The organism is Gillisia xinjiangensis (assembly GCF_046298265.1).
Taxonomy (GTDB): Bacteria; Bacteroidota; Bacteroidia; order Flavobacteriales; family Flavobacteriaceae; genus Gillisia; species Gillisia xinjiangensis.
This window is the reverse complement of sequence record NZ_JBKAHK010000005.1, coordinates 115,343-230,685: the sequence shown is the minus strand read 5'-3', so window position 1 is coordinate 230,685 and position 115,343 is coordinate 115,343. Positions and strand designations below refer to the sequence as shown.

105 protein-coding genes and 1 tRNA gene (2 of these 106 running past the window's edge) are annotated in these 115,343 nt (G+C 38.3%); 50 read left to right on the top strand and 56 right to left on the bottom strand.

Translation table 11 applies throughout. The features are described from left to right. Positions 1–169, bottom strand: the start of a protein-coding gene (locus tag ACKGJN_RS10545) for a hypothetical protein (RefSeq protein ID WP_409539457.1). 314 nt of this gene lie to the left of the window's left edge; only the first 169 of its 483 coding nucleotides appear in the window; the start codon lies at positions 167–169; its stop codon lies beyond the left edge, outside the window. Between the two features lie 275 nt (positions 170–444). Between ACKGJN_RS10545 and ACKGJN_RS10540 the strand changes: the two genes are divergently transcribed. Next, a complete protein-coding gene (locus ACKGJN_RS10540) occupies positions 445–1,299 on the top strand; it encodes a pirin family protein (protein WP_409539456.1) in 855 nt (284 codons plus the stop codon). A gap of 270 nt (positions 1,300–1,569) precedes the next feature. Here the strand turns inward: ACKGJN_RS10540 and hisIE are convergent, their stop codons facing one another. The 19 genes from hisIE to ACKGJN_RS10445 form a co-directional block, all read right to left on the bottom strand. Continuing rightward, positions 1,570–2,187, bottom strand: a complete 618-nt coding sequence (gene hisIE, locus ACKGJN_RS10535; RefSeq protein ID WP_409539455.1) for a bifunctional phosphoribosyl-AMP cyclohydrolase/phosphoribosyl-ATP diphosphatase HisIE — start codon at positions 2,185–2,187, stop codon at positions 1,570–1,572. A gap of 61 nt (positions 2,188–2,248) precedes the next feature. Then, the gene (hisF, locus tag ACKGJN_RS10530) at positions 2,249–3,010 is read right to left on the bottom strand and encodes an imidazole glycerol phosphate synthase subunit HisF (RefSeq protein ID WP_409539454.1); all 762 of its coding nucleotides are present in this window, start codon (positions 3,008–3,010) and stop codon (positions 2,249–2,251) included. A gap of 45 nt (positions 3,011–3,055) precedes the next feature. Further along, positions 3,056–3,805, bottom strand: coding sequence for a 1-(5-phosphoribosyl)-5-[(5-phosphoribosylamino)methylideneamino]imidazole-4-carboxamide isomerase (gene hisA / locus ACKGJN_RS10525; protein ID WP_409539453.1), 750 nt, complete (start codon positions 3,803–3,805; stop codon positions 3,056–3,058). A 51-nt stretch (positions 3,806–3,856) separates the two neighbouring features. Then, the gene (hisH, locus tag ACKGJN_RS10520; RefSeq protein WP_409539452.1) at positions 3,857–4,438 is read right to left on the bottom strand and encodes an imidazole glycerol phosphate synthase subunit HisH; all 582 of its coding nucleotides are present in this window, start codon (positions 4,436–4,438) and stop codon (positions 3,857–3,859) included. A gap of 266 nt (positions 4,439–4,704) precedes the next feature. After that, on the bottom strand, positions 4,705–5,844 hold the full coding sequence (gene hisB, locus ACKGJN_RS10515; RefSeq protein ID WP_409539451.1) for a bifunctional histidinol-phosphatase/imidazoleglycerol-phosphate dehydratase HisB: 1,140 nt from the start codon (positions 5,842–5,844) through the stop codon (positions 4,705–4,707). 16 nt (positions 5,845–5,860) lie between these two features. Next, complete coding sequence (gene hisC / locus ACKGJN_RS10510) at positions 5,861–6,910, bottom strand: histidinol-phosphate transaminase (protein WP_409539566.1); 1,050 nt, start codon at positions 6,908–6,910, stop codon at positions 5,861–5,863. A 27-nt stretch (positions 6,911–6,937) separates the two neighbouring features. After that, entirely contained in the window at positions 6,938–8,224 is a 1,287-nt protein-coding gene (gene hisD / locus ACKGJN_RS10505; protein WP_409539450.1) for a histidinol dehydrogenase, read from the bottom strand. A gap of 44 nt (positions 8,225–8,268) precedes the next feature. Further along, positions 8,269–9,132 carry an ATP phosphoribosyltransferase gene (hisG, locus tag ACKGJN_RS10500; RefSeq protein WP_409539449.1) on the bottom strand — a complete coding sequence of 288 codons (864 nt, stop codon included), beginning with the start codon at positions 9,130–9,132 and terminating at the stop codon, positions 8,269–8,271. A 216-nt stretch (positions 9,133–9,348) separates the two neighbouring features. After that, a complete protein-coding gene (locus ACKGJN_RS10495; RefSeq protein ID WP_409539448.1) occupies positions 9,349–10,164 on the bottom strand; it encodes a prohibitin family protein in 816 nt (271 codons plus the stop codon). Between the two features lie 20 nt (positions 10,165–10,184). Further along, positions 10,185–12,230 (bottom strand): VWA domain-containing protein, encoded by a 2,046-nt coding sequence (locus ACKGJN_RS10490; protein ID WP_409539447.1) that lies wholly within the window; start codon positions 12,228–12,230, stop codon positions 10,185–10,187. A gap of 12 nt (positions 12,231–12,242) precedes the next feature. Further along, on the bottom strand, positions 12,243–12,989 hold the full coding sequence (fabG, locus tag ACKGJN_RS10485; RefSeq protein ID WP_409539446.1) for a 3-oxoacyl-[acyl-carrier-protein] reductase: 747 nt from the start codon (positions 12,987–12,989) through the stop codon (positions 12,243–12,245). Between the two features lie 267 nt (positions 12,990–13,256). Next, a complete protein-coding gene (sucD, locus tag ACKGJN_RS10480; RefSeq protein WP_409539445.1) occupies positions 13,257–14,132 on the bottom strand; it encodes a succinate--CoA ligase subunit alpha in 876 nt (291 codons plus the stop codon). Positions 14,133–14,194: 62 nt separating this feature from the next. Further along, complete coding sequence (locus tag ACKGJN_RS10475; RefSeq protein ID WP_409539444.1) at positions 14,195–14,608, bottom strand: nuclear transport factor 2 family protein; 414 nt, start codon at positions 14,606–14,608, stop codon at positions 14,195–14,197. A 4-nt stretch (positions 14,609–14,612) separates the two neighbouring features. Next, a complete protein-coding gene (locus ACKGJN_RS10470; RefSeq protein WP_409539443.1) occupies positions 14,613–15,542 on the bottom strand; it encodes a UDP-3-O-(3-hydroxymyristoyl)glucosamine N-acyltransferase in 930 nt (309 codons plus the stop codon). Positions 15,543–15,609: 67 nt separating this feature from the next. Beyond that, complete coding sequence (gene efp, locus ACKGJN_RS10465; RefSeq protein WP_409539442.1) at positions 15,610–16,176, bottom strand: elongation factor P; 567 nt, start codon at positions 16,174–16,176, stop codon at positions 15,610–15,612. 10 nt (positions 16,177–16,186) lie between these two features. Next, entirely contained in the window at positions 16,187–16,972 is a 786-nt protein-coding gene (gene lpxA, locus ACKGJN_RS10460; protein WP_409539441.1) for an acyl-ACP--UDP-N-acetylglucosamine O-acyltransferase, read from the bottom strand. After that, the gene (locus tag ACKGJN_RS10455) at positions 16,973–18,379 is read right to left on the bottom strand and encodes a bifunctional UDP-3-O-[3-hydroxymyristoyl] N-acetylglucosamine deacetylase/3-hydroxyacyl-ACP dehydratase (RefSeq protein ID WP_409539440.1); all 1,407 of its coding nucleotides are present in this window, start codon (positions 18,377–18,379) and stop codon (positions 16,973–16,975) included. Beyond that, positions 18,372–19,397: a UDP-3-O-(3-hydroxymyristoyl)glucosamine N-acyltransferase gene (gene lpxD / locus ACKGJN_RS10450; protein WP_409539439.1), complete on the bottom strand. Its 1,026-nt coding sequence runs from the start codon at positions 19,395–19,397 to the stop codon at positions 18,372–18,374. Before lpxD ends, ACKGJN_RS10455 begins: the two co-directional genes overlap by 8 nt. Positions 19,398–19,422: 25 nt before the next feature. Further along, positions 19,423–20,652: an HD domain-containing protein gene (locus ACKGJN_RS10445; RefSeq protein WP_409539438.1), complete on the bottom strand. Its 1,230-nt coding sequence runs from the start codon at positions 20,650–20,652 to the stop codon at positions 19,423–19,425. A 123-nt stretch (positions 20,653–20,775) separates the two neighbouring features. On the opposite strand from ACKGJN_RS10445, the gene porX reads away from it, so the two are divergent. The 5 genes from porX to ACKGJN_RS10420 all read left to right on the top strand — a co-directional run bounded on the left by porX (position 20,776) and on the right by ACKGJN_RS10420 (position 25,452). Continuing rightward, on the top strand, positions 20,776–22,326 hold the full coding sequence (gene porX, locus ACKGJN_RS10440; protein ID WP_409539437.1) for a T9SS response regulator signal transducer PorX: 1,551 nt from the start codon (positions 20,776–20,778) through the stop codon (positions 22,324–22,326). A gap of 43 nt (positions 22,327–22,369) precedes the next feature. Next, a complete protein-coding gene (gene tsaE / locus ACKGJN_RS10435) occupies positions 22,370–22,774 on the top strand; it encodes a tRNA (adenosine(37)-N6)-threonylcarbamoyltransferase complex ATPase subunit type 1 TsaE (RefSeq protein WP_409539436.1) in 405 nt (134 codons plus the stop codon). A 365-nt stretch (positions 22,775–23,139) separates the two neighbouring features. Continuing rightward, positions 23,140–23,739, top strand: coding sequence for a hypothetical protein (locus ACKGJN_RS10430; protein ID WP_409539435.1), 600 nt, complete (start codon positions 23,140–23,142; stop codon positions 23,737–23,739). Between the two features lie 65 nt (positions 23,740–23,804). Beyond that, positions 23,805–25,004 carry an alanine dehydrogenase gene (locus ACKGJN_RS10425; protein WP_409539434.1) on the top strand — a complete coding sequence of 400 codons (1,200 nt, stop codon included), beginning with the start codon at positions 23,805–23,807 and terminating at the stop codon, positions 25,002–25,004. Between the two features lie 70 nt (positions 25,005–25,074). Next, on the top strand, positions 25,075–25,452 hold the full coding sequence (locus tag ACKGJN_RS10420; protein WP_409539433.1) for a hypothetical protein: 378 nt from the start codon (positions 25,075–25,077) through the stop codon (positions 25,450–25,452). Positions 25,453–25,538: 86 nt separating this feature from the next. On the opposite strand, the gene bcp is transcribed toward ACKGJN_RS10420, so the two are convergent. Then, the gene (bcp, locus tag ACKGJN_RS10415; protein ID WP_409539432.1) at positions 25,539–25,988 is read right to left on the bottom strand and encodes a thioredoxin-dependent thiol peroxidase; all 450 of its coding nucleotides are present in this window, start codon (positions 25,986–25,988) and stop codon (positions 25,539–25,541) included. Positions 25,989–26,019: 31 nt separating this feature from the next. On the opposite strand from bcp, the gene ACKGJN_RS10410 reads away from it, so the two are divergent. Next, a complete protein-coding gene (locus tag ACKGJN_RS10410; protein ID WP_409539431.1) occupies positions 26,020–26,676 on the top strand; it encodes an endonuclease III domain-containing protein in 657 nt (218 codons plus the stop codon). A 23-nt stretch (positions 26,677–26,699) separates the two neighbouring features. Then, positions 26,700–27,026: a hypothetical protein gene (locus ACKGJN_RS10405; protein ID WP_409539430.1), complete on the top strand. Its 327-nt coding sequence runs from the start codon at positions 26,700–26,702 to the stop codon at positions 27,024–27,026. Between the two features lie 459 nt (positions 27,027–27,485). Here ACKGJN_RS10405 and ACKGJN_RS10400 read toward each other — a convergent pair whose 3' ends face one another. Continuing rightward, positions 27,486–27,635, bottom strand: a complete 150-nt coding sequence (locus ACKGJN_RS10400) for a hypothetical protein (RefSeq protein WP_409539429.1) — start codon at positions 27,633–27,635, stop codon at positions 27,486–27,488. A 59-nt stretch (positions 27,636–27,694) separates the two neighbouring features. Next, a complete protein-coding gene (locus tag ACKGJN_RS10395; RefSeq protein WP_409539428.1) occupies positions 27,695–28,279 on the bottom strand; it encodes an RNA polymerase sigma factor in 585 nt (194 codons plus the stop codon). A 330-nt stretch (positions 28,280–28,609) separates the two neighbouring features. Here ACKGJN_RS10395 and uvrA point away from each other — a divergent pair, with 330 nt between their 5' ends. Together uvrA and ACKGJN_RS10385 are read left to right on the top strand one after the other, a co-directional pair. Then, the gene (gene uvrA, locus ACKGJN_RS10390; protein ID WP_409539427.1) at positions 28,610–31,396 is read left to right on the top strand and encodes an excinuclease ABC subunit UvrA; all 2,787 of its coding nucleotides are present in this window, start codon (positions 28,610–28,612) and stop codon (positions 31,394–31,396) included. A 226-nt stretch (positions 31,397–31,622) separates the two neighbouring features. Next, positions 31,623–32,870 (top strand): hypothetical protein, encoded by a 1,248-nt coding sequence (locus ACKGJN_RS10385; protein ID WP_409539426.1) that lies wholly within the window; start codon positions 31,623–31,625, stop codon positions 32,868–32,870. Positions 32,871–32,957: 87 nt separating this feature from the next. Here ACKGJN_RS10385 and ACKGJN_RS10380 read toward each other — a convergent pair whose 3' ends face one another. From ACKGJN_RS10380 to ACKGJN_RS10365, 4 genes are all read right to left on the bottom strand, one after another. After that, the gene (locus ACKGJN_RS10380; RefSeq protein ID WP_409539425.1) at positions 32,958–34,421 is read right to left on the bottom strand and encodes an oligosaccharide flippase family protein; all 1,464 of its coding nucleotides are present in this window, start codon (positions 34,419–34,421) and stop codon (positions 32,958–32,960) included. 6 nt (positions 34,422–34,427) lie between these two features. Continuing rightward, the gene (locus ACKGJN_RS10375) at positions 34,428–35,708 is read right to left on the bottom strand and encodes a glycosyltransferase family protein (RefSeq protein WP_409539424.1); all 1,281 of its coding nucleotides are present in this window, start codon (positions 35,706–35,708) and stop codon (positions 34,428–34,430) included. Positions 35,709–35,835: 127 nt separating this feature from the next. Further along, positions 35,836–38,250: a YfhO family protein gene (locus tag ACKGJN_RS10370; protein ID WP_409539423.1), complete on the bottom strand. Its 2,415-nt coding sequence runs from the start codon at positions 38,248–38,250 to the stop codon at positions 35,836–35,838. 26 nt (positions 38,251–38,276) lie between these two features. Continuing rightward, positions 38,277–38,549 (bottom strand): DUF4834 family protein, encoded by a 273-nt coding sequence (locus ACKGJN_RS10365; RefSeq protein WP_409539422.1) that lies wholly within the window; start codon positions 38,547–38,549, stop codon positions 38,277–38,279. A 106-nt stretch (positions 38,550–38,655) separates the two neighbouring features. On the opposite strand from ACKGJN_RS10365, the gene ACKGJN_RS10360 reads away from it, so the two are divergent. Next, positions 38,656–39,618, top strand: a complete 963-nt coding sequence (locus ACKGJN_RS10360) for a transporter (protein WP_409539421.1) — start codon at positions 38,656–38,658, stop codon at positions 39,616–39,618. Positions 39,619–39,686: 68 nt separating this feature from the next. On the opposite strand, the gene ACKGJN_RS10355 is transcribed toward ACKGJN_RS10360, so the two are convergent. From ACKGJN_RS10355 to ACKGJN_RS10345, 3 genes are all read right to left on the bottom strand, one after another. Then, the gene (locus ACKGJN_RS10355) at positions 39,687–40,946 is read right to left on the bottom strand and encodes an aminotransferase class I/II-fold pyridoxal phosphate-dependent enzyme (RefSeq protein ID WP_409539420.1); all 1,260 of its coding nucleotides are present in this window, start codon (positions 40,944–40,946) and stop codon (positions 39,687–39,689) included. A gap of 145 nt (positions 40,947–41,091) precedes the next feature. After that, positions 41,092–42,132 (bottom strand): PLP-dependent cysteine synthase family protein, encoded by a 1,041-nt coding sequence (locus ACKGJN_RS10350; RefSeq protein WP_409539419.1) that lies wholly within the window; start codon positions 42,130–42,132, stop codon positions 41,092–41,094. A gap of 99 nt (positions 42,133–42,231) precedes the next feature. Then, positions 42,232–44,358 (bottom strand): S9 family peptidase, encoded by a 2,127-nt coding sequence (locus ACKGJN_RS10345; protein ID WP_409539418.1) that lies wholly within the window; start codon positions 44,356–44,358, stop codon positions 42,232–42,234. Positions 44,359–44,420: 62 nt separating this feature from the next. Between ACKGJN_RS10345 and ACKGJN_RS10340 the strand changes: the two genes are divergently transcribed. Continuing rightward, positions 44,421–44,747 carry a YbaB/EbfC family nucleoid-associated protein gene (locus ACKGJN_RS10340; protein WP_409539417.1) on the top strand — a complete coding sequence of 109 codons (327 nt, stop codon included), beginning with the start codon at positions 44,421–44,423 and terminating at the stop codon, positions 44,745–44,747. 92 nt (positions 44,748–44,839) lie between these two features. Here ACKGJN_RS10340 and ACKGJN_RS10335 read toward each other — a convergent pair whose 3' ends face one another. Together ACKGJN_RS10335 and ACKGJN_RS10330 are read right to left on the bottom strand one after the other, a co-directional pair. After that, positions 44,840–45,871, bottom strand: a complete 1,032-nt coding sequence (locus tag ACKGJN_RS10335) for a threonine aldolase family protein (protein ID WP_409539416.1) — start codon at positions 45,869–45,871, stop codon at positions 44,840–44,842. Between the two features lie 53 nt (positions 45,872–45,924). Continuing rightward, the gene (locus ACKGJN_RS10330; RefSeq protein WP_409539415.1) at positions 45,925–48,327 is read right to left on the bottom strand and encodes a zinc-dependent metalloprotease; all 2,403 of its coding nucleotides are present in this window, start codon (positions 48,325–48,327) and stop codon (positions 45,925–45,927) included. A 99-nt stretch (positions 48,328–48,426) separates the two neighbouring features. Between ACKGJN_RS10330 and prfB the strand changes: the two genes are divergently transcribed. The 7 genes from prfB (at position 48,427) to ACKGJN_RS10295 (ending at position 55,995) form a co-directional block, all read left to right on the top strand. Beyond that, a protein-coding gene (prfB, locus tag ACKGJN_RS10325) for a peptide chain release factor 2 (RefSeq protein WP_409539414.1) occupies positions 48,427–49,525 on the top strand; the annotation gives its coding sequence in 2 pieces (ribosomal slippage) (positions 48,427–48,489 and positions 48,491–49,525; 1,098 coding nt in all). A gap of 72 nt (positions 49,526–49,597) precedes the next feature. Next, positions 49,598–49,954 (top strand): arsenate reductase (glutaredoxin), encoded by a 357-nt coding sequence (gene arsC, locus ACKGJN_RS10320; RefSeq protein ID WP_409539413.1) that lies wholly within the window; start codon positions 49,598–49,600, stop codon positions 49,952–49,954. Positions 49,955–50,062: 108 nt separating this feature from the next. Further along, the gene (locus ACKGJN_RS10315; protein ID WP_409539412.1) at positions 50,063–50,449 is read left to right on the top strand and encodes a hypothetical protein; all 387 of its coding nucleotides are present in this window, start codon (positions 50,063–50,065) and stop codon (positions 50,447–50,449) included. Between the two features lie 100 nt (positions 50,450–50,549). Further along, a complete protein-coding gene (locus ACKGJN_RS10310) occupies positions 50,550–53,042 on the top strand; it encodes a TonB-dependent receptor domain-containing protein (protein WP_409539411.1) in 2,493 nt (830 codons plus the stop codon). Positions 53,043–53,245: 203 nt separating this feature from the next. Next, entirely contained in the window at positions 53,246–53,923 is a 678-nt protein-coding gene (locus tag ACKGJN_RS10305) for a DUF4331 family protein (protein WP_409539410.1), read from the top strand. A gap of 26 nt (positions 53,924–53,949) precedes the next feature. Then, positions 53,950–54,642, top strand: a complete 693-nt coding sequence (locus tag ACKGJN_RS10300; protein ID WP_409539409.1) for a DUF4331 family protein — start codon at positions 53,950–53,952, stop codon at positions 54,640–54,642. A 63-nt stretch (positions 54,643–54,705) separates the two neighbouring features. Further along, complete coding sequence (locus ACKGJN_RS10295) at positions 54,706–55,995, top strand: tetratricopeptide repeat protein (protein ID WP_409539408.1); 1,290 nt, start codon at positions 54,706–54,708, stop codon at positions 55,993–55,995. 130 nt (positions 55,996–56,125) lie between these two features. Here ACKGJN_RS10295 and ACKGJN_RS10290 read toward each other — a convergent pair whose 3' ends face one another. Continuing rightward, positions 56,126–56,305 (bottom strand): hypothetical protein, encoded by a 180-nt coding sequence (locus tag ACKGJN_RS10290; protein ID WP_409539407.1) that lies wholly within the window; start codon positions 56,303–56,305, stop codon positions 56,126–56,128. Between the two features lie 208 nt (positions 56,306–56,513). On the opposite strand from ACKGJN_RS10290, the gene fumC reads away from it, so the two are divergent. Then, positions 56,514–57,911, top strand: coding sequence for a class II fumarate hydratase (fumC, locus tag ACKGJN_RS10285; RefSeq protein ID WP_409539406.1), 1,398 nt, complete (start codon positions 56,514–56,516; stop codon positions 57,909–57,911). Positions 57,912–58,058: 147 nt separating this feature from the next. Here the strand turns inward: fumC and ccsA are convergent, their stop codons facing one another. After that, positions 58,059–61,253, bottom strand: a complete 3,195-nt coding sequence (gene ccsA, locus ACKGJN_RS10280) for a cytochrome c biogenesis protein CcsA (RefSeq protein WP_409539405.1) — start codon at positions 61,251–61,253, stop codon at positions 58,059–58,061. Between the two features lie 123 nt (positions 61,254–61,376). On the opposite strand from ccsA, the gene ACKGJN_RS10275 reads away from it, so the two are divergent. The 10 genes from ACKGJN_RS10275 (at position 61,377) to ACKGJN_RS10230 (ending at position 71,336) form a co-directional block, all read left to right on the top strand. Next, positions 61,377–62,138, top strand: coding sequence for a Rossmann-like and DUF2520 domain-containing protein (locus ACKGJN_RS10275; RefSeq protein ID WP_409539404.1), 762 nt, complete (start codon positions 61,377–61,379; stop codon positions 62,136–62,138). After that, positions 62,122–62,643, top strand: coding sequence for a KdsC family phosphatase (locus tag ACKGJN_RS10270; RefSeq protein WP_409539403.1), 522 nt, complete (start codon positions 62,122–62,124; stop codon positions 62,641–62,643). Before ACKGJN_RS10275 ends, ACKGJN_RS10270 begins: the two co-directional genes overlap by 17 nt. Next, entirely contained in the window at positions 62,640–62,966 is a 327-nt protein-coding gene (locus tag ACKGJN_RS10265) for a DMT family transporter (RefSeq protein WP_409539402.1), read from the top strand. Before ACKGJN_RS10270 ends, ACKGJN_RS10265 begins: the two co-directional genes overlap by 4 nt. Positions 62,967–62,977: 11 nt before the next feature. Beyond that, complete coding sequence (locus ACKGJN_RS10260; RefSeq protein ID WP_409539401.1) at positions 62,978–63,895, top strand: geranylgeranylglycerol-phosphate geranylgeranyltransferase; 918 nt, start codon at positions 62,978–62,980, stop codon at positions 63,893–63,895. Between the two features lie 4 nt (positions 63,896–63,899). Beyond that, a complete protein-coding gene (locus ACKGJN_RS10255) occupies positions 63,900–64,490 on the top strand; it encodes a Maf-like protein (RefSeq protein ID WP_409539400.1) in 591 nt (196 codons plus the stop codon). 70 nt (positions 64,491–64,560) lie between these two features. Continuing rightward, positions 64,561–65,445 (top strand): septum formation inhibitor Maf, encoded by an 885-nt coding sequence (locus ACKGJN_RS10250; RefSeq protein WP_409539399.1) that lies wholly within the window; start codon positions 64,561–64,563, stop codon positions 65,443–65,445. Then, the gene (locus ACKGJN_RS10245; protein WP_409539398.1) at positions 65,445–65,984 is read left to right on the top strand and encodes a mechanosensitive ion channel domain-containing protein; all 540 of its coding nucleotides are present in this window, start codon (positions 65,445–65,447) and stop codon (positions 65,982–65,984) included. Before ACKGJN_RS10250 ends, ACKGJN_RS10245 begins: the two co-directional genes overlap by 1 nt. Before the next feature lie 77 nt (positions 65,985–66,061). Next, positions 66,062–68,551, top strand: coding sequence for a PIG-L family deacetylase (locus ACKGJN_RS10240; protein WP_409539397.1), 2,490 nt, complete (start codon positions 66,062–66,064; stop codon positions 68,549–68,551). Positions 68,552–68,659: 108 nt separating this feature from the next. Then, positions 68,660–70,381, top strand: a complete 1,722-nt coding sequence (locus ACKGJN_RS10235) for a sodium:solute symporter family protein (RefSeq protein ID WP_409539396.1) — start codon at positions 68,660–68,662, stop codon at positions 70,379–70,381. After that, positions 70,359–71,336 (top strand): Gfo/Idh/MocA family oxidoreductase, encoded by a 978-nt coding sequence (locus ACKGJN_RS10230; RefSeq protein WP_409539395.1) that lies wholly within the window; start codon positions 70,359–70,361, stop codon positions 71,334–71,336. Before ACKGJN_RS10235 ends, ACKGJN_RS10230 begins: the two co-directional genes overlap by 23 nt. Before the next feature lie 156 nt (positions 71,337–71,492). Here ACKGJN_RS10230 and ACKGJN_RS10225 read toward each other — a convergent pair whose 3' ends face one another. Next, positions 71,493–72,341, bottom strand: coding sequence for a DUF2911 domain-containing protein (locus ACKGJN_RS10225; RefSeq protein WP_409539394.1), 849 nt, complete (start codon positions 72,339–72,341; stop codon positions 71,493–71,495). A 146-nt stretch (positions 72,342–72,487) separates the two neighbouring features. Here ACKGJN_RS10225 and ACKGJN_RS10220 point away from each other — a divergent pair, with 146 nt between their 5' ends. The 4 genes from ACKGJN_RS10220 (at position 72,488) to ACKGJN_RS10205 (ending at position 75,220) form a co-directional block, all read left to right on the top strand. Continuing rightward, on the top strand, positions 72,488–72,997 hold the full coding sequence (locus ACKGJN_RS10220) for an SRPBCC family protein (protein ID WP_409539393.1): 510 nt from the start codon (positions 72,488–72,490) through the stop codon (positions 72,995–72,997). 15 nt (positions 72,998–73,012) lie between these two features. Next, positions 73,013–73,711, top strand: coding sequence for an SDR family NAD(P)-dependent oxidoreductase (locus ACKGJN_RS10215; protein ID WP_409539392.1), 699 nt, complete (start codon positions 73,013–73,015; stop codon positions 73,709–73,711). Beyond that, positions 73,711–75,015, top strand: coding sequence for a cryptochrome/photolyase family protein (locus ACKGJN_RS10210; protein WP_409539391.1), 1,305 nt, complete (start codon positions 73,711–73,713; stop codon positions 75,013–75,015). Before ACKGJN_RS10215 ends, ACKGJN_RS10210 begins: the two co-directional genes overlap by 1 nt. 131 nt (positions 75,016–75,146) lie before the next feature. Then, a tRNA-Pro gene (locus ACKGJN_RS10205) sits at positions 75,147–75,220 on the top strand. A 521-nt stretch (positions 75,221–75,741) separates the two neighbouring features. On the opposite strand, the gene ACKGJN_RS10200 is transcribed toward ACKGJN_RS10205, so the two are convergent. The 17 genes from ACKGJN_RS10200 to ACKGJN_RS10120 all read right to left on the bottom strand — a co-directional run bounded on the left by ACKGJN_RS10200 (position 75,742) and on the right by ACKGJN_RS10120 (position 93,898). Then, the gene (locus ACKGJN_RS10200) at positions 75,742–75,990 is read right to left on the bottom strand and encodes a type II toxin-antitoxin system RelE/ParE family toxin (RefSeq protein WP_409539565.1); all 249 of its coding nucleotides are present in this window, start codon (positions 75,988–75,990) and stop codon (positions 75,742–75,744) included. A 38-nt stretch (positions 75,991–76,028) separates the two neighbouring features. Next, positions 76,029–76,253, bottom strand: coding sequence for a type II toxin-antitoxin system ParD family antitoxin (locus ACKGJN_RS10195; protein WP_409539390.1), 225 nt, complete (start codon positions 76,251–76,253; stop codon positions 76,029–76,031). Positions 76,254–76,965: 712 nt separating this feature from the next. Further along, positions 76,966–77,220, bottom strand: coding sequence for a cupin domain-containing protein (locus ACKGJN_RS10190; RefSeq protein WP_409539389.1), 255 nt, complete (start codon positions 77,218–77,220; stop codon positions 76,966–76,968). Positions 77,221–77,581: 361 nt separating this feature from the next. Beyond that, positions 77,582–78,289, bottom strand: a complete 708-nt coding sequence (locus ACKGJN_RS10185; RefSeq protein WP_409539388.1) for a VIT1/CCC1 transporter family protein — start codon at positions 78,287–78,289, stop codon at positions 77,582–77,584. Positions 78,290–78,585: 296 nt separating this feature from the next. Further along, complete coding sequence (locus tag ACKGJN_RS10180) at positions 78,586–79,485, bottom strand: hypothetical protein (RefSeq protein WP_409539387.1); 900 nt, start codon at positions 79,483–79,485, stop codon at positions 78,586–78,588. A 101-nt stretch (positions 79,486–79,586) separates the two neighbouring features. After that, on the bottom strand, positions 79,587–80,048 hold the full coding sequence (locus ACKGJN_RS10175; RefSeq protein ID WP_409539386.1) for a DUF2141 domain-containing protein: 462 nt from the start codon (positions 80,046–80,048) through the stop codon (positions 79,587–79,589). Next, positions 80,045–80,440, bottom strand: coding sequence for a hypothetical protein (locus ACKGJN_RS10170; RefSeq protein WP_409539385.1), 396 nt, complete (start codon positions 80,438–80,440; stop codon positions 80,045–80,047). The genes ACKGJN_RS10175 and ACKGJN_RS10170 overlap by 4 nt, the downstream gene beginning before the upstream one ends. A gap of 31 nt (positions 80,441–80,471) precedes the next feature. Continuing rightward, complete coding sequence (locus tag ACKGJN_RS10165; RefSeq protein ID WP_409539384.1) at positions 80,472–81,593, bottom strand: ABC transporter permease; 1,122 nt, start codon at positions 81,591–81,593, stop codon at positions 80,472–80,474. Continuing rightward, positions 81,593–82,699 (bottom strand): ABC transporter permease, encoded by a 1,107-nt coding sequence (locus tag ACKGJN_RS10160; protein ID WP_409539383.1) that lies wholly within the window; start codon positions 82,697–82,699, stop codon positions 81,593–81,595. Before ACKGJN_RS10160 ends, ACKGJN_RS10165 begins: the two co-directional genes overlap by 1 nt. Positions 82,700–82,800: 101 nt before the next feature. Continuing rightward, complete coding sequence (locus ACKGJN_RS10155) at positions 82,801–83,538, bottom strand: ABC transporter ATP-binding protein (RefSeq protein ID WP_409539382.1); 738 nt, start codon at positions 83,536–83,538, stop codon at positions 82,801–82,803. Next, positions 83,528–84,463 carry an ABC transporter ATP-binding protein gene (locus ACKGJN_RS10150; RefSeq protein WP_409539381.1) on the bottom strand — a complete coding sequence of 312 codons (936 nt, stop codon included), beginning with the start codon at positions 84,461–84,463 and terminating at the stop codon, positions 83,528–83,530. Before ACKGJN_RS10150 ends, ACKGJN_RS10155 begins: the two co-directional genes overlap by 11 nt. 18 nt (positions 84,464–84,481) lie before the next feature. Continuing rightward, positions 84,482–85,375 carry an HlyD family secretion protein gene (locus tag ACKGJN_RS10145; RefSeq protein WP_409539380.1) on the bottom strand — a complete coding sequence of 298 codons (894 nt, stop codon included), beginning with the start codon at positions 85,373–85,375 and terminating at the stop codon, positions 84,482–84,484. Positions 85,376–85,381: 6 nt separating this feature from the next. Next, positions 85,382–86,647, bottom strand: a complete 1,266-nt coding sequence (locus tag ACKGJN_RS10140) for a TolC family protein (RefSeq protein ID WP_409539379.1) — start codon at positions 86,645–86,647, stop codon at positions 85,382–85,384. Further along, positions 86,644–87,258 (bottom strand): TetR/AcrR family transcriptional regulator, encoded by a 615-nt coding sequence (locus tag ACKGJN_RS10135; protein WP_409539378.1) that lies wholly within the window; start codon positions 87,256–87,258, stop codon positions 86,644–86,646. The genes ACKGJN_RS10140 and ACKGJN_RS10135 overlap by 4 nt, the downstream gene beginning before the upstream one ends. A 717-nt stretch (positions 87,259–87,975) precedes the next feature. Then, the gene (locus tag ACKGJN_RS10130; RefSeq protein ID WP_409539377.1) at positions 87,976–89,106 is read right to left on the bottom strand and encodes an efflux RND transporter periplasmic adaptor subunit; all 1,131 of its coding nucleotides are present in this window, start codon (positions 89,104–89,106) and stop codon (positions 87,976–87,978) included. Then, the gene (locus ACKGJN_RS10125) at positions 89,106–93,434 is read right to left on the bottom strand and encodes a CusA/CzcA family heavy metal efflux RND transporter (protein ID WP_409539376.1); all 4,329 of its coding nucleotides are present in this window, start codon (positions 93,432–93,434) and stop codon (positions 89,106–89,108) included. The genes ACKGJN_RS10130 and ACKGJN_RS10125 overlap by 1 nt, the downstream gene beginning before the upstream one ends. Before the next feature lie 68 nt (positions 93,435–93,502). Continuing rightward, positions 93,503–93,898 (bottom strand): hypothetical protein, encoded by a 396-nt coding sequence (locus tag ACKGJN_RS10120; RefSeq protein ID WP_409539375.1) that lies wholly within the window; start codon positions 93,896–93,898, stop codon positions 93,503–93,505. Positions 93,899–94,188: 290 nt separating this feature from the next. Here ACKGJN_RS10120 and ACKGJN_RS10115 point away from each other — a divergent pair, with 290 nt between their 5' ends. The 8 genes from ACKGJN_RS10115 to ACKGJN_RS10080 all read left to right on the top strand — a co-directional run bounded on the left by ACKGJN_RS10115 (position 94,189) and on the right by ACKGJN_RS10080 (position 102,406). Then, complete coding sequence (locus ACKGJN_RS10115; RefSeq protein WP_409539374.1) at positions 94,189–94,515, top strand: ArsR/SmtB family transcription factor; 327 nt, start codon at positions 94,189–94,191, stop codon at positions 94,513–94,515. Between the two features lie 33 nt (positions 94,516–94,548). Continuing rightward, complete coding sequence (locus ACKGJN_RS10110) at positions 94,549–94,740, top strand: hypothetical protein (RefSeq protein WP_409539373.1); 192 nt, start codon at positions 94,549–94,551, stop codon at positions 94,738–94,740. Between the two features lie 260 nt (positions 94,741–95,000). Then, positions 95,001–96,152, top strand: a complete 1,152-nt coding sequence (locus ACKGJN_RS10105; protein WP_409539372.1) for an NAD(P)/FAD-dependent oxidoreductase — start codon at positions 95,001–95,003, stop codon at positions 96,150–96,152. A gap of 22 nt (positions 96,153–96,174) precedes the next feature. After that, positions 96,175–97,485, top strand: coding sequence for a TolC family protein (locus ACKGJN_RS10100; protein ID WP_409539564.1), 1,311 nt, complete (start codon positions 96,175–96,177; stop codon positions 97,483–97,485). A gap of 7 nt (positions 97,486–97,492) precedes the next feature. After that, a complete protein-coding gene (locus ACKGJN_RS10095) occupies positions 97,493–98,584 on the top strand; it encodes an efflux RND transporter periplasmic adaptor subunit (protein WP_409539371.1) in 1,092 nt (363 codons plus the stop codon). Between the two features lie 12 nt (positions 98,585–98,596). Further along, positions 98,597–101,797: an efflux RND transporter permease subunit gene (locus ACKGJN_RS10090; RefSeq protein ID WP_409539370.1), complete on the top strand. Its 3,201-nt coding sequence runs from the start codon at positions 98,597–98,599 to the stop codon at positions 101,795–101,797. A 75-nt stretch (positions 101,798–101,872) separates the two neighbouring features. Next, positions 101,873–102,178 carry a hypothetical protein gene (locus ACKGJN_RS10085; protein WP_409539369.1) on the top strand — a complete coding sequence of 102 codons (306 nt, stop codon included), beginning with the start codon at positions 101,873–101,875 and terminating at the stop codon, positions 102,176–102,178. An 18-nt stretch (positions 102,179–102,196) separates the two neighbouring features. Then, positions 102,197–102,406: a YgaP family membrane protein gene (locus ACKGJN_RS10080; RefSeq protein WP_409539368.1), complete on the top strand. Its 210-nt coding sequence runs from the start codon at positions 102,197–102,199 to the stop codon at positions 102,404–102,406. A gap of 341 nt (positions 102,407–102,747) precedes the next feature. On the opposite strand, the gene ACKGJN_RS10075 is transcribed toward ACKGJN_RS10080, so the two are convergent. Together ACKGJN_RS10075 and ACKGJN_RS10070 are read right to left on the bottom strand one after the other, a co-directional pair. After that, positions 102,748–103,341, bottom strand: coding sequence for a TlpA family protein disulfide reductase (locus tag ACKGJN_RS10075; RefSeq protein WP_409539367.1), 594 nt, complete (start codon positions 103,339–103,341; stop codon positions 102,748–102,750). A 114-nt stretch (positions 103,342–103,455) separates the two neighbouring features. Further along, positions 103,456–104,070 carry a class I SAM-dependent methyltransferase gene (locus ACKGJN_RS10070; RefSeq protein ID WP_409539366.1) on the bottom strand — a complete coding sequence of 205 codons (615 nt, stop codon included), beginning with the start codon at positions 104,068–104,070 and terminating at the stop codon, positions 103,456–103,458. Positions 104,071–104,316: 246 nt separating this feature from the next. Between ACKGJN_RS10070 and ACKGJN_RS10065 the strand changes: the two genes are divergently transcribed. The 8 genes from ACKGJN_RS10065 (at position 104,317) to ACKGJN_RS10030 (ending at position 114,204) form a co-directional block, all read left to right on the top strand. Then, positions 104,317–104,700, top strand: a complete 384-nt coding sequence (locus ACKGJN_RS10065; protein ID WP_409539365.1) for a hypothetical protein — start codon at positions 104,317–104,319, stop codon at positions 104,698–104,700. A 93-nt stretch (positions 104,701–104,793) separates the two neighbouring features. After that, on the top strand, positions 104,794–105,636 hold the full coding sequence (locus tag ACKGJN_RS10060; RefSeq protein WP_409539364.1) for a hypothetical protein: 843 nt from the start codon (positions 104,794–104,796) through the stop codon (positions 105,634–105,636). 196 nt (positions 105,637–105,832) lie between these two features. Then, positions 105,833–107,833, top strand: coding sequence for a TonB-dependent receptor plug domain-containing protein (locus tag ACKGJN_RS10055; RefSeq protein ID WP_409539363.1), 2,001 nt, complete (start codon positions 105,833–105,835; stop codon positions 107,831–107,833). 387 nt (positions 107,834–108,220) lie between these two features. Next, positions 108,221–110,161: an ATP-dependent zinc metalloprotease FtsH gene (gene ftsH / locus ACKGJN_RS10050; protein WP_409539362.1), complete on the top strand. Its 1,941-nt coding sequence runs from the start codon at positions 108,221–108,223 to the stop codon at positions 110,159–110,161. 427 nt (positions 110,162–110,588) lie between these two features. Next, the gene (gene sqr / locus ACKGJN_RS10045; protein ID WP_409539361.1) at positions 110,589–111,818 is read left to right on the top strand and encodes a type III sulfide quinone reductase, selenoprotein subtype; all 1,230 of its coding nucleotides are present in this window, start codon (positions 110,589–110,591) and stop codon (positions 111,816–111,818) included. 28 nt (positions 111,819–111,846) lie between these two features. After that, the gene (locus ACKGJN_RS10040) at positions 111,847–112,155 is read left to right on the top strand and encodes a TusE/DsrC/DsvC family sulfur relay protein (protein WP_409539360.1); all 309 of its coding nucleotides are present in this window, start codon (positions 111,847–111,849) and stop codon (positions 112,153–112,155) included. A 20-nt stretch (positions 112,156–112,175) separates the two neighbouring features. After that, positions 112,176–112,652, top strand: coding sequence for a DsrE/DsrF/DrsH-like family protein (locus tag ACKGJN_RS10035; protein WP_409539359.1), 477 nt, complete (start codon positions 112,176–112,178; stop codon positions 112,650–112,652). 325 nt (positions 112,653–112,977) lie between these two features. Then, a complete protein-coding gene (locus ACKGJN_RS10030; RefSeq protein WP_409539358.1) occupies positions 112,978–114,204 on the top strand; it encodes a hypothetical protein in 1,227 nt (408 codons plus the stop codon). A 352-nt stretch (positions 114,205–114,556) separates the two neighbouring features. Here ACKGJN_RS10030 and ACKGJN_RS10025 read toward each other — a convergent pair whose 3' ends face one another. Both ACKGJN_RS10025 and ACKGJN_RS10020 read right to left on the bottom strand, forming a co-directional pair. Beyond that, a complete protein-coding gene (locus ACKGJN_RS10025; protein WP_409539357.1) occupies positions 114,557–115,165 on the bottom strand; it encodes an SCO family protein in 609 nt (202 codons plus the stop codon). A gap of 87 nt (positions 115,166–115,252) precedes the next feature. After that, positions 115,253–115,343, bottom strand: the end of a protein-coding gene (locus ACKGJN_RS10020) for a formylglycine-generating enzyme family protein (protein WP_409539356.1). The gene runs 695 nt beyond the window's last position; only the last 91 of its 786 coding nucleotides appear in the window; its start codon lies beyond the right edge, outside the window — the gene reads right to left on this strand; its stop codon occupies positions 115,253–115,255.

Sequence of the window (115,343 nt, the reverse complement as noted above, 5' to 3'; positions counted from 1 at the left end):
TGTCCTGCTTTATGGCATTGGAGCCAATAGCACTTCCTAATCTACTGGAGACATAACTAAGGCCAAAATACAATCTTTTAGAATATAGGCTGTTGTTGGTATACTGTGCTGTAATCCCATTTTCATAATACAAATTAACAGATTTCTGTAGCCGAACGCCTATATCCAATTCTGAGTTTTGTGCCTTTGAATTTGTTATTGAAAAAAACTGGAAGAGAAGAAAAAATAGTATTAGCCTATAAAACATATTTGTTTTTTTGTTAAATATAGGTGATTAATTCCCAGTTAATTACGTGGATAAAAAAAAACAGCATTTGTCCTCCTTTTACTGAAAAAAAATCCTTCATTTTCAGGAAATACTATTTTTTTAAAAACTCTTCCCAGTATCACTCAGATATTTTTTATCTTGTAACTACTTCCAAAAATGGGAAAAACCATACTGTTATGCGCACAATACAAAAAATCCATAAAGCAGAATACAGACCAATTGACGATCTAATCACCTATTCCCCAATGCCTACCGGGAATTTACAAATGATAGATCCTTTTTTGTTCTTAAACCATCATGGCCCTCAAACCTACGGCCCTAATAACAATGGACTCCCTTTTGGACCGCATCCACACCGTGGCATGGAAACGGTTACTTTTATTTTGCAGGGAGAAATTGCTCATAAAGATTCCGGCGGCCATCAAAGCGTTATTCATAGTGGTGGCGTTCAATGGATGACGGCTGGCAGCGGACTCATACACGCAGAAATTTCTCCGGAAGATTTCAAGAAATTTGGCGGAGATCTGGAAATTCTTCAGTTATGGATAAACCTTCCCGAAAAATTAAAAATGACGCCCCCAAAATATAAAGGACTTCAGGAAGATCAAATTCCAAAAATCGCCCTCGATGAAGGCAAAGTGAGTGCCCAGGTAATCTCAGGGAATTTTGAAGGAACAGAAGGAGCTTTTGATACTTTAACCGATATACACCTGGCTACTATTTTTTTCAAGGAAACAGGGAAATTACATCTACCAGTACCTAAAGACCACAACATCTTTTTTTATGTGGCAAAGGGCGAATTAATTGTAAACGGCAAATCGGCAAAGGCGCTGCATCTATTGGAATTTGATAATGATGATGAAAATATAGAAATAGATGCCATTGCAGAAAGTACCCTGATTTTTGGACATGCACCGGCTTTCAACGAACCCGTAGTATCCCGCGGTCCGTTTGTAATGAACAGCATGGATGAAATAAACCAGGCCTATGATGATTTTCAGACCGGGAAAATGGGTAGCTGGAATGAATAATTTTCTGTTTTAAACAGTTGTTTTAGGCCAGATGGAATCAAGAAGTATAAAAGCCCTGAAAGGGCAAAATATCTTAACTCAGGGTGTAGCCCTGTGTTAAGATATTCAAAGATATAGCCCTGAAAGGGTGAGATAAATTAAGGTACGCTCTTCCTTGAACCCCATCTTATTTCGCCCTTTCAGGGCTTTTTAAATTAACGTCATTTATTCGATGGGCGTTGCCCATCGCTTATATATTGAACCCTTTCAGGGCTTTCTTAAACTCAATTTTTAATGTCTTCCCTCCAATACTTTTACAATATCTTTTAGGGTAAACCCTTTCGCCTGCAAAAGGATCAGGTAATGAAATAAAAGATCGGCGCTTTCATTTAAGAAAAGATCGTCGTTCTCATCTTTTGCTTCAATAACGGTTTCAATAGCTTCCTCCCCTACTTTTTGCGCGATTTTATTGATGCCTGCATCAAACAGAGAAACCACATAACTGGATTTATCCGCACGCAATTCCGGTTTCTGCTCGCTTAATTTTTTACGTTCTGAAATGATCCCTTCCAGCCTGGAAATAAAGCCAAAATCGGGATTGTTTTCTTCACCCCAACAGGTATCCGTTCCTTTGTGGCAGGTTGGCCCCTTCGGATTTACACTTATAAGCAAGGTGTCATTATCACAGTCGTTCTTAATACTTACAAGTTCCAGGTAATTTCCGCTTTCCTCGCCTTTTGTCCAGAGTCGGTTTTTTGTTCTGCTGAAAAAAGTGACTTTCTTACTTTCATTGGTCTTTAAAAATGCCTCTTCATTCATATACCCTAACATTAGAACATTTTTGGTGGTATTATCCTGAATGATTGCCGGTACAAGTCCGTCGTTATTTTTGTTGAAATCTATATTCATCGATTAATTTTATTTCTTTTACTATAAGCTTTCAGAAGCTTTAACCTTCTAATAATTTATCCTAGGGCAAAATCCGAACTTCAATTCCGTCCTTCCGCAACGCTTCTTTGAGATCTTTAATTTCTATTTCCTTAAAATGAAAAACACTTGCTGCCAGGGCTGCATCTGCTTTTCCCTCCTTAAAAACATCACAAAAATGTTGAATATTTCCGGCACCACCGGAAGCGATTATTGGAATATTCAATTCTGAAGATAATCTGGCCAAAGCCTCATTTGCAAAACCATCTTTGGTTCCGTCATTATTCATAGAGGTGAACAAGATCTCCCCTGCTCCCCTGCGTTCAACTTCCTTCGCCCAGTCAAATAAATTTAGTTTTGTAGGCACTTTCCCTCCCACCAAATGTACCAACCAGGTTCCATCCACCTTTTTGGCATCGATGGCAACCGTAATACACTGGCTTCCAAATTTAGCAGCAAGTGTATTGATAAGGTCTGGATTTTTTACTGCAGAAGAATTTATCGAAACTTTATCGGCACCATTCTGAAGCAGAATATCCACATCTTCCACTGAAGAAATCCCACCACCAACCGTGAATGGAATATTAACATATTCCGCCACCCGAAGGACAAGGTCAGCAAGGGTTTTTCGTCGTTCTTCGGTGGCAGAAATATCCAGGAACACCAATTCATCTGCACCGGATTTCGCATAAATTTCAGCAAGTTCAACGGGATCGCCCGCATCGCGTAAATCGACAAAATTCACTCCCTTAACGGTTCTCCCATTTTTTATATCCAGGCAAGGTATAATTCGTTTTGTAAGCATTTTTTTTTATTAAACGGTGAATACTTCAGCATTAAAGAACAGCTCTTAATGTTCGCTCTTAGTACCTAAAATATAATGTTCCAACTGTTTTAAACTGATTCTTCCTTCATAAATAGCTTTACCAATTATGGTTCCTTCACAGCCCATTTCGGCTAATTTGGGAAGTTCATCAAAGGTAGAGATTCCTCCTGAAGCAATCAGACTAATTGCCTTTTCGCTATTTGTAGTTTCCCTGAGTATTCTTTTATATAGTTCAAAAGATGGCCCTGCCAGCATTCCGTCTTTGGAGATATCGGTACAAATAACATATTTGACGCCCTCATTCTGATAGTTTTGTATAAAAGGAATAAGTTCTTCTTCCGATTCTTCCTGCCAGCCACTTACCGCAACTTTTTCATTATTGGCATCGGCACCAAGGATGATCTTGTCACTACCAAATTTTTGTAACCAGGATTTGAAAATCTCCCTGTCCTTTACCGCAATACTTCCGCCTGTAATTTGCCGGGCACCACATTCAAAAGCGATTTCAAGGTCCTTATCCGACTTCAATCCGCCTCCAAAATCGATTATTAAACCAGTTTTGGAAGCGATTTGATCCAGAATTTTATGATTTACGATATGTTTGGATTTTGCACCATCCAGGTCTACCAAATGCAGATATTGGATTCCGTGGGCTTCAAATTCCTTTGCAACCTCCAGCGGATTCTCATTATATATTTTTTTTGTGCTGTAATCCCCTTTTGAAAGTCGCACACATTTTCCATCTATGATGTCTATTGCCGGGATAATTCTCATTTTTTTGATATTATATCGTTCGATTTTAAGTTTTGGTAGTTCGTTTTTAAATCAGAGATCTAAAAAATTCTTAAGTATTTTTTCGCCAGCATCGCTGCTTTTTTCCGGATGGAACTGTACTCCGTAAAAGTTATCTTTTTTAATGGCTATAGTAAATTCTACTCCATATTCACTGCTGGCAATGGTTTCTTTGCATTCCGGAACATAAAAACTATGAACAAGATATACATATTCATTCTCTGCAACTCCTTTAAATAAGTCCGATTTAAGGTCATAGATCTTATTCCAGCCTATTTGGGGAACTTTAACCGTATTTTTAAATTTCACCACTTCAGCATGAAAAATACCGAGACCTGTTGTATTTCCCTCTTCTGAAGATTTACACATAAGTTGCATTCCCAGGCAAATTCCAAGTACGGGTTGTTTTAAAGTTGGGATCACTTTATCTAAACCGGTAGAACGCAACATTCTCATCGCGCTGCTGGCTTCCCCTACTCCGGGAAAGATCACCTTGTCTGCATTTCTTATTTCCTCTTCATCATTGCTTAAAACAGCTTCAAATCCCAATCTTCGGATTGCGAATTTTATGCTTTGAATATTCCCGGCACCGTAATTTATTATTGCTATTTTCATTCGTTGTTTTAAAGGTCTTAAATATTATTTATTGTTGTCCGGTAAAATCTTTGTGAAACCTGAAACACACATTCACCAGGGATTCTAAAGGGATTTTTAATAACCAAACCTTACTTTTTTTTATATTCTTCAATACGATAATTAAAGTGCTGTGAAAAAATATCAATCATAACTAAATGTTTATCAGTTAATCAAAATCAAGTCTTGGCTCTCTAATCTTGCAGTTACGCCGATCTTGACTCTTTACCAGAGGTTATTGATTATTATTAGAGCATTCCTTTTGTGGAGGGCAGGATCATTTTTTCCGTGTCACGTTTCACCGACATTTTAATCGCTTTTGCAAATGCTTTAAAGATGGCTTCGATCTTATGGTGTTCATTGCTGCCTTCCGCTTTAATGTTTAAGTTGGCTTTAGCGCCATCGGTAAAGGATTTAAAGAAATGATGGAACATTTCTGTTGGCATTTTTCCAACCATTTCCCTATGAAATTCTGCTTCCCAAACCAGCCAGTTCCTTCCACCAAAATCAATGGCTGCCTGAGCCAGGCAGTCATCCATGGGGAGACAAAATCCGTAGCGTTCAATTCCGAGTTTATTGCCAAGTGCCATGCTAAAAACTTCCCCCAAGGCAATTCCTGTATCTTCAATGGTATGATGCTCATCAACCTCCAGGTCACCTTTTACGTTAATTTCAAGATCCATTTGTCCATGACGTGCAATTTGATCCAGCATATGGTCGAAAAAAGCGATCCCGGTTGAAATTTCAGACTTACCGGTACCATCCAGATTGAGTTTTATTAAAATATCGGTTTCATTGGTCTTGCGTTTAATCTCCGCAGTTCTGTCTTTCATCTTTAGGAACTCATAGATCTTTTTCCAACTATCAGTTCTCAAGGCGATAACAGTGTCCAATTTTTCAATTTTGGTATTCACTTCTTCACTTCCCAAATCTTCGTGGGTATCTATAAAGATCCCTTTTCCGCCAAAGTTAAAGGCAAATTCCATATCGGTTAATCTATCCCCAATCATTAAAGAATTTTCCATATCATATTCCTCATTATTAAGATATTTATTCTCCAGAAGTCCGGTATTTGGCTTGCGGTTTGGTGAATTTTCCTCCGGAAAGGTTCTGTCCATCAATACCTCCTTAAATTCGGCGCCTTCGTTGGTAAGGGTTTTCAATATGAAATTTTGAATGCTCCAAAAGTCATCTTCAGGATATTTTTCGGTCCCTAGTCCGTCCTGATTGGTTACCATCACCAATTCATAATCCAGTTCCTTTCCAATTTTCGCCATATAAAACAAGGATTCCGGATAGAATTCCAATTTTTCAAGGCTATCAATTTGGTAATCTTCAGGTTCATGGATCAATGTTCCGTCCCTGTCAATAAACAATACTTTTTTCATATGTGTTTTTATTGTTTTAATTTATGGCTTTTAAGGCCTTTATCAACCGGTCGTTTTCCGCAGCGGTTCCTACCGTTAATCTTAAGGTGTTTTCACATAATGGCTGGGTGGTCCTGTTTCTAATCACGATACCCATTTCAAGCATTTCAGAATATCTTTTGGTTGCGTCGTCCACCTTTATCAATATAAAATTCGCATCCGATTCAAATATTTTCTGAATAAATTTCACATCAAGTAAAGCTTTGAACAGACGTGTTCTTTCTTCAAGAATAATAGCCACTTCCTGTTTTACTTCATCCATATTAGTTATTCTCTTTAATGCCCGAAGCTGACTGAGCTCATTAACATTATACGGAGGTTTTATTTTATTCAAAACACCTATAATTTCTTTAGATGCATAACAAATCCCAAGCCTGATTCCCGCCATCCCATAGGCCTTGGAAAGCGTTTGTGTGATCACCAAATTAGGATAAGTCTGAAGTTTTTTTAACCAGCTTGGATGTTTTGAAAAATCGATATAAGCTTCATCAATAACGACCAAACCGCTGAAATTCTCAAGAATATCCAAAACCCCTTCTTCTGAAAATGAATTCCCGGTTGGATTGTTTGGGGAACAAAGAAAAATTATTTTACTATTCCTGTCAACGACCTCCAGAATATTTGAAATATTGGGTTGAAATCCAGGGGTGAGTTCTATTTCCCTGTTCTCTACATCGTTGATATTCGCCAATACAGCATACATCCCGTAGGTTGGCGGCAAAGTAATCACGTTATCTATTTTAGGCTCGCAAAAGGCTCTAAAAATAAGATCCAGCACCTCGTCACTTCCATTTCCCAAAAGAATATTCTCCTGAGCTACTCCTTTAATTTTTGCGAGTTCCGCTTTTAAAGTTCGCTGTTGCGGATCGGGATACCGGTTCACATCTGTTTGAAAAGGATTTTCGTTGGCATCCAGAAATACCATTTCTGTTCCGGTAGATTGAAATTCGTCCCTTGCAGAGGAATAAGGTTTCAGTTTGGCTACATTTGGCCGAACCAGCCCGTTAAGATCAAAGTTTGTGTTCATATTGAAAAGTGCCATTGTGGCTTATAATTAATTATTGAGCTTTTTCAATCTCAGTGTCACAGCGTTCTTGTGTGCCTGCAAACCTTCTGCTTCCGCCATCAATTCAATTGCAGGACCAATTTCCTGGATTCCTTTTTCACTTATTTTCTGAAAGGTCATACTCTTTATAAAACTATCTAAATTAACCCCACTGTACTGTTTGGCATACCCGTTGGTTGGTAAGGTATGATTGGTTCCCGAAGCGTAATCGCCGGCACTTTCAGGAGTATAATTCCCTATAAATACCGATCCAGCATTTTGAATTCCATCGATGTAAAAATCCTCATTTTTAGTACAGATAATAAAATGTTCAGGGCCATATTCGTCAATCATTTCCAGCGCAAGCTCATCGTTTACAACAAAGATAAGTTTAGAATTATCTATGGCCTTTTGAGCGACCTCTTTTCGGGGAAGAAGGGCGATCTGGGCTTCAATTTCAGCTTCAACAGCAGAAATAAGGGCTTTGGAGGTTGAAACAAGGATCACCTGGCTATCTGCTCCGTGTTCGGCCTGACTAAGCAAATCGGAAGCGACAAAGGACGCATCGGCAGAATCATCGGCCACAACAAGCAATTCCGATGGTCCGGCAGGCATATCAATAGCTACATTATGTTTGGTGGCAAGTTGTTTGGCAACAGTGACAAACTGATTTCCCGGTCCGAAGATTTTATAGACTTTAGGCACTGTTTCCGTTCCAAAGGTCATCGCTCCTATCGCCTGAATTCCACCAATTTTAAAAATTTTGGTAACTCCGCATAAGGCTGCGGTGTACAAAATGGCTGGATGAACATTTCCTTCCCCGTTTGGCGGGGTGCACAGGATAATCTCCCTGCAACCGGCAATATTTGCAGGAGTGGCAAGCATTAAAATTGTAGAAAACAGCGGTGCAGTTCCTCCGGGAATATAAAGTCCTACCTTTTGTATGGGACGCTTTTCCTGCCAGCAATCTACTCCCAGGCTGGTTGTTACACTAATCCTTTCTGATTTTTGAGCAGCGTGGAATTTTTCAATATTAGATTTAGCCAAAGCGATTGCCGCTTTCAACTCATCTGAAACCAATAATTCTGCTTCGCTGATCTCTTTTGAACTAACTTTGATATCATTCAGTTTTACTCCATCAAAAAGATCGGTGTATTTTGAAACAGCCAGATCACCTTTAAGCTTTATTTCAGAAAAAACCTCGGTAACAGTAGCTTCAATTTCATCTACAGTTTTTGTTGGGCGCTGCAATATCGCGTTCCAATCTTCTTTTGCCGGATTGAATATTTTTTTCATCTGTGTATTTTATAGGTTTAGAGGACATATGTAACATTCAGAAATCACATTACCATTTTCTCGATTGGAGCTACCAGGATTCCTTCAGCTCCATTTTGCTTCAACTCATCTATAACCTCCCAAAAACGCTCTTCGTTAATCACGGTATGCAGGGAACTCCAGCCTTCTTCTGCCAATGGTAAAACCGTTGGACTGCGCATTCCCGGTAATAATTTAATGACATTTTCTAATTTATTATTGGGGACGTTCATCAAAATATATTTGGAAGTACGCGCATTAAGAACTGAATTCAGTCGGAATTGCAACTTTTCAAGTATTATTTGTCTTTCCCTCGAGATAAGTGGAGAAATTGCTAGCACCGCTTCACTTTTCAGCATTACTTCCACTTCTTTCAAATTGTTTTTAAATAAAGTGCTTCCGCTTGAAACGATATCACAAATGGCATCTGCCAGACCAATACTGGGCGCTATCTCTACAGAACCGTTTATGATATGAAGCTCCGCAGAAATACCTTTTTCAGATAAAAAAGCATTTACCGTATTAGGATAGGAAGTGGCGATTTTCTTACCGTCCAGATCCTTAATGTTGCTGTATTTCATGGACTTGGGAACGGCGAGTGAAACCCGGCATTTTGAAAACCCTAGTTTTTCGCCCTTTATAATATCATCCCCCTTTTCAACAAGTACGTTTTCACCCAGGATGGCTATATCCACAACCCCATCTCTTAAGTATTGTGGGATATCCCCATTTCTAAGGTATAATACTTCCAAAGGAAAATTCCTTGATGATGCCTTTAACTGCTCTTTTCCATTATCTATGGAAATTCCTGCATCTTTCAAAATTTGAATAGAATCTTCATTCAGCCTTCCGCTTTTTTGGATTGCGATTCGTAATTTTTCGTTGCTCATTTATTAATTTTTTTTCGAATTAAAACAATAAAAAAAACCCGTTTGAGTAGCTCAAACGGGTTTTAAAATATGTTGAAAATACTACATATCAAATTCACCTCGCCTGAGCGCAGTACTGAATATGATGATGTAGTTGATTTTTTTCCATTATCCTGACAAATCTAATATTTTTTTTACAAAAATAAGAAGTTTTGGAAAATTTATGCTTTGTCTAATTTAGTTATTTCCTAAAATTAATGGCATTCCGCCATCACCACCGCCAATAACAACTACTTTGGAGTTAGGAGATTTTGCAAGCTCAACTGTTGCCTGTATTCCTTTTTCCCTTAAAATCTGGTCATTCAGGGAAGCGCTTAAAATCTTATTGGCTGTAGCTTTACCTTCGGCATCAATACGTTGTCTTTCAGCCTCCTTTTCAGCTTTTTCCAATCGGAACACATATTCCAAAGATTCCTGCTCTTGTCCCAGTTTTCTTTCGATTGCATCTTTAATTGTTTTAGGAAGGGAAACGTCTCTTACAAGAACTTCATTAACCTGAACATATTGCTGCGCTAAAAGGATTTGAGTTTCATCAAAAATCTCTTTTTGGATCGCTTCTCTTTTGCTGGCATATAATTGTTCCGGGATATATCTTCCTACCACACTACGTGCTGCAGAACGAATAGCCGGTTGCAAAACCCGCTGAATATAAGCTTCTCCTTTTTCCTGATGCAATTTCCCTAAATCGGCATATGAAGGCTGAAACCAAACGGTTGCGTCAAGATTAATTTCCAGTCCGTTGGAAGATAAAACCTGCATTTTTTCATCAAGAGATTGCTGACGAACCTCATAGACGAATACTCTATTCCAGGGCGCTACAAAATGAAATCCTTCCCCTAAAGGTGGCTCACTGGTTACAACCCCATCTGCAAAGGTTTTATATAATACCCCGGCTTCTCCGGAATTGATGGTAACTGTAGATTTTGCAATTAAGATTATTAATACAACTACGGCAAATAAAATTGGCAAGCCAATTTTTGGTAACTTATCCATAAAAAAAATGTTTAAAATTATTAAATAAAACCGAAATATTTCCGCAAAAACCACTCGATACCCAAAGATAAAACAAGTAAAGCGAGCAGAAATTTCCAATTTATCAAAGATACATTTTTTTCATGGCTTTTCTGTATAGATACATAGGCTTCTTGTGAAAGTAAATGCTCTTTTAAAGAGGTCCCGTCATTTAAATAATAAAGTGCCGATTCATTATTTTGGGCCAAGGCCTGAAGTTTCAAAATATTTGCAGAAGAAAACTGCTGTTCCACATTGTATTCAAGTATTGAAAAACTTCCCACCCTTGAAATACCTGTATGTTGTTCGGTTATTCTCAGATTATAATCTCCAGGTTCCAGATCCTCGGCTTCAAATTTATAGCGATTGCTATCCAATAACATCCCGGTCTCAATTATGGTTCCTGTACCTGAATTTTCAAGTTTGATAATTACCTCTCCCATTGGATCAAAACCGTAATTCTCGTCAAAGAACTGAGCACTGATTTGAACCTGTTCATTTTCAGGATAAAAGGGTTCAACCTCAAAGCTTAAGCGATCGCGTTTTTTAGTACTGGCAAGATATTGCACCAATTTACCGGTGAAATTATCGAATGGCTCAAATGAGCCGGAATCTAAGTACGACTTAACTCTCCATTTCCAGATATTCTCCCCAAACAACACCGCCTGTTTTACAGAATTTTTTTCAGCCACTGCCAATAATGGCAAATCGGTTTGAACGCCTTCCTGTATTTGAAATAATAACGGGCTAAAAGATCTATCCATGAATTTAAGGATCCCGAACGTATCTTCCAAAGGTGGAAACCTATTAAACCCTAAATCTTCAAATTGAAATTCAGAAAAATTTTGATTGAAATTCGCGAAGACTTCCTGAGTTTGTGAGGTAGGATCTTTACTGAAATTTTGTTGAACAGAATTAAGAAATGTCCAATCTGTTTCCGTTCCTGTAATCAGCAAACTATTAAGACCATCGGCTTTGATAGCTTCAAAAACATCCTTAAACTTACTATTTGGTTGATATAGGATTACCAATTGAAAATTAGATAAATTTAAATCCAAGGAATTTCCTATATAGGCGATTTTCACCTCGCGTTGCTCATTGGATTCTATAGATTTTTTGAGCATCCCCAAATCCGGATGTGCGATGGAGCTTAGGATTAAAACCGATGTTCTTTCATCGATTACTTCAACTCCAAATTTCCTGGTATTATTGATGGTGTTTTTTTCAGAATCAATCGGGGAGATCTCCGCAGTATAAAAACTGCTGCCCAACTTGGTTGCCGGTAAAGTGGTCGTTATAATCTCTGAATTATTTTCTGCATCAAAATTCACCTCCTTTGAAAACAGCACTGTATTTCCGGATCTTATTTCAAATTTGTTAGTTATGGTTTGTTTTCCAGAATAATTGATAACAACTTCAACCGGAAACCTGTTATTCAGAAAAGCATATTTATTGACATTAAGATTGGAAATGTATAAATCTACAGGAGTTGTGGTATCTCCTACCACGACCGGTAGGATATTTATATTTTTATCGGTTTTAAGGTATTGAAAATCCTCTCCAACGGTTTGATTTCCGTCTGAGATCAATATCAAAGCTGCTTGTTTTGAGCTATTTAATTTTCCCATGGTCTTCAAAGACCTGGAAATGTTTGTTTGCTGGCTATTGAATTTTAAGGAATCTTCTCCTAACCGTTCTGCTTCGCTGCCAAAGCCATAGGTTTCTATGGAAAATTTTTCATTTAATTTCGTATCAGCTCTCAAATAATCAAGGTAGGCTTGAACACTGTCTGCTCTCCCAATATGATCTATGGAAGCAGATTGGTCTACCGCGATTAAAAGCAAGGGTTTTTCTACCACGAGCAATTGTTGTGTAATTTTGGGATTTATAAGCAGCAGCAACAGTAAAAAAACACTTATAAATCTTAAACCTGCCAGAAAAAATATATTCCCACTGCGTTTTTTATTTCCGGAGAAATATTTAAAAAAAACAAACCCCAGCGCAAAAATTGCAGCCAGGGCTATTAATAAGACAGTGGGTAATGACATTTTTTGAAATTATTAAGTAAGCATTCCGCCATTTACCTGGATTACCTGTCCTGTTATGTAGCTGCTTAGCTCGCTGCCTAAAAACACGCAGGCATTTGCAATATCTTCCGGCGTTCCTCCGCGTTTTAGCGGAATAGCCTCTCTCCAGCCGTCAACGGTTTTCTCATCCAGTTTTTCGGTCATTTCAGTTTCGATGAATCCCGGGGCAATAACATTGGTACGAATATTTCTGGATCCCAACTCTAAAGCCATCGATTTAGAAAAGCCTATTATTCCTGCTTTTGAAGCTGCATAATTTGACTGGCCTGCATTTCCTTTTATCCCAACTACAGAACTCATATTAATAATGCTTCCACTGCGTTGCTTCAACATAGTTTTTTGAACAGCCTTGGTCATATTAAAAACAGATTTCAGGTTCACTTCAATTACCTGGTCAAAATCCTCCTCACTCATTCGCATTAAAAGGTTGTCTTTGGTAATTCCAGCGTTGTTAATCACGATATCTATCTGGCCAAAATCTTCGGCTACATCTTTTATAAGTGCTTCGCATTCTTTAAAATCGGCAGCATTTGATTGATAACCTTTGGCTTTTATTCCGAATTCACTCAATTCTTCTTCCAGCTCATTTGCTGCATTTACAGAAGAAGCGTAGGTAAAGGCAACATTGGCACCATGTTTAGCAAAAACCTGAGCAATTCCTTTTCCAATTCCGCGGCTTCCACCGGTTATGATCGCATTTTTTCCTTCTAATAATTTCATAAGTAGATATTTATTGTTTTTTCATGGTCTCCCGGTAGCTATCGGGAGTAACAGCCATATAAGCATTTTTTTGTGTGAGAAATTATATCCTCAAGGATGTTTCATTCTGATTAATTGTATTAATATGTTCCAATAACAAACGGAGAACAATAAAATTTCTGAAATCAAATATAACAAAAGCCAAAGGCTTTAAAATAAAAAATCCTCCCGAAATTACCGTTTAAGTGTAATCAAGGAGGATTATAATCTAAAATATTTGAGTTTAGTTTATGCTTTTAAAATTTCAGCTACTTTTTTACCGATTTCTGCCGGAGAATCTACAACGTGAATGCCGTTTTCTCTTAAAATAGCTTTTTTAGCCTGAGCGGTATCTTCACTTCCACCAACAATTGCACCTGCATGGCCCATTGTTCTTCCTGCCGGAGCCGTTTCACCTGCTATAAATCCAACAACTGGTTTTTTGTTACCGTTTGCTTTTATCCATTGGGCCGCATCTGCTTCCAATTGACCTCCAATTTCACCAATCATTACGATAATTTTGGTTTCATCATCATTCATCAAAAGCTCAACAGCTTCTTTTGTGGTAGTTCCAATGATTGGGTCTCCACCAATTCCAATAGCCGTAGTGATCCCTAAACCTTGTTTTACAACCTGATCTGCAGCTTCATAGGTCAGGGTTCCTGATTTTGAAACAATTCCTACAGTTCCTTTTTTGAAAACAAAACCTGGCATAATTCCAACTTTAGCTTCACCCGGGGTAATTACTCCTGGGCAATTAGGTCCTATTAATCTGCAATCCTTATTTTTAATATATTGATTTACCTTGATCATATCCGCTACCGGAATACCTTCGGTAATTGTAATTATAACCTTGATCCCTGCATCTGCAGATTCCATAATCGCATCTGCCGCGAATGCAGGCGGAACAAAAATTATAGAAACATCGGCACCGGTTTCTTTTACAGCTTCAGAAACTGTGTTAAAAACAGGCCTGTCAAGATGAGATTGCCCGCCTTTTCCGGGAGTAACACCACCTACGACGTTTGTACCATATTCTATCATTTGTTCAGCGTGAAAAGTACCTTCACTTCCGGTAAATCCCTGAACGATTATTTTTGAATCTTTATTTACTAAAACACTCATAGTTATTGTTGATTTTTTTGCGACACAAAAGTAAGTTTTTATATATAAACCCTAAAGGCTTTTTAAAAATTTGTTGCCATAAAAGAGCTTAAATTCTCAGGAGTTTCATCTGCAGGCTGACTTATTTGATAGCCTTTGAATAATTTACCGTCCTTAATTTTCCATATCGCAATGAAATGAGCCATAGGAATTTCTTCATCAGGATTTTCTACTGTTTTCACATGATAGGTTAAACGGATAGTTACATCATCTTTGTCTCGTAATAAATGACTTATCTCTGCTCTTAAAAAATGGAAAGATTTGGCCATTTCGGCACTCATATCCAGAATATCCTGAAAATTCATTTTATTAAACCCTGCACTGCTGTTCCAGAATAGCTCCGCGTCAGGGTGTAAATAAAATTTCACATCCTCCGGGTTTTTATAAAAATTACTGGTATAAAATTCTTTGACTATTTTTTTGATACTGCTACTCATAAGGCTATTTCATTTTATCGATTATACCGGGAAGTTTCTTCACGGCGGCATATTCCTTTAATTTAGTCCTGGCTTCTCCGTGCGGAGTTCCCCAATAACGGGTGTTTTCAGTTGTATCCTTAGAAACTCCCGTCTGGGCCAGGATAATAGTTCCTTTTCTGATACGAATATCACTTCTTATTCCCACCTGGCCCCAAATGGTAACTTCGTCCTCAATAATTACACAGCCTGCGATTCCGGTTTGTGAAGCTATCAGGCATTTTTTTCCAACAATGGTGTCATGACCAATTTGCACCTGATTATCGAGCTTAGTTCCCGCCCCTATAAAAGTATCGCCGGAAACGCCTTTGTCTATTGTGCATAATGCCCCTATTTCAACATCGTGATCTATCACAACCCGTCCTCCCGATTTCAATTTATCGAATCCCTCAGGCCTGGTCTTATAATAAAATGCATCGGCTCCTAAAACGGTCCCGGCGTGAATAATCACATTATTTCCAATAATGGTATTGTCGTAAATACTCACGTTGGAATGGATTAGGCAGTTATCTCCAATGTGCACGTTATTTCCTATAAAAGAATTAGGCTGAACAATTGTATTTTTTCCAATTTTTGAAGTTTCAGAAATAGGACCCGAAACCGGTTGAAAAGGACGAAAATAATCGGTTAACTTATTAAAATCACTAAAGGGATCATTTGATATTAACAAGGCTTTTCCTTCCGGACATGGCACTTCTTTATTGATCAATATAACAGAAGCAGCCGATTTTAGTGCCTTATCGTAATATTTGGGATGATCTACAAAAACAATATCGCCATGAGTTACCACATGGATTTCATTCATTCCTTCTATAGGAAATTCAGGATCGCCAACATATTCCGAGGAAATAATCGTTGCTATTTGCTGAAGCGTATGTTTTTGTGGAAATTTCATTCTTTTCTATATAAAAGCTAAAAATTAAAAGCAGGACTGGACATGATTTCCTATTCCTGCAATGTTTTTACTCTTTAATTCTTTCTTTGTATGTTCCTTTTTCAGTTTCAATGCGAATTTTATCACCTTCATTTATAAAAAGAGGCACATTTACTTCTGCTCCCGTTTCAAGGGTTGCAGGTTTTGACGCATTGGTAGCAGTATTGCCTTTTACTCCAGGCTCTGTATGGGTTACTTCAAGGATTACGCTTGCTGGCAACTCTACCGATAACGGCATGTTATCTTCTGTATTGATTAAAATGGTCACCACTTCTCCTTCTTTTAAGAGCTGTGGCATATCCAGTACGTTTTCCAAAAGTCTGATTTGGGTATAATCATCCACATTCATAAAATGATAGAATTCCCCATCATTATATAAAAACTGAAATTTATGTGTTTCCACACGTACATCTTCAATTTTGTGCCCTGCGGAAAAAGTGTTATCCAAGACTTTACCTGTAGTTACACTTTTCATTTTGGTTCTAACAAAAGCAGGACCTTTTCCCGGTTTTACGTGCAAAAATTCAATTATTTTGTAAATGTCGTGATTGTATCTGATACACAATCCATTTCTGATATCACTTGTACTTGCCATTGTTTTAATTTTAATTGGAACCTATATATCCCTTCATAATTCCACGCTGCGAATTCTTTATGAATTCCAGTATTTCATCACGTTCTGCTGTTGCCTGCATTTCAGCTTCAATAATAGCAACTGCCTGGGAGTTGTTGTAATTTTTTTGATATAAAATTCTAAAAATATCCTGTATTTCCCTTATTTTTTCGGTAGTAAAACCTCTTCTTCTTAATCCTATAGAGTTTATTCCCACATAACTTAAGGGTTCCCTACCTGCTTTTACAAATGGCGGAACATCCTTTCTAACCAGAGAACCTCCGGTTACAAAAGCGTGATTCCCAATACTGCAAAACTGTTGGATTGCTGTCATTCCTGCTAATATCACATAATCTCCAATATTTACGTGTCCCGCAAGGGTACTATTATTTGAAAATATGCAATTATCTCCAACAATACAGTCGTGCGCTATATGACAGTATGCCATGATCCAGCAGTTTTTCCCAATAATGGTTTTCATCCTGTCTTTGGTTCCACGGTTAATGGTCACACATTCCCGAATGGTTGTATTATCACCAATTACCGTGGTGGTTTCTTCATCGTTAAATTTCTTATCCTGGGGAATAGCCGATATAACTGCTCCGGGAAAAATATTGCAATTTTTTCCAATTCTGGCACCTTCCATTATGGTCACATTAGAACCAATCCATGTGCCTTCTCCAATGATCACATCGTTATGTATCGTGGAAAAAGGCTCAATAACTACATTTTTCGCAATTTTAGCTCCGGGATGGACATATGCTAAAGGTTGATTCATTTAAACATTTTTAGATTTAACAATTTGGGCCATTAAAATAGCCTCTGTAACCAGTTTTCCATTTACATAAGCATATCCCTGCATCTGACAAATTCCACGTCTAATGGGAGCAAGCAATTCCAGTTTAAATATTAAAGTATCTCCGGGAACTACCTGTTGTTTGAATTTCACATTATCTATTTTCATAAAAAATGTGAGATAGTTTTCAGGATCCGGGACCGATTTAAGTGCCAGAATCCCTCCGGTTTGAGCCATAGCCTCTACCATTAAAACTCCGGGCATAACCGGTTTTCCTGGAAAATGTCCTACAAAGAAAGGCTCATTCATAGTCACATTTTTCATTCCAACAACACAACTCTCGGTTAGAGAATAGATTTTATCCACCAACAAAAATGGAGCCCGGTGTGGCAATATATCCATGATGTCGTTAACATCCATTAAAGGTGGCTTGCTGTAATCGATCCTAGGCATATTATTGCGTCTTTCAGCCTTGATATGCTTTGCCAGTTTTTTTGCAAATTCCGTATTAACCTGGTGCCCAGGCTTATTAGCAATCACTTTCCCCTTTAACCTTGTTCCTACAAGCGCAAGATCTCCTATTACATCCAGTAATTTATGTCTTGCAGCTTCATTTGGATAGTGCAAAGTAAGATTATCAAGAATTCCATTGGGTTTCACCGAAATGTTATCTTTTTTAAAGGCAGCCCTTAATTTTTCCATAGTCTCAGGATTTAACTCCTTATCTACATAAACGATGGCATTGTTTAAATCTCCTCCTTTTATTAGTCCATGCTCCAGTAAAGTTTCAATTTCATGAAGAAAACTAAAAGTTCGTGCATTTGAAATTTCACTCTTAAATTCGGATATGTTCTGAATGGACGCATTTTGAGTTCCCAGTACTTTTGTTCCAAAATCTACCATGGCAGTAACCTGGTAGTTTTCACAGGGCATTATAATAATCTCACTTCCTGTTTTTTCATCTTTATATGAAATAATTTCAGTGATTTCAAATTCATTTCTATCTTCCTGCTGAACTTCAATTCCAGCTTCCTCTAAAGCCTGTACAAAAAACTTTGATGAACCATCCATAATGGGAGGTTCAGAAGCATTGAGCTCCAAAATAACATTGTCGATCTCAAGACCCACACAGGCCGCCAAAACATGTTCTGAAGTTTGAATACTCACTCCGTTTTTTTCCAGATTGGTTCCCCTTTGGGTATTGACTACATAATTAACATCTGCTTCAATTTCCGGTTGGTTTTCAAGATCGATTCTTTTAAAAATATACCCGGTATTTGCGGGAGCCGGTTTAAAGGTGAGAGTAACCTCTTTGCCTGTGTGAAGTCCTACGCCTGTTAAGGAAACTTCTTTTTTAATGGTTTGCTGTTTGGAAAGGTTTTCAGCCATTCTTGTATTTTTTTTCTAATTGATTTAATCTGTCTATTATTTTTGGCAGATTTTTAAAATGCACATAGGATTTATTGAAATCTCCATATCCAAAAGAGGGAGAACCCTGCACTATTTCATCATCCTGAATATTTTTACCTATACCAGATTGCGCCTGTACTTTAACGCGGTCCCCAATAGTGAGATGTCCCGCAATACCTACCTGGCCGCCAATAAGGCAGTTCTTACCTATTTTGGTTGATCCGGCGATCCCTGTTTGTGCTGCTATTGCAGTATTTTCGCCAATTTCAACATTATGCGCGATCTGGATTTGATTATCCAGCTTAACTCCTTTTCTTATAATTGTAGATCCTAAAGTAGCGCGATCTATGGTGGTTCCAGCTCCAATATCTACTTTATCTTCTATAATAACATTTCCTATTTGCGGCACTTTACTGTATTCTCCACTATCATCAGGATTAAATCCAAATCCATCAGCTCCAATAACAACTCCTCCATGCAACACACATTCATTTCCTATCACCGTTTCAGAATAGATCTTTACCCCGGCAAAAATCAAGGTGTTGTCGCCAATAACAACATTATCACCGATATAACAATTCGGATAAATCTTAACATCATTCCCTACCTTTACATTCTTGCCAAGATAGGTAAAAGCACCCAGGTAAAAATTTTCACCATACTCTGCAGAATCTGAAATAAAATTAGGTTCTTCAATACCACTCTTATTTAACTTCACCTGGTTGTAATATTCAAGTAAGGTGGAAAAAGCCTTGTATGGATCTTTTACCCGAATTAAAGTTGTGCTTATTTTTTCTTCAAAATGAAAGTCCTCTTTAACGATCGTTATTGAAGCACTTGTTGAATATATGTATGAGTTATATTTAGGATTGCTTAAAAAAGTCAATGACCCTTCCGTGGCATCTTCAATTTTTGCCAATTCAAAAACTTCGGCTTCCGGATTCCCGTCAACCGTACCTTCTATTATTTCGGCTATTTGTTTAGCTTTAAATTTCATTCTGGCAAAAGTAAAAAAAAATGAATTAATGTTTTGTCTTTGGGTAACAGATAAAATATTTTATAACCGGCACAGACAGGGCTTTTAAATTTAATTGATCTGAAGCTATTGCTACATCACTGGTTTTTCCGTTTTTGTGCAGGATCTGAATTTTATCTGTTCCGCTGGAATAGGCAACATTTGTGATGTCTCCGCTAAAAACGAAATATTCAGCTTCTTCAGCAGACAGCTTATATTTTTTTTGAACCGCCTGAATATGTTTTTGTATCCTTTTTTTATCAATGGGCTTCTTTTTCAGTTTTACTTTTAAAAGATCCCTGTTTAATATCATTTCACAAAGATTTCGTAAAACAAAATCTTCCTGGTCCACCCATAATTTCATCGCTGAAATAATATCATAATCATCCAGCTTAGAAAATATTTTTAAGGTAGCTGAATTAAAGTCTTCCAGCACTATTTTGTTTTTTAAAAAATAAGTTAGTGCGGGACTGCAAGGTAAATCTACGCCCGCGGACATCAATTCTTTGGCTCTTTTCAAAACACGTATCAGTAACTGTTCGGCCGCTACTCCGGTTTTGTGTAAATAAACCTGCCAATACATCAATCTTCTGGCAACCAGGAATTTCTCTACAGAATAAATCCCTTTTTCCTCTATCACCAAATGATTATCTGCCACGTGAAGCATTGTTATTATACGCTCGCTGTTAATATTCCCTTCGGGAACACCGGTATAAAAACTATCGCGTTTAAGATAATCCAGCCTGTCCATGTCAAGCTGACTCGACACCAACTGATTCATAAATTTACGATGATAGCTTCCTTTAAATATTTCAATTGCAAGCGTTAAACTTTGGTTAAATTCGGCATTCAATTCCTCCATAAAAAGCAATGAAATACGCTCATGGGAAACCCCCTCAACGATACTGTGTTCCATTGCATGAGAAAAAGGTCCGTGTCCTATATCATGCAGTAAAATTGCTATATGAAGCGCCTCTTCCTCCTCTTCGGAAATTGGAACTCCTTTAAAACGAAGTATTTCGATGGCTTTTTGCATTAGGTGCAACCCACCCAGTGCATGGTGAAATCTTGTATGATGGGCTCCCGGATAAACCAAATAGGATAATCCCATTTGGGAAATACGGCGCAGTCTTTGAAAAAAAGGATGTGCAATAATCTTAAAGATACGTTCGCTGGGAATGGTAATAAAACCGTAAATTGGATCATTAAATATTTTGAGTTTAGTTCTATTCGCCAAGCTTAAATCCTTTTATTTTAAAACAAATATACATAACTGAAGTCCATTGAGGACAAATGTAAAATCAAAGTCTTTTGAAAATAAAATTTATACCATTTCCAAAGGCTTCCAAAAATATTATAAATGAATGAAATCAAGATACTTTGGGCAGATGATGAAATTGATATGCTTAAACCACATATCATTTTTCTGGAATCCAAAAACTATAAAGTAACCACCTGCAGAAGCGGGATGGAAGCCATTGAAAAAATTGAAAAAGAAAATTTCGACATTGTTTTTCTGGACGAAAATATGCCGGGTCTTACCGGCCTGGAAACCTTGTTTGAAATAAAGGAGAAGCATGCAGATATTCCCATTGTGATGATCACCAAAAGTGAAGAGGAATATCTTATGGAAGACGCAATAGGTTCCAAGATCGCCGATTATTTGATAAAGCCGGTGAATCCGAATCAGATTCTGCTGAGTCTGAAAAAAAACCTGGACCATTCCCGATTGATCACTGAAAAAACCACTTCCAATTATCAGCAGGAATTCCGAAAAATCGCAATGGATATGTCGGCGATTAATTCCTATGAAGGTTGGGCAGAACTCTATCAACGATTGATATATTGGGAGCTTCAACTGGAAACCATCGAAGATAGCGGAATGTTTGAGATTCTGGAATCTCAAAAACTCGAAGCCAATAATCAGTTTTGTAAATTTATAGACAAGAATTATCCTGAATGGTTTGAAAAAGGTGCAGATGCACCTATTATGTCCCATACCCTATTTAAAACCAAAATAGTTCCGGAATTGAGCAAAGAGCAACCAACCTTGCTTGTGGTAGTTGATAATATGAGGTATGATCAATGGAAATCTTTTGAACCAACCATCAATAACTATTATAAAAAGACTGAAGAATTTGCCTTTTTCAGCATTCTTCCAACAGCGACCCAATACGCCAGAAATGCGATATTTTCAGGTTTAATGCCAAGTGAAATGGAAAAGTTATTCCCGCAGTACTGGCTTAATGATACTGAAGAGGGAGGGAAAAATCTTCACGAAGCAGAATTTCTGGAATCGCAATTAAAACGATTGGGACTGGATATAAAATATGAATATCACAAGATCACCAGTTTAAAAGCCGGAAAACGATTGGTGGAAAATTTCCGATCTCAAAAAAATAATGATCTTACGGTAGTAGTTTATAATTTTGTGGATATGCTGTCGCATTCCAAAACCGAAATGGAAGTAATCAAGGAATTGGCTTCCAATGATAAATCCTACAGATCCCTTACCCAAAGTTGGTTCAGGAATTCCCCGTTGCTGGAAATTATTCAGCAGGCGCAGCAACTTGGTTTCAAATTAATTCTTACCACAGACCATGGCACAATTAACGTAAAAACACCTTCTAAGGTAATAGGAGACAAAAATACCAGTTTAAATTTACGCTACAAAACCGGAAGGAGTCTTACCTATGAAAATAAAGATGTTCTGGCAGCAAAAGATCCAAAATCAATTCACTTACCCACTATTAATATGAGCAGCTCCTATATTTTTGCCAAAGGAGATATGTTTTTTGCCTATCCAAACAATTATAATTACTATGTGAATTATTTCAGGAATACCTACCAGCATGGAGGGGTTTCTATGGAGGAAATGATCATTCCGTTTGTATGCTTATCCCCTAGGTAATAAATAATTACATATCTTTACAAAGCCAAAAATCGAATAATTAATGACCTTGACCTACGAGCTGTCAGAAATTGATAGTGTTGCTGTGCAATTACTTTCCGAAGTAAAAAGCAAAACACTGCTTTTTTACGGGGAGATGGGGGCCGGAAAAACCACCCTCATCAAAGCGCTTGTTAAAGCCCTGGGTGCCGAAGACGCTGCCTCCAGCCCCACTTTCTCATTGGTTAACGAATATCATTTTGATCAAGGCAAGATCCTTCATTTCGATTTTTATCGAATTGAGGATGAAAACGAAGTACTGGATATGGGAATTGAAGATTATCTCAATACCGAATCCTGGAAATTTATTGAATGGCCGCAGAAAATTGAAAAATTTCTGGATTACCCTACCCAAAAAGTGGAAATTCTGGTAGAAAATGAAGTGCAACGAAAGTTAAAGTTTTGTTAATTAATCCTGATTAGCTCTGAATTTCGGCGAACGATAAAATGTAAGAAAAATATTACAAATTTTGTGTATGTGAAAGTAAGGAAATTATTATTTTAGTTGCTCAACGGAAGATGTTGATTTTTAGCTTATTTTTGACAAGTAAAATTGTTTAAAATACAAGCTACTATTTGCTTTAAAAAGGGTGCAAAGATACGATTAATGTCGTTAGTGTAAGTGTTTTATATTAATATAGGTTTGTTTCAGAATTCAAAACGAACTACTAATATAAAACCTTTACATTATGAAAATTAAAGCAATACTTTTCGCAGCTGCAATCTTTGGAGCATCTTTTTTTGTAACTTCAACAACAGAAAACAACAGTGATAATGACCAAGTCAAAGAACAAGCAGTTGATAGACGGACCATCAAGGTTCCTGCTCACGGGTAGTATAATAGCCTTTTTAATAGCATTTTCACCTTATATATTTTATTTATATGAAATTTTCCCAGACGGACCCGTTTGGGAAAATTCTTTTTTTACCTACGAAAGTAAATATTATGAAAATGTTTTGACTGCAGCCTGGACTTACTTAGGGAAAATAACTCCTTTATTTTTATTGCTAATTTGGTTTTTCACTTGTAAACACTGGTGGTATCATGCGATTTTAATTCCTACTATTATGTACGGATTTCAACTTTTCTCCGCATTTTATCAGGATGCCTATTTAAATGTAATTATAATGGATACTGATGGTTTGTTATATTTGGCTCCATTTTTTATTTTAATAATGTTCATTATTTATTTTGTAAGAATAAAAATATTTGATCGTATTTATGACATCGATCTTAGCGAACTAAATGAAACGGATGTTTCGGTTTTTACCAAAAGTATGTCTACAAATGAAGAAAAAGAACTGGAATTGTTCCGTCAGCAAAATCCTGCTTTGGCCAATGAACCCACCGAAGATTACTACCGGAAACTCTAATTCAAAATATTCCATATATATTTGCTGAAAAATGTTGTAATTTAAGTCTTTAACAACTTTCCGGCATGACCAAACAAACCTACCCTTTTACCAGGGAGCAATTGCTTCCCCAGGAAGAAACTCTAGAGATATTTAAGAACAAGGGAGACCTGTTTATAGGTATTCCAAAGGAAACCTCCTACCAGGAGAAACGGGTGTGCCTAACCCCGGATGCCGTTGCGGCCATAACTGCCCACGGACACAGGGTAATGATAGAAAGCGATGCAGGGAAATATGCCCGGTTTACCGATAAAGACTATTCTGATGCAGGTGCAGAAATCACCAAAGACACCAAAAAGGTGTTTTCCTGCCCTACCATCCTAAAAATTGAGCCACCCTCTATCGAGGAGCTGGAAATGATCAATCCTCAAACAATCCTTATTTCGGCTTTACAATTAAAAACCCAGTGTAAGGAATATTTTCAGAAACTCGCCACAAAAAGAATCACCGCCCTGGCTTTCGAATTTATCCAGGATCCGGACGGGACCTATCCTGCTGTTCGTGCTTTAAGCGAGATAGCCGGAACTGCTTCGGTTTTGATCGCATCGGAGATCATGAGCAATAATGCCGAGGGAAACGGGCTGATGTTTGGAAACATAAGTGGCGTTCCCCCTGTAGAAGTTGTGATCTTAGGTGCCGGAACTGTTGGGGAATTTGCAGCAAGATCGGCTGTTGGGCTGGGTGCCAATGTAAAAGTATTTGACAGCAGCCTAACCAAACTTCGGAATATTCAAACAAATATTGGACATACTTTATATACCTCCACCATTCAGCCAAAAAACCTGGGCAAGTCCTTAAAACGTTGTGATGTATTAATAGGAGCGGTACGCGGCACAAACCGCTCCCCTGTTCTTGTTACAGACGATATGGTGCAAACCATGAAAAAAGGTGCTGTTATTATAGATGTGAGTATAGATATGGGAGGTTGTATAGAAACCAGTGAAATTACAACGCATGACAAACCTATTTTTACGAAGCACGGAGTAATACATTATTGTGTACCTAACATTCCTTCCAGGTATGCAAAAACCTCCTCAATATCCATCAGCAATATTTTCACTCCTTACCTTTTGCACATTGCAGAGGAAGGCGGATTGGAAAATACACTAAGATTTGATAAAGGTTTACGAAATGGGTTGTACTTTTACCACGGGATTTTAACCAACAAATCCATAGCAGATTGGTTTGATCTTTCTTACCGGGATATCAATCTACTGATCTTTTAAATTTTAAATAAATATTCAAGCCTTACCGATATAGTTCTGGGATGGTTTTTTTCAAAATTTTAAGCATTACATGAATTTATTAAAAAGATTCGCCTTTTTCTCCATTGGCCTTATAGCAGGGATTATAATTCTTATTTTCTTTTTGGGCGGAAAAAGAGCCTCCTGCGATTATTCACCCACTGCAAGAACCTTAAAAAATATTCGGATAAAAGACAGGGTGTATTTAGAAGAAGCCTACCGCTTTTTTGAATCAAATAATATCGACACAACTGTTGTTAATACCATCCTGGAAGATGGAAATGTAAACTTCGGAAAAAGCCAAACTGATAAAGAACCCTGTAATATCTATTTTGTTTCAGGGGAAATAGAATCCAACAAGCTTGAATTACAAATTGAAAACTGTGAAGTAACAGCTACCATCCAACGTGTTGAATTTTTAGATAAGTAATGTCCGGTAAAGAATAAGGACCGTTACGCCTTTGGCGTAACTGCAAGAATTAAGACTTGATTTTAAATCAAAAACAAATCATGTAATTACAGAATTTGAGCTGTGTGGTCTTTGGTTTTAACCTTCTCTATAACTTCTTCAATCTTCCCCTCTTCATCAATAATGAAGGTAGTTCTATTGATTCCGTCATATTCCTTTCCCATAAATTTTTTAGGACCCCAAACGCCAAAAGCGGTAATAACCTCTTTATCCTCATCGGCTAAAAGCGGAAAAGGCAACTCGTATTTATTTTTAAAATTTTGCTGTTTTTTCTGGCTGTCGGCACTTACACCTAAAATTGCATAATTTTTTTCCTGAAATTGCTCCCAGTTATCCCGGAGGTTGCAAGCTTCCGCAGTACAACCCGGCGTACTGGCTTTTGGATAAAAGAACACCACCAGTTTTTTTCCTTTAAAATCTGATAATTTTACTGTATTTCCATCCTGATCTTTTGCTGAAAATTCAGGAGCTTTATCTCCTGCTTTTAATTTTGTCATAATTAAGTACTTTTGCATAAAAGTATGAATAATGAACAAACAGGAAAAGGTACAATTTGTTATAGATACGTTAAATGCGCTTTTTCCGGAGGTTCCAATCCCTTTAGATCATAAAGATCCTTATACATTATTGATTGCAGTATTGCTTTCAGCCCAAAGCACCGATAAAAAAGTAAATCAAATCACCCCAATTTTATTCGATATCGCCGATAATCCATATCAAATGATAAAATTATCTGTAGAAGAAATAAGGGCCATCATAAAACCGGTTGGGCTTTCTCCTATGAAATCCAAAGGGATTTTTGGTTTATCTCATATTTTAATAGATAAGTACAATGGGGAAGTGCCCGCCGATTTTGACGCTCTGGAATCCCTTCCCGCTGTAGGCCATAAAACAGCCAGCGTAGTAATGTCACAGGCATTTAATATTCCGGCATTTCCTGTAGATACACATATTCACAGATTGATGTACCGATGGAATTTGAGCAATGGAAAAAACGTAGTTCAAACTGAAGCAGATGCAAAAAGGCTTTTTCCAAAGGAATTATGGAATCTCTTACATCTTCAAATTATTTACTATGCAAGGCAATATTCTCCTGCACGTGGATGGGATATTGATAAAGATATTATCACCAGTACCATTGGCAGAAAAACCGTTCTAACTGAGTATTATAAATCAAAAAAGTAAATGCCGGTATTTTAAGCATTTTATTGAATATTAACAAACTCGTTAAAAAAGAACCCGTAATCCAAATTAAAAAAAGACTTGGGGACGTGGAGAAAAAGGGACTTGGGGAAAACAGGAAACAAAAGACACTCCTTCACTATTTCACCCTCTGCGGCCTTTGCGTTTTCCTTTGCGCCCTTGCGGTTAAAAAAAAAGAATCCGTAATCCAAATCAAAAAAAAAGACTTGGGGACGTGGAGAAAAAGGGACTTGGGGAAAACAGGAAACAAAAGACACTCCTTCACTATTTCACCCTCTGCGGCCTTTGCGTTTTCCTTTGCGCCCTTGCGGTTAAAAAAAAAGAATCCGTAATCCAAATCAAAAAAAAAGACTTGGGGACGTGGAGAAAAAGGGACTTGGGGAAAACAGGAAACAAAAAACACTCCTTCACTATTTCACCCTCTGCGGCATTTGCGTTTTCCTTTGCGCCCTTGCGGTTAAAAATTAGCTGAGGAACGATCCAAAAGAAAGAGTCAACTACAAAGCTATCGGGGAAGAATGTAGAAACAAGACAAAAAAGAGAATAGAAAAGAGACAAAAGACGGAAGGGGAAAATGGATCTACTGCGATGGAAACAAACCAAATAACAAAAACATATCAAACAAATCATCAGATTATTTATTTTGCTCCCCTTCGGGGGTTGAGGGGCTGATCTTCCAAAAAAAATGATCCAGGATGATTTTAAATCATCTCTGGATCATAAAATAAATTGTGGCTCAGTGCTATTAATTCAATAATAACACGGATCAAAAAAGCTCTTTTCTAATCTAATTAATTTAAAATCACTTCAAACTGCATCACATCATATTCTGAAATGTGTAAAGCTTTCGAATAATTTAAAAGAAATTGAATGGTCTCTTTTGTAGGGTTCAAACGGTTTAATTGTTCTCCTTTCGGAATTTTAGTGTAAAGGTTCTCCATTTAGGTAAACTTTAAATTGGTTTAATGGAGAACGATTATATTCCTGTTTTATTTCAAATTTAATTTGTTAAAATAAGCTGATGTTTTTCAATAATTTTTCTAAGGTTTATAAGTGCATACCTCATGCGACCTAAAGCCGTATTAATGCTCACTCCGGTACGTTCAGAAATTTCCTTAAAACTCATATCCTTATAGATACGCATTGTTAAAACCTCAAGTTGATCGGCCGGCAATTCCTTTATCAATTCCTGAACATCACACTCAATTTGATCCTTGATAAGTTGTGTTTCAACATTTAGATCGCCGTCGCTTAGAACCGAAAAAATATTGAAATCTCCACTGTTCTCAAACTTGGGCATCCGTTTGTTTTTTCTGAAATAATCGATCACTAAATTGTGAGCGATACGCATTACCCAGGGAAGGAATTTCCCTTCTTCATTATATTTGCCTTTTTTGAGCGTATTAATTACCTTGATAAAAGTGTCCTGAAAAACATCTTCAGCAACATCCTTATCATAAACTTTGGAATAAATAAAACTGTAAATCCTGTGTTGGTGTCGGGTAATTAAAATTGAGAGAGCATTCTCATCACCTTGAATATAGGTGCTTACTAAGGTAGCATCAGTTGCCTTTGTTTTATCCATATTAGTTACTTTAGTCAGGTATCCGGGGACACCTTTGGGTTAGGTTTTTTTTAACTTAAAAAGTAACTTTATACAATAGGCAATAGATTTTTAGAATATCCGTTGAAAGTCCAAATATAGCAACATATTTTTAACATCGGCAAAAATCGGCAAAAATTTTTTAACATAACTAACGAATATTGTTCACTTTTTACACTGCAGCTTATTGATTACCTTTGCATTCATCAAAAACTCTGGGGCAAGCCCAAAGGGTATGATTTGAAAAATACTTTTAAAAATTCGGGGGAAACCTCGGGCAATTAAACCCTCTATGAGGGATAAAAATATTAAATGGCTGTAGATATTTCAAGCGTAAATCCGAAAGAAAATATTATAATTAAGGGAGCGAAACTTCATAATTTAAAAAATATTGATGTTATCATCCCCCGCAACAAACTCGTTGTAATCACCGGGCTTTCCGGATCGGGGAAATCCAGTTTGGCTTTTGACACGCTTTATGCCGAAGGTCAACGTAGATATGTGGAAAGCTTATCATCCTACGCCCGGCAATTTTTGGGTAGATTAAATAAGCCGAAAGTAGATTATATAAAAGGAATTGCTCCAGCTATTGCCATTGAACAAAAAGTGAATTCTACCAATCCCCGTTCAACGGTTGGTACTTCTACTGAAATTTACGATTACCTAAAATTGCTTTTTGCCAGGATTGGGAAAACATATTCTCCAGTTTCAGGGGATGAAGTTAAAAAAGATACTGTTACCGATGTTATCTCGTATATAAAACTCTTTCCTGAAGGTGAAAAATTGCTGCTCCTCTCCCCTGTTCATTTGGAAGAAGGAAGAACTCTGGAAGAAAAGCTGAAGGTGTTACTTCAACAAGGCTACAGCCGAATTAAAGTTATAGAAAAGGTTGTTAGAATCGATGAAGCCGATCTGTCCAAATTAAAGGAAAAAGATATCTCCCTGGTTGTGGACAGGATAGTTACCAAAAATGAGGAAAATTTTTATAACCGGCTGGCAGATGCCACACAAACCGCATTTTTTGAAGGAAAAGGAGAATTGTTTATCGAAAGTCTTTCCGATGCTAAAACGAGACAATTCAGCAATAAATTTGAACTTGACGGAATAACTTTTCAGGAACCAAATCCGCATCTTTTCAGCTTTAATAATCCGTATGGTGCTTGCCCAAGATGTGAAGGTTACGGGGATGTAATAGGAATTGATGCAGATCTTGTAATTCCAAATACCGCATTGTCTGTATATGAGAATGCCATTTTCCCCTGGCGCGGGGAAAGTATGAGTTGGTATCGGGATCAATTGGTAAACAATTCCCATAAATTCGACTTCCCAATCCATAAACCATTTTTCGAACTTTCTGAAGTGCAAAAAGAGTTGATATGGACAGGGAATGAGTATTTTGAAGGTCTTAATTCCTTTTTTGAATTTCTGGAATCCAAGGCATATAAAATTCAGAACCGGGTGATGCTTTCCAGATATCGGGGAAAAACCAAATGTTCTCTTTGTAAAGGAAAACGACTTAGGCCTGAAACCAATTATGTGAAAATTGGCGGAGCAACTATTACAGATCTTGTTGAAAAACCTCTCAATAAAGTCCGTGCATTTTTTAGTGAGCTTTCCTTAAATGAAACTGATACACAAATAGCCAAACGCCTGCTAACAGAGATTCGCAATCGTTTGCAGTTTCTTTCCAATGTGGGATTGGACTATCTCACCTTAAACCGAAAATCCAATTCACTTTCCGGGGGGGAGTCCCAAAGGATCAATCTTGCCACTTCCCTGGGAAGCAGTTTAGTGGGTTCTATGTATATTCTGGACGAACCTTCCATAGGACTGCATCCGCGGGACACTAAAAGGCTTATTGAGGTTTTAAAGGATTTGCGGGATCTTGGAAATACGGTAATTGTGGTGGAGCATGATGAGGATATTATGAAAGCGGCCGATGAGATTATTGATATTGGTCCGGAAGCAGGAATTCATGGGGGAGAATTAGTAGCCCAGGGAACCTACAAACAGATCCTGAAATCTGATTCCCTCACCGCGAAATATTTGAATAATACCATGCGTATTGAAACTCCCAAAACCCGTCGTACCTCAAAACAATATGTCGGGATCTTTGGAGCACGGGAAAACAATTTAAAAAATATTGACGTAAAATTTCCCCTGGGTGTTTTTACCGCCGTAACCGGAGTTTCAGGAAGTGGAAAAAGTACGTTGGTTAAAAAGATACTTTATCCTGCAATGTTAAAGGAAATTGGAGGTTTCGGAGAAAAAGCCGGACAATTTTCTAAAATTGACGGGAATTTTAAGGCGACCACTTCCATCGAGTTTGTAGATCAGAATCCAATTGGGCGTTCTTCGCGTTCCAATCCGGTTACTTATATCAAGGCCTATGACGATATCCGAAATTTATTCGCGAATCAGAAATTATCCGATATAAGGAATTTTAAACCGAAACATTTCTCCTTCAATGTTGATGGCGGAAGGTGTATAACCTGTAAAGGTGAAGGTGAAGTAACCATCGAAATGCAGTTCATGGCCGATGTGCATTTGGAATGTGAAACCTGTAATGGAAAACGCTTTAAAAAAGAAGTGTTGGAAGTGAAATTCGCTGAAAAGAACATCGATGACATTCTTAAAATGACCATTGATGAGGCTGTTGAATTCTTTCAGGATAATGGGGAGAAAAAGATAACCAACAAATTAAAGCCCCTTCAGGATGTGGGTCTGGGATATGTTCAACTGGGACAAAGTTCTTCTACACTTTCAGGTGGAGAAGCCCAACGAATAAAACTGGCCTCCTTTCTTGTAAAGGGAATTAGCAAAGATAAGGCCCTGTTTATTTTTGATGAACCTACCACAGGTTTGCATTTTCACGATATTCAGAAATTATTGAAATCCTTTAACGCTTTAATAGAAAAGGGGCATTCCATCATTGTGATTGAACATAATATGGACCTTGTAAAGTGTGCCGACTATGTTATTGACCTTGGTCTTGAGGGTGGTGAAACAGGTGGCTATCTTATTGCTGAAGGAACACCTGAGGAAGTGGCTAAAAACAAAAAATCCTATACTGCTCCCTATTTAAAGGAACGGTTATAAAATCAAAAACTTCGGGGCAAGCCCACGAGGTATGAATTGGAAAATACTTTTAAAAATTCGAGGTAAGCCTCGGGGAATTAAACCCTCAATGAGGGATTAAATGAACAGGCTATTTTCAGGTAAAAACAGGCTAAAGATATAATTCAGGACTTTGGCACGTACTTTGTATATTTAAGAACAACGGCTTGAAAAAAGCCAATTCTATTAATATCTAAAGTCCGCCCAAATGAAAACCTTTACCCTCATATTCGCTTTTCTTTTTGTTGGAGTTACGGCTTCAGCAAATTCGGAAACATCCAGTTACTCCTCCCCTTTTAACTATGGAGAATCTTTCATATTCGTAGAAGGCGGAGTTGAGTTTTCAGTATATCCAAACGGAGAATTTGATTTTTATTACAATCCTCAATTTGCAAGTTCCCCACTTGGAAATATACCGCATCCAAATTCCAACATCAGTTATAATGCAGGATATAATTATGATCCTTATGTACAATATGATGATTTTGGAGCTGTGATCCAGATTGAAAATGTCCCTGTATATTATGATTACTACGGAAGAATCGTTCAGGCCGGAAACATTTTTATTAACTACAACAGTCGTGGACAATTGGTGAGATTAGGGAATATGCATATCCGCTACAACCGTTTTAACCAACCCATTAGATATATTGGATATATCAATGCTTACAATCCACGTTATGTTCACAGACCCTGGCACAGGTATTATGTAAGACCACATCAGTCATACAGAGTGGTTTATTACGAGCCTTACAGAGCCTATTATGAGCCTTCAAGATTGAGTTACGTTCAATACAACAACTATTATCAAACCAATAACGTAGTTGTTAGCAAAAACAATTTTTACAGACCTGGTCAAAGTGTAGATTCTTATAATAATGGAAGAAGAACAACCACACAAAGACAAGTGAAGCCTCAATTGAGATCTTCAGAAAACGTTACAAGGACCAATAGTTCTGAAATTGCTAATTCCACACCTTCTGTTAGAGGTAGAAACAGTTCGGTTTCCGAAGCAGAAGTTTCATCAGAAAGAGGAAGAATTCAATCCAGGAATAGCAACGTTGAAAGGAACAGAGAAACGGCTAATATAGAGAAGCATGAAGCTGCTGTAAGAGCACAAAGTGTTGGTAGTTCAAGTACTTCAGCAAGAGGAACAGTTTCTCCTCAAAGAAGCAGCCATGTAATTGAGAATAGAGCTGCCACAACACCACCTCAGGATAATACAGTTAGAGCTACAAGGCCATCAGTTGAAAGAAGAGCTCAGCCCGCGGTGCAAAGCAGACAAAATACTGTTAGAACCAGAACACCTGAAAGAAGAAGCAATGTACAGGCTACAAGAACTGATACCGGTACATCAAGAGTTCAATCCCGAAGCAGTTCTCCACGATCACAGGAAATTAAATCTTCAACCAGGAGTTCTGCTGAAGTAAGAAGTAACTCAAGAGGAAGAGATTAAGATCCTCATAATTTAATTTTTTGGTTGGTTAGTTAGTTAGAAATCCTCCAATGGCGATTCACACGAATCCCTTGGGGGTTTTCGCTTTTATAATTTTTTCCGTTTGAGGTATTTAGATACCATTGCAGTAACATCTTCAGAGAAATTAAATTTCAGGGCTATAATCAAATAAATAATCGAGACTATTCCTGATTTTAAAATTATGTTGATAATTGGGTGAAATCCGAATTCCCAAAAATAAAATCCGATGATTAGCAAGCCGGAAAAAAGCAAAATTTTAAATGTCTTCAGGGAAAAAGGATGCATATGGAATTTGTTGAACACAATAAATATCTTGGAAGTATTATATATAAAGAACGCAAGAAAGGTTGCTATGGCCGCCCCTAGAATTCCAAATTCCGGGATTAACCACAAGTTAAAAACAAAAGCCAGAATGGCCAGGAAAACCCCAAAGACCAGCACCAGCCGGTAATAATCTGAATTAAAAAGAATACTGTTATTGTTTCCAAGCATATTATCATATAATTTCACCAGGGAAATAAGCAGTACAATCACGGTGCTAATTTGATATTCTTCAGGAATAAGCCTGTAAAGTTGATTCAGGTTCACAAGTATCAAAATAAAAATGATTGCGCTTATCACTAATAAAGTCAGGGAACTGCGTTTGTAAAGATCGGCCAGGCCGGTTTTGTCTTTTTCATTCAACATACTCGCTGTAAGGGGATGTATAATTTGGTGCATTGCTTTTTGAGGAACCGATATTACTGTAGCGATATAAACCGCAATTCCATAAACAGCTACTTCTCCAATGGGCAAATAATATTCTATCATCACTTTATCAAGATCCAGTAAAATCATCGCAATGGAACCGGCGATCAAAATCAAGCCTGAATATTTTAAAACAGATCTTATATTACCTGGCAGCGCAAAACTGAATTTAGGCATGTATAAAGAAAAAGCATACGCCTGCATAGCTACAGCCCTTAAAATAAATACTCCCGCCATCGCATAAATAAACTGATTCACGCTAATCAATGAAAAATATACAGCTAACAACAACAAGGTGATACAAATCCTGTGAAAAACCTCCTTCATCACATTTCCAAATACGCTTTGGAAATTAACCTTGGACCAGGCAAAAAACACTTCGAAATAGGCTGTGGCCAAAGCAATGACAAAGATTAACCAAATGTATGGTTGCACGAGATCATTGCCGGATCCAAAATAATCAAGCAACAAATCATAACTTATATATCCAATGATCCCAAGAATTAGAGAAACCCCTACTGGTAAAATTAAAATCAAATTAAGCAGCTTATCCCGATCGGGTCTGGTTTTATAGGAAGAATAGAATTTCACAAGGGTATTATGAACTCCAAAAGCCATCAAAGGCCAGATAAGATTTGCTGCTGAAAGCAGGAAACTCACCAATCCGTAATACTCCTTTTCCAGGAAATAAGTAAATAAAAATAAGGTATTGATCGCTCCTATTCCAAATCCGAAATAGGTAGTGACCATATTTTTAAAAGATTGGTTTAAAATTACACCCATCAGTTTCTATTGGTGCAGCAATTCTGCTAATTTTTTGGTTAGATTTTTTCGGCTATATTTTTCGATGTTTTTTGAATCAGATCTCAACGCATCTTTTTTATACAATTTATAATATTCCCTGATCCTGAATTTCAGGTCGTCCCTATCCCGGTAATTAAAATAATTACCGGATCCTGTCTCCTGTAAGATCTTCTCCCCATCCCACTTTTCCGGCCCCAAAGCCAGAACAGGGCGCTTTGCTGCCATATATTCAAAAAGTTTACCCGGAATAATCCCACGGGTTTCCTCGCTGTTAATTTCAACCAAAAGCAAGATCTGAGAACTCCTTTGAATCCTTAAAGCCTCAGGATGAGAAACATATCCAATGAGCTCAAGATGATACTGTAAGCCAGATTTTTTTATGGAACTAACCACTTCATCACTTACGGCTCCTACCAGCTTTAATTGAAAATCTTTTGAAAAATCAACATCTTCCTTTACAAGTTCTCCCAGTACAAGCCACAAATTCTTTGGATCCCTTCCCGATAGCAGGGAACCTATATGAGAAATGGTGAATTTTTCGTCCAGTTTCACTTCAGAAGGGGGCAAAACATCATATCCGTTGGTGATTACGGTTATTGGTTTCTCGGTGATTTGTTTAAATTCGGCTTTTGTGGTAAAACTGGTGGTAATAATATCTGATGCTTCTTTAAGCACCTCTTCTTCCATCTTTTTATGTTTTATTTCAGAAGCCTCTGTCAATTTCAGCTTTTTATGATATCCTATACTCGTCCAGGGATCACGAAAATCGGCTATCCATCGTATGTCATGTTTTTCCTTTAATCCAAGTCCTATTAAATGAACGCTGTGTGGTGGCCCGGTAGTTATGATGGTTTCAATTCTATTCTTTTGAATATAATCTGAAAGATATTTAATGGAAGGTTTTACCCAGAATTTTCTTGCATCCGGAATAAAAAAATTGCCGCGTATAAATAGCAGCAATTTCTGCAGAAAATTTTGTTCTTTTTCAGCATTGATTATTCCAGAACTGATGGTTGATGTTTGTTTTTTGGAGAACATACCAGCCAGGAAATAAGGCTCAAAAATCTTTTTTTTCAGGATGGTTATATCTTTTGGGATTTCGTTATTAAGGGATTCATCCAACAAAGGATAATCCGGATTTTCAGGAATATAAACAACAGGCTCTACATCAAAACCCCTTAAATACTTCACGAATTTTAACCAACGCTGAACTCCGGGTCCTCCGGCCGGAGGCCAATAGTATGTGATGATAAGTACTTTTTTCATATGTAGATTCTTATTGATTTTCATTGGTCATATGTAATTCGCATATCTTCATCGATGTTTGTATCGAGTTTCCGTTATGCTTATTTCATAGGCCTATTCTAAATCTTCCAAAAAACAGCAAAAGAACTTATTTTCTCCTAAACTTATAAAACAGACCGCCTAGCAACAGCAGCCCCAATACAATTGAAGCTGAAAGGGAAATTATGCTACCGGTTTTAACCACCTCCGGCTCAAACTCAAATTTGATTTCATGTTCCCCGGCAGGAATCATCATCCCTCTTAGAACGTAATTCACCCTAAAATGAACACTTTCCTTTCCATCTATATAGGTTTTCCAGCCATTGGGATAATATATTTCTGAAAATACCGCCAATTGCTCTTTGGATGATTTGAATTTGTAAACCAATTCATTTGGCCGCTGAGTAATAAGTTCAATTTCTGCTGAAGGATCAGTTTCAAGATCAGTCGGGATCAAATTCCTATACTCTACATGCACCACTGCGGTAGAATCAAGTTTAGCCTCTCCAAGATTTATGATAGCTTCATTAGGATTTTCAACCCATTTTATATTGTTCACAAACCAGGCATTTCCGAAAGCTTCAGGATTTTGCTGAGCCTGCACCCCTTCTTCTGTAGGAATGATGAAATATTTCACGTTTAGCATATTCAGGATCTCCATGTTATTCCTGGAGATATAGAAATCATATAATTCCTGAATTCTACCCGGCTTCGCAGCGTGATATCCTCCAATTGAATTATGGAAATAGGAGGTTCTTCCAGTATTGAATGGACTTTCTGCAAGATCAAAAACCCTGAAATGTCCGGGATCCTGAAGAATTTGTGCATCTGCGGCTGTTGGCTGAAAAGGTTGGTTCATCGCTCTTGCAGCTACAAAATCATCATTATTCACATATCTTCTGTCCACCGGGATTAAATCAGCTAAAATCAACAGTACAAAACCAGCGATCACAAGGTTTTTATTCGCTTTTTGTTTTATATATAGCCAGATCAACGTGGCTGAAAGGAGAACAAATATGAGAGATCTTATTGTATCTGCAGTAAAAACAGCTCTTCTGTCTTCTTTAAGTGCGCGAACAAATTCTGCTCCCATTTGTTGGATATATACCGCATCATTTCCTCCGCTAAAATTAAATAAAGCCGATTTAAAAACAAGGAATAGCAAAGCAATCCCGCCGGTAATAATAGTTGCCCATTTTAAAGCATATTGTTTTTCTTCGGCTTTTTCGAATTCACTAAATAATTTATAAAGTCCGAAAATGGCTAATATGGGGACGCATAATTCTATAAGCACCTGAATTGATGAAACCGCCCGGAATTTATCATAAAGTGGAACATAATCGATGAAGAGTTCGGTAAAAAATAAAAAGTTTTTACCCCAGGATAATAACAAAGCCAGAATAACTCCTCCAACAATCCACCATTTCAATCGGCCTTTTATAAGAAATAAAGCAAATACAAACAAAAATAATACGCTCGCACCTATGTATGCCGGAGCACCTACAAAAGGTTGATCACCCCAATAAGTTGGCGCATTTTCTGCAAAATTACGAGCCTGAACCGGAGAAGCCCCCATTTTAATCAATTGCTGATACATTTGAGAATCTTCGTCCAATATTTCTGAACTGGATCCACCCATAAATCTTGGAATAAAAAGGTTGAAACTCTCCAGAATTCCGTAGCTGTATTCCGTGATATAGTCAATGCTTAACCCATCTGATTTTTGTTCGGTTCCTTCAGCAGTAATCGTTAAGCCTGTATCACCTCTTGTGCTGAAAGCAGCATATTCCTGGGTCGCCAATAAATTTGTTGCATTGGTAGCAATTGCCAGAATAACGGCAAGTACCATAACTCCCAGGGCCTTAAAATAATGCGGCAATTGTTTCTTGCGATAGGCATCGATTAAATAAGCGACCCCCAAAACCAGTACCAATAACAATAAGTAGTAGGTCATCTGGAAGTGATTTGCACCAATCTCCAGGGCCATGGCAAATGCCAGCAGGAGAAATCCGGATAAATATTTGCTTCGAAAACACAGAATGATTCCTGCCAGAACCATTGGCATATAGGCGATTGCGTGGGCTTTGGCGTTGTGACCAACTCCAAGGATTATGATGAGATAGGTTGAAAACCCAAAGGCCAGGGCTCCCAAAAATGCCAGTTTATAGTCCAGCCTTAGGGTTAATAGAAGGATATAAAAGCCTAGAAAATAAAGGAAAAGATAATCTGCCGGTCTTGGCAAAAATCGTAGTACAGAATCTATTTTCTTAATATAGTTATGCGGATAGTTTGCGCCGAGCTGATAGGTTGGCATTCCGCCAAATGCAGAATCGGTCCAGTAAGGCTCCTCACCTGTTTCTGTCCGAAAATCATTTTGCTGTTTTGCCATCCCGATATACTGAACGATATCGCTTTGAAAAATTTCCTTCCCCTGAAGAACGGGATTAAAATAAGCCAAAGAAAGAAAAACAAATCCTAAAACAACTAAAATGTGTGGGAGAATACTTTTAAAAGACCTAATCATTATGCGGTTTTTGTTAGGTCTGAAAATTAATCAATTTCTTCGTAATCGATATACTCTCCAACGTTTTTATTGGGTTTTCCGGGATTTTTTGGTTTTTTCTCAATAACAACCTCTCCTTCCTTTTTCTTTCCGGATGGAGGTTGCTGATTGAATTGTTGTTGGAATTTATTTCCCATTTTGGTTAAAAAGTATTTCAAAATAATGGGGCCAAAAAACCGTAACAGAATTTTGAATCCAAAATAGATCAGTAAAATGATCAAAATAGTTTTTAGAATACTTTGAAATGAAGCTTCGTACATTTTTCTTCAGTTTGTGCAAAATTACTATTATAGCCCGACAAATTCCATTTATATCTCCTAAAAAATTAATAAAATCGTCTATATTTGAAGGAACAAATCTTCGCAAATGAAATTCCTTCAACTCAGAATATTAACCCTTCTTGTGTTCTTTACCGGAACACTAATTTCTCAGGCACAGTACACAGAAACCATTAATTCCAATCGGCCCGGAGCTTCCCAGGGAGCATTTTCCGTGGGCACAGGAGTCTTACAACTCGAAGCGGGAGGTTTTTGGGGTAATGATTCCCATTCCCTTCGCGGAACAAATACCGACATTTTGGGAGCAGATTACGCGTTGCGATACGGCCTGTTTTTTGAAGCCCTGGAGATTAGCTTAATAGGATCTTTTGAAGATCAGTCTACATTAATAAAGATTGGCGGTCAGGACCGGGAATTTAATCAGAGTAATTTCAAAACCAATACTTTAGGCGTAAAATATTTGATCTTTGATCCTGCCCGCAGTATTAAGCCCGATGAAGTAAACTTATACAGTTGGAAAGCCAATCAACGGTTTAAGTGGAAAACCTTGATCCCGGCAATAGCTGTATATGCAGGAGCAAACTTCACTTTTGGTGATAATCCCTTTATGTTTGAAGGAGAATCCAGGATAACCCCAAAATTTGCACTTTCAACACAAAACAATTGGAGTGGTGGATGGGTTTTGGTAACCAATATCATTTTAGATAAACTCTCGGAAGTAACACCAACCTATGCTGGAATAGTAACGCTTACACACGCTTTCACTCCAAAATTTGCCGGTTTTTTGGAATATCAGGGAATTATAAGCGATGTATATGCCGATGATCTTGCACGTACCGGAGTTGCTTATTTATTGACAGATGATTTCCAGTTGGATATTTCGGGATTGATCAATTTTAAAAATACCCCGGACAGGTGGCAGGTTGCCGCAGGTTTTTCTTATAGATTCGATATGCATAAAACGGATGAATTTATGGATGATTCCTATGAAGGTGACCGAAGGAGAAAACGTACAGAAGAAATTAAGCCAGAACCTGAAATAGATAATTAGGAATTTTCGATTCAGTAAACTAAAAAATCCGCTAAAACAGCGGATTTTTTAGTATTTATATAATACGACTATTCATTTATAGCTGCAGCAACAGATGCCGAAAGCCTTTTATAAGTTCCATTTTCCAGTCGCTCCCGTATAGCGGTAAAAGCTACCAGAGTTTGCTCTATATCGTCAAATGTATGCGTAGCTGTTGGGATCATTCTTAATAAGATCAATCCTTTTGGAATTACAGGATACACAACAATAGAACAAAATACTCCATGATTCTCGCGCAGGTCCTTCACAAGGGCCATAGCTTCAGGAATACTACCTTTTAAATATACCGGAGTTACACAACTTTGCGTAGTACCAATGTCAAAACCACGATCTTTCAATCCGCTTTGAAGCGCGTTCACATTTTCCCATAGTTTTGCTTTTAATTCTGGCATAGTGCGAAGCATATCCAGTCTTTTTAAAGCCCCAACCACCAATTGCATTTGTAGGGATTTTGCAAACATTTGGGATCTTAAGTTATATTTAAGATAATCCATGATCTCTTTATCACCTGCAATAAAAGCTCCTGTACTTGCCAGAGATTTAGCAAAAGTTGCAAAATAAACATCTATTTCATCCTGTACGCCTTGCTCCTCACCTGCACCGGCTCCTGTAGCTCCAAGCGTTCCGAATCCATGTGCATCATCCACAAAAAATCTAAAATTATATTTTTGTTTTAAGGCTACTATTTCTTTAAGCTTTCCTTGCTCACCCCGCATTCCAAAAACACCTTCAGAAATAAGAAGGATCCCTCCACCGGTTTGTTCGCATATTTTGGTAGCACGGTCAAGATTCTTCTCGATGCTTTCCATATCGTTATGCTTATAGGTAAAACGCTGACCTACGTGGAGTCTCACACCATCTATGATACAAGCATGAGCATCCATATCATACACAATAACATCTGCTTTGGAAACAAGTGCATCAATTGTGGAAACCATTCCCTGATATCCAAAATTCAACAAATATGCTGCCTGTTTATTTACGAAAGATGCCAGTTCTTCCTGCAGTTTTTCGTGTAAACTGGTATGACCACTCATCATTCTGGCTCCCATAGGATATGCCGATCCATATTCTGCAGCCGCTTCGGCATCCACCTTCCTTACTTCAGGATGATTTGCCAATCCCAGGTAATCATTAATACTCCAGGTAATTACTTCCTTTCCGCGAAATTTCATTCGGTTTGAAATAGGTCCCTCAAGCTTGGGAAACACAAAATATCCTTCGGCAAATTCTGCCCATTTCCCTAACGGACCTTTATCTTTATATATTTTATCAAATAAATCTCTCATAGACCTTTACATTAAGAGCGGTAAATTACTTAAATACAACTCGTTTTTTACAATAATAATCCTTTATCTTTTAACTGTTTTATAGAAAAAACATCCTCTTATAAAAGGATGTTTTTCATTATGATATGTGGAAAAAACATCTCGGTTATTTTATAAACTCAATTTGATTTGCGTTTTCCTCGTTTTTAGTGTCAAAAAATCCCTGAGCGGTCATCCATTCATCGTTGAATACTTTACTCATATATCGGGAACCATGATCAGGAAAGATTATTACAACCTTACTATTGGCATCAAATTCTCCTTCCTTGCTTAATTGTTTTACTCCCTGCATCGCTGCACCGCTGGTATATCCAACAAACATCCCTTCGGTTTTGGCCAGTTCCCTTGCCGTATGCGCACTTTCTTCATCGGTAACCTTTACAAACTTATCAATAATATCAAAATCTGTAGCAGTAGGGATTAGATTCTTACCTAAGCCTTCAATACGATAAGGATAAATCTCTTCAGAATCAAATTCCCGGGTTTCGTGGTATTTTTTAATAACCGATCCAAAAGCATCTATTCCAATAATTCTGATCTCGGGATTTTGTTCCTTTAAATATCTTGCAGTTCCGGAAATTGTTCCCCCGGTTCCGCTGCATGCCACCAAATGAGTGATCTTTCCTTCGGTTTGTTTCCATATTTCTGGACCCGTAGAATTATAATGGGCGTCCATATTCAACTCATTGAAATACTGATTGATATAGACCGAACCTTTTGTTTCTTCATGCAATCTTTTCGCAACCTGATAATAAGAACGGGGATCGTCTGCAGAAACATTTGCCGGACAAACATATACCTTTGCCCCCATTGTTTTCAGCATATCTATCTTATCCTGGGAAGATTTTGAACTAACGGCAAGAATACATTCATATCCTTTTATAATGCTAACCATAGCAATACTAAAACCCGTATTTCCTGAAGTTGTTTCAACTATTGTATCTCCCGGTTTTAAAATTCCCGCGCGCTCGGCCTCCTCAATAATATATAGCGCGATACGATCTTTGGTGGAGTGTCCCGGATTAAAGGCTTCTGCTTTAGCGTAAAAACTGCCTTTAAAATCTTTGGTAATGGTATTTAAATGTATCAAAGGGGTATCCCCTATTAGTTGCAATACATTATCGTACACCTTTATTTCTTCTTTCATAAATGAAGTTCTTATACAATCTTCTGCTTTCTAAAAATTCTAAAACTAGTTAAATTATTCTTAATTTTAAAACCGGTCAAAGTTAGTAAAATATTTAAACTATTCAGTAATTCCTTCAAGGTCTAATAAAAATGCATATTCCTCAGCTACTTCTTTCAATGCTTCAAATCTTCCTGAAGCTCCTCCATGTCCGGCTTCCATATTGGTATGAAGCAGCAAAATATTATCATCCATTTTAAAATCCCTCAATTTTGCAACCCATTTTGCGGGTTCCCAATATTGCACCTGTGAGTCATGCAAACCTGTCGTAATAAGCATATTTGGGTAATCCTGCCGGTTTACATTGTCATATGGGGAATAAGAAAGCATATAATCATAATATTCTTTATCATTCGGATTCCCCCATTCATCATACTCTCCAGTGGTTAAGGGAATGCTTTCATCCAACATCGTAGTTATAACATCAACGAAAGGAACCGCTGCAATCACCCCGTTATAAAGTTCAGGAGCCATATTTACTACCACCCCCATCAGCAAGCCACCGGCAGAACCGCCCATTGCGTATAAATGCTCTGAAGAGGTGTAGTTTTGCGCTATCAAATACTTTGAAACATCGATATAATCTGTAAACGTGTTTTTCTTTTTCAGAAGCTTTCCATCTTCATACCAGGTCCTGCCCAAATATTCCCCTCCGCGAATATGTGCGATGGCATAAATAAATCCACGATCCAGCAGGCTTAAACGTGCGGTAGAAAAATATGGATCTATAGTGGAACCATAAGATCCGTATGCATATTGCAATAAGGGATTATTTCCATCCTTTTTAACACCTTTTTTGTAAATAATAGAAATTGGGATTTTTGTACCATCTTCTGCCGTGGCCCAAATACGTTCGGAAGTATAATTATCCTTATTAAATTTTCCTCCTAAAACTTCCTGTTCCTTTAGAATCATTTTTTCCTTAGTTGTCATATTAAAATCAACTACGGAAGTAGGAGTATTCAGGGAGTTATAGGTATATCTTAAAATATTTGTATCAAAATCGGGGTTTATACTTGTATAGGCGGTGTAGGTTTCATTGTCAAATGGCAAATAATAACTACTATTATCATCCCATCTAGTGATCTTAATTTTATTCAATCCATTATGCCGTTCACTCACAACAAGGTATTCTTTGAAAATATCAATATCTTCAAGCAAATAATCGTCCCTATGCGGAATAACCTCCTGCCAGTGTTCTTTTTCGGTTTTATCAACCGGGGTTTTCATCAATTTAAAATTGGTGGCACCATCTTTATTGGTGAGCACATAAAAATAATCCTCAAAATGACTAATCCCATATTCCAAACTTCTTTCCCTTGGTTGGAAAACCTTAAATTCCCCTTCAGGGTTATCGGCATTTAAAATTCTGTATTCACTCGTAAGCGTACTTCCCGAACCAATTATCAGGTATTTTTTAGATTTTGATTTGTAGATATAGGTGTTAAAGGTCTCATCTTCTTCCTCAAAAACCAACTGATCATTTGAAGGTGTAGTCCCTAAAATATGTTTGAATATTTGATTTGATCGTAGTGTTTGATCATCTTTCTTGGTATAATAAAGTGTTTTATTATCATTTGCCCAGGTAGATCCACCTGTTGTAGTTTCTATTTTCAGCGGAAGAATCTCCCCTGTTTCCAGGTTTTTTATTTGAATGGTATATTTTCTTCGACTTAAAGTATCCACACCAAATGCTACAAGTTTATTATCCGGGCTTACATTTAATCCACCAAGACTGTAATAATCATAGCCTTCTGCCATTTCATTTACATCAAACAAAATTTCTTCGGGAGCATCAAGAGATTCTTTCTTTCGGGAATATATGGGATAATCTTGTCCCTTTTCAAAGCGCGTTAAGTACCAATATCCGTTTAATTTATAAGGAACAGATTTATCATCCTCTTTGATCCTGCCTTTCATTTCATTAAAAAGTTTCGTTTGAAACTCTTTGGTATGAGCGGTCATTTTCTCATTGTAATCATTTTCGCTATTTAAATAGCTTATTACCTGGGGATCTTCCCGGTTATTCATCCAATAGTAATCATCTATCCTAACTTGATCATGGGCCTTAAGTTCTTTGGTTATTTTAATCGCTTCGGGAGGTGTGATTTCTTTTTTCAATGCATTTTGGTTTTGCGCGGTTACAAAGGTAAAACTTCCCATTAGAATAAATAATACTGTTTTCATAATAACTTTTATCAGGACCTAATTTAGTAAATTTGTATTTAACTTTTTAAATACAGTAAATTATGTTTGGAGATATGATGGGTATGATGAATAAGCTCAAGGAAACCCAGGAAAAAGTAGAAGCTACAAAAGAGCGCATGAAATCTGTTCTTATAGATGAGCAGTCAAGTGATGGTCTTTTAAAAATAACCATAACTGCTGCGCGTGAGATCAAAAACATTTCTATTGCAGATGAATTGATGGAAGATAAGGACCAACTGGAAGACTATCTTGTTTTAACTTTAAATAAAGCGATCAAAAGAGCTTCCGATATCAACGAAGCTGAACTTGCTGCTGTGGCCAAAGACGGAATGCCGGATATTCCCGGAATGGATATGTTTAATCAATAGTTAGACCAGGTCTTTCAGTATAAAAGGGCCTCACAATATATGTATGAGGCCCTTTTTGCTGAATAATAATATCCTTAAACCCTGTCCCGGGATTAAAAACTTATACCCTCAAGTACTTCCAGAAACCGGTGATGCATTTCTTCGGAATAATCCAAATGCGTAACTATTCTCAATTTCCCATGGCCCATATTGCTTATTCTTATGTTCTCCTTCTGAAGCTTTTTCATGAATTTCTCCTCATTCGAAAGATCCTGAAGATAGAATATCACAATGTTTGTTTCAACGGGTTCAACCTTCCCAACATAAGTCCGGTCATTTAACGTTGCTCCAATTTCTGAAGCTCTTTTATGATCTATAGCAAGGCGCTCTACATGATGGTCCAGAGCATAGATCCCCGCCGCGGCCATAAATCCTACCTGGCGCATTCCACCTCCAAGCACTTTTCTTACCCGAATTGCATTTTTCATCAACTCCTTATCCCCAATAAGCACAGATCCCATTGGAGTACCCAAACCCTTGGATAAACAAACCGAAATAGTGTCGAACAACTTCCCATAATCCTTCGCCGATTCATTTTTAGCTACCAAAGCATTAAATAAACGCGCTCCATCAAGATGCAATCCCAGGTTGTGCTTGTTGCAAACCTTTCTCACTTTTTTGATCTCCGCCAAATCGTAACATGCTCCACCTCCTTTATTGGTAGTGTTTTCAAGGCAGACCAAACTGGTTAACGGACTGTGATAAAAATCTGGCGGATTGATATTTTCTTCTACCTGCGTTGCAGTGATCATCCCGCGGTCACCATCCACAAGCTTACAGGAAACCCCACTGTTAAAAGAAACTCCTCCGCCTTCATAATTATACACATGGGCCCATTTATCGCAAATCAACTGCTCTGCCGGTCTTGTATGCAATTTTATCGCTGCCTGGTTTGCCATGCTTCCTGTTGGAAAAAACAAGGCTTCATCTTTCCCAAACATTTTAGCTAGCTTTTCTTCCAGTTCGTTTACGCTGGGATCTTCTTTATAAACATCGTCCCCCACTTTAGCGGACATTATCGCCTGCAACATTTCTTTGGTAGGACGGGTAACCGTATCGCTTCTTAAATCTATTTCCTCTTTCATTTTATTTCTCTATTTCTAATTTTTATCTGAATATCTCCCTAATACATTGCATTTTATCCCTCACACATAAAACTTCCAATGGGAGAACCATCTGGAATTTGGGGTGCAGTTGGCAATGCTTTAAATTCTGATGGGTTTTTACTGAATTCACGAATCTCAAGAAGCAATTGCCTGTAAAAAGCTTCCTTTTTTCCTTCGAGTGATGTTTCCAGGTCACTTATTACTGCGTAAACTTCCGCTTTTACCTGAGGGGTTGCATCTTTGTGAACCGCAAGATTCATTAAATGCTGAAGTACATTGTAATTGACGGTATTTTGAACTTCTTGCAAATAAGGATCTTTTTGTGCAGTTCCTATTGTTTTCGAGATCAATTCCTTTAAAACCTTTGTCAAACCGGGTTGTGCCTCATTTACCGCTTTTTGCTGCACCAAACGGGCAGCTCTTTCCGGATGTAATAACAAACCAAGTGTTAAGTTGCTTGCGGTTCCTGCCGCTCCCAAAGCGTCAAAAGCAACACCTGTATTGCTTTTAAAAGATTCCCTGGACCTGGAATATCCAAAAGCCCGTGGAGGGAATAGTTCCAGTTTAGTTTTGGGAATTGCCAGGTGCGCTGCATTTAAGGTTTGTAAAACCGAAGCTAAAGCTTCTTCCTGTGTTTTTGATGACAAGGTTTCTACTGGCTTTTGTTTTCCACCCTTCACTGCATAATTGTAATCCAGGCCGCCAATAAGTTTTACCGCAGCTTCGGTTTGATACCGGTGAAAGAAATAAAGCGGCGCAAAAACATCTTCCAAAACAGAATATGGCTCTCCCTCCCGGAAATTATCTTCAGAAAAATTGGAGATAGCCAGTTTCCTCACCTCCAAAACCCGGTTTAATTCTTCGGTAGCATTTTTTCCATTATCCCATAAATGTGCGTTTACATGAGCACCACCGGAGGCTCTTGCATCACTGTCACTAATAAACTGAAGTCCCTTTTTATTCGCTTCAGCCAACACAGCATTTAAAAATTCTTTTTCTGAAGAACTCTCCGGAATATCGGCATAGCTGTATTTAACTGTAATCTTGTCCCATGCTCCTATCCCTGAATCATAGGCATTATCAAGAGACATCTCACCATTTTCAATAGTGATCTTTGGGTGTGGATAATCCATTACTGAAGCATCTTCGCTTGTACTGGCAGCAAAATTATGGGTAAATCCTATGGTGTGACCAACCTCATGAGCAGAGAGTTGACGTATTCTTGAAACGGCCATATCCATCATTTTTTGATGGTCATCATCACCGCCTGCAAAAGGTTTATTCAATAAAGCCTGGGCGATCAAAAAATCCTGACGGATCCTTAAGCTTCCCAAACTTACATGCCCTTTAATAATTTCTCCTGTTCTGGGATCAACCACGCTTGCACCGTAACTCCAACCGCGTGTAGACCTGTGCACCCACTGAATAACATTGTACCTCACATCCAGCGGATCTGCCCCTTCCGGTAACATTTTTACCTGAAAGGCATTTTTATACCCAATAGCTTCATAGGCCTCATCCCACCATTTCGCCCCTGCCAGCAACGCGCTTTTAACAGGTTCCGGAGTTCCGGGATCCAAATAATATATAATAGGTTCTACTGCTTCACTTAGCGCAGCGGAAGGATCCTTTTTTTCGAGCCGGTGTCGAATGATATATCGCTTTTCTAAAGGTTCAAAAACCGGACTTGAATAATCATAATAAGAAATGTGAATAGCACCACTACGTGGGTCAAAAGCTCTTTTTTCATAGCCATCATCCGGCAATTGAACAAAGGAATGATGCTGATTCACCGTAATGCTTTTTGAATCTGGCAACACATTTCGAAGGGTTCCGGACTTAGCTTCCCCGTCAAAAGTCAACATGGCTTCAAATTCCACATTTTTAGGAAAAGCCTTTGTCCTTTCAAGAAATAAAGCACTTTTAGATTTATTTATACTGAAACTCCCATGATTGCCGCTTTGAAGTCTGCTGGAAACTCCGTGAGCATCCTCCATTAGGAATGGGGTGAAATCGATGATATAATTCCCGTTTTTTTCTTCCTTGATCTCAAAACCATATAAAACAGATTTTGCGAATGCTTCCTCAACACTTTTCTTTTCGAGGAGATTGTCTGTTTCTGCACGAAATTTCATATTAGGCTGCACCAAAAGCAATTTATTTCCGGCTTTTTGAAATTTAACCAGAGCTTCATTTCCTAATTGTCCCCGGTCCAGCCCTACATCGTTGGATCCAATCCCGCTGCTTAAGAAGCGGACATATAAAAATTCAACATCAATTTTGTCAACTTCCAGGTAGATCTTATCTTCTTTTTCAGAATAATAGAAATCGAAAAAGCCTTCGTATTTTTTAAGATCATCTTTTTTGTCAAGGATTTGAGCTGTTGCGCCAACAGAAATACTGAGGAACAGGAACATAGAGAAAAGTACTTTCATCAAGGGTTTTTTTTAAGGAAGCCTAAATTATAAAATTATTGTAAAATAGTTTTAGGTCCGGGGGTTTAATTCTATTTTTACGTCAAATTAAATTAAAATATGATCAATTCAGAACATATAAAGGATCTCAGAGATCGCCTGGTAGCGTTAAGGAGGTATCTTTGACGTTGATGCCAAACAAATAGAAATTTCCAATCTGGAAGAAAAAACCTATTCTCCTAATTTTTGGGACAATCCCAGGGAAGCAGAAGAACTAATGCGTGGGTTGAATTCTGAAAAGAAATGGGTAGACCAATATCTCAAAGCCGAGACTTTGGTGGATGACCTGGAAATTATCTACGAATTTTATAAGGAAAAAGAAGCTTCTGCTGAAGATGTGGATGCCAGGAACGAACAGGCAGTTAATCTTATTGAAGAACTGGAGTTTAAAAACATGCTTTCTGATGAAGGAGATAGTTTAAGCGCGGTACTTCAAATTACAGCCGGTGCCGGTGGTACCGAAAGTTGCGATTGGGCAGAAATGCTTATGAGGATGTATATGCGATGGGCAGAAAAAAGGGGATTCAACCTTAAGGAGCTCAATTATCAAGCTGGAGAAACTGCTGGTATAAAAACCGTAACCCTTGAAATTGAAGGGGAGTATGCTTTTGGTTGGTTAAAGAGTGAAAATGGGGTGCACAGATTGGTACGAATTTCTCCTTTTGACAGCAATGCAAAACGTCATACTTCATTTGCTTCGGTATATGTCTATCCTTTGGTAGATGATTCCATAGAGATCGATATCAACCCAGCAGATATTTCCTGGGAAACCATGAGATCCTCGGGTGCCGGTGGGCAAAATGTGAACAAGGTGGAAACCGCTGTGCGTTTACGCCACGCTCCTTCAGGTATTGTAGTGGAAAATTCGGAAACCCGCTCTCAGTTGGAAAACAAAACCAAGGCTATGCAGTTGCTAAAAAGTCAGTTGTATGAAATAGAACTTCAAAAACAACAGGCGCAGCGAAGGGAAATTGAGGATTCTAAAATGAAAATTGAATGGGGTTCCCAAATTAGGAATTATGTCATGCATCCCTATAAACTTGTAAAGGATGTTCGAACTGCTGAAGAAACAGGAAATGTAGAAGCCGTTATGGATGGCGATATAGACAGGTTTTTAAAAGCATTTCTAATGATGATGGGACAAAAACATGAAGATTGATCAAAACCTGAAAGAAAGTTTTGAGATTGAGATATATTGCTTATTTTCAATATGCAAAGTGAAAAACCAGCTATGATTACGATTTACCACAATACAAGATGTAAAAAATCCAGGGAAGGATTGGAAATACTGGAAAATTCCGGGAAAGAATTTCAGATAAGGGAATATTTAAAAGAACCCTTATCAGAAAAGGAGTTGAGTGATTTGCTGGAAAAGTTAAGTATGACCCCTATTCAATTAATACGCACAAAGGAAAGTATCTGGAAAGAAAAATTTCAGGATAAAGATCTCAGCGATCAGGAGTTGATAACAGTAATGGCAAAATATCCAAAGTTAATAGAACGACCGATTTTAGAAAACAAAAACGCTGCGGTAATTGGAAGACCTACTGTCAATATTGAAAATTTTTTAAAGAGATTTTCCGAATAAAAATTATAAATGACTACGTATGAAATGAGCATAACAGAAATACGATACAAACACCGATGAAGATATGCAAATTACATATGACTGATAAAAATCAATAACAAGCTACATATGAAACTTAAAAATAGAATTTTACTTTTAGGATTATCTTCTATTATGGTTGGAGGTTTTGTGTATTCTCAAATATTCATTCATAACAGAAACCGAAAGGAATTACTGGACATTGCCAGGGAAATAGCTTTCAACTGGAAGGAAAAGTTAGGATTAAATGCGGAGCAGACTTCAAGGCTGGAAGACATCATCATTGAATTTACAATCTTCAAGAATGAAATCATAAATTCTGATAGTCCAGAAAGTGAAAAGATAACTAAACTGCAAAAAATCCAACGCAGAGAACACAAAAATCTGCAAAAAATATTAAGTGAGTTCCAGTTTGAAAATTATATCGGAATAAATAAAAAAATTCCCAATAAGATTATGGATTCACAATCAGTGTGATGCCTTTCCTTCATTCTATACATATTTTTCCTTAACTGTTTTTTAACATCTTGGGATTAAACCATTTTGCCTTATAGTGGTCAAAGAAAAAAAGATTGCTATGACCATCAAAAAGTGCCTTTCCTTCAGTTTTTTACTGATTATAATCTTCTCCATTAATTTATCAGCTTCCGCTCAATCCCGTGATTTTACGATTTCAGGAAAAGTTATTGACGATGATTTAGGTATTCCGTTGGAATATGCTACAATTTCCATTACAAAACCCAATGATCCCAATTTTATCGATGGTGGAGTTACGGATGTGGATGGGGATTTTTCAATCCCGGTGCCTTCCGGAACTTATAATATCAAAGTAGAATTCATCTCTTTTGAGAGTAAAAATTTTAACAATCGCCAGGTAAATTCAAATCTTGATCTTGGTACTATTGTGCTGGGTTTTGCTTCAAACAGTCTGGATGAAGTTTTAGTTAGGGCAGAAACTACCGAGGTTGAAGTACGTTTGGATAAAAAAATCTATAATATAGGGAAGGATCTCACCACTGCCGGAGGTACGGTTTCCGATGCACTTAATAATGTTCCTTCTGTATCTGTAGATCTGGATGGTGGAATAAGCCTTAGGGGAAATCAAAACGTACGTATTCTTATCAACGGAAAACCTTCTGCCCTTGCAGGATTTGGGAGTTCCGATGTACTTGGACAATTACCTGCAGAAGCTATTGAACGTGTGGAGGTTATCACATCTCCTTCTGCAAGATATGACGCCGAGGGAACTGCAGGGATTTTAAACATTATCCTCAGGAAGGAAAAAACCCTTGGATTTAATGGTTCTGTAACATTGAATGCAGGTTATCCGGATAACGCAGGAATTTCTGCCAATCTAAATTTCCGAACAGATAAATTTAATTTATTCAACACCTCCGGATTTCGATATTATGATGCTCCCGGAAATGGTTTTTTTGATACCCGGTATAATGAAAATAGCCGATCTGATTTTGACAGGATTGTTGAGGACAGGGAGATAACAAGGTTAAACCGTGGATTTAACACCAATTTTGGAGTAGAATATTATGTGACAGATAAATCCTCTCTTACTGCAAGTATATTTTTGAGAACGGGTGAAGATGAAGATCTCACCACAAATATTACCGACAATTACCTTGGCGGCTCTCAAGTTTATGGAACCACAAGAAAGGAAAATCAACTGGAGGAAGACAACAGCCTCCAGTTTGCTTTAAACTACATAAATAATCTTGATGACAACGGACATAAACTCACGGCTGATTTCCAGTATGAAAAAGACAAGGAAACCCAAACTACCGTGATAGGTGAAAATGAGAATTATAATACCATAAGTTATGAACGGTTTTTATTTGGAGAAAATATAAATCAAAAGGAAACCCAGGATGAGTTTTTACTCCAGGCAGATTATGTACTTCCTTTTGGCGAGGATTCTCAATTTGAAGCAGGATACCGTGGGAATTTTCAAAATGAGGTAACAGATTATGTGATAAGACAAGAATCTCAGGAAACCGGGGAATTGGTGCTCAATGAGAATTTGACAAACGTTTTTGATTACACAGAAAATGTACAGGCGCTTTATACACAATATGGAACTAAATTTGGGGAATTTTCCTTTCTATTAGGTTTAAGGCTCGAGAATACCAACCTAAAAGGAGAAATAGATTCAGAACTAACCGAAGCAGAACTTCAGGAAGAATTTGGTTTTCCTATTGATACCGATTTTGATAATAATTATTTAGGTTTGTTCCCAACAGTGAATCTTATCTATGAAATTGCAGATCGGGAAAATATCACCATCGGGTATAACCGAAGAATAAACAGGCCTCGTGGCTGGTATATCAATCCATTTCCATCCAGAAGCAGCACAAACAATGTTTTCCAGGGAAATCCAAATTTACAACCCGCGTTTTCCAATGCATTTGATCTTGGATATTTGAAACGATGGGAAAAATTGACCCTAACCTCTTCTGTATACTATCAAAATGAAACGGATAGTTTTGAACGTATAGAACAAAATATTGCCGGCACCAATGTCATTCGTACAATTCCTGTAAACCTTTCCAGCAATGAAAGGATTGGTGCTGAACTTGGGCTGCTTTATAATCCTGCCAAATGGCTTCGACTCAATGGTAGTTTCAATTTTTTCCAGTTTAATACTGAAGGAGAATTTAATGATATAGATTATAGCACCGAGAATACCAGTTATTTTGCGCGTTTTAGCTCTAAAGTAAGTCTTCCGGCAAATATAGACTGGCAAACAAATATGTTTTACCGTGGTGCTTCAGAAGGAGTTCAGGGAACCCAGGAAGGAATTTTATCAATAGACCTTGCCCTGAGCAAAGAATTATTTAATAAAAATGCCACCCTATCTTTTAATATAAGGGATTTGCTAAACAGCAGAAAAAGAGAATCCTTTACCTCTACCGCTACCTATGACAGGTTTAGTGAATTCCAGTGGAGACAACGATCTTTTAATGTAGCCTTTGTTTATAGATTCAATGAGCAAAAAAGAGATCAGGCTCGAAGAAACCGCCAGAATGGAGATGATGATGGTGGAGAGTACGAAGGATAGAACCCTGAGCACTTTCAATAAAAACCTCGATTCAATGAATCGGGGTTTTTCTTTTTAGTGGAATTTAAGTTATCCTAAAAGTGTGATTCCCGATAATTCCCGTTTAACAAAATCTTAACGATCCCTGAAAAACCGCCCCTTCTTTATTCGCGTATATTCAAGTGTAGTCCAATAATGGTCTATTAAATATTAAACCAATCCTTATGAAAAAGATTAAAATTTTTGCGGTTTTAGGAATACTATTGGCAGCGCCAATATTTATTGCCGCCGATCACATTGACGCACCAGGTGTAGCAGGAACTTCTGCCGATATCGCCGATTTTTATGCTTTTGAACCAACAACAGGTTCAGACAACACGGTTTTTATTGTAGATGTACAGTCTAATGTTTTGCCAGATTTAACGTATGGTGAATTCGACGAGGATGTATTGATCGAGATCAACATAGATCTGGATGGTGACCTGGTAGAAGATCAGGTTATTCAAGCAATTCCACGAGATGGAACTATGTATTTCTTCGGACCGTTTAGTCCAACATCAACTGGCCTTAACAGTCAGGTAGCAACCGGAAGTACTTTAGGGTCTGTAGAAATTTCTGCTACATCCGCTATTACAACTACTACAAGTAATGGAGTTTCATTATTTGCAGGACCAAGACAAGATGCTTTCTATTTCGACTTTATTCGATTTAATGAAGTAATTGCTCCATCTCCTTCAGACAATTCTGGATTTAATGTTCCCGGAACAGACACTTTTGATGGTGCCAATACATTATCTATAGCTTTAGAGGTACCAAACGCTTTATTGGGAACTCCAACTGCTGTTAATGTAATAGGTGTACCAGTATATAAAACCTGGGTAACTACAAACAGAAAACAATAAAATATCAATCTTAAAAACATAGAATTATGAAATTATATAATATAAAATTTTTATTCGCAGCATTTTGTGCCAGCTTCCTGGTAGTTGGATGTAGTAATGACGATGATAGTATGCGTCCAGTAAACCCTTCCACAGAAGTAGATTTCAGCGGATCTTTTAGTCAGGTGGACCATATGGGTAGACCAGGAATAAACACGGTTTTAAGCGGAAGTGCAGATATTAAGAACATGCATAACCTAACAATCCCTTCTATGATGCAAGCAACTTTTCAGGAAAGTTTTGAAGCGCAATTAGAAGGCTTGCATGATGCCTATGCTATTGCTTTAGGGCTTACAGCAGAAGATGTAGATTATCAACCAAACATTTTAGGAGATATTCTTAATGGCCCAGAACCAACCTCAGAAACTAATCCTAATCCGGTATCGGCTACGGTTTTAACAACGGTATTGGCTAATGATGTATTAGAAGTTGCGCCAAACGCGCCAACAACGTACTTTAATGCAGGAGCCGGAGCACCAACTTTCGATGGAGCAATAGGTTTTACAGGGAGAAAACTTCAGGATGATGTGATAGATATTTCCCTTATTTTATTATTTGGTGGGGAAACCGGAGCCAGATTTAATGGTCAGGATGGACTTCCACAATTAGTTACAGATGGAGTTTCTATTACTGCAGATAATATTTCTACCAGCTTTCCTTACATAGGCGCACCGGAATAAATTATAATTAACCTTATTAAAAAGCCCTGTAAAAAGGGCTTTTTTTAACCAAAAGTATCAACCATGAAAATCCATCTATTTTTATTGCTAAGTTTTTTACTTATAATAGGTTGTAAAGAATCAACTTCTGAACAAGAAAGTAAGATTACTAATTCTGAAGATTATAACAACTATTTAGCTATTCAGAAAGCACGCACCACATCTCCTTATTTCGAACTTTGGAATTCAAAAATAACAACAGATAGTGTTGAATTGCCAAGTTTTGCGGCAGTAGCAGGTCAATATAATATGTTTTTCGAATCTACCGGAAATATCGCTTACCTTAAAAAAGCAGAGCAATCACTGGAAAAGGCTGTGAAAGTTGCCAATATCGATAAAGAAATTTATTACAGATCCTTAGCTAGAAACTATATTTCTCAGCATAAATTTAAAGAGGCCTTGGTATATGCCGATTCTGCTGCTCAATTATCTAAAAACATCCCTGCAACTCAACATTTACTTTTTGATGTATATATGGAATTGGGAAATTATACCAAAGCAGACAGCATCAAAAAACTTTTTGCAGATCCGCAGGATTTCAATTATATAATCAGAGCTGCCAAATGGAATGATTACAAAGGAAAGTTGGACATGACCATTATGTTCATGGAAAGAGCGAAGGAAAAGGCAGAAGCCAGTAAAAACAGGGCCATGCTTCTATGGGTATATTCCAATATAGCCGATTATTATGGCCACGACGGAAGAATAGAGGATAGTTACGAGCACTATTTAAAGACATTGGAAATAGATAGTTCCAATGCCTATGCTAAAAAAGGAATTGCCTGGATAGCGTATTCTAAAGACAATAATAGTGTTGAGGCACAACGCATACTTGATTCTGTGTTAAAAGCACATGTTTCGCCAGATTATTATTTGCTAAAAGCTGAAATAGCAGAATTTCAAAATGATGAAAAAGCTAAAAAAGATGCGATGGATTCCTTTTGGAAATTGTCAAATAACCCAGGTTACGGGAATATGTACAACACTTATAAGATAGCGTTGTTTGCCGGAGACCCTGCAACTAAAAAGGAAGCCCTGGCTTTAGCTGAACAAGAAATTAAGAATCGGGCAACTCCAGAAACCTACCAATTACTTGCCCTTGCTAATTTAGTAAATGGCAATAAAGAAAAAGCTTTGAAAATAATCAATGATCATGTGATCGATAAAACCTTTGAGCCTACGGCCCTGCTTACGATAGCGAAAATTTACAAGGCTAACATGATGCCGGATATGGTGAAAGATATAAAGGAAGAATTGTTAGAAGCCGGTTATGAGATGGGGCCTGTGAAATTAAGAGAAATTCATTCCCTCTAGATTTAAGAAATCGATTTAAAAACCAGAAAAAGGTTGCCCAATTGGACAACCTTTTTATTTTGGAGGTAATTTTAAATTAAATACCTTTTATTAAAAGTGAATTTGAGTTAAAAGATTAAAAGGAAAACTTTTATTGTCTTTTAGCCTCTTTTTCCAAACGTTTTTTCTCTTTCTTTTCTTTAAGCAATTCCATAACAGAGCCACCTATCCAATAAGGAACTATGGCAACTAAAAAGATCATCAGCCAGAAACCGATAGTTAAAATTGTAAGAAATGCTATAAAGCCGAGGTATTGATCAAATTCAAACATAAGTACAGTTGGTTTTCAAGTATTGGCAAAGATACTAACTCTAACTATTTTCTACCAATAAAAAATTAATTTTTACGGTATAAATTAAGTTTCAGGCTTATTCAGAAGATTTTAATTCAATCTATTTAAAAAAGATTGAAAATTTGTACAAATTTTAAAGATTAAAAAAACCCTAACCTGTAAATTTGTAATCTAATTTAAAGCAACCATGGACTATAGAATAGAGAAAGACACAATGGGCGATGTAAAGGTACCATCAGATAAATTATGGGCTGCCCAGACCGAACGTTCAAAAAATAATTTTAAAATTGGGGCTCCGGGAAGTATGCCACTGGAAATAATATACGGCTTTGCCTACCTCAAAAAGGCAGCGGCATTTACAAACTGCGAACTTGGTGCCCTTCCGGTTGAAAAGCGGGATTTCATCGCACAGGTGTGTGATGAGATCCTCGCCGGAAAACACGACGACCAGTTTCCATTGGTTATTTGGCAAACAGGGAGTGGAACGCAAAGCAATATGAACCTTAACGAGGTAATTGCCAATCGCGCCCATCAATTGGCAGGAAAGATTATAGGAGAGGGTGAAAAAACGCTTCAGCCAAATGATGACGTTAATAAATCACAGTCTTCCAATGACACATTCCCAACAGGAATGCATATTGCTGCCTACAAGAAAATACATGAAGTTACCATTCCCGGGGTAAAAAAGCTCCGAAACACGTTAAAGAAAAAATCGGAAGAGTTTAAGGATGTGGTTAAAATAGGTCGTACCCATTTTATGGATGCCACTCCCCTAACCCTGGGGCAAGAATTTAGTGGGTATGTAGCCCAACTGGATCACGGAATAAGAGCCCTTGAAAACACGTTGCCGCATTTATCTGAATTGGCTTTAGGTGGAACAGCAGTAGGAACCGGAATGAATACTCCCAAAGGCTATTCAAAACGCGTAGCAGAGTTTATTACAAAATTCACCGATCTTCCATTCATCTCTGCCCCAAATAAGTTCGAGGCACTTGCTGCCCACGATGCTTTTGTGGAATCTCACGGTGCACTTAAACAACTGGCAGTTTCTTTGAATAAAATTGCCAATGACATTAGGATGCTTTCTTCCGGCCCACGAAGTGGAATTGGGGAAATCAATATCCCGGCGAATGAGCCTGGTTCTTCAATTATGCCTGGCAAAGTAAACCCTACCCAGGTCGAAGCCTTAACTATGGTTTGTGCGCAGGTAATGGGGAATGATGTTGCTATAAGTGTTGGAGGAATGCAGGGACAATTTGAACTTAATGTCTTCAAACCTGTAATGGCCGCTAATTTTCTTCAAAGTGCCCAGCTTCTTGGAGATGCCTGTACTTCTTTTGAAGAGCATTGCGCCAGTGGAATTGAACCCAATCACAAAAGAATAAAAGAGCTGGTGGATAATTCGCTAATGCTTGTAACTGCCTTAAACACTAAAATAGGCTATTACAAGGCTGCAGAAATTGCCAATACTGCCCATAAAAACGGAACTACTTTAAAAGAAGAAGCTGTTAATCTTGGATATGTAACTCCTGAAGAGTTTGATGAGTGGGTAAAACCAAAAGATATGGTTGGCGGATTGAAATAGTCCTAAACCAAAACATTTATAAAAAAATCCTGCTGAATCAGCAGGATTTTTTTTTATGAAGGGAAACAACTTTTAAAAATTCGAGGCAAGCCCGTCTGAATGATTCGGGCAGGCCTCGGGGAATTAAACCCTCAATGAGGGAAAAATTTATTTAGTACCGCTTTTAGATCCCTTGCTGTAATATTTCTGGAATTTCCAATAAGATAAAGCCCCAAGAACAGCAACTGCTGCAATAGAATAATAGATAAATGTAGGCGTGATTACTTTATCCCCGCTGGCATAGGAATGCAATCCGGCGAGATAAAAGTTCACTCCAAAGTAGGTCATCATAATACTCGCAAAGGCCACAATAGCCATAAGGTTAAAGAACCACCTGCTGCGCAATCCGGGAACCAGGCGCATATGGATCACGAAAGCATATATCATAATGCTTATAAGTGCCCAGGTTTCTTTTGGATCCCAACCCCAGTAACGTCCCCAGCTTTCATTGGCCCATTGACCTCCAAGGAAGTTTCCAATGGTTAACATTACTAATCCAACGGTAAGAGCCATTTCAGTAATTATGGTGATTTCTTTAATATTCAAATCCATTTTAACCTTATTCTTCTCGGTGGTCATAATCATAAGCAACAACGAGACTGCCCCCAGAATTAATCCAAGTGTAAAAGGCCCGTAACTGCCCACAATTACCGATACATGGATCATCAACCAGTAAGAATCCAGCACAGGTACAAGGTTGGCTATGGAAGGATCCATCCAGTTCCAGTGTGCTATCATAAGGATCATCGCTGTCACAAATGAAGTTGAGGCAATAGTAAGATCGCTTTTTCTCCCAAAGGCAAGACCAAAGAACATAGTCGCCCAGGCAACATAGATCATGGATTCATAGGCATCACTCCAGGGCGCGTGTCCGGAAATATACCATCTGGCAGCAAGTCCCAGTGTATGCACTATAAACATGAGCAAAATTGAAACTGCACTTATTTTTATTAGAATTTCAATCGGTTTAGAATCTTTAAAAATTTGTACGATCACAAATACCATCATCAGTAAACCAGCCAACATATACCATATATACAGGTTTTTGAATATATCGTATTTGTTATAAAGGACCTCCGCTTCTATTTTGCGGTCTGAAGGCATTACTTCACCCCCAAATTTTTTCTGAAAACCTTTGATGCTCTCAAGCAGTTCAGTAGCCTGGGTATAATCTCCCGAAGATCTTGCTTCCCGGAGCGTATTCATATAAATAGGCAGGATTTGCCTCGCATAAACAGAATCCATTCCCTTAAAGTTCGCTTCCGGAACTTCGGGAAAAGAAACCCATTTATTGTTTTCATCGCCCGGAATAGGAAAAACACGAAGTACATTACCCTGCAGGGCATTAAACAAAAGATTCACTTTCCTGTCGGTTTCAATAAAATCCTTCTGAAATTGATCCGGAACGGCTGCCTGATAAGCTTTCTCGAGATATGGTGATAATTTGTAAACCCCAGTATTGTCAAAGAAATCTGTCATGGCCAGATATTTCTGGTCTTCAGAAACTCCGGTTATATGCCTGATACTATCGTTGTTGGGTTTTACATAAATAAAGGGAACATTGTACCATACCGCAGGGTTTTCGGTCATTGACACAAGGATCTGGTCGGCATTAAAACCTTCGTAACTATCCTTTTTACTTAGTTTCCGAAGTAATTCCGAAGAAAAGGTATTCGCAGGTTTCATCCTTCCCCCTGCATCCTGGATTACAAGTTTCCCAAATTTTGCTGCATGTTCAGGATTTACCATAGTGCTTTGTAAAATGGAATCCACCTGTTCTTTTTTGGATTTTATATGGCCGTGATCCTGTTCCTGATCTTCCTGGGCAAATCCGGTCCCGCCCAACATAAACAAAGCTAAAAGGATACTCAATTTCGCTTTTTTCGCCTTTACCTTGTCCAGCATTTCTTTCAGTTTTCCAAATCGACTTCCTTTATCAAATAAAATAAGCATCAAACCAAGGTATAAAAGGAAATATCCTATATACGTGATCCAGGTTCCCCAAAAATCGTGATTTACCGATAGGACAGTCCCTTTTTCATCGGCATCAAAAGATGCCTGGAAAAACCTGAAACCATCTTTATCCAAAACATGATTCATAAAGATCTCATATGGAAAGGAATTTCCATCCTCCTCGATTACCTCCACCTTGCTTTTAAAAGAGGCATAACTTGGTGTTGGATTGCTTTCTGTCCCTGGATATTTTTCAGCAATAAAATCAGTCAATTTAATGGAAAACGGCAATTCCATCTCTTTGGAACCATAATTAACAAAAAGGTCAAGTCCGCCAACACTAACATTTTTTGGTGGATTCACATGGCCTTTTCCGCCCAGCATACTTAAAGTTTTTGATTCTCCTCCGGAAGTAACTTTCAGGGTAACTGCATCAGACTGGCTCATATCCTTTTCTTCTGTGGGAATAATATCATAAGTTCCCCGTGCCATTGGTTCGGGAAGCACGAACTGCATTCCGCCTAAATTATACAAGGATCGTAACATCAGGGTTTGCGTGCTGTCGGATATCACTTCGCCTTCCAACTGGTCTGACATTCGTAAAAAAGTTCCTTCAAAAGGAGTGTTGATTTTATAAATCCCTTCAGCTTCATCTACCGTGATATTCACCGCTCCATCGGTTGGGACATTCAATGCAAAAAGGATGTTATGGATATTGGCCACTTCGCCTTCCTTCAGGAAATGCTCATGCCGGACTCCATCCCCGGCTTCTACAATTTGAAGGTGATTTTCCCCAGATTCGCTCAAAACAAGCCCCTCTTTTGCTCCGTGAATAAAATTAACAACTTCAATTTTTACAGGTTGCCCATTAAAATCGGTGTTGATACTTTCATCATTTTCTGTTTCGGGAGCCAGAAGAACCGGTTTTTCGATCACCCTTCTTCGGGGTGTTCCATCGATTTCCCCATCGATATAGGCTATGAGATAAGTTTGTTCTGAAAGGAAAGTATTGGTTGTTTCCCCTTCACGAATGGGCATAATTCCTTCATAACTTATGTATCGGGTCACAAAAGCACCCAAAAGAATAAGAACAAAGGAAAGATGAATTAAAAGGGAAGACCATTTATCCCGTTTATGAAGTTTATACCGGTAAATATTTCCTGCGAAATTTATCACGAAAAACACCATGATAGCCTCAAACCACCAGGCATTATAGATCATAACCCTTGCGGTTTCAATCGTATAAAAACTTTCTATGAAGGTCCCCAAAGCCATTGCGATGGAGAAAACAATGAACAAGACGGCCATAATCCGGGTTGAGAATATAACAGACGCTATTTTATTTTGCATTTAAGACTACTTTAAAACGCTGCAAATTTAACTAAACTTAACCACTTAGACCTTGTGAAATATGATGAATTACTAAAAAACGAATGTTAATTTAAAACGCGGAATTTTTGGTAATTTAGCCGAATGAAGAGCATCGTACTTTTTGGAACCGGGAATGTAGCTTTCCATCTTTTCAGGGCTTTTTCCAATTCGGAAAAATTTAAGGTCATTCAGGTCTATAATCATAGTTCCGAAAGTCTGAGCACTTTTAAAAATAAAATTCCAACCACCACTAAATTCTCTGAAGTTTTTCCTGCAGATATTTACCTGCTTGCGGTAAAGGATGACGCTATTGGTGAAATTGCATCGAACATTAAAAATCCTGAAGCGCTTATTCTTCACACCTCGGGCGCGGTTCCTTTAACTGTATTTCAAAATTTTGAACATGCAGGGGTCTTTTACCCGCTGCAAACCTTTTCAAAAAACAAACCGGTGGATTTTAAAAATATCCCGATTTGTATAGAGGCCAAAAACAAACCCGATCTTGAATTGCTGGAGCAATTGGCCGGAAGCATTTCAAATAAGGTTTTTCATATCTCATCTGCACAACGTAAATCCCTTCACGTTGCCGCGGTTTTTGTAAGCAATTTCGTGAATTATCTTTATACCGAAGGGGAAACTATTTGTAAAAAGAATGAGATCCCTTTTGAAATTTTACATCCGCTCATTCACGAAACTGCTTTAAAAATTGAAAGCATAAGTCCTAAAGAAGCTCAAACAGGACCCGCAATGCGAAATGATCTCGAGGTAATAAATTCGCATTTACCGCTTTTAAATTCGGAACAACAAAAAATATATCAAATCTTAACCAGTTCAATTCAAAACCTTCATGGAAAAGAATTATAAAGAATATTTAAACCACGTAGACACCTTCATATTCGACGTAGATGGCGTTTTAACCGATGGCTCCATACAGGTGAGCACACAGGGGGATTTGCTAAGAACCATGAATATTAAGGATGGATACGCTTTAAAAACAGCCCAACTCGCAGGATATAACGTTTGCATTATTTCCGGCGGCAAAAATGAAGGTGTTCGCTTAAGACTACGGGATCTTGGAATCACCAATATTTTCCTGGGAATTCAGGACAAGGTCGAGAAACTGGATGAATTTTTCGATGTTTATGAAATCGATCCTGAAAATGTAGTTTATATGGGAGATGACATTCCCGATCTTTATGCGATGAAAATGGTGGGATTGCCTTGCTGCCCTCAGGACGCTGTTCAGGAAATTAAAGCTGCAAGTCGCTATATATCTCATAAAAAGGGCGGAAAAGGATGTGTGCGTGATGTGATAGAACAAGTGTTGAAAGTTCAGGGAAAATGGATGCAAAATCATGATGCATTATGAACTGGATCTTCCTCGTAATTGCAGGATTATTTGAAGTTGCCTTTGCTTTTTGTCTTGGAAAAGCAAAATTCTCTTCAGGGAGTACCGCACTATGGTGGCTCACAGGATTTCTTGTTTCCCTTATTATAAGCATGATCTTTCTTTATAAGGCAACCCAAACCCTTCCCATTGGAACTGCCTATGCAGTTTGGACCGGGATTGGAGCAGTAGGAACAGTGCTTTTGGGAATTTTTATTTTTAAGGAACCCGCTCATTTCTGGAGGTTATTTTTTCTTACAACGCTTATTATTTCCCTGATAGGTTTAAAATTTGTTTCAGAATAACACAAAATCCTATGCTGCTACCAATTCTAAAACTGGTTCGATATAAAAACTTATTGCTCATTATCCTCACACAGGTTCTAATTAAATATGCCTTGTTTGAACCTTTTGGAATTGCAATCACGCTAAGCGATTTCGGATTTTTTCTTTTATGTTTTTCTACTGTTTGCATCGCCGCCGCAGGAAATATCATAAACGATGTTTATGATATGGAAACCGACAGGATTAACCGACAGGAAAAACAAGTTCTGGGGAGGAATATTTCAGAAAAAAAAGCTTTAACGGCTTATATCGTATTGACCATCCTAGGGGTGGGGATTGGATTTTATCTATCCAATTTAATTGGAAGACCTGGATTTTCCGCTATTTTTATTATTATTTCAGCCTTATTATATCTTTATGCAACCTATCTGAAAAACGTGCTGATCATAGGAAATTTAGTGATAAGCAGCCTGGTGGCAATGGTTATAATAATCATGGGATTGTTTGATCTCTTGCCCGCTATAACCCCTGCAAATAAACTCACGCAATCGATAATTTTTTCTATCCTTCTTGATTATTCCTTGTTTGCATTTTTGATAAATTGGCTTAGGGAAATGATAAAAGATCAGCAGGATATGAATGGAGATTATAATTCCGGGAGAAACTCCCTCACGATCTCCCTGGGAAAAGAACGAACCAATAAGTTCATATTTCTGATAGGATTAATTCCTTTGATATTGATCCTTTTTTATATCTATGATTATTTATTTGAAAATATTTATGCGGTACTTTATGCTCTTTTACTAATTGTTGCCCCACTACTCTATTTTCTTATCCAACTTCTTTTAGCAAAAACAAAAAGGCAATTTTCTTCCTTGAGTGATATATTAAAAGTAATTATGCTCACAGGCTTGCTTTCAATAGGATTATATCAATTTATTTTACTCTAAAGCTATGTTAAAGGAAATTTTAAAAGATCATCATATTATTCTTGCTTCAGGTTCCCCAAGAAGACATCAATTTTTAAAAGAACTGGGAATACCTTTTATAGTAGAACATAAATCTGTTAAGGAAGAATATCCGGAAGAGCTGAAGTCTTCAGAAATAACAGATTATTTGGCAGAACTTAAAGCGAAAGTTTTTCTTAGAAAATTAAAAGATCGCGAAATACTTATCACCAGCGACACTATCGTGTGGCATAACGATACGGCTTTAGGGAAGCCGGGAACTTCTTCTGAAGCCTTTAAAATGCTGGAATCGCTCTCCGGAAAAACTCATGAAGTGATCACTTCTGTAACTTTTACCACCAATGAAAAGCAAAAAACGGTAAACGCAACCACCAGGGTTACTTTTAAGGATTTGACTAAAGATGAAATCGATTATTACATCCTGAATTATCATCCCCTGGATAAGGCCGGCGCATATGGGATTCAGGAATGGATAGGTCTTATTGGTATCACCAGGGTAGAAGGAAGTTATTTTAATGTTGTTGGCTTGCCTACCCATTTGGTTTATGATACACTTCTGGAAATAGCTTCCGGTTAATTTTTTGTAATTTTATTTTTATTCATTTTACGAATTTGCTCGCTTTTTTTAATGATAATAAGTTGTCTCTATGAAATACAGGATCTTTTTGCTGGGATTAATGATCTTCAGCCTGAGTTGTGAAAAAAAACCGGATGGGAAATCACTTTTGCAGGAAAGAAATTTGTCCCAAAATTTTAAAAACTATTGGTTTTCCGGCGAAGCCGAGATCACTTCCTATAAGCTTGACCAAACCCGTTATGGTGAATCCCGCCCAGGAACAGCAGTCCTGATTTTTGTGACCGAAGATTTCCTTCCCGAATCCCAGGTTAAAGCCAATTCTCAGAGCCCAGGCAACATTCCTGTTTTAAAACTGAATACCACCAAAAATTTCATCACCGGAATTTACCCCTATTCCATTATGCAAAGCACCTTCTTCCCGCTGGAGGGAAATTCACACGCTTTAAAAATTTCTGCCTCCATTCAGGAATGGTGTGGACAGGTTTATATGCAGTTGAATAACAGGTCCGACTTTGAAATTAAATCTCACTCTTATTTTGCAGGCGAAGCAGATCACGAACTGAATTTAGATAAAACCTTTCTGGAAAATGAGATCTGGATGCTGCTTAGGGTAGATCCTGAACAACTTCCAACCGGAACAATCCAAATGATTCCTTCCTTTGAGTATATTCGCCTGGATCATACTGAAATAAAGCCGTACCAGGCTATGGCAGAATTTTATCAAGACAAGGAACTCAGTGTTTACAAGATCACATATCCCGATTTGAAAAGGGAATTAAAGATCTATTACCACAACAGTTTTCCCTTTAGTATTGAAAAATGGGAAGAAACCACAGAGAAAGATGGTAAAAAAAGTATCACTACAGCAACAAAAATGACAGAGATAAAATCGGCATACTGGACTGAAAATTCCAATAATCACTTACATTTGCGCGACACTCTTAACCTGAATTAATGTACGAAGTTTTAATTACTTACCGGAATGAAATTGCCCGTACCATTGCAATAGCGATTATATTGGGCATTTTTCAGCTTATTCTTAGAAAAGCAGCTCATAAAGTTGGTAAACACAGCGAGATCAATATTACAAGAACCCGGTTAATGTTTAAGTACATCAACATCCTGATGCTTCTAATCGCTTTCTTCCTGTTTTCATTTGCCTGGGGAATGGGATTGGATAAACTGGCCATTGTTTTTTCATCTGCATTCGCAGTAATTGGAGTTGCCTTATTTGCCATTTGGTCTATCCTCAGCAATATTACCTCAGGAATCATCATGTTTTTTTCATTTCCATACCGAATTGGTGATAAAATATTGATTCACGACAAGGATATGCCTATTGAAGCAGTTATAGAAGACATTAAGGCATTTCACCTTCACCTAAGGACAGATCATGGGGAACTTACCACCTACCCAAACAACCTGATCCTGCAAAAGGCAGTCACCCTTATCAAAAAAGATGTATATCTGGATGAAGGAAAGGACAGCTTGTAAAAGTTAATGCCTTTAAAAATAGTTCCAGAACAGCTGAAAGTTTATATATTTGAGACAGTTGAAATTAAATCTTTCAAATGCGTAAAATTATATTCTTAATACTCTGTTTGGTTTTTTCATTTTCCAATGCCCAAACTCCACAAAAATTAAATTCTGTAGAAATACATGATGCCATAAAAAAACTGAACTTTCTAGGTTCTGTTTTGTATTTAGCTGCCCATCCGGACGATGAAAACACCCGGTTAATTTCCTATTTTTCCAATGAAATAAAAGCCCGAACCGGATATTTATCTATTACCCGAGGGGATGGTGGACAGAATTTAATAGGCCCGGAACTTAAAGAACTTCTGGGTATTATAAGAACTCAGGAACTTTTGGCCGCCAGAAGAATTGATGGAGGGGAACAATTGTTTAGCCGTGCCATTGATTTTGGATATACAAAAACCCCGGAAGAAGCCCTTAAATTTTGGGGAAAAGAGGAAATTCTCAGCGATATTGTATGGGCGCTTAGAACTTTTAAACCCGATGTTATCATCAACAGGTTTGATCACCGAACTTCAGGGGAAACCCACGGACAGCACACCGCGTCTGCCATTTTAAGCATTGGCGCTTTTAATCTTGCAAAAGATCCTACGGCATTTCCAGAGCAATTGGAATATACCGAAACCTTTGAACCCAAAAGGTTGTTTTTTAATACTTCTCCCTGGTTTTACGGAAGTGATGAGGAATTTGAAAAAGCCGATAAATCGAATTTTTTACAATTTGACACCGGGGTTTATTTTCCCTCAAAAGGTCTTTCCAATCCTGAAATTGCTGCATTAAGCAGAAGTGAGCACCAGTCGCAGGGTTTTGGATCTACCGGAAGCCGTGGAGAACAAATAGAATATCTGGAGTTTATTGAAGGAAGCTTCCCCGAAGATCAATCTGATCTGTTCGCTGGAATTGATACTTCCTGGAACCGAGTTCAAAACGGTGCTGAAATAGGGGAAATTCTTGCTGAAGTTGAAAAACACTATGATTTTAAAAATCCGTCAGCAAGTTTACCCAAACTTGTTGAAGCCTATAAACTGATACAGGATCTAAAAGATGTTCATTGGAGAAAAATAAAATCCAAAGAAATTAAAAATATTATATCGGCTGCTGCCGGTTTATATCTGGAAGCAAATGCTGTAAATTCAAGTGCTACTCCTTTTGAGGAGCTTACTGTTAATTTGGAAGCCATCAACCGTAGCAATGCAGAAATAAGCCTGGTATCGGTAGAACTGGAACCAAATAATTCAAAATTGGAACCCAATAAGGTTCTTCTGAATAATGTAACCTGGAAAGAAAAAACCCGGTTAAAGATCAATGGAAAAACGGGATTTACGAGCCCGTATTGGTTAAAAAATAAGGGTAGCCTGGGATTGTATGAAGTTGAAGTACAAAAGCTGATTGGTTTACCGGAAGCCCCCAACAGTGTTATAGCAAGATTTAAGGTTAAAATCAATGGAGAAGAGATCTTGTTTGAAAGGCCGGTAGTTTTTAAATATAATGATCCGGTAAAAGGGGAAGTATATCAGCCATTCGAAATCCTTCCGCCGGTATCGGTTAAATTCAGGGAAAAGGTTTTGATTTTTGCTGAAGCAACCTCTAAAACTGTTCCGGTGATTATTACTGCAGGAAAAGATTCCATTTCAGGAAAGATCTCTTTAAAATCTAATGGAAACTGGGAAGTAAAACCGGAAGAAACCAGTTTCAACATCCTTAAAAAAGGAGAATCGGTAACGATGAATTTCAAGATAACTCCGCCCGAAAATCAGGATGAAATAATATTAAGCCCAATACTTACTGTAAATGGCAAGGAGTATTCCGGAGAAATAATTAAAATCGATTATAATCATATTCCCCTGCAAACACTGGTTGTTCCCGCTGAGACCAAATTGGTCAAGCTAAACATCAGGAAAAAGGGTGAGAACATAGGTTATATTGATGGTGCAGGTGATGTAATCCCGGAAAGCCTTGAACAAATTGGTTATAAGGTTAGCAGGCTAGATGCAGGAAAAATTTCGGCAGCCTCACTTTCTGGATTTGACGCGGTAGTTCTGGGAGTTCGGGCATATAATACGGTGGAAGGTTTAAAATTCAAACAACCGGCACTCTTGAAATATGTTGAAAACGGCGGAACTGTTATCGTGCAATACAACGTGAACCGTGGTCTTGTTGTAGATTCCATTGCACCTTATAAACTTAATATTTCCCGTGACAGAGTGACCGAGGAAGATGCAGAAGTACGTTTTCTAGCCCCAAATCATCCTATTCTCAATTCTCCCAACAAAATAAGCAGTGCCGATTTTAATGGATGGGTGCAGGAACGCGGCTTATATTTCCCCAATAGCTGGGCGCCGGAATTTACCCCGGTTTTATCTATGAATGATAGGAATGAAACTCCAAAAGACGGTAGCCTCCTGGTTTCAAAATATGGAAAAGGCTATTTTATCTATACCGGGATAAGCTTTTTTAGACAATTCCCGGAAGGTGTTCCCGGCGCTTACCGCTTGTTCGCAAATATGATTTCAATTGGAAAATAGATGGATAAACCCAAAAAATATATCTGGAAAAAATCATACACCTTTGTACTGCTGGCAAATGCCTTTTATATTTTAATATTCTACTTCATCATGAAAATTTTCTCCTAAATGCAATTAATAGACTGGATTGTACTTATTGGAACATTGATTTTTATTGCAGGTTACGGGGTATATAAAACCCGAGGCAGCAAAAATGTGAAAGATTACATCGGGGGTGGAAATGACGCCCAGTGGTGGACCATTGGCTTATCTGTAATGGCAACCCAGGCAAGTGCCATCACCTTTCTCTCTACTCCGGGACAAGCTTATCACGATGGGATGGGCTTTGTACAGTTCTATTTCGGACTTCCAATTGCGATGGTTATCATTTGTTTGGTCTTTATTCCAATCTATCATAAATTAAAAGTTTATACCGCCTACGAATATCTCGAAACCAGGTTCGATCTTAAGACCAGAACTTTAACCGCACTATTATTTTTGGTTCAACGCGGTCTTGCGGCCGGGATCACCATTTTTGCGCCAGCTATTATTTTGTCGGCAGTATTGGGCTGGAACCTTAACACACTTACCATTTTAATTGGTGTTGTGGTCATCATTTACACCGTTTCCGGAGGGACAAAAGCGGTAAATGTTACCCAAAAACAACAAATGGCAGTGATCTTTGCAGGGATGTTCACCGCGTTCTTTTTAATAGTTAGTTATCTCCCGGAAAACATCAGTTTCAGCAATGCATTACAAATTGCCGGCGCCAATGGCAAAATGGATATACTTGACTTTTCATTTGACCTGAGTAATCGCTACACATTTTGGAGCGGAATTATTGGTGGAACCTTCCTCGCCCTCTCCTATTTTGGAACAGATCAAAGCCAGGTTCAACGGTATCTTACCGGAAAATCGGTTAAGGAGATGCAACTGGGACTTATTTTTAACGGACTTCTGAAAGTTCCAATGCAGTTCTTTATTCTACTTACCGGGGTGATGGTTTTCGTTTTTTATCAGTTCAATCAGGCCCCGCTAAACTTTAATCCGGCAGCGCAGGAAGCGGTTTTAAATTCTGAATATTCCGGGGAATACCGGGATTTGATGGAAAGTAATGAAGCCCTTCAGGTAGAAAAACATTCTACAGCAATCCGGTATGGGGAAAGTTTGGAAATCCCCTCTTCCTTTGAAAATTTGCAGTACCGAAACAAAATGAAGGAGCTGGATGCTGCAGAAATCGGCAACCGGGAACGCGCAAGGGAACTTATCCTGGCTTCAAATGATGCCATGGAAACCAATGATAAGGATTATGTGTTTATCCATTTTATTCTGAATAATCTGCCAAGAGGATTGATAGGATTATTGCTGGCCGTGATCCTTTCTGCGGCGATGTCTTCAACCGCCTCCGAATTAAATGCGCTTGGTTCAACCACAACCATAGATTTATATAAACGGAATGTGCGGGAGGAAAAATCAGATGAACACTATGTTAAGGCTTCCAAATTATTCACTTTGGTATGGGGAATAATCGCTATTATATTTGCGAGTTTCGCCAATTTATTTGATAATCTCATTCAACTGGTAAACATCATAGGTTCTATTTTCTACGGAAATGTACTTGGAATATTTTTGCTGGCATTTTTCATCAAGTATGTGCAAAGCAACGCTGTTTTTGTAGCAGCCCTAATTACCCAGGCAATTATAGTTTTATTGTGGCTCTTTGACATAATGCCTTTTTTATGGCTCAATTTAGTAGGTTGCGCCCTGGTTATGCTTATCGCATTTTTACTGCAAACAAGCATCCACTCACCTGAAAAAATAACTTTAGATGACGACAACGAGAACCTTTAAATGGGGCATTATAGGCCCGGGAAAGATAGCCGGGAAATTTGCAACAGACCTGGCTATGGTCCCTGGAGCAGAATTATATGCAGTTGCCAGCCGGGATATTGAAAAAGCAAGGGCCTTTAGCACTGAATACCATTTTAAAAAAAGTTATGGTAGCTATGAAGAACTGGCTCTGGATACTGAAGTGGATATCATTTATATAGCTACTCCTCATGTATTTCATCATGAACATACGCTGCTTTGCCTTAAAAACAAAAAAGCGGTTTTATGTGAAAAACCCTTTGCGATTAACTCCCGCCAGGTTGAAGAAATGATACATGCTGCTGAAGAAAACAAGGTGTTTCTAATGGAAGCCATGTGGACTTATTTTCTCCCGCATTACCAATACCTGCTGGATCTTGTAAAATCCAAAAAATTCGGAACAATTAAAATCCTTGAAGCAGATTTCGGTTTTGCGGCGCCCTATTTGCCGGAAAAACGATTGTACAACAAAGTCCTTGGTGGCGGAAGTTTACTTGATATAGGTATCTACCCTTTGTTTGCAGCTTTAAGCTTAATGGGAGTTCCCACCACTATAAAAGCTCAGGCAAAAATGAGCAATACCGGTGTTGATGAAAGTTGTGACATAAATCTTACTTATAATAATGGGGCTGTAGCCGTTCTTTCCAGTGCAATCAATATTAAAACCCCTACCATTGCAACAATTAAATTTGAACACGCCATCGTTACACTGCAAAATAGGTTTCACGAACCTACATCTATAATCATTAATAGTGATGGGGAACAGGAAGAAATCAATTTTGAGGTAACTTCCCTTGGATATAATTATGAAGCGATCCATGTGCAGCAAATGCTCGCTGAGGGACGTACGGAAAGTACGATCATGACCTTTCAGAAAAGCCGTGAATTAATAGCACTGCTTGATACAGTAAGAGAAAAAATAGGGTTAATTTATTGAGGCTTTTACTCTCTGGTAAAGAGTCAGGATCGTTCCGTCTTTAGCGTAACTGCAAGATTCAAGAACCAAGACTTGATTTTAATTAACTAAAAAAAGCTCCCTTGGTAAAGAGAGCCTTTGAACTTTTCAATTTTGAACTTTGAACTTTGAATTTTTTCAATTCGCTCCCCATTCTTTAAGGTAATCTTTGTTCATTTTAACGTAATCGGCGTTTCCTGCTTTTTCAGCCGCAGCCAATGAAAGTTTTGCAGTTGCAATAGCCTCTTTCTTCATACCAAGATCGGCTTGAATAAGGGATTTTCTACGTAATATCCAGTATGGAGCATCCCCATTCTGCATTTCAAGCGCTTTATTAACCCATTCCAAAGCCTTCTTATTATCGATTTTTGCATCATGATAATAGGAGCCCGCTGCAAAAAAATCATTGGCAGAAGGTCCGCTCATTACTTTTTCAATGCTGGCAAGGGTTTTCGCATCTGTCGGGAATTTAATTGGCAGTGATGCCACGGTATTTTCCCAAACAATACTCAATACTGCAGCATCATTTTTTAAATCGTTCAAAAAGATGCTAAATGTTTCCATTGCAAAAGGAAGTTCAGAAACTTCGGCAGTAGCGGTAAGAGCCACTTTGCTGTCATCCCAGTTTGCAGGAGTTCCCCAGTTCGTAGCATCCGAATAGAACATCACCTCCCAGGAATCCTTTCCAGGTTTGGTAAATAAGGCATAAGTTCCCTTTTTTAGGGACTTTCCTGCTATTTCAACATCATCGCTAAAAGTAATTTTGGTGTTTTCGTTTGCACCGGTGCGCCATATTTTGCCAAAGGGAACCAGATTTCCAAAGATCACACGATCCCGCATTCCAGGTCTTGAATACTCGATTGTAACATCGGTAAGCCCAACTTTTTGCTCAAGTTTAGAAAATGGACTTGGTTGTGGTGCCTGAATTTGGGCGCTTGCTCCAAGAATGAACATTCCTGTACATAAAAAAAATAATAGTTTTTTCATAAAATAATATGTTTGTTTTCTCAAAGATACATAATTGAAGGTTTTATCAGCTTATTTTTTTACCACTAAAAATTAATTTTTGTTTAACTTTTTATTATTTTTATTAAACAAAATATGTTTTAGATTTGTAGAATAATTTGAAAGACATGAAAATATACACGCTTCATACAAAACAAAAACTTCCCATTAGTGTAAACGAAGCCTGGGAATTTTTATCAGATCCTAAAAATTTAAAGACTATTACCCCGGAATATATGGGCTTTAATATACTTTCAGGTGCAGATAGGGGTATGTATCCCGGGCAACTTATTCAATATATCGTTACACCTGTTGCCGGGATAAAAACCAAATGGGTGACAGAGATCACCCACGTAAAAGAAGGTGAATATTTTGTGGACGAACAGCGGTTTGGGCCTTATGCACTTTGGCATCACAAACATTTTATCCATCCTATTGAAGGTGGAGTGGAAATGGAGGATATTGTAGATTATAAACTTCCTTTCGGAATTTTAGGTCAGCTGGTGCACCCTTTACTGGTTGCCCCAAAACTTCAGGAAATCTTTAATTACCGAAGAAAAAAATTAACCGCTTTATTCGGGGAATATTCCTCTCAGGATGTTAAACCCACAACCCTGAAACAAGACATCTTAAATTAATTAAAAAAAATAGGCATGAAAAAAAATATAATTTTAATAGGAGGTTCCCACGGAATAGGTCTGGAAACAGCCAAAAATCTTGCTGAAGATCATAATGTGTTTATCGCATCCCGCACTTCGGAACAATTAGCCGATTTGAATGTTACGCATCTTGAGTTTGATGTGACACAAGACAAAATCGAAGATCTGGATCTTCCCGATACCATAGATGGTTTGGTATACTTCCCCGGAAGTATTAATTTAAAACCGTTCAAAATGCTGAAACCGGAGGCATTTCAGGAAGATATGAATCTTAATTTCATGTCCCTCGTCAAGGTTGTTCAGGGCTTATTACCAAAGTTGAAAAATTCTGAACAGGCAAGCCTGGTGTTTTTTAGCACTGTTGCAGTAAAAGTTGGAATGCCTTTTCACACCAGTGTTGCAGCAGCCAAAGGAGCTATAGAAGGTTTTTCAAAGGCTTTGGCAGCTGAATATGCACCGAGTTTCAGGGTCAATGTGATTGCCCCTTCCCTCACCAATACTCCGCTGGCTGAAAAATTGCTTTCCAACGATGACAAAAAGAAAAAGATGGACGAACGTCATCCCTTAAAACGCGTTGGAGAAGCTGAAGATATTGCCAATTTAGTAGTATTTTTACTTTCGGAAAAAAGCAGCTGGATGACCGGACAGGTTCTTGGTATGGACGGCGGTCTTTCTACTATAAATTTAAATTAATGAGCGAAAAAGTATCGGTATTCTGGTTTAGAAGAGATTTGAGATTAGATGATAATGTGGGCTTTCTGGAGGCGCTAAAAAGTGATTTTCCGGTGTTACCCATTTTTATATTCGACACAGAGATTCTTGAAAAATTACCCAAAGACGATGCCCGGGTTTCTTTTATACATGAGAACCTTCAGAAAATGCGAAAGGAATTACAAGAAAATGAAAGTTCCCTGGCTATATATCAGGGAAAACCCTCGCAGGTGTTTAAAGATCTTTTGAAAAATTATAAAATTCAACAGGTTTTCACAAACCGGGATTACGAGCCTTATTCTAAGGAACGGGATTCCGAAATAGAAAAATTGCTCGAATCAGAAAATGTCCAATTTCATACATTTAAAGATCAGGTGATCTTTGAGAAGGATGAAGTGGTAAAAAAAGATGGCGATCCTTATGTGGTTTACACGCCTTATATGCGAATTTGGAAAGAGGAATTTAAGAAAATCGACCTTAAAATTCATTATACTAGTCAGCACATAGATAATATGGTCAAAAATTCCCGCTTGCCCAATTTGAGTTTATCGGATATCGAATTTAAAGCATCAAAAATAAAAGTTCCCGACTATGAAGTTACCCCAGGCCTTATTCAGGAATATGAGGCAAAGCGGAATTATCCTGCCCTGGATGCGACATCACATTTAGGACCTCATTTAAGATTTGGAACAGTAGGAATTCGGAAAATGATTAAAAAAGCTATTTCTGAAAAAAATGAGATCTTCTGGAATGAGCTTATTTGGAGGGAGTTTTTTATGCAAATCCTGTATCACTTTCCGCGGATAGAAAATGAATCTTTTAAAAAGAAATATGACCGGATACCCTGGCGCAATAATGAAGCTGAATTTGAGCTTTGGAAAACTGGAAAAACGGGATATCCGCTGGTTGATGCAGGAATGCGGCAACTCAATGAAACAGGATTTATGCACAACCGGGTACGGATGCTGGTAGGCAGTTTTTTATGCAAGCATTTGTTGATAGACTGGCGATGGGGAGAAACATATTTCGCCGAAAAATTACTCGATTATGAAATGGCTTCCAATGTAGGGAACTGGCAATGGGTAGCAGGCTGTGGCGTAGATGCAGCTCCTTACTTCAGGATTTTTAATCCAACAACACAAATTAAGGATTACGATAAAGATCATACATATATTAAGAAATATGTAAAGGAATTTGACACGGATGACTATCCGGAGATGATGGTAGATCATAAAGAAGCCCGGGAACGGGCATTACGGGTTTACAAAGAGGCGGTTTCAGAATAATCTTTTAAAAAAATCACTTGTAATGAGTAAAGCACTCTGGTAAGATTAAAAAATGAGCAGCATTTAAAAAACTTACGTTTCTGCTTTGATTATTCTTTATAACCGACTTTATTTGCAATCGTTACCAGAATCGGGATGTGGTGCAGTCCGGTAGCATGCACGGCTGGGGGCCGTGTGGTCGCAGGTTCAAATCCTGTCATCCCGACAAGCACAAAAAGTGATGCGAGAGTATCACTTTTCTTGTTTTTGAAACCCGTGCAAAGGAACTTTGCATACGGGGAGGAAAAACAAGAAAAGTTGCAGGTGGCAGCCTGCAATACTTTTTGTATTTCCAGCGATGGATGTAATTAGGATTATCTAAATCCTGTTGTCTCGTAAAGTTCCCTTTGCATACGGGAGAAAAAACAAGAAAAGTTGCAGGTGGCAGCCTGCAATACTTTTTGTATTTCCAGCGATGGATGTAATTAGGATTATCTAAATCCTGTTGTCTCGTAAAGTTCCCTTTGCATACGGGAGAAAAAACAAGAAAAGTTGCAGGTGGCAGCCTGCAATACTTTTTGTATTTCCAGCGATGGATGTAATTAGGATTATCTAAATCCTGTTGTCCCGTAAAGTTCACTTTGCTAGCGGGGAGGAAAAAACAAGAAAAGTTGCAGGCGAAAGCACGCAATACCTTTTGTATTTCCAGCGACGGATGTAATTAGGATTCTTTAAATCTTCAAAGATCTAAAATTTTCTCAAATCTCGACTTCCGTGAAGTACACGTACAATTCGAATGTGATTTTTAAAAATCCGGTAGAAAATAATATGCGAAGCATAAGGAAAGCTGAAAAGCCCTTCCTTTATTTCATCACGGTGCTTACCTATATTAATATTTTTCAGGAGAAGTTCAAAATAAGATCTCAGTTCAATCAAATAATTTAAAGCCTGGTCTTTTCCAAATTTCTGACGCCCACAATCATAAATGGAATCAATATCTTCCTAAGTTTTTTCTGATAGATTATAATAATCCATCAAGACTTTTTCCTGGTTTCAATAATTTGATCCATAGTCAAAGAACTATCCGGGCCGTCCCAACCCATTTCAATTTCTCTTCTTAAATCCTGAATGACTTTTTCGCGATAGATGCCGTGAAGCCGTAAAGCATCTCTTATAACTTCGCTGTTATTCTGGTATTCTCCGGAAGCTACTTGCCTGGAGATATATTCTTCCTGCTTTTTTGTGAAACTTATATTCATGACTTTTGTCTATATCTATCAAATATAGACATATTTATGAAAAATAGGAAAAACCGTTTTTGATTTTTTCGAATCAGAGATCTCAGGTCGACTCCCGGTTGTTTCAATTTAATAAATGTCGCAAATACCGCTAGAGCGCATTATAAATTATCAAACCGCCAAATAAAAATGCAAATGGCGCAATCAATCGGAAATAAAATGGCTTAAGTATAGCTGCGCTTTTCGTTGAATAATTATGATGTATGCTTCTCGGTACGCCAAAAAGTATCACAGAAGTTATTAACATAAACCATCCTAAAATATAAAACGCCTCGGGAAATTTGGAAAAATCGGAATATAAAATAATTACAATAGCCAGAATTAATCTGATTGTAATTTCTGTATAGTTTATAAAATTGGTACTGCCGGCTTTTCTTAAAATCCTTACTGCTTTTTTTGGGGCAAAAAGCATAAGGAATCCAGCAAAAATAACATGTATCCCAAACAGGATTACGATGTATTTTCCAATTATAATCATCCTGTTTTCTGTTCAGTTTTAAAAAATGTTAGCCCCGGAAATTTATTAATTCCTACATAACCAATAATACCAAATCCCCCTGTTAAAGCCCTGATTTTCATTTATAAATAAGCTTGAGTTTTTTCACGGCATTTTCGGGCAGTCCAAAACTGACTTTTGAGAGCAATTTTCTTAAGAATCATTTTACTTTGCAAACTATTCTTTGATCATGATCAAAAGCATTTTGAAACGTTCAGTAGCTGTTAAAGAATGTGGCACATTAGCTGGCATAATTATCATCTCTCCTTCTTTAAGCTGATACTCGACACCCTTTATAGTTATCTGACATTCTCCGTCAATGATGATGGCTGTTGCATCAAAAGGAGCGGTATGTTCACTAAGTTCTTGCTCTTTATCAAATGCAAAAAGAGTGGTATTCCCGTTTGAATTTTTGGATAGTATCTTACTCACAGTTGATGCGTCCGAATAAGATATAAGCTCTTTCAGATTGAAGGTTTTTGCTGTTTCTAAGTGTTTTTTCATGATATAATCATAGTTGACCTTGATTCAACGTTCCAACCTTTTTGGGTTGTCCCTTAGAGGAACCCGGAACTTCACGTGGCAGCTGTTGCATCGCTGGATCAGTTCCGTCGTCCGGTTGACAATCTGATCCAACTTCTTATCGTCGGCCGCCTGGGCAAGCTACTTAGCTTTATTATGCAAGTTTTTATCTGCGGTTACGAAATTTTTTAACCCCTCTTTGCCCAGAATTACCGCTAAGAATTACCGCTAAATGAAAATGTGCTTGATTCAAATTTATTAAATTTTAAAATTATACAGTAACGCCAAAGATATATCCTACTAAAGCCGATAGTCCCATTGCAATTGTGCCCCATATTGTAATTCGTAAAATTGCTATTTTTACACCTGAACCTCCTGTTTTTGCAGAGGTTGCTCCTAAAATAATAAGAAATATAGTTGTGAAACCGTAAAGCCAATATTCCATTCCTTTTAATGGTGTAAAAAGCACTACCAAAAGTGGCAATACGCCACCAACAGTAAATGACGCACCTGATGCTATGGCTGCTTGTATTGGGTTGGCCTGACTTATCTCATTTATTCCCAATTCATCTCTAATATGGGTCCCCAATGCATCGTATTCAGTCATTTCAAGAGCTACTTGCTTTGCTGTTTCCTTTTTTAGTCCCCTATTCTCATAGATTTGAGCTAACATATTCAACTCTGTTTCCGGCATTTCTTCAATCTCTAATTTTTCTCTTTCAATATCTGCTTTTTCGGTGTCTGTTTGCGAACTTACAGAAACATATTCTCCAGCGGCCATAGATAATGCACCAGCAACAAGTCCTGCTACGGTTGCTAAAAGAATAGGTTCTCTTGTTGAACTTGCAGCAGCAACACCAATTGCAAGACTTGCAACAGATATTATTCCATCGTTTGCACCCAAAACAGCAGCTCTTAACCAATTGCTTCGGTTTATGTAATGGGGATCTAAGTAATTGTCTATCGTTACCTTTTTCATTTATTTTCTGTCTGTTGTTTCAAATTGCGCCCAATCTAGTTTTCCCTTATAAATATAAGGGAAAATCATTGTTTTTTATGGTCATTTTAAATTTATAAGTAGAGCGTTATTGTAAAGTTGAGGTTGGTGATAGTTTAGATTTTGAGTGAAATCATTTCAGCGAAGAGAAGCCAGTGAGACTTCTATTATTTGCCTGAAGAAACAAAGGTGATTTGGATTAAAGTGGGGAGTCATTGTCTGCTGGATGTTTAATATGCTTAATTTGATAAAATATGATCCAGACCATCTTCAATTGGCTAAAACCTTAAGGTTTCAGTCATTATTCCAAAACGAATGACACTTATTTGATGCTGAAAATAGATATTATAATAGTCCATTCCGTGATAAAATTGGACAAACAGGCCAATATCTTCCAGGAATTTTGGATGATAATAAAATCTCAAACTTGCATTAAGTCTGTTTAAATCAAAAGTTTCCCAGTCATTCACATTGTCCATCATCCAACTGGTTTCAGCCTTTACAGAGAAATTGGCTTTGCTGTTCCCTGAATAATTGCCGTTCAAAGGAAGCTTATATGCTAAAAAGGTGTTATGCCAGCGCAATCCACTGTATTTTCCCTGCATTTCATCGAGCATCCAGGTTTTTGGATGAAACTCAACAGAACTTTTAAAAAACCTGAAAGCATTATGCTTATTGTTATAAAATGCTTTGAGGAATCCCAGCTCGATGAAATTAGTGGCAAAATTTCCGGATATCAAATTGATAGTTCCATTTTTATCATAAAAATCTCCATTCTGCCCATTGGAATGATGCGCTATTTTCCCAAATAAACTAAGTTTATTTATGGATCGTTCACTTCCAGTTAAAAAATAAAATGTAATATTAGGCATATAGCTGGGTGTTCTTACCGGGTAGGAGAATTCGTCATACATCCTGACGATAATTTGCGGGGTAAGAACCGCCATTAATCTTGAATCTTTCCGCTCGCGAATTTTAAACCCGGGGCTTACATTGGCCTCAAAAATAAGTGGCTCTAAATTCCCAATGTCGGTGGGAAAGGTAATATAGCTATCACCCTGATTTACCAATGCAATTTGATCTAAGCTAAGATTTGATGTTGTTTCTGCAACTGACTGTGCAAAAGCAAGGTTTGAGATAAAACAAACAAATAAAAACAGGTAATCGCGTGGTTTCATAAGCACATTCATTTTGTTCTGTATACTCCTTACAGATAATTCAGGAATAATATCCTAACAATAATTTTTGTGTGAAGGATTTTCTTCTCTTTTATATTTCATTACATATAAATAATTTTAACATCCATTGTCATATTTGAATCTACCGGGAAGCTGGCCTTAGAAAAGTTGGGACGATTTGAAAATCCGATGGATTGATAATTTGAGATACCAACACCTTCATTTGGTATGGGCAAAAGAAATTTCTTGTCTATTTTTCCATTTTCATTTTCATCGTGTAAAATAGATATGGCATACTTTCCTTCCGGCAAGTCATTAAAAGTTAGTGTGGATCTGTCATTGCTTATTTCCGCGATCTCTTTTCTATAGTATCTTTCATATTTTTCGTCGGGAATGGATCCATCCCTGTTATATAAAGCGTATTGCACCACCCCTTTTGAATTCCTTAAATTCTCAACATTAATAATAACTGAATAGAGGTTTTCCTGAGGTGCTTGTGCCATTGAGGATCCAAATGTAAAAATGCCCAGCAGGACCAGTAAGGTCTTTATGTTTGTTTTCATTTTTTATTTTTTATAAGGTCTTTTTTAAATGCAAAGAAGGCAAGAGTCCCGGTAATAGCTATTCGAAAGGAAAGCGCCTTCAGGGTTTCTGTTTCGTAATTTTCTCCATTTATCAGGAAGAAAATAAAAACAATAAGGTTGACAATAAGAATTATCAGGATTCCCAGTAAAAGCTGCAAAGTCCATTTTTTGGAATATTTAAACCCTATAGCGACCAACAGATATAGCAGGCCGGTAATAAGATTCCCCCACAGAACGAATGAAGGGTAATTTCCCTCTTTTCCCAATATGTCTGAATACCCGAATAGAACAGAACTACTGGCAAATAAGGTTATTACTCCCAATATTGCGACAGCTAAACTCAAGAGGTTTTCCGATTTAAATATGCCCATTTCTTTGTTTTATTGAATGATGTGCCTAATCTTAATTTGTTTTTTTATAACTCCAAACAGCCAGCGCATTCATAATAAGGGCATACCCTGAAATGATCGCTAACTGCGGAATAATATCTTTAAAGCCAGATCCTTTGAGCATTACCATTCTGATTATTTCCACAAAATACCTGATAGGATTCAACAGGGTTATTTTTTGAGCCCAATCTGGCATACTCTCTATTGGCGTGAAGAGGCCACTCATCAGAATAAAAATAACAATAAAGAACCAGGCAATAAACATAGCCTGCTGTTGCGTATCGGTGTAATTGGATATAAACAAGCCCATACCCAAAACCACCAGGAGATAAACAGAGGTAAACAGATAAATAAGCGGAATGCTTCCTATCATTGGCACTGCAAAAATGATCTTCGAAATAAGAAGACCTACCGTCATAATAAGTAGTCCCAACGCCCAGAATGGAAATAATTTTCCAATTATGAACTGGTACTTCTTTATTGGGGTAACATTGATTTGCTCCAGGGTTCCTATTTCCTTTTCCCGCACAATGTTCATTCCCGATAGAAAAAGAGTTAGCATAGTAACCAGTAGCACCAGGATTCCCGGTACCATAAATATTTTGTAGTTCAGCGTATTATTGTACCAGAAGGAAGGGACGTTTAAAACTTCAATTTTCTGATTTTGTTGGGGATTAAAACCGATGGCGCTAATGGCAATATTCCTGTTAAATTTTTTGATGATCTGATTGACATAAACACTTTCTACTCCTGCTTTTGAACCATCTATGGCATTGATGTATACACCCAGATCAGCCTGCTGCTCGCGAATAAGGTCCGTGTGAAAATTTGAAGGGATCTCAAGGATAACATCTACTTCTCCTTTTTCCATGGCCTCATAAGCCAGCCTGTGGGAAGGGAAGGATTGAAGCACATTAAAATAGGTGGAGGCCTCAAAATTCTTAACAAGGGATCTGGAAGTTGAGCTTCTGTCCTGGTCTACATAGGAGAATTTAATATTTTCAATATCGAAGGTGGCTGCATTCGATAAAACTATCAACTGCAGTAAGGGAAGAACAAAGATAATGGGTAACATCCCTTTGTTCCTGAATATTTGCCGGAACTCCTTCTGTATGATATATCCAATTGTCTTCATTATTCTAATCTTATTTTATATTTTTTAATACTCAGGACAATCAGAAAAACAGCCATAACAATCAGGATCACTGTTTCCTTCCATAGATAAACAAGTCCAACTCCTTTAAGCAGGATACCTTTCAGAATTATTATAAACCATTTTGCAGGAATAAAGTGGCTGATATATTGCAGCGGAGCAGGCATACTGGAAATAGGAAAGATGAATTCAGATAAAAGGATCACGGGCAACATCAATCCCATAAGTGAGATCATCATTGCTGCCTGCTGGGTTTCAGCAATTGTCGAGATCAAAATTCCCAGGGAGAGCGCAGTAATAATGAACAATACGGTTTCAAAAGCCAGGAGGATCAAACTGCCTTCTATGGGCATTCCAAAAACTGTTACACCCAGAATAAGAATGACCAAAGCATTTATAATGGAAAGGAAGATATAAGGGAATACTTTCCCTATAATCACCTGGAAAGGTTTCAATGGAGATACCAGTAAGATTTCCATAGTTCCCAATTCTTTTTCCCGTGTAATTGAAATGGAGGTCATCATAGCAGATACCAGCATGAGTATAACTGTCATGACCCCTGGCAGAAAATTGAATACACTTTTAAGCTCCGCATTATAGAACATCCGAGTCTGAATATCTATTTGAACACCCGGAGCGGATGTACTGTTCAGTTCCTGCTGATAATGTTGAATTATGGACTGCACGTAATTAACGATGGTGTTCGCCGTATTGGGTTCTGTAGCATCGGTTATTACCTGGATCTTTCCAAGATGGAGCGCATGTAGATTTTCAGCGAATCCTTCTTCAAAGACCAGGAAAGCTTTAACTTCCCCTTTTTTGAAAACAGCTTCTAATTCATTTTCATTTTCCACAACATTATCTATCGTGAAATATTCTGAGGCATTTATTTTGTTGATTATTTTTAGGGTCTCATTATCTTTTGACTTATCCAGGATCCCAATTTCTACATTATTGATTTCATTGGTTATGGCAAAACCGAAGAGCAGGATCTGGGCTACAGGCATTCCAAATAAAATAAACATGGATCTTCTATCACGAAAAATGTGATAAAACTCCTTTTTTACAAATCCTATAAAACGTTTCATATGTAGATACTTATTGTTTTTTATTGGTCATATGTAATTCGCATATCTTCATTGGTGTTTGCATCGAGTTTCCGTTATGCTCATTTCATAAGTTTATTAAATTATTCGATATTTCTTGCCAGCTTAAGGAAAACGCCATCCATGGAATCGACCTTATACTCCTTTTTCAAATTTTCAGGGGTGTCCAGCGCCTCAATTTTTCCTTCTACCATGATGGAAACCCGGTCACAATATTCGGCTTCATCCATATAATGTGTGGTAACAAATACAGTTGTTCCTTGTGAAGCCTGTTTATAAATCAATTCCCAGAATTGCCTTCGGGTTATGGGATCTACACCCCCTGTGGGCTCATCCAGAAAAACGATCTTGGGGTCATGGATTAAAGCTACCGAAAAAGCCAGTTTCTGCTTCCAGCCCAATGGAAGTGCCCCAACCAGTTTATTGGCTACATCTTCCAATCCCAAACTTTCAATTATTTCCTGAATTTTTGTTTTTATTGTTTTTCGGTCAAGCCCATATATCCCCCCGAAAAAGGTGATGTTCTCTTTTATGGTGAGATCATCATACATAGAGAATCTCTGACTCATATAACCTATATTCCTCTTGATCTGGTCCGTTTGCGAATAAACATCCAAACCTGTGACAGATGCCTCTCCTGAAGTTGGTTTTGAGATCCCGATGAGCATTTTCATCGCTGTGGTTTTACCCGCACCATTTGCTCCCAGGAAACCAAAAATCTCTCCTTTATACGTTTTAAAGGCAATTTCATTTACTGCGGTGAATTCACCAAATTTCTTGGTAAGGTTCTCCACCTCTATAACTGTTTCTTCAGACTTCATTTGCTGCAGGTTTTAAGTCCTTAGTCCTTGCCAGATCCATGAAAACATCTTCAATTCCCGGAGTGGTTGGCTCAATACGAATATCCTTATGACCTTTTTCTGATAAATATCTTTTAAGGTTTTCAGGTGAAAAGTCTGAATTTGAATGGGTGTAATGGACAAATTCTCCAAAAGCATAAATACTCTCATTCCCCGGAAATTCCTTTAAATCTGTAATAACCGCATGCATATCATGGGCTTTTACATTGAAGATTTGCTTCTCATGCTGATCAATAATATTTGAGGGAGAATCGATTTTAAGTATTTTCCCGGCCTGGATAAGCGCGATCCGGTCGCAAAGAGACGCTTCGTCCATATATGGAGTTGAAACCAAAGTCGTAATTCCTTTGTCATTCAGTCTTTTCAACATATCCCAGAATTCCTTTCGGGAAACCGGGTCTACTCCGGTAGTGGGCTCATCCAGGAATAAAACCTTGGGCTTATGAATAAGGGCACAGGAAAGTGCCAGCTTTTGTTTCATTCCTCCTGAGAGTTTTCCGGCCCTTCTTTTTTTGAAAGGTTCAATCTGGACATAAATATCTTTGATCAAATCGTAATTCTCTTCTACGGTAGTACCGAAAATTGTAGCAAAAAACTCCAGGTTTTCTTCAACAGTCAGATCCTGGTAGAGGGAAAATTTCCCAGGCATATACCCTACCGAATTTCGGATTTTCGTATAATCCTTCACTACATCATAGCCTGCAACTGTAGCTTGTCCTTTATCAGCGAAAAGCAGCGTGGTAAGTATCCTGAAAAGGGTTGTTTTTCCTGCGCCATCCGGGCCAATAAGCCCAAACAGTTCCCCCTGTTTCACATCAAAGGAGATGTTCTCCACAGCCGTGACCTTTTTGTAAGATTTGGTAATATTATTTAATGTGATGCTCATGCTGCTGTTTTTATTGATCTACTCTGATGCTGACAACCACATTTCAGCAGGCATTCCTATTTTAAGGGAACCGTCATTCGCTACTTTTACGTCTACTGCATAGACTAGATTGGCTCTTTCTTCCTTGGTTTGAATCGTTTTAGGGGTGAATTCCGCCGAGGAGGAGATCCATGTAATTCTCCCGGGATAAGATTTCATATCTTCCTTTTTTGAATCAATTTTCACCTGTACATCCTGTCCCACTTGAATATCTGAAAGCTGGGTTTCACTTATGTACACGCGCAGGGTCAAAATCTCCATATCGGCAATCTTGTATAATGGTCTCCCAAAACTGGTAACTTCGCCGGCCTCCGCATACTGGGCTAATACGGTTCCTTTTAATGGATTCTCCACCATACTTTTTTCTATCAAATCATCGATCTTTGCAATTTGAGCTTCAATCGATTGAACCTCATTCACAATAGGCGAGTTTTTAGTTTTAACATTATTTATCTCTTCCCTTATTACGTTAACTTCACCTTCAGCCTGGTCTACCTGCCTTTGTGTTGCAGCCTTTTCGGCAAAAAGATTCTTCATTCTCCTTTCCTCCCGTTCAACCAGTTTTAATTTTTGATTTAAAACTTCTATCTGAGAAAAAACACCCTGGGATTTAGATGCTACTGTTTTTTTAGAAGCCAATAACTGCTGTTTTTCCAAATGAAGCTGGGTAGTATCAATAAGAGCCACCTGAATTCCTGCTTCAATTTCATCCCCTTCCTGAATATTGAAATGTTTTATTTTCCCCTGGGCTTCTGAAGAAATTGTGATTTCTGTGGCCTCAAAGTTTCCATACCCGTCTGCCCTGTCCTCATCACTGCAGGATGTAAAGCCGAAAATTGAAAATGATATCAGTATTGCTATTCTTTTTTTCATCGTGGTTTATTTTTCAGAATTTCCTTTGATCACCTTGTAATTTGCTTTCGCCATTTCAAGATCGATCTCGTGAAGTTGTTGGTTTATTTTTGCTTCGTATAAATTGTTGAATTCGGTTAAATAATCTGAAGGAGTGATAATTCCATTGTTTAGTTGTGAATTTGAGGTTTCTACGATATCCTCACGTAAAACTATGATTTCCCTGTCCCTGATCAGCAATTTTTGAATCTTGTCAATTCTCATCTGCGCCTCCTCCAGTTCAATATTGTTATTGAAATTGAAGGTTTCTCTTTCTGCATTGATCAGATCCTTTGAAATATCAATTGATTTTTTCTGTTCTTTAACCTTTCCCCAGTCAAAAACATTCCAGTTCAGTTTCACTCCGACCATGTAAAAATCCTGAAATGAATTATCAAGGAAATTATAACCCGGTTTACCATAGCCTCCCTGCGCAAATCCATAGATATTTGGAAAAAGGCTTTTTGAGAGCAGGTCTTTGTTTTGATCGAGCTCTTCTTCTTTGAGTTTGAAAAATGCAGTTTCGGGCCGTAATCCCCCGGCCTCAAAAGCCATTTCCTGTTCAGGTAACTCCAGGATAGTAGTAGTGTCTACAGGTTTGGCAATATAAGCCGAGAGGGTTTTTAGTGCGGTATGCAGCTGGGATTCCAATTCATCCTGTTGTTGATTAACTTTTAATTTTTCAGCCTTTAAAACGTTCTCTGAAGCAGGTAAAGCTGTTCCATATTTAACCTGGGTTTCCAGTTCCTTGGTCCGTTCGGCCAGCACATTTGCTTTGGAGTCCAATAGTTCCATTTGCTCCCGAAGCTGCAGGACACCAAAATAGTAGCTGTTGATCCTTTTCTTTATTTGGTAAAGAGTAATCCTTACTTCCTGTAACTGCGACTGTAATTCAATATCAGTAAGTTTCTTTCGTGCATTTATGCGACCTCCATTAAATATCAATTGTTCAACATCCAGGCTGGCCCGGTATTGATCCTTATCAACCGATTCGAAACTCTGTTCGCCAAAATCTATCGGAATTTCCGTAACATCCGATTGATAACTTGCTTTTGCATTGAGGTTGAGTTTTGGCAAATAATCCTTTTGTATCGCTTCCTGTTCCCTGACGGCTTTTTCTTCCAGCAGTGAGATTTGACTAACCAATGGATAATTTTTTTCTGCCAGATCATAACATTCTCCAAGAGTCAGGATTTCCTGAGCAGGAGAAGCCATAGAGAACAAAAGCAGCATTAAAACATGTATCTTTTTCATTCCTTAACTTGTATGTAATTGATTAAAATTCCTGTAATCTCTTCTTTTCGCTCTTCCATAAGATGTTTGTATTCTGAATCATCAATTTTCAGAAAACCTTTGATCAATGGAGCAGCCAGGAAGGGAAAAATATTGAGTGACAGGAGATGAATAAAAAGCTGCTCGGCCTTTATAGGTTTAATAGTTCCATCCTGCACTTCTTTTTCTACCTGGGCCTGAAATTTCCGGAAATCGGGAAAGCCTTTTTTGGCCTGCAGGACCTTGATGAAATCTGCATCCCGGTTAAGCTCCTGGATAACAAAATTTGGCAGGTAAGGATGCTTTTGCATAAAAGTAATGTAGCTATGAGTGAAGTTTTCAATCTTTTGAAAAAGGCCGGTATCCTCATTCAATACACGGTTGATCTCAGGAGCAATCAGGGAAAAGGCCTTTGTAAAAACGGCCTCAAACAAAAAGCGTTTGCTTCGGTAATAGTAATGGAGCATAGCTTTATTTATTCCTGCTTCATCAGCGATCTCCTGCATTCTTGCCCCATCCATTCCCTTGCGCTGAAACACATTTTCAGCAGCATTTAAGATATGATCTTCTGTATTTTCGTCTTTCGTTTTCATCAACTAAATTGTTTAACCAAATGAATTAACCAAATGGTTGACAAATATAACTATTTTTATAAACTTTTTCTAATTCTTCTTCTTTTTTAATTCTGGTCGGCCATTTTTGGTTTTGAGAAACCAAAAATATTCACGGGGATAGTCAATAAATCGGGTAATGGAAATAATTCACTCCTGCAATAAAAACGCATCGGGAAAAAAAAGGAAATACTTAAAGTGAGTTTTTTATTCAGGATTTATTGGTCAGGAAACCCGGGGTTTTTTGACCTCATTTTAAATTTAAAACTGTAAGGAAAGCAATAATTTTAATTCAAAGGAAAGCTGAACACTTCACCAATTGGAACAAATATTCCGTTTACAAGCCAAGGAACCTATTTATCATAGTACCGTAAAAAAGTGTTTATATTCCTAAGATACCTGAATAGAGCTAATACTTAAAATATCCAATTGTTCCGAATTCAGATTTACAAAATCTAAAATTTGTTGTTTTCTAGTGAATTCATGAACTTTTAATGCTTTTTTCAAGTTACTTATTCGCTTTTGAATTATTATTTATGGATATAATCTTAAATATGTGGCCTTTTTTGTTGTGCTGTTTGATGGTTAAAATATCACGTTTACATTATAAAAGCTGTTCGATATTAACGGGTGATATCTAATAGGCCGATCTAAATTTCAGACAATAAATCAACCTCCAAAAAGAATTAATACATCTTCTTACTCTCCTATCAATCTAAAGCTTCCGCGGGTGAGGAAACGTGCACCCGCTTCAAAGTCGGCTGCATTCCCTATTGCTTTATAGCCGTTATAAGTCCCGGAGGTTACCACTTCCTTCTTTTTGAAAATATAATCCCCTCCTTCTTCCCGCTCCAGTTGCAGGACATATGAAAAACCTTCCTGGCTTATTACAGCTTCTTCCGGGAGTGCCTGTTGTTCTGTTTTGCTGGTAATGATCCCGGCTTCCACAAACATTCCTACGGTAAAACCATCCACCACGCTATCCGGTAAATGTCCGTGTATGGTAATGGTTCTGGTCTCCCTGTCTATGACTGTGCCCACCAGGTAAACTTCTGCAGGAAAGGAATTTGAGACTGCTTCGGGAGTTCTAAAAATGATCTCCTGACCCTTTTTCAGCTGCATAACGTCCTTCTCAAAAGCTATAAGTTCCAGGTGCATATGGTCCTTTTGCACGATCTCCATGATACGGTCCTCTGGGGAAACAAACATTCCCTTGCTCACATCTACAGCAGTGATATTCCCACTTATAGGAGCGTAAATGGTGATTTCTGAAGTGATCCTACCCTGTTCCACAGCTGCGGGATCTATATTCAGCATTCGCAGTTTTTGCCTAAATCCATTATACATCGCCAGGTTCCTGCGGTATTCACTTTCTGCCTGCAGGAATTTTTTTTCTGAAGTCACTTTTTCTTCGAAAAGGGTTTCCTGCCGTTCAAATTCAGATTTTAAATACCTCAACTGCTCTGTTACTTCCAGGTACTCCTGCTGCATCGTTATATATTCCGGGTTTTCCAGCGTGACCAGGGCCTGACCTTTTTTCACGGCATCACCAACCAGCAAGGGATTTCTTTTAATATAGCCCCCTACAAAAGCATTTATAACCGCTCTATTTTCCGGCGGAACATCTATTTCACCGGTGGTTCTAACGATTTGCGGGAATTCAAGGGTTTCCAGGGTGCCCAATTCCATACCGCTGCTCTCAAACTGCGCGCTGGAAATGATAATTTCATTGGATTTAGCTTGTGGTTCCTCCGGATCTTCTTCTGCTTCTTTACATGAATATATCGAGAACATTAAAACAGGAAGGAGTATATAATTGATTTTTTTCATTAGTCAAGGATTAAGTAATTTATGGCAATCACTGTTTGGTTATAAGCATTCAGGCTATCCAGGTATGAAAGTATAATCTCATTGGCACTCTCCAGGCTTTGAATATACTGGAAGAAATCTATTTCCCCATGCTTGTATCCCAGGTTCGCAGTTTTTAATATTTCTTCTGAAAGTTCCCTGCCCTCTTCTTCAAAATATGACAGGGTTTCCCCGTGTTTCCGCAATTGCGACTGAAGCTGAAGGTATCTCGCCTGCAGATTATTTCTGAGATCTTTGGCTTCTTCGGCAACCCGTTCTTCTGCGATGGAAAAGGCCCTGATCCTGGCAGATTTCGCAGTGAACAAAATCGGGATCTTCAGTCCCACCTGGTATCCATATAAATTGACATCAAGTCCGGAATTGCTTCCATTGAAATAATCAAAAGTAATATCCGGTAGCAACCGGTTCCGACTTAATTTCTTTTCTTCATTTTGAAAATCGATCTGTGCTTCCGCATAGCCCAGCAGCGCATTATTTTCAAAACCAAGATCCCGCACCTCCAGTTTAGGCAGCGGGAACTGTGCCACGTTAAAAGGCTGAGTTGCCTGCACCAACCTTAACAATTCCTCTCGGGCGGTAATAATATCTTCCCCGGCCTGCCTGTACCGGGTTTGCAACTCCCTTTGTTTGGCCTGAGCGGTGATCATTTCCAGATAATTGGTCTCCCCCAGTTCAAACCTACGCCTGGCAGAATAGGAAAAGCTTTCGTAGAGGCTATCCAAATATGTATATACCTGCTCCCGCTCCAGTTCATACTGCAACCGGTAATAGGCAGATGCCACGGCGCCCTCCAGCCGTAAACTTTCCAGGTCATAACGACTGGACTCTACCTCAACCCCGGCGAGATTCCTTCTGCGGGTAGCGGTATAAACCGTGGGAAAAGAAAATTCCTGCCGAACGCCATAAACCTCTAAGGGTTTATCATTTAGTGTCAGATTATTCTGGTCATAATGATAGTAAACTTCCGTATTGGCAAAATCAAAGGCCGAATTTACTAAAGCCTCAGATTCCCGCACCTCCAGGGAAGAAGCTTTTAATCCGGCATTGTTTTCCCTTGCCAGCTGCTTTATCTCCTCAAAATTAAGTGGTTGTTCCTGGGCAAATCCCGGAACACTAAAAAGCAGCAGTAAAAACAGCAATTTTTTGCCCTTTTTCTTTATCCTTGGTTTTAGCCCGGTATCTCCAAAAATAGAATACAAGATCGGCACAACCACCAGGGTCAATATAGTGGCCGTTACCAAACCTCCAATAACAACTGTTGCCAGGGGCCTTTGCACTTCTGCCCCTGCATTGGTAGAAATCGCCATAGGCAGAAATCCAAATGCGGCTGCAGAAGCGGTAAGAAGTACCGCCCTTAGCCTGTCTTTTGCTCCTTTAATCACCAGGTCATCATTATGCTTCATTCCCTCCTTTTTTAGATCTTTAAAATGTTCTATAAGAACAATTCCATTGAGCACCGCGATTCCAAAAAGGGCTATAAACCCAACCCCGGCTGAGATACTGAACGGCATATCCCGAAGCCATAAGAGCAGGACACCTCCCACCGCCGCCAGTGGAATAGCCGAATAAATAATCAAGGCTTCCTTTACCGATTTGAATGCGAAATACAGCAAGATAAAAATGAGTACCAAGGCTACCGGAACTGCAATTATCAACCTGGCCTTGGCACTCTGGAGATTTTCAAACTGACCTCCATAGGTGATGCTGTATCCTACTGGCAGCTGGATATTCTTATCGATGAGATCCTGCATATCGTCTACCACACTCTGGAGGTCACGATTTCGGACATTGACACCCACCACAATCCTGCGGCGGGTGTCATCACGTGAGATCTTGGCTGCTCCGGTCTGGTAGGTGATCTCTGCCAGTTCCCGCAGCGGAATTTTGCCACCCGCAGGTAGGTCCACATATAGGTTCTCGAGACTGGCGATGTCACGACGCCCACTTTCATCTAATCGTACAACGAGGTCAAAACGTTTTTCACCTTCAAAGACACTTCCCACGGTTCGGCCGGAAAAACCCATGCTTATAAATTCATTGAGATCGGTAATATTCAAGCCGTACCTGGCGATCTTTTTTCGGTTATATTTCACGTTCATTTGCGGCAATCCTTCCACTTTTTCAACAGTGATATCCGCAGCACCTTCCACATTCCGAATCAATTGCTCAATTTTAAAAGCCTGGTTGCTCAGGACAGAGAGGTCTTCCCCAAATATTTTTATGGCAATATCTGCCCGTACTCCGGTAATCAATTCATTAAATCTCATTTCAATGGGCTGGGTAAACTCTACTTCCATTCCCGGGATTACACGCATGGCTTCCTTAAATTTATCTGCCAGCTCATCCTTAGTTTCCGCACTAACCCATTCTCCCTTGGGTTTTAGGGTGATTATCACATCACTCTCTTCCATGGACATGGGATCTGTAGGAACCTCTGCAGCTCCAATACGGGTAACGATCTGGTCCACCTCCGGAAAATTTTCCAACAGGATGGTCTCAATCTGTGTCGTGATTTTAATGGTCTCGCTAAGGGAAGTACCTGTTTTAAGTATGGGTTGAATTACAAAATCCCCTTCATCCAGGGTTGGGACAAATTCCCCGCCCATAGTTGTAAAGATGTAGATGGAAATGGCAAGGAGTAAACCGGAAAGCCCCAGCACAAATGATTTTGCTGAAAGTGCGAATTTTATGGAAGGTTCATAGGCACGGGTAACAGCCCTCATAAGTCTTACCGATATATTTTTATCTGAAAGGTTCGTAGGTTTCAGAAAAAGAGAGGACATCACCGGAACATAGGTAAAGCAAAGGATCATAGCCCCTATCAATGCAAAACTGAAGGTAAGGGCCATTGGTTTAAACATTTTTCCTTCCACCCCGCTTAAGGAAAGGATCGGGATAAAAACGATGAGAATAATAAGCTGTCCAAAAACGGCAGAATTCATCATTTTTGTTGCCCCTGCATAAGTAATCCTGTCCTGTGCCAGCCTTCTTTCAGCTTTATCAAGATTGACCAGTTCATCTTTTTGGGTTGTAATCCTGAAGGCGATAAATTCCACAATAATTACTGCTCCATCTATAATGATCCCAAAATCGATGGCTCCCAGGCTCATTAAATTTGCATCCACTCCAAAAATATACATCATCGAAAGCGCGAACAGTAAACACAATGGGATCACTGAAGCAACTACCAGCCCGGAGCGAAAATTCCCTAACAGCAGCACAACAACAAAGATCACGATGAGGCATCCCAAAAGAAGGTTTTCTATGATGGTAAAAGTGGTTTTTCCTATAAGGACGCTTCTGTCAAGAAAACCATTAATATAGACTCCCTCTGGCAGGCTTTGGGAAATAAAAGCTACCCGCTCCTGAACAGCTTCAATTACTTTTTTACTGTTTCCGTCCTTGATCATCATCACCTGGCCCAGCACCTTTTCCCCTTCCCCATTCCCGGTAATGGCTCCATAGCGGGTGGCAAAGCCAAAACCAACTTCAGCTATATCCTTTATGTAAACAGGATTGGCTCCTAAATTGGTTACCACGATATTTTCTATGTCCTCCAGGGAGCCCACCAAACCTTCTCCCCTAATGAAATAAGCCTGATTGACCCTTTCAATATATCCACCGCCAGCAACACTGTTATTTTTTTCCAACGCAGTGAAAACATCGGTAGCAGAAATGTTCATCGCCATCAATTTTTCAGTATTGATTGCAACTTCATATTGCTTTAGTTTTCCACCCCAGCTGTTTACCTCCACCACACCGGGGATACCAGATAACTGCCGTTTTACGATCCAGTCCTGGATAGTACGCAATTCTGTTGCAGAATACCTGTTCTCATAGCCCGGTTTTGTATCAAGGATATACTGGTAAATTTCACCAAGGCCTGTGGTGATGGGACCCATTTCCGGAGTTCCGAAGCCTTCAGGGATGTTTTGTGATGCCGATTTGATCTTTTCGGCAATCAGTTGCCTAGGAAGATATGTGCCCAAAGCATCTTCAAAAACAATGGTAACCACGGAAAGTCCAAATTTCGATACAGAACGTATCTCGAGTACTCCCGGTAAATTTGCCATTTCCAGTTCTACAGGATAGGTAATAAATTGCTCCATATCCTGCGTAGAAAGATTTTGGGAAGTGGTGATTACCTGTACCTGGTTGTTGGTGACATCTGGTACTGCCCCAATTGGAATTTGGGTTAGGGAATAGAAACCGTAGCCTACCATAAATAGTGTGAACAGCAGAACGATCAGCTTATTCTCCAAGCTGAATTTAATGATCTTTGAAAGCATAGATAAAATTCAATTCTAGATGATCCACAAGGATGAATTCCCTGTGGTTAAAATATTACCTGAAGTATCTATGCCAGGCGCGGAGGCTGAAATATTCCTGATTCTCCCGGGGACGAATAGGAATCTTCATAAAAGTAAATTGAACTGGAATTTGATATTCGGGAAAATTTCAGCGAGTTAAAGTAAGCCGGGGTAAGAACAAAAACTGTAGAGTTATGAGTAACCTGTTTATTAAAAGGCAATTTTTCGTGCTCTTCTTCCTCTTCCTGATGTTCCCTTTCGTGCTGAACCTTTAATTCTCCGTAATGTTTGGAAAGGAAGACTGTAAAACTGTCTCCATAACTAGCTGCATGGAAATTTGCGTGTTCCAGCAAATCACCCAACTTTATAAGATCGGGAAGGCCAAAATTAAAACCCTGGAGTAATAATAATGCAGAAAGTGTTATGGAAATAAGGAAACTCATATACAAATTTAAATTTATCAAAAAAACCTTATTCCACCAAATTATATTTTTAATGTTTCAAAATGAAAAAAAATTGGGATTCAGAAATAATTTTGAGTGCAGCCGGCTAAAACACTTGCAAAAAGTATAATAAAGGGCATTTCTATCCACAATCCCTGTTTTTATGATTTTAGTCATATTCCAGGTTCTCTAAGGCCCTTTACTTTGCAAGGCAAATTAATGGAGTCTATTCCAAGGGAATTTTAAATGAATATTGTTTAGAATAACCTAAACAGATAAATTTTTAAACTATGCAAAACAAAAGAATATACGGGATGCAAGCAGATATTTGTAAAGCGCTCGCCCATCCTTTAAGAATGGAGATCATTCATATTTTACAAGAGAAAGCTATTTGCTTTACCGATATCCTTGAAACTACCGGCGGGTTGAAATCCAATCTCTCCCAGCATCTCAAGGTAATGACAGCCAGTGGCATCATCAAAACCTGGCGTGACGGGCAGTCCAGCTATTTCTCCCTAAGCTCTCCCAAAGTAGCGCTGGCCTGCCATACCATGCGGGAAGTACTTATGGAAAACCTACAGGAGAAACAGGAAATTTTAAATAAATCTGAAATTTAGCTCAGGTTTTATAACATAGCAATAAACAACCAAATGAAAAATAGCATTTTACATAAAATAAAAGAACAAATGAAAGCGGTTTGGGAGGATATCAAAAGTCCCGCGCCTTACCAACAGGGAACTACCTGCTGTTCTTTTAGACCAACTCCGTTCAAACCTGAATTGAGACCTGAACCTATTCGTATAAAAGACAATTTTAACAACAATAAAAATTCCAACATATGAAATGAGCATAACGGAAACATGATAGAAAAACCGATAAAAATATGCGAATTACATATTACCAATAAAAAACAATAAAATCTAAATATGAAATGAGCATAACGGAAACATGATAGAAAAACCGATAAAAATATGCGAATTACATATTACCAATAAAAAACAATAAAATCTAAATATGAAATGAGCATAACGGAAACATGATAGAAAAACCGATAAAAATATGCGAATTACATATTACCAATAAAAAACATAAAAATTTAAATATGAAAACGATTTTAGTATTAGGTGCCGGAACAGGCGGAATAATTACTGCCAGGGAATTAAGCAGAACCAGCGGAAATGAAGAGGATATCAACCTTGTAAAAATACTTGTATTTGAAAAAGAAGAAACCAGTGTGTTCGCTCCTTCTCTTCCCTGGCTGATGGTTGGTAAGAGGAAAAAGGAAGAAGTCACCGAAAGAACCAACAAGCTCGATGCCTCCGGACTGGAAATAATAAAAGGGGAAATTGAAGCCATAGATCCTGAAAATATTGCAATAACGGTAAACGGAAAGAAGTATAACGGAGACTATATGGTAGTTTCCCTGGGCGTAGAACAGGCAAATGCTCATAATCTTGGCCACTATGGCCATAATTTTTTCACTTTAAAGGGTGCAACCGATTTCCATGAAGAGTTAGAAAAATTCAGCGGAGGCGAAATTGCAATCCTGGTTTCTTCCCTTCCATTTAAAAGTCCGGCCGCACCTTATGAAGCTGCAATGCTTATTGAAGCCTTTGTTAGAACAAACAACCTCAGCCATAACACCAATGTTTCTCTTTATACTCCTGAAGCGGGCCCCATGGAATTCGCTGGGCCCGAAGCTGCTGAAGAATTAAGGAAGCTGCTGGAAAAAAAGGGGATAAAGTATTATCCAAACTACGAACTGACTTCTGTTTCCAGAAATCAGCTGGAATTCAGTAATGGAAAAAGCTATGCATATAATCTTTTGGCCTACACTCCAAAACATCAGGTACCACAGATCATTAGAGAGAGTGCATTAGCCGGAAGCTCAGGTTGGGTTGAAGTTGATAGAAACACCCTGGAAACCGCATTTAAAAATGTGTATGCCATTGGGGACATCACCAGCATAACAACAGAAACCGGTGCAATACTTCCAAAAATAGGAATTTTTGCAAGGCAACAGGGAGCCATTGTAGCACATAATATTAGCAGAAAAATGGCCAACCTTGAACCGGATCAAACTTTTGTACCCGAAGGAACGTATTTTATCGCAGCAGGAGAAGGAAAGGCCAGCGAAACCAGAGGAAATTTTTCTGACTCCACAAACCCGGAAGTAAAGATGAAAGCACCTGCACAATGGGGGCATTTATCAAAATGGTGGGATGAAAAATTCTGGTTTTTCAAGAACTTTTAAATCATAAATAAAGATTGTAATGATGAAAATCAGAATTATAACACTAATAGGCGTTCTATTTTCCGGGCTGTGGTTACACGCCCAGGAAATAAAACCCATTAGCAGGCAAGATGCCATACAAATGGTAAAGGAAAACAACAGGGACATAAAAATTTCTCAACAGGAATTTTTGGAATCCCGCGGAGATTTCCGGCAGACCAATTCCATTTTTTTACCAAACCTTGCGGTATCACATTCAGGTATAACAACTACCAATCCTTTAATGGCATTTGGCTCTAAACTCAATCAGGGAATAGTTACTCAAAATGATTTTAATCCCGAGATGTTAAACAATCCCGACCGGATCACAAATTTTGCCACCAAAATTGAAGTGGAGCAGCCGCTTATAAATTTAGATGGGATCTACCAGCGAAAGGCAGCTAAAAGAAAGATGGATGCCACTGCACTAAAAACCGAACGAACCATTGATTATATGGTCCTGGAGGTAGAAAAATCTTATATGCAGCTGCAACTGGCATATCAGGCTGTTGCGGTACTGGAAAACTCCAAAAAAGCAGCTCTTGCCAATAAAAAACTGGCAGACGACAGTTTTAAACAAGGATATCTGCAAAGATCGGATGTCCTGGCTGTGGAGATAAGGGTTTCTGAAGTTAATAATCAGCTGCAGTATGCCAAAAGCAATGTGGTGAATGCATCCGATTATCTTGCATACCTAGTCAACGAACCTGTAAATACAATATTTCAGCCTACAGATTCTCTTGAAATTTCCTTGCTTACACCGGATGAGCTGGAAACGGTGCCATTAGAAAGAGCTGATATTCGCGCCATGAAACTGGCTACAGAGGCTTATGGAGAAATCCTGCAGGCAGATAAAATGTCTTTCCTGCCAAACCTAAATGCTTTTGGAAGTTATGAACTTTATGATGATGAGATCTTTGCCGGAAGTGCCAGTGGATATCTTGCCGGTATTCAATTGAAATGGGATGTCTTTGAAGGTTACAAGCGCTTTGGAAAACTTCAGAAAAGTCAGGCTACTTACGAAAAAGCAAAACTTCAATATGATTCCTATGTCTCCCAAAGCAAGATGGAAAAGAACCGTGCGAGCCGTGCTGTTAAGGATGCCGAGAACAACCTTTCCCTTACCCGTTTAGCGCTGGAACAGGCTGAAGAATCCCTGAGAATAAGAACCAATAGATTTCAGCAGGGACTGGAGAAAACCAGTGACCTGTTAACGGCAGAAGCACAACTTTCCCAAAAGCAACTTGAGTATGCGCAAACAATTTTTGAATACAATTTTGCACAGGCACAACTTCAATTTTTAACTAAAAAATAGATTCTTTATGAAAACCAAATTATATATCCTGAGTCTACTGGGAGCAACATCTTTATTCCTGAGTTGTGGAGATTCTCAAGAACAAAAAAAATCTGATAAAACAGTTCCGCTAAAGGTAACCGTAGCTACTCCGGCAAGTTCAGATACGGCATTTCTCACTTTTAGCGGAAAAATAGAAGCTGTTGAAAATGCCACTTTAAGCACCCGAAACATGGGCTATGTCACTAAAATAAATGCCAAAGTTGGAGATAAGGTAAATAAAGGCCAATTACTGATTGAGATCAACAATGCAGATTTGCAGGCAAAAAGAGCACAGGTAAATGCCGGGATCACAGAAGCCACAGCGGCGTTCCAAAATGCAGAAAAGGATTACGAGCGTTATAAATCCTTATTTGCTGATAACAGCGCTACCCAAAAGGAAATGGATGACATCACCGCAAGGTATGAAATGGCCAAAGCCAGGCTAGAAGGCGTCAGGCAACAAAAGAATGAGATCAATGCCCAGTTTGCTTATTCCAATATCGTAGCTCCCTTTAGCGGTGTGGTTACAGGCAAATTCGTAGAAGCTGGCGATATGGCCAATCCGGGAATGTCACTTCTTAACCTCGAAGTTCCCGGGAACTTTGAAGTCAGGGCAAGTGTGCCTGAATCGGAGATCGCTTCAGTAGAACAAGGGAAAGAAGTAGATGTATTGGTTAAATCTTCAGGGAAATCTCTAAAAGGAATTGTTTCAGAAATAAGTACTTCTGCTATAAACTCAGGCGGACAGTACACTATGAAAATCGCTTTAGTTGAAACTGATGGTGAAATTTATTCCGGCATGTATGCCAGTGTACAGTATCCCACCACGGTCAGAGCGAACCGGGAAGTGATATTAATACCCCTTACGGCTATAGTTAACCGAGGTGATTTGCACGGTATTTATACCCCAAGCGAACAGAACACGGCTATCCTGAGATGGATTCGGCTGGGCCGGACTGTTGGTGATGAGGTGGAAGTGCTTTCAGGACTTAGTGCCGGGGAATCCTATATCACTTCAGCACAAGGAAAATTATACAACGGAGCCAGGCTAAGTATTGAGGAAAGCCTTCAGAATTAAAATTACTACAAAATGAAAGAAGGATTAGCAGGCAAAATTGCCAAAGGCTTTATGGATTCAAAACTTACAGTGTTACTTATGATCGTTTTTATGGTCATTGGAGTGTACAGTTCGTTTTTGATCCCCAGGGAAGAAGAACCCCAAATTGACGTGCCCATGGCCGACATCTTTGTTGGTTATCCCGGTGCCAGTCCCACAGAACTTGAATCGCGGGTTATTAAACCGCTGGAAAAAATGGTTTCCAATATTCCCGGGGTAGAATATATCTATTCTACCTCAATGAAAGAACAGGGAATGGTTACCGTACAATTCCTGGTGGGCCAGGATATTGAACGCTCCTATGTGAAGCTTTATAATGAACTTATGAAGCATATGGACCAGATGCCGCAGGGCGCCACGATGCCTTTGGTGAAAACCCGGGCCATTGATGACGTTCCTGTTCTTGGCCTTACCCTGTGGAGTGAGAATTATGATGATTACCAGCTTAGAAAGATCGCGAATGAGCTTACCCACGAAATTGAAAAAGTACCCGATGTTTCCATCACCAATAAAATTGGAGGCAGAAGCCGGCAGGTTAGGATAGTACTGGACAAGGAAAAAATGGCCGCCAGCGGAGTGGATTTCCTTGGTGTTACTGAAAAGATCCAGGCCAGCAATCAGCAGCTTTCTTCGGGGAGTTTTAACCGAAATGACACAGAATTTCTGGTGACCACGGGAAGTTTCCTGGAGTCTGCCAAAGATGTGGAAAATCTTATCATCGGGATTCAGCAGCAACAGCCGGTTTACCTGTATCAAATCGCTGAAGTATTCGAAGGACCTGAATTGCCAAAAGAATATGTTTCTTTCGGTTATGGGCAAGGCTCTGTGGCCGGAAGTCAATTTTCTTCGGAATATCCCGCGGTGACCATCTCGGTAGCAAAGATCAAAGGCGCCGATGCTATGAAAGTCGCCGATGTTATTCTTGAAAAAGTGGAACATCTCAAAACCAACCTTATTCCCGATGATGTACACGTGGAGGTTACCCGAAATTACGGGGAGACTGCCTCACATAAAGTTTCAGAACTTCTGCTGCATTTAATTGGTGCAATCGTGGCGGTTACCTTCGTGGTGATGCTTGCGATGGGCTGGCGCGGGGGATTGGTGGTATTCCTTTCGGTACCTGTAACATTCGCTCTTACGCTGCTAAGTTATTATTTACTGGATTACACACTTAACCGAATTACCCTTTTTGCATTGGTATTCGTAACAGGGATCGTGGTGGATGATTCCATTATCATAGCCGAAAATATGCACCGGCATTTCAAGATGAAACGGCTGCCGTTTAAACAGGCGGCTATATATGCCATCAATGAAGTAGGGAACCCAACCATCCTGGCAACATTTACGGTGATTGCTTCGGTATTGCCGATGGCTTTCGTAAGCGGGTTGATGGGTCCTTATATGAGTCCTATGCCCATTGGAGCTTCTATTGCCATGATACTCTCCTTGTTTGTTGCCCTTACAATTACTCCTTACCTGGGACTGATCTTCCTAAGGGAGAAAACCAAAGGGAAGGGGAAAAAGGAAGAAGAACCTGTAGAACAAATCGAGGATACCCGCATTTACAAGATCTATAACAAGCTGGAAAAGCCTCTTTTAGACAGTTCCAGAACTAGATGGATCTTCCTGGGCACTACCTTGCTTTTGTTACTGGCCTCTGTAGCGTTGTTCTTTACAAAATCGGTTGCTGTAAAAATGCTGCCTTTTGATAATAAAAATGAATTCCAGGTGGTGATAGATATGCCCGAAGGAACAACCCTGGAGCGTACTGCTAATGTAACACGGGAAATTGGGCAGTACCTGTCTCAAAGACCCGAGATTATGAACTACCAGAGTTATGTAGGAACCTCTGCCCCTATTACTTTTAACGGACTTGTAAGGCATTATGATCTTAGAGGAGCGAGTAATACGGCCGATATCCAGGTAAACCTGAAAGATAAGGGCGAAAGAAGTGAACAAAGCCACGACATCGCGAAATTATTAAGGCCTGAAATTCAGAAGATCGCCAAAAAATTTAATGCAAATGTGAAGTTGGTGGAAGTACCGCCTGGTCCTCCTGTTATGTCAACCATTGTTGCTGAAGTTTATGGCCCCGATTATGAACGGCAAAAACAAATTGCCAACGAGCTCCAGGGTATCCTGAAACAAACACCCGATGTGGTGGATGTAGACTGGACGGTGGAAGCAGACCAACCTGAAATCCATTTCGAAATTGACAAGGAAAAAGCAATGCGCTACGGAATTGCTCCACAGCAAATTGTACATACCATGAACGCAGCTTTGGGAGAAAGGGCTATAGCCTATCTGTATGATGAAAATGCCACGCAAAGGGTAGAGATCATCCTGGCTTTGGCAGAACAGGAAAAATCAACTCCTGTAGATATTTCCCAAATAAAGATCGTTTCCCAAAATGGGCAAATGGTAAGTATTGCAGATCTTGTTCAAATTGAAGAAAAGACAAAGGAAAATAGTATTTTCAGAAAGAACCAGAAACGGGTGGTTTATGTGATGGCCGATATGGCCGGAGAACTGGAGAGTCCCGTTTATGCCATCTTAGGAATGGAAGAAAAATTAAAAGAAATTGATCTTCCAAAGGGTTACGAGCTTGATGAACTTTACCTGCAGCAACCACAAACGGAGGATGATTATGCCGTAAAATGGGATGGAGAATGGCAAATTACCCTTGAGGTTTTCCGAGATCTTGGAATCGCTTTTCTGGGGGTGATTTTTATAATCTACATCCTTATTGTTGGCTGGTTCCAGAATTACAGGGTGCCAATAGTAATGATGGTAGCTATTCCGCTTTCGCTTATTGGGATAATCCTGGGACACTGGATCATGGGAGCATTTTTTACAGCTACCTCATTTATTGGAACGATAGCCCTTGCCGGGATCATGGTAAGGAATTCAGTGTTGCTCATCGATTTTGTGAACCTGCGCCTGGAAGACGGAATTCCGTTAAAACAGGCAGTGATTGAAGCAGGTGCAGTACGTACTACCCCAATCCTTTTAACTGCGGGAACGGTGGTGATAGGAGCTTTTGTTATCCTCTTCGATCCAATTTTTCAAGGGCTGGCAATTTCCCTAATGGGCGGAACCATTGTCTCTACCATACTCACCTTGCTGGTAGTGCCACTGGTCTATTATATGATAGAAAAGAAAAATCATGAGTAAAAACCCAGTTGGATAAAAGCTGATAAAGGAATCCAAAACCTTATCAGCTTTTATCTGACATCTAAAGAACAAAAAATGAAATTACTAATTGTAACAAGTGTTTCGGAGTTCCAGAAGGATATCCTTAACATATTTAAGAAGGCAAAGATCGAAGCCTTTAGCCGAACAGAAATAGACGGGTATAAAAGTTCGAACTCGGTTATTGCCACACTCAGCTGGTTTCCGGGAGAAAAAGGTGGGAATGAATCTCTTATGTTCTTTTCCTTCACGGAAAAAGATAAGATCGACCTGCTGTTTGAACTGGTTTTGGAATTCAATCAAAACCTGGAAACCAACAACCCTATACGGGTGATAGTAGTCAATATTGAAAATTATATCTAATCTAAAAATCTTTAAAAAATGAAAAACAGAATTGTACGCGGGATTGCAGGAACTTTTATTTTAATAAGCCTTATTTTGGCGATTTATGTAAATATAAACTGGTTGTGGTTTACGGGATTTGTGGGAGCTAACTTATTGCAATCCTCCATAACACATTGGTGCCTTATGGATAAGATCCTTGCCAAATTTGGAGTGACAGATGAGTTGAAGCCCGGCCAAAAATGCTAGAATAACTCTTAGGTCAGTGTTCGTTTTCTGCAACTCCCGGGATCGATTATAATTTTCAGAAAAAGAGCCCAACTTATATTATAAAACCTCACAAGGCTTTAGCTCCTGTGAGGTTTTATATTAAATTACATTGATGTCCGATAACATTTTGTTAAAGCTGAAGACACACCTCCAGTGGGCATTCTAAGAAGTGTTCTAAAAAAATTGGAATATAACTAAATGTTTTTCAGTTAATTGATAACAAGTCTTTGTTCCTGATTCTTGCAGTTACGCCAAAGGCGGAACGATCTTGATTCTTTACCGGAAATTGCTGATTTTATTATTTAAAGAATTTTATCGTATTAAATTTGATCTTCAAGGAATTCCTTGAAATCCTTCGTATTATAATCTCCCATTCCCATATGTGTAAGGACAAGATTTCCTTCGGAGTCAATTACATAAGTGGTAGGGATACTTTGTGAATGGTACATTTGTGGCATTCCTCCCACTGCTTCATATACTTCAAAGTCGTAGCCCTTCCTGTTATTATAATCTATAGCCTTTTGAAAATCCTGATCTACAGATAACATTATAAACGCTACGTTCTCTTTATCCACATCTTTGTAAAGCTTGTTGATTCCAGGCATTTCAGCAACACAGGGAGGACACCAGGTGGCCCATATGTTCATAAATATAACTTTCCCCCTTAATTCCTCCATGGCAACTTGTTCCCCTTTGGAATTTATAAGCTTCATAGAAAAATCTGCCTGTGGATTGTTTTCAATAACAGCGGGGTCGTCTTTTTTATCAAGGTCGGGATTCATGATTCCTGTTGCAAGTATCCCCCGTTGAAGGAACCCCAATACTTCTGTATGTAAGCCTGTGATATAAAGGCCACCAAAAATGGCTATTATAATCCCATATTCTATTAAACTTTTTTTGGTCTTTTTCTTCATTTTATTGGTTTGGTGATTATTTATACTGAAATGCTCTTTTTAAGATCTACATTCCGGCTTTATGTGTTGATAAGCAGCGATTTCATTTAAGTGTTACAAATATAAGGGGCTAATTTAGCTTTTTTTCTGTGCCACAAATCTTATTACCCAGCCTTTCCCTTTATGGAATTCCCCTTCATTCAGGTCAATTTCGCCTTCATAAAATTCCAGAAAATCCAAATCAGCAAAAGCCTCTTTGATCTCTTTTTCTGAAAAAAGCATTCTCTCCTCTTTTGGTCCACCTACATTAGGATATTTAGCCTGGTATTCAAGATGTTTTTTACTGAAACCTTCAAAGATTATTTTTCCGTTGTTTTTAAGAATTTGAGTGAAAAACCCGAAATAATCCTTTCGCTCATCCGGTTGCAAATGTGCGTAGATGAGGGCTATGGCATCAAATTGATTTTTGCAATATCCAAGGCTGCTTAGTGGCGTGGTGTGATAATTAATTTCCACACCCTCTTCTTCTGCCAGTCTTAGCGCCTTTTTTTTACCTTCTGCACTTATATCAAAAGCTGAAACTTTCCAACCTTTTTTGGCTGCAAAAACCGAATTACGTCCTTCCCCTTCGGCAGGAAAAAGGATCACGCCCGGCTCAAAATCTTCAAGCTTACTTTTCAGGTACTCATTTGGGTTTTTCCCGTAGGCATAATCATTCTGTTTATATCGTTCATCCCAAAAATCTTTCATAGTTTTCTTATTTATTTTCTGTTATAATAAACAGTAAAATAGGCGCAAAAGTAACTTATGATCTCTTCCTGCGCAGTAACAAAAGTTACAGACTTATAAGTTATAATTAGTTCCCACAATAGATTTATTTTGAGTTGGTTATAATTGATAATCGCTTACCTATATTCATTAAAATATCCCTTCAAAACTGACCTTAATCATTTTTGAAAAGCTTCAAAAGCTTATCTTTGCGGAAAAATTAACCTGGTGAAAAACCTTTTCAAAATTTGTGCCCTTGGAATGTTTTTGATGGCTACCTTGTTTTATAATATCAGGTTCAGTTATTTGGTTGTATATCATTCTGCAAATAACCAAAGCTTCACTGAACTTTACTGTGAAAACAAGGATAAACCGGAACTGGAATGCAATGGTCAGTGCGAACTTTCCAAGGCATTTGCAGAAACAAATTCTGAATCAAATCCTTTGGCGCTTCAAAATTTTCAGCGGGAGATCACCCTGTTTTTTAACTCCTCCGTTTTGGAGGAAATTCAGCTTAATAAAACCTACTACATTCCGGTATTTTTTTACCAAAACCAATATTCTTTTCTGTTTACCAAACCTATTCCGCATCCACCTGCCGGGCTATCCTGATTTCTTAAGATAATACAAACAAAATGGACGCTCCTTTCGATTTAAATTCAAGTCGAAAGAGGGATACCCCTACCTAATTTTAAATCTCAAAAAATGAAAATCATACACTATATAAGTCTTTTACTCCTGGTAATATTCACTTCATGTTCCTCAGATTCCGATGAAATTATGCCAGTAAATGAAGTTGCCGATTTAGTGAAAATTCAAACCATGGAAAATGAAACCCACCAGGTTGAATTATACTCATCCTCCGGACAACTAGAGCAGGGTTACAACAAAATATTTCTTCGAATTAAAGATAAAAGCGACCAGAAATTTGTGACCAATGCCCACATTGATTGGAAACCCGTCATGCACATGGAAACAAAACAACATTCCTCCCCAATTTCTGAAGTGACTAAAACACCCGCTACAGAAAGCCTTTATCAAGGATTTATCGTTTTTCAAATGGCAGAAAATCCAACTGAATACTGGTCTTTAACCCTGGATTATTCCGTTAACGGGATGAATTATACCGTTACTGCCAGGATAACTGTGCCCGCATCTCAAAGAAGAAGGGTTTCTGTATTTACAGGGACAGACGGCATAAAATATATTCTTGCCATAATAGATCCCGCTACACCAAAAGTTGCAACGAACGAGATAAGCATGGGAGTTTTTAAAATGGAAAACATGATGACTTTCCCGTTGGTAAATGGCTACAGGGTGAAGATCGACCCCAGAATGCCCAGTATGGGTAACCACAGTTCGCCTAATAATGTAGATCTAATACAATCCCCGGAAGACCACCTTTACTATGGAAAGTTAAATCTAACCATGACCGGGTATTGGAAAATCAATCTTCAATTAGAAAATGATTTGGGAGAAATTGTAAAAGGCGAATCTGTTACAGATTCGAATGAAGCAAGCACCATCTTTATGGAACTGGAATTTTAAATACACTAATTATAAGCTGTCCTAAATATTTCTCTTCTGAAGTGATTCATTTTAGAACCATTATTTCGGGCAGCTGCTATAAAAACAGCACCATGAAATGAGCATAACAGAAACGCAATATAAACACCGATAAAGATATGCGAATTACTCCCGATAGCTATCGGGAGACCAATAAAAAAACAATAAAAGTCTACATATGAAAAAGTTCATCTATTCAACCGTTTTATTACTGCTGATGACTCCGATGCTTCACGCACAGGAAAAATATACCGATACCCTAGCCCCGGTTTCCCTGAAGGAAATTATCCTAATTGGCCAAAAACCTAAAGTGTCTCAAAAAATCTCCAAACCACTTGCCTCCATCGATGAATATTTAGAATCCTCTTCCAAAGTAACGATGATAAAAAGGGGTGCGTACGCCTGGGAACCTATGATCAATGGGATGGCCACAGAGCGCACAGTGATCACCATTGACGGGATGCGAATTTTTGGCGCCTGTACAGACAAAATGGACCCTATAACATCCTACGTTGAGATTTCAAACTTATCTGAAGCTTCTATTTCCAGTGGACAGCAAGGCGCTGAAAATGGGGCGACTATTGGAGGAAGTATCGACTTAAAACGACGGAAAACCGGTTTTAAAGAAACAGGCTGGAAAGTTGGCGTAAACACAGGGGGAGAATCCAATGGAGAACAAAAAATTGCTGGAACAGAACTACAGTATGCAAACGATTCCTTCTATATCAATACCGATTTTATGTATCGCGATGCCGAAAACTACAAGGCTGGGGGAAATAAGGAAGTGTTGTATTCACAGTTTACAAAGTATAATTTCTCAGCCATCAGTGGGTTTAAACTTACAGAAAATCAATCTATAGAAGGCTCGTTTATTTATGATGAAGCGAATGATGTTGGATACCCGGCTTTGCCAATGGATGTTTCCCTGGCAAGAGCCTTTATAGGTTCTTTAAAGTATGAGGTTCATCAACCCCTGGAATTTATAACGCATTGGGAATCCAAACTTTATTTCAACACTATTACCCATCAAATGGATGATTCCAAACGCCCCGATGTCCCCATACGCATGGATATGCCAGGTTGGAGCGATACCTATGGTTTTTATTCCAAAGCAAATATGTCGCTGGATAAACACAGGTTAACCGCAAACATAAATTCATTTTACAATAAATCATTGGCAGAGATGACTATGTTCCCCGATGATCCAAATGAAAGAGATATGTTTATGCTCACCTGGCCATTTGTAAGAACCCTTTATACTGGTGTTTATCTCGAGGATTTAATCGCTTTAAACGATCATTATTCCTTACAATTCACCACAAGCCTGGGAAGACATAACAATGAGGTTACAAGTGCTTTTGGGTTGCAAAGCCTTCAAATATTTTATCCGGAAATGACCGATACTAAGGAGCGTTATTTAAGGAGTTTCTCCTCACAAGTACAACTTCATCATAAAAATATGGACTATACCCTGGGAACAGCTTATGGAGAGCGTGCTCCTTCGGTTTCCGAAGGCTATGGCTTTTATCTTTTTAATAGTTTTGATGGTTTTGATTACATTGGAAACCCTCATATGAGCAATGAAAAATCTTTTGAAATAAATTCTTCGGTAGGTTTTGAAAATGAAAAATGGAATGCAATGCTTACCGGATCGTACTTTCATATCCTGGATTATATCATTGGAAAACCAGATCCCTTGCTAAGTCCAATGACCATTGGTGCAAACGGGATCAAAATTTATGAACAGCTGGAATATGCTTCGCTTTTCAATGCCGACTTATCTCTAGGGTATGCTTTGCATAAAAACTGGAACTGGAACGGTAAATTAATGTTTAGTTATGGACGGGACAACAAAAACAGAAATTTACCCCTGGTACAACCCTTGAGCTATCAAACCTCCTTACGGTATAGAAAGGGATCGTTCGCCATAGAAACCTCCTTCCTGGGAGCCACAAAACAAAGGGATTTTAGTCCCGAATTTGGGGAGAATGAAACTGCAGCTTATTCAATTGTTAATCTATCAGCTTCAAAAACAGGCTTGCTCAACAGCCAGAATCTGATCGTTAAATTAGGAGCTGAAAATTTATTCGACACTTATTACTCCAGCTTTTCCGATTGGAATAATATTCCAAGGAGAGGGCGTAATGTATTTGTGAATTTGAATTATACAATTCAATAACAAGGAATTAATAAAAAATAAATTTTTAATTACCAATCACCGGCTCCTTCCCAGCTTTTAAAATTGCTGGGAAGAAGTCTTTAGGTTCGTGGGGGTTTCCGATAGCCATTTTATAATATTTCGATCCTACCAAAATCATGATCCCCCTAATCTTAATGGCGTCCAGTTTCTGCAATAAGTCTTCTATATCTGGCTAAACAGAAAAAAGGTCTGATTAATAATGATTTATATCATTTCAAAGACCATAAATTTCAGATAATTTTAAGCTGAAAGCTGATATTCAATTTTCACAGAATGCCATCTCCCCCGATAGATTTTCAGCAATAAAAATAAGCATCATCTTTTAAAATTTCTGAAGCTTATTGAAACAATTTAGATTCCGGAAAAATGAAAGAACGCGAAACCAAGGATACCAAACCTGAAACTCCCAAAAAAAAAGAGCCAAAAATGCCACTTGGGGGTACTGGGATTAGTTGGTTTTATGCTTTGATGTTAATCTTCATCCTGATGTTCACCATCTTTAACCCCTTCACAGATAGCAAGGAAATAACCTGGTTAGAGTTTGAGAGGGATCTCCTGAAGGAACAGCAGATTGAAAAATTAGTGGTGGTTAATAAAGAAGTAGCCGAGATCTACATTAAAGAAGAAATTCTTCAGTATCCTAAATATGAGCACATATCGCCTTCTGAGTTCGAGCCTCATTATACTATGACTTTGGGTTCCGTAGAGAGTTTTGAAAATAAACTTGAAAAAGCCCAGCAGGATTTCTTGCCGGAAGAAAAAATAGATGTTCAATATACAAGCCGGACAAACTTTGGAGATATATTTCCCTGGCTGCTTCCACTTGGGCTATTGCTGCTATTCTGGATATTCATGGTGCGCAGAATGAGCTCTGGTGGAGCCTCAAATCCATTTTCCAGCTTCGGAAAGTCAACCGCCAGGATTTCGGAGGTAGGCAGGAAAAACCCGGTTTCCTTTAAAGATGTCGCAGGTTTAAATGAAGCGAAATCGGAAGTTATGGAGGTGGTAGATTTTCTTAAAAATCCGTTGACCTACACCAAATTGGGAGCAAAAATTCCCAAAGGAGTTTTGCTGGTAGGCCCGCCTGGAACCGGAAAAACCCTTATTGCAAAAGCGATGGCCGGGGAAGCGAACGTCCCTTTTTTCTCCTTATCCGGGTCGGAATTCGTAGAGATGTTTGTAGGTGTAGGTGCTTCCAGAGTTCGGGATCTCTTCAAAAAGGCAAAAGAAAAGGCACCCAGCATTATTTTTATCGATGAGATAGATGCTGTGGGACGTTCCCGGGAAAAGGTAAATGCAATGCAAACCAATGATGAACGGGAAAATACCCTGAATCAATTATTGACAGAATTGGATGGTTTTGGCGAAAATACAGGCGTCATTGTACTTGCCGCCACCAACAGGCCCGACATTCTGGATAAAGCACTGCTACGTCCCGGCAGGTTCGACAGGCATATTTACCTTGAACTCCCTAACAGGTCTGATCGAATGGAGATCTTTTGGGTCCATATGCGCAATCTCAAACTGGGAAAAGATATCGATGTAGAGGAACTTGCATCATTAAGCCCGGGATTCTCGGGGGCCGACATTGCAAATATCTGCAATGAAGCAGCGCTCACCGCAGCCCGTAAGAAAAAGGAAATTGTAGAACAACAGGATTTTATAGATGCCAGAGACCGTGTGATTGGCGGACTTGAACGAAAAGGAAATATCATATCACCGGTGGAGAAGAATATTGTTGCCTTTCACGAAGCAGGGCATGCAGTTGCCAGTTGGTATTTAAAAAATGTGGATCCACTGGTCAAAGTGTCTATAATTCCAAGGGGGAAATCCCTGGGATCGGCATGGTATCTTCCCGAGGAACGAAAAATTGTGACCAGGGCACAGTTCTTGGATCAAATTTGCGCCTCGCTTGGCGGACGTGCTTCAGAAGATGTGATTTTTAACGAGATCTCCTCCGGTGCCTTAGATGACCTTGAAAAAGTAACAAAACAGGCCTATACCATGATTGCTTTTTATGGCCTGGACCAGGAAATTGGCCCCTTGAGCTATTATGATTCCACCGGACAGAATGAGCGGATCCTTTCAAAACCTTACAGTGAAAATATGGCGGAACTAATAGATAAGAAAGTTCGTGATTTGATAGGCACAGCCTATGAAAGAACCAAACAAATTCTGGTGGATCATAAAGCCGAACTAAAAGTGCTTGCCCAACTCCTGCTTAAAAAAGAAGTGGTGGATAAAACTGATTTGGAAAAAATTTTAGGTGAAAGAAAAACTGAAATTTTGTTAGATGAGAAAGATTAGAAAATAAAAAAATTGATTTAAAACCCTGACAGCAGCAAATTTAATGAACCAAATTATTCTTGGAAATAGCAAATCAAAATCATAAATTTTCCTAGTCAAATTATCTTCTGCTCTGTAACATATGTTACACGTATTTTACAAACAACAGATTATCTTTGAATTGCAAATGAATTTAAAAGTCTTAAACGCTGAATTTTAAATTGCTTTTCTACAGAATATTAAATGCCCTAAACTTCAAAATTCCTGAGGTAACTTTACACACCCTAAAATAAACATATATCAAATTATTAACAAAAAATATGATGATAGTCATATTTAAACCTGTAAATATTTGATAATTTTGTTTAATAATTAATTATTTACCCAATAATATTATTGATTTAAATAGACATTTCGGATTAAAATAGTTGACTAAAAAATATTACAAATGAAAAATTTACTGATTTTAGGTGCAGGAACTGCAGGAACGATGATGGCAAACCATCTTAGATCCAAATTAAAAAAGGATCAATGGAATATCAACATTGTAGACCAATATAAAACTCATTATTACCAACCGGGATTTTTATTTCTGCCTTTTGATATTTACACGGAAGACCAGGTAAAAAAGGAGGGTAAAAAATTCATCCCCAAGGGTGTGAATTACATTCAGAAAAAGATCGAACAAATTTTTCCTGATGAAAACAAAGTCCAGTTGGAAGACCAAACTATAAATTATGACCTCTTAATTATAGCCACGGGTTCTAAAATTGCGCCGCAAGAAACAGAGGGAATGAAAGGCAAAAACTGGCACAAGAATGTTTTCGATTTTTACACTTATGAGGGCGCTTTAGCCCTGAGAAATAAACTAAGGGAGTTTAAAGGCGGAAAAATGATTGTCCATTTTACTGAAATGCCAATTAAATGTCCAGTTGCACCTTTAGAATTTGTTTTCCTGGCGGATGATTATTTCACAAAAAAAGGAATTCGGGACAAAGTAGACTTAACCTATGTTACACCTCTTGGTGGTGCATTTACAAAACCCAAAGCAACAGCTGCATTAGGTCATTTATTAAGTGAGAAAAACATCAAGGTTGTAACCGATTTCGCTATTGAAAAAGTTGATAATGAAACAAATCAAATTGTTGATTATGGAGGACAAATAGTTGATTTCGATTTATTGGTCACTGTTCCAACAAATATGGGGGACGAATTAATTGCACGTTCAGGAATGGGTGACGATTTAAATTTTGTTCCTACACATCATCACACCTTACAATCCATTGGTCACGAAAATGTATTTGTAATTGGGGATGCAACCAACGTTCCGGCATCAAAAGCGGGTTCTGTCGCACACTTTGCTTCAGAGACTTTGACAGATAATATACTGTTGTATCTAGATGGAAAACCATTAAAGGAGGAATTTGACGGCCATGCCAATTGTTTTATTGAAACAGGAAAAAACAAAGCTCTTTTAATTGATTTCAATTATACCCAGGAACCCGTAGAAGGTACCTTCCCTATTCCCGGAATTGGACCATTAAAACTTTTAAAAGAAAGCATCTTTAACCACTGGGGGAAACTGGCTTTTAGATGGATCTATTGGAATATGCTCTTGAAAGGAATTTCAATTCCATTGGTTAGCAGAAATATGAGCACAAAAGGAAAAAAAATATAATAACTATTAATAATTTAAAATAAATAAAATGGAAACAGTAGTAGCAGGACACAAAGTGAATTTAACTGAAGAAGGATATTTAACCGATTTTTCTCAATGGACAAAAGAAATTGGAAATGAGATCGCAAAAAAGGAAGGGATTGAAATGACCGATCGCCATTGGGAAGTGATTAAATGGCTTCAGGAACAGGTTCAGGCAGATAAGGCTTTATCTGTTAGAGGAATCAAAAATAGTGGTGTTCTTGATATTAAAGAGTTTTATGCTCTTTTCCCAGGCGGACCCTTAAAAATATCAACTAAGATAGCCGGGGTACCAAAACCTAAAAGCTGTATTTAAAAATTTATAAAATCTAAATAATGGGAAAGACAGTAGTAAAAAAGATGCTTTTCATTTTATCAAAAGCAACTCTTGAAAATGTGTACGCAGCTTTTGTTATGGCTAATGGTGCACGAATGGAAGGTATTGAGTCGGAAATATTCTTTACTTTCTTCGGATTGGAAGCAATCCAAACCAAAAAGTTGAATAAGTTAAGTGTTGCCACAGTGGGAAATCCCGCGATGCATATTCCAACCATGGTAGGAGGTTTACCGGGAATGGAAGCCTTTGCATCCAATATGATGAAAAAGGAAATGGAAAAACTGGATATGCCACCGGTAGATGAATTCCTGGAAATTTTATCGGCTTCTGGCGTTAAACTCTGGGCATGCAAATTGGCTGTTGATATGTTCCACATTAGCGAGAAAGATTTAATTGAAGATCTGGATGGAGTATTGACTATAGGCGATTTTTACAACAGGGCAGATCAGGAAGGAACACAATTGTTATTTATATAAGCTCTTAATTTATAAATTGCAATATCTGAACCCAACAAAAAATTCCAAATTTAGTTGCGAATTTATTGTTGGGTTCTTTGTTGTTAATTTTCAAATTGTATTTCGGCAAATTGAATACTGAATGATTTTTCTTTCAAATTATTCTCCGGAAATAGCATGCAGGTTATTTTTTTTGAACGGCTTTTTAAATCAAAATGTCTCCGGGAGAGAGGAATTGTATCTGACTAAGAAAACCTGTACCAAACTGCTTATAACTTAAAGATTCATTGCACATAAGTGATTTTAATAAAAGGTTATCGGGAATATAATTTCTACTTTAGCCCAAATGCAAAAAACCTGGATCCTCACAGCCTTAATCAATTTTCTTCTCGCAGCCCTGCTGGGACTTTTGTTGCGTTACCAGTTTGTAAATACGCTGGATATCAATTTCCGGTTTATAACCCACGCCCATTCGCATGTTGCAATGTTGGGGTGGATATATCTAATGCTTTACAGCCTGATCACCTATTATTTTGTTCCAGAAAAAAAGCAAGTTTACACCAGGCTTTTCTGGATTACACAATTTGCAGTAACCGGAATGTTGATAAGTTTCCCTTTCCAGGGATATGCGGCTATTTCAATTAGCTTTTCTACCCTGCATATTTTCTGCAGCTATTATTTTGTAAAATTGCTTTGGAAAGATCTTCAAATAGAGGAATTATCAGAAAGGTTATTGGTGAAGGCTTCTTTATTATTTATGCTGCTTTCCACAATTGGTGTTTGGTTGCTTGGTCCGGCCGTCGCCACCCTTGGAAACCAATCTGCTTTTTACCATATAGCTATTCAGTTCTTTTTGCATTTTCAGTTTAATGGTTGGTTTCTATTTGCGGTTTTAGCAGTCCTGTTCAAAATTTTTAGCCTTTCAGGAATTAAAATAAATTCGAAAAATTTTAAACTGTTTTTCAGTTTTCTCATTGCAGCCACGGTTTTGACTTTCGCCCTACCTGTTAGCTGGTATATTTCCCATCCGGTTTTTATATGGATCAACGCATTTGGAATCCTGTTGCAACTGGTTGCTGCAATATTCTTTATCAAGTTGATAAAATCTCAATGGACACTTTTCTGGTCTAAAACATCCGGCCTGGGGAAATTGATGTTCGGCTTCGCTTTTATTTGCCTGGCTTTAAAAACAGGCATGCAAAGTACATCCCTTCTGCCCGAAGTCGCTGAGCTTTCATCTCAAATTCGCAACTTCGTGATTGGATTTATACATTTGTTGATGCTGGGGGTAGTAAGCGGGTTTTTATTGGCTTACCTCTTTGAAAGTAAACTGGTTAATTTGAAAAGCACCTGGATTAAATACGGAACAGGTTCGTTTCTTCTTGGATTTATAACCACCGAAATATTGCTCTTTATTCAGGGAGGAATGTTTTATTATGGAAGCGGAATCATCCCAAATTATTATACGGCATTATTCGTTTTTAGTGGCTTTCTGGTTTTAGGAATTTTATTTATCGCGATAAGTGTTCTTAAAACTCGTAATCCCAATACTGTTGTTGAAGATTCCCTTTAAAGAATTATAATTCAGAAATTTATGTTTTTACTTCGAGGTTGAAAACACTTGCGAATTAAAATCTCATTTTTATCAATATTGGTCATAATGGGAGCGGTTTCCGCAAGCCCTGATATTTTGAGCCGAAAATTTAAGCTGAAGCTTTTCATTAGAAAAAATTCAGCTTTAACCTGGAAGGCTAAGACACCAAAAAAGTTGTATTCTGGTCTTGATCTAAAAGGGTTTTGTATATATTTCTGAATTCAAAACGGGGCCTTAGCTAAAGGGAAACATCAAATTCCCGGGCGATAGCGGGTATGCCTGCCATCATAACGATATGCAGGATTAGCATCTTTTTATTTTAAAATTGTACTTACTTTTCACTTACGGTTTCTTTAATACTTTTAATAGTATTATCGGAATTTACTCCCAATCCTTCCTGTTGAAAAACCAACTCCCCCTGCCTGTTAAAGACACTTATTATATTGGAATGTGAGAAATCCATCGGGGTGATCTGTTTATAATTTACAGCTAGCACCGCTGCGAATTCCCGGGTGTTTTCTATTGAAGATCTCAGAAATATCCAGGGATCCTCGTCCATGAAATTTTCCTTTGCGAAGGCTTTTAAACGTTCGGGAGTATCGGTTTCAGGATCTATGCTCACAAAGATCATTTTCACCTCATCTTTAACATCATCCGGCAATTTTTCTTCAATATTCCGCATATCGGCAACCAATCTGGGACAAGCAGCTTGACAGGAAGTATAGATCATCACCATCACGAGAACATCTCCCTCCAAATCCTTGAGCTGTATATCTTCATTATCCTGATTGGTCCAGGTAGATGGTAGGTTGTAAACAGACATTTCAGAAATTCCTTCAGAACTTTTCTGAGCGATCTCTTCGGTATCCCTATCTGCAGATTGTTTGCAGGAGCTCACCAGGAACATTATTCCTAAAGCAAAATATATTATTTTTTTCATGGGTGAAGTTTTTAATGTATTTGAGGGTCATCCGAAATTTTCAGGTGCAATAAACCTTGCTTTATGCCTTTCCGGTTAACCCAGAGGCTATAAATTTTGGCTATCGCGGGCACATCTAAAACCAAGATTTTTAATGGAATAACGTGCTTTAATGCTTCCTCGGAATGCGTAACGCATA

Excerpts from the sequence above, each read along its gene's own strand:
- ACKGJN_RS10540 (WP_409539456.1), top strand. The coding sequence starts at position 445 with ATGCGCACAATACAAAAAATCCATAAAGCAGAATACAGACCAATTGAC.
- hisIE (WP_409539455.1), bottom strand. The coding sequence starts at position 2,187 with ATGAATATAGATTTCAACAAAAATAACGACGGACTTGTACCGGCAATC.
- hisF (WP_409539454.1), bottom strand. The coding sequence starts at position 3,010 with ATGCTTACAAAACGAATTATACCTTGCCTGGATATAAAAAATGGGAGA.
- hisA (WP_409539453.1), bottom strand. The coding sequence starts at position 3,805 with ATGAGAATTATCCCGGCAATAGACATCATAGATGGAAAATGTGTGCGA.
- hisH (WP_409539452.1), bottom strand. The coding sequence starts at position 4,438 with ATGAAAATAGCAATAATAAATTACGGTGCCGGGAATATTCAAAGCATA.
- hisB (WP_409539451.1), bottom strand. The coding sequence starts at position 5,844 with ATGAAAAAAGTATTGTTTATTGACAGGGACGGAACATTGATCCATGAA.
- hisC (WP_409539566.1), bottom strand. The coding sequence starts at position 6,910 with ATGAACACAAACTTTGATCTTAACGGGCTGGTTCGGCCAAATGTAGCC.
- hisD (WP_409539450.1), bottom strand. The coding sequence starts at position 8,224 with ATGAAAAAAATATTCAATCCGGCAAAAGAAGATTGGAACGCGATATTG.
- hisG (WP_409539449.1), bottom strand. The coding sequence starts at position 9,132 with ATGAGCAACGAAAAATTACGAATCGCAATCCAAAAAAGCGGAAGGCTG.
- ACKGJN_RS10495 (WP_409539448.1), bottom strand. The coding sequence starts at position 10,164 with ATGGATAAGTTACCAAAAATTGGCTTGCCAATTTTATTTGCCGTAGTT.
- ACKGJN_RS10490 (WP_409539447.1), bottom strand. The coding sequence starts at position 12,230 with ATGTCATTACCCACTGTCTTATTAATAGCCCTGGCTGCAATTTTTGCG.
- fabG (WP_409539446.1), bottom strand. The coding sequence starts at position 12,989 with ATGAAATTATTAGAAGGAAAAAATGCGATCATAACCGGTGGAAGCCGC.
- sucD (WP_409539445.1), bottom strand. The coding sequence starts at position 14,132 with ATGAGTGTTTTAGTAAATAAAGATTCAAAAATAATCGTTCAGGGATTT.
- ACKGJN_RS10475 (WP_409539444.1), bottom strand. The coding sequence starts at position 14,608 with ATGAGTAGCAGTATCAAAAAAATAGTCAAAGAATTTTATACCAGTAAT.
- ACKGJN_RS10470 (WP_409539443.1), bottom strand. The coding sequence starts at position 15,542 with ATGAAATTTCCACAAAAACATACGCTTCAGCAAATAGCAACGATTATT.
- efp (WP_409539442.1), bottom strand. The coding sequence starts at position 16,176 with ATGGCAAGTACAAGTGATATCAGAAATGGATTGTGTATCAGATACAAT.
- lpxA (WP_409539441.1), bottom strand. The coding sequence starts at position 16,972 with ATGAATCAACCTTTAGCATATGTCCATCCCGGAGCTAAAATTGCGAAA.
- ACKGJN_RS10455 (WP_409539440.1), bottom strand. The coding sequence starts at position 18,379 with ATGGCTGAAAACCTTTCCAAACAGCAAACCATTAAAAAAGAAGTTTCC.
- lpxD (WP_409539439.1), bottom strand. The coding sequence starts at position 19,397 with ATGAAATTTAAAGCTAAACAAATAGCCGAAATAATAGAAGGTACGGTT.
- porX (WP_409539437.1), top strand. The coding sequence starts at position 20,776 with ATGAATGAAATCAAGATACTTTGGGCAGATGATGAAATTGATATGCTT.
- tsaE (WP_409539436.1), top strand. The coding sequence starts at position 22,370 with ATGACCTTGACCTACGAGCTGTCAGAAATTGATAGTGTTGCTGTGCAA.
- ACKGJN_RS10430 (WP_409539435.1), top strand. The coding sequence starts at position 23,140 with ATGACCAAGTCAAAGAACAAGCAGTTGATAGACGGACCATCAAGGTTC.
- ACKGJN_RS10425 (WP_409539434.1), top strand. The coding sequence starts at position 23,805 with ATGACCAAACAAACCTACCCTTTTACCAGGGAGCAATTGCTTCCCCAG.
- ACKGJN_RS10420 (WP_409539433.1), top strand. The coding sequence starts at position 25,075 with ATGAATTTATTAAAAAGATTCGCCTTTTTCTCCATTGGCCTTATAGCA.
- bcp (WP_409539432.1), bottom strand. The coding sequence starts at position 25,988 with ATGACAAAATTAAAAGCAGGAGATAAAGCTCCTGAATTTTCAGCAAAA.
- ACKGJN_RS10410 (WP_409539431.1), top strand. The coding sequence starts at position 26,020 with ATGAACAAACAGGAAAAGGTACAATTTGTTATAGATACGTTAAATGCG.
- ACKGJN_RS10400 (WP_409539429.1), bottom strand. The coding sequence starts at position 27,635 with ATGGAGAACCTTTACACTAAAATTCCGAAAGGAGAACAATTAAACCGT.
- ACKGJN_RS10395 (WP_409539428.1), bottom strand. The coding sequence starts at position 28,279 with ATGGATAAAACAAAGGCAACTGATGCTACCTTAGTAAGCACCTATATT.
- uvrA (WP_409539427.1), top strand. The coding sequence starts at position 28,610 with ATGGCTGTAGATATTTCAAGCGTAAATCCGAAAGAAAATATTATAATT.
- ACKGJN_RS10385 (WP_409539426.1), top strand. The coding sequence starts at position 31,623 with ATGAAAACCTTTACCCTCATATTCGCTTTTCTTTTTGTTGGAGTTACG.
- ACKGJN_RS10380 (WP_409539425.1), bottom strand. The coding sequence starts at position 34,421 with ATGGGTGTAATTTTAAACCAATCTTTTAAAAATATGGTCACTACCTAT.
- ACKGJN_RS10375 (WP_409539424.1), bottom strand. The coding sequence starts at position 35,708 with ATGAAAAAAGTACTTATCATCACATACTATTGGCCTCCGGCCGGAGGA.
- ACKGJN_RS10370 (WP_409539423.1), bottom strand. The coding sequence starts at position 38,250 with ATGATTAGGTCTTTTAAAAGTATTCTCCCACACATTTTAGTTGTTTTA.
- ACKGJN_RS10365 (WP_409539422.1), bottom strand. The coding sequence starts at position 38,549 with ATGTACGAAGCTTCATTTCAAAGTATTCTAAAAACTATTTTGATCATT.
- ACKGJN_RS10360 (WP_409539421.1), top strand. The coding sequence starts at position 38,656 with ATGAAATTCCTTCAACTCAGAATATTAACCCTTCTTGTGTTCTTTACC.
- ACKGJN_RS10355 (WP_409539420.1), bottom strand. The coding sequence starts at position 40,946 with ATGAGAGATTTATTTGATAAAATATATAAAGATAAAGGTCCGTTAGGG.
- ACKGJN_RS10350 (WP_409539419.1), bottom strand. The coding sequence starts at position 42,132 with ATGAAAGAAGAAATAAAGGTGTACGATAATGTATTGCAACTAATAGGG.
- ACKGJN_RS10345 (WP_409539418.1), bottom strand. The coding sequence starts at position 44,358 with ATGAAAACAGTATTATTTATTCTAATGGGAAGTTTTACCTTTGTAACC.
- ACKGJN_RS10340 (WP_409539417.1), top strand. The coding sequence starts at position 44,421 with ATGTTTGGAGATATGATGGGTATGATGAATAAGCTCAAGGAAACCCAG.
- ACKGJN_RS10335 (WP_409539416.1), bottom strand. The coding sequence starts at position 45,871 with ATGAAAGAGGAAATAGATTTAAGAAGCGATACGGTTACCCGTCCTACC.
- ACKGJN_RS10330 (WP_409539415.1), bottom strand. The coding sequence starts at position 48,327 with ATGAAAGTACTTTTCTCTATGTTCCTGTTCCTCAGTATTTCTGTTGGC.
- arsC (WP_409539413.1), top strand. The coding sequence starts at position 49,598 with ATGATTACGATTTACCACAATACAAGATGTAAAAAATCCAGGGAAGGA.
- ACKGJN_RS10315 (WP_409539412.1), top strand. The coding sequence starts at position 50,063 with ATGAAACTTAAAAATAGAATTTTACTTTTAGGATTATCTTCTATTATG.
- ACKGJN_RS10310 (WP_409539411.1), top strand. The coding sequence starts at position 50,550 with ATGACCATCAAAAAGTGCCTTTCCTTCAGTTTTTTACTGATTATAATC.
- ACKGJN_RS10305 (WP_409539410.1), top strand. The coding sequence starts at position 53,246 with ATGAAAAAGATTAAAATTTTTGCGGTTTTAGGAATACTATTGGCAGCG.
- ACKGJN_RS10300 (WP_409539409.1), top strand. The coding sequence starts at position 53,950 with ATGAAATTATATAATATAAAATTTTTATTCGCAGCATTTTGTGCCAGC.
- ACKGJN_RS10295 (WP_409539408.1), top strand. The coding sequence starts at position 54,706 with ATGAAAATCCATCTATTTTTATTGCTAAGTTTTTTACTTATAATAGGT.
- ACKGJN_RS10290 (WP_409539407.1), bottom strand. The coding sequence starts at position 56,305 with ATGTTTGAATTTGATCAATACCTCGGCTTTATAGCATTTCTTACAATT.
- fumC (WP_409539406.1), top strand. The coding sequence starts at position 56,514 with ATGGACTATAGAATAGAGAAAGACACAATGGGCGATGTAAAGGTACCA.
- ccsA (WP_409539405.1), bottom strand. The coding sequence starts at position 61,253 with ATGCAAAATAAAATAGCGTCTGTTATATTCTCAACCCGGATTATGGCC.
- ACKGJN_RS10275 (WP_409539404.1), top strand. The coding sequence starts at position 61,377 with ATGAAGAGCATCGTACTTTTTGGAACCGGGAATGTAGCTTTCCATCTT.
- ACKGJN_RS10270 (WP_409539403.1), top strand. The coding sequence starts at position 62,122 with ATGGAAAAGAATTATAAAGAATATTTAAACCACGTAGACACCTTCATA.
- ACKGJN_RS10265 (WP_409539402.1), top strand. The coding sequence starts at position 62,640 with ATGAACTGGATCTTCCTCGTAATTGCAGGATTATTTGAAGTTGCCTTT.
- ACKGJN_RS10260 (WP_409539401.1), top strand. The coding sequence starts at position 62,978 with ATGCTGCTACCAATTCTAAAACTGGTTCGATATAAAAACTTATTGCTC.
- ACKGJN_RS10255 (WP_409539400.1), top strand. The coding sequence starts at position 63,900 with ATGTTAAAGGAAATTTTAAAAGATCATCATATTATTCTTGCTTCAGGT.
- ACKGJN_RS10250 (WP_409539399.1), top strand. The coding sequence starts at position 64,561 with ATGAAATACAGGATCTTTTTGCTGGGATTAATGATCTTCAGCCTGAGT.
- ACKGJN_RS10245 (WP_409539398.1), top strand. The coding sequence starts at position 65,445 with ATGTACGAAGTTTTAATTACTTACCGGAATGAAATTGCCCGTACCATT.
- ACKGJN_RS10240 (WP_409539397.1), top strand. The coding sequence starts at position 66,062 with ATGCGTAAAATTATATTCTTAATACTCTGTTTGGTTTTTTCATTTTCC.
- ACKGJN_RS10235 (WP_409539396.1), top strand. The coding sequence starts at position 68,660 with ATGCAATTAATAGACTGGATTGTACTTATTGGAACATTGATTTTTATT.
- ACKGJN_RS10230 (WP_409539395.1), top strand. The coding sequence starts at position 70,359 with ATGACGACAACGAGAACCTTTAAATGGGGCATTATAGGCCCGGGAAAG.
- ACKGJN_RS10225 (WP_409539394.1), bottom strand. The coding sequence starts at position 72,341 with ATGAAAAAACTATTATTTTTTTTATGTACAGGAATGTTCATTCTTGGA.
- ACKGJN_RS10220 (WP_409539393.1), top strand. The coding sequence starts at position 72,488 with ATGAAAATATACACGCTTCATACAAAACAAAAACTTCCCATTAGTGTA.
- ACKGJN_RS10215 (WP_409539392.1), top strand. The coding sequence starts at position 73,013 with ATGAAAAAAAATATAATTTTAATAGGAGGTTCCCACGGAATAGGTCTG.
- ACKGJN_RS10210 (WP_409539391.1), top strand. The coding sequence starts at position 73,711 with ATGAGCGAAAAAGTATCGGTATTCTGGTTTAGAAGAGATTTGAGATTA.
- ACKGJN_RS10195 (WP_409539390.1), bottom strand. The coding sequence starts at position 76,253 with ATGAATATAAGTTTCACAAAAAAGCAGGAAGAATATATCTCCAGGCAA.
- ACKGJN_RS10185 (WP_409539388.1), bottom strand. The coding sequence starts at position 78,289 with ATGAAAAAGGTAACGATAGACAATTACTTAGATCCCCATTACATAAAC.
- ACKGJN_RS10180 (WP_409539387.1), bottom strand. The coding sequence starts at position 79,485 with ATGAAACCACGCGATTACCTGTTTTTATTTGTTTGTTTTATCTCAAAC.
- ACKGJN_RS10175 (WP_409539386.1), bottom strand. The coding sequence starts at position 80,048 with ATGAAAACAAACATAAAGACCTTACTGGTCCTGCTGGGCATTTTTACA.
- ACKGJN_RS10170 (WP_409539385.1), bottom strand. The coding sequence starts at position 80,440 with ATGGGCATATTTAAATCGGAAAACCTCTTGAGTTTAGCTGTCGCAATA.
- ACKGJN_RS10165 (WP_409539384.1), bottom strand. The coding sequence starts at position 81,593 with ATGAAGACAATTGGATATATCATACAGAAGGAGTTCCGGCAAATATTC.
- ACKGJN_RS10160 (WP_409539383.1), bottom strand. The coding sequence starts at position 82,699 with ATGAAACGTTTTATAGGATTTGTAAAAAAGGAGTTTTATCACATTTTT.
- ACKGJN_RS10155 (WP_409539382.1), bottom strand. The coding sequence starts at position 83,538 with ATGAAGTCTGAAGAAACAGTTATAGAGGTGGAGAACCTTACCAAGAAA.
- ACKGJN_RS10150 (WP_409539381.1), bottom strand. The coding sequence starts at position 84,463 with ATGAGCATCACATTAAATAATATTACCAAATCTTACAAAAAGGTCACG.
- ACKGJN_RS10145 (WP_409539380.1), bottom strand. The coding sequence starts at position 85,375 with ATGAAAAAAAGAATAGCAATACTGATATCATTTTCAATTTTCGGCTTT.
- ACKGJN_RS10140 (WP_409539379.1), bottom strand. The coding sequence starts at position 86,647 with ATGAAAAAGATACATGTTTTAATGCTGCTTTTGTTCTCTATGGCTTCT.
- ACKGJN_RS10135 (WP_409539378.1), bottom strand. The coding sequence starts at position 87,258 with ATGAAAACGAAAGACGAAAATACAGAAGATCATATCTTAAATGCTGCT.
- ACKGJN_RS10130 (WP_409539377.1), bottom strand. The coding sequence starts at position 89,106 with ATGAAAAAAATCAATTATATACTCCTTCCTGTTTTAATGTTCTCGATA.
- ACKGJN_RS10125 (WP_409539376.1), bottom strand. The coding sequence starts at position 93,434 with ATGCTTTCAAAGATCATTAAATTCAGCTTGGAGAATAAGCTGATCGTT.
- ACKGJN_RS10120 (WP_409539375.1), bottom strand. The coding sequence starts at position 93,898 with ATGAGTTTCCTTATTTCCATAACACTTTCTGCATTATTATTACTCCAG.
- ACKGJN_RS10115 (WP_409539374.1), top strand. The coding sequence starts at position 94,189 with ATGCAAAACAAAAGAATATACGGGATGCAAGCAGATATTTGTAAAGCG.
- ACKGJN_RS10110 (WP_409539373.1), top strand. The coding sequence starts at position 94,549 with ATGAAAAATAGCATTTTACATAAAATAAAAGAACAAATGAAAGCGGTT.
- ACKGJN_RS10105 (WP_409539372.1), top strand. The coding sequence starts at position 95,001 with ATGAAAACGATTTTAGTATTAGGTGCCGGAACAGGCGGAATAATTACT.
- ACKGJN_RS10100 (WP_409539564.1), top strand. The coding sequence starts at position 96,175 with ATGAAAATCAGAATTATAACACTAATAGGCGTTCTATTTTCCGGGCTG.
- ACKGJN_RS10095 (WP_409539371.1), top strand. The coding sequence starts at position 97,493 with ATGAAAACCAAATTATATATCCTGAGTCTACTGGGAGCAACATCTTTA.
- ACKGJN_RS10090 (WP_409539370.1), top strand. The coding sequence starts at position 98,597 with ATGAAAGAAGGATTAGCAGGCAAAATTGCCAAAGGCTTTATGGATTCA.
- ACKGJN_RS10085 (WP_409539369.1), top strand. The coding sequence starts at position 101,873 with ATGAAATTACTAATTGTAACAAGTGTTTCGGAGTTCCAGAAGGATATC.
- ACKGJN_RS10080 (WP_409539368.1), top strand. The coding sequence starts at position 102,197 with ATGAAAAACAGAATTGTACGCGGGATTGCAGGAACTTTTATTTTAATA.
- ACKGJN_RS10075 (WP_409539367.1), bottom strand. The coding sequence starts at position 103,341 with ATGAAGAAAAAGACCAAAAAAAGTTTAATAGAATATGGGATTATAATA.
- ACKGJN_RS10070 (WP_409539366.1), bottom strand. The coding sequence starts at position 104,070 with ATGAAAGATTTTTGGGATGAACGATATAAACAGAATGATTATGCCTAC.
- ACKGJN_RS10060 (WP_409539364.1), top strand. The coding sequence starts at position 104,794 with ATGAAAATCATACACTATATAAGTCTTTTACTCCTGGTAATATTCACT.
- ACKGJN_RS10055 (WP_409539363.1), top strand. The coding sequence starts at position 105,833 with ATGAAAAAGTTCATCTATTCAACCGTTTTATTACTGCTGATGACTCCG.
- ftsH (WP_409539362.1), top strand. The coding sequence starts at position 108,221 with ATGAAAGAACGCGAAACCAAGGATACCAAACCTGAAACTCCCAAAAAA.
- sqr (WP_409539361.1), top strand. The coding sequence starts at position 110,589 with ATGAAAAATTTACTGATTTTAGGTGCAGGAACTGCAGGAACGATGATG.
- ACKGJN_RS10040 (WP_409539360.1), top strand. The coding sequence starts at position 111,847 with ATGGAAACAGTAGTAGCAGGACACAAAGTGAATTTAACTGAAGAAGGA.
- ACKGJN_RS10035 (WP_409539359.1), top strand. The coding sequence starts at position 112,176 with ATGGGAAAGACAGTAGTAAAAAAGATGCTTTTCATTTTATCAAAAGCA.
- ACKGJN_RS10030 (WP_409539358.1), top strand. The coding sequence starts at position 112,978 with ATGCAAAAAACCTGGATCCTCACAGCCTTAATCAATTTTCTTCTCGCA.
- ACKGJN_RS10025 (WP_409539357.1), bottom strand. The coding sequence starts at position 115,165 with ATGAAAAAAATAATATATTTTGCTTTAGGAATAATGTTCCTGGTGAGC.